Origin of the sequence: Comamonas sp. GB3 AK4-5, assembly GCF_041320665.1 — a bacterium.
Taxonomy (GTDB): domain Bacteria; phylum Pseudomonadota; class Gammaproteobacteria; order Burkholderiales; family Burkholderiaceae_C; genus Comamonas.
In genome coordinates, this window is record NZ_CP166730.1 from 4,747,785 (window position 1) to 4,861,775 (window position 113,991).

A 113,991-nucleotide genomic window follows, 5' to 3' on the forward strand; every position below is an offset into this window, starting at 1 on the left:
GCCGAATCGCCCACGCTGGGCGAGGTGGTGCGCGACATCAACAAATACAGCAACAACGTGATGACCCAGCAGGTCTTTCTCACCCTGGGGCTGGAGCAATCCGGCCTGGGCAGCCTGCAAACCGCCAACGAGGCCGTGGCCCGCTGGTGGAGCAGCCGCTGGGCCGCCAGCGAGCTGCCGGTGGTGGACAACGGCGCCGGCCTGAGCCGTGAGGCCCGCATCAGCGCCCATGCCCTGGGCCGCATGCTGCACACGGCCTGGCTGTCGCCGGTGATGCCGGAGTTCATCGCCTCTTTGCCCATTGCCGGGGTGGATGGCACGCTGCGCCGCAGCCGGACCCAGGCCTCGGCCCATCTGAAAACCGGCACGCTGCGCGACAGCAGCGCCCTGGCCGGCTATGTCGACAGCAGCAGTGGCAAGCGCTATGTGCTGGTGGCCCTGGTCAACCACGCCAATGCCGCAGCAGCCCGCCCCGCCATGGAAGCCCTGGTGGACTGGGCGGCGCGCGACAGCGGCCCGGTCACCGCCGCGGTGCAGCGCTGACCGTGGTGGGGCACCGCGCCCCAAGGCCACTCAGTGGCCTGGGAATGGCCCTGCGCCCGATAATCCCCTGTTGCCCCTTGCGGGTTTGAGACCTTTGGGCCCGCCCGCCGCCCTGGAAAGCCCCCGCCATGAAACTGCTTGCCTTCGATACCAGCACGGACCAGCTGTCCATCGCCATCCAGCATGGCGATCGCCTGTGGGAGCACGCAGGCGCAGGCGGCGCGCAGTCCTCGGCCACCTTGATTCCCGCCATCCAGCAAGGCATGCAGGCCATGGGCCTGGCGTTTGAGCAGCTGGATGCCATCGCCTTCGGCAGGGGCCCGGGCTCGTTCACCGGCCTGCGCACGGCCTGCGCCATTGCCCAGGGCCTGGGCCTGGGCAGCGGCCTGCCCCTGCTGCCGCTCGATACCCTGCTGGCCGTGGCCGAAGAGGGCCGCGCCCGCCATGGCTGCACCGAGCTGCTGGCCGTGCTGGATGCGCGCATGCACGAGGTCTATTACGCCGGCTACCGCTATGTGGTGGATGCCGGCCAGGGCCACTGGCTCGAAACCCAGGCCCTGGGCCTGTGCGCCCCCGAACAACTGCCCCTGCCCGCCGGCCTGCCGGTGGTGGGCAATGCCCAGCCCGCCTACCCCGAGCAGCTGGCCCCCGGCGCCACCCATCTGGCAGCCCTGCCCACGGCCGCCGCCCTGCTGCGCCTGGCGCCCTACGCCATGCAATCCGGCGCCCTGGTGGCCGCGGCCGATGCCCTGCCGCGCTACATCCGCGACAAAGTGGCGCAAACCACGGCCGAGCGCGAAGCCGCCAAGCTGGCCGCCACCCAGACCGCTGCATGAACACCAGCGCCGACGCACCACAGCTGATCCCGCTGGTGCCCGACTGGCTGGACCGCGTCGTGGCCGTGGAGACTGCGGCCTATCCCCATCCCTGGACGCCCGGCAACTTCCGCGACGCCCTGGCCTCGGGCTACCACACCCAGATGCTGGTGGCCGGCGAGCAACTGCTGGGCTACTACGTGGCCATGCAGGTGCTGGACGAGGTGCATCTGCTGAACATTGCCGTGGCCCCAGCCTGCCAGGGCCAGGGCTGTGCCCGGCTGCTGCTGGACCGCCTCAATCTGTGGGCCCGCCTGCAAAGCGCGCAATGGCTGTGGCTGGAGGTGCGCGAGAGCAACACCCGTGCCCGCGCCATCTATGAACGCCACGGCTATCGCCAGGTCGGCGAGCGCAAGCGTTACTATCCCGTGGACCACGGCGAGCGCGAGACCGCCATCATCATGAGCATGCCCCTCTATGGCCCTGAACCTTGACGCCCGCCAGCGCGCCATGTTGCAAGACATGGGCATCACCCTCTGGGTGCCGGCCACACCACCTGCGGCCCCGGCCTCTGCACCGGCGCCTGCGCCCTCCACCGCTGTAGCAGCAGCTGTGCCCGTGGCATCGCCGACGCCGGAAACCGTGGTGGCTGCGCCTGTGGCCTCTGCCACCCCGCAGCCCACCACGTCCCCCCAGGCCGTCGAGGTTTCCACAAAAAATCCGCCTGTAGAGCACACTGCATCTACACAGGCAGCTCCTGATTCAGAAGCATCCGCCACACAAGCCGGCGCAGCCGATACCGCCACTGCCCACGCCACCCCGGTCTACCGCGCACCTGCCGCTGCCAGCGCGCCCTGGTTTATGGCGCCCGTGGTCCACGCCTACGCCGATACGGCCGCCGACGACAGCGCCGACGCGGGCTGGCTGGTGCTGGTGGAATGTGCCGACCCGCAAGACCCCTGGGCCGGCGACGCCGGTGCGCTGCTGAACCAGATGCTGCGAGCCCTGCGCCTGCACCACCATCCGCAGGTGCGCATTGCCCCACTGACACGCCAGGCACCGGCCGATGCCGAACAGGCCGCCAACGGCCCGCTGCAGCCGCTGGCCCCAGCGCTGCAGAGTGCCATCACCGAACACCGCCCCGCCCGGGTGCTGCTGATGGGCCTGCACGCAGCACGCGCCGTGCTGGGCCGCAGCGAAGCCCTGGGCCCGCTGCGCGCCATGGAACATGCTTTGCACGCGGTGCCCACCGTGGTCACCTACGACCCGGCCTATCTGCTGCGTGCACCGCACGCCAAACCCGGCGCCTGGTCCGACCTGTGCCGCGCCCATGCGCTACGGCCTCCGACCGCCTGATCTGCCCCCTGCCGGCCTATGTCCGTTGCACTGCAAAAAAACAGTGCCAAAGGCATAATTGCCGGTTTGTCACATTGAAGAGATATCTCCGTGGAACCCTACCCCAGTTGGTAGCTTCCGCCTCCCAGACTGGTGCTGTGGAGCCGGAAGCGCACCCCGCCCCGCACACCGCAAGAACAAGTCCTGGGAGTGAGCCCGCATGCTCAATATCTTTACGCTGTCCAATGGACGGCTGGTACAAGAAGAAATCGAATCGCTGGAAGAGCTCAAGCAGTTCCAGCCCATCTGGGTTGACCTCGAGTCCCCTTCCGTAGACGAAAAGCGCTGGATCAAGCAGCACTACGGCCTGTCCATCCCTGAAGACGCGACCGATGAGGACATTGAAGAGTCCGCGCGTTTTTATGAAGAGGACAACGGCGATCTGCATATCCGTAGCGACTTTTTGCTCGGCGATGAGGAAGACCCGCGCAGCGTGCGTGTGGCCTTTATCGTCAACCAGCACAACACCGAGCTCAAGAGCTACGGCGTGCTGTTCTCCATCCACGAGGAAGACATCCCCGTCTTTCGCCTGCTGCGATTGCGCGCACGCCGTGCACCGGGGCTGATCGAAGATGCCAAGGAAGTGCTGCTCAAGCTCTTCGACGCCGACGCCGAGTACTCGGCCGACACGCTGGAAGGCATTTACGACGACCTGAAACTGGTCAGCGCCAAGGTGCTGGCCGGCAATATGACCGACGACAACGCCCAGGGCGTGCTGTCCGACATTGCACGCCAGGAAGACCTGAACGGCCGCATCCGCCGCAACATGCTGGACACGCGCCGCGCCGTGAGCTTCATGATGCGCTCCAAGATGCTCAACGCCGAGCAGTTCGAGGACGCGCGCCAGATCCTGCGCGACATCGAATCGCTGGACAGCCACACCGCCTTTCTGTTCGACAAGATCAACTTCCTGATGGACGCCACCGTCGGTTTCCTGAACATCAACCAGAACAAGATCATCAAGATCTTCTCGGTGGCCAGCGTGGCCTTGCTGCCGCCCACGCTGATCGCCAGCGTCTACGGCATGAACTTCAAGTTCATGCCCGAGCTGGACTGGGAATTCGGCTATGGCTATGTGGTGCTGCTGATGATTGCCAGCGCGCTCGGCCCCATGCTGTATTTCCGCAAACGGGGTTGGTTGAAGTAGCAGAGCACCCCCTGAGGCGCGTAGCGCCTTCCCCCTCTCTGGCTTCGCCGGAGGGGAACGACACCAGCGCGGCGGGGCGGCCCTTGCGCGGTGTCCTCGCATGGGCTGCGCTAGTTTTAGCAGCCGAGGTCACCACAAAATCCTTGCATGGGGAAGCCGCCCCAGGGGCGCCACAGCGCGTCACCGGAGGCAACGACAGCCTCGCGGCGTGGTCGGCGTAGGCCCTTGCTCCCTGTCTGCTTGCCTGGAGCGCGCCAGCTTTAGTCGCCAATGTCACCACAAAATCCTTGCGTGAGCTAACCATTCCCCCATGGGCGCCACAGCGCTTCCCCGGAGAAACGACTGTCTCGCAGCAGCGCTGGGCCGCATCAGCTTTGCGGCAGATGGGGCAGATCGGGCCGCTGCACCTGGCTGCCCTGCAAAAAAGCGCGCTCCACCAAGGAGGCCAGTTCCGCGCGGGCCACGCGGCCGCGGCGTTCGGCGTCGGCCAGGCCGAGCAGTGTGGAAATCCAGATTTCCGCCAACGCGGCAGCGCTGAAGTCAATGCGAAACACGCCCTCTTGCTGGCCGCGTAGAAAAAACGCGTCCAGCAGCGCGTCCCAACTCGCGCATTCCTGCTCCGCCGCAGCGTCCACTTCCTTCCAGTAATAGGTCAGAAAGCCCACGAATTCGCGCTGCTCCAGGTTGAGCGCCGTCAGGCGCTGCAGGGCTTGCAGCGGGTGGTCTTCCTGCAGCCTCGCCTGGGCCAGGGCGGCCGACATGGCTTTCATGCTGTGTGCCAGCAGCCTGGCCACCAGCTCTTCGCGCGTGCGACTGAAGCGGTAGAGCGTGGCCTTGCTGATGCCTATGGCCTTGGCCAGTTCCTGCAGCGAAGCCCGGGGGTGGTTGGTCAAGGCCAGAGCCAGGGCCGGCAGTATGGATGCCTCTTGAGCGGAGCTGTTGGTCATCATGGAATAGTTCTCACCACTATTTGAAGCAAAAAGGATTCAACCTAAGCAGGATTGTGCCTTTCAACCAGTGTGAATTGTTGTTTCCAGACGAAAGAGAGACCTTACAGCATTTGAACCTTTTTAGATTCATTTGGATTTTTGAAATACTATCCACCACTTTCCAAAGTTCAAAAGATAGCGTCATGTCAATGCGACAACCCGGCCTGTGGCGGCCCGTGGCCACAGCGGCACTCCTGGTACTGATGGCCGGCTGCAGCAAATCTCCCGCCAGCAATGCCTCTGACTCCCCGCCCGAGACCGTGGATGTGCTCATGGTGCAGTCCCAGACCTTTACCGTGCGCAGCGAGCTGCCGGGCCGCGTGGAACCCGTGCGCGTGGCCGAGGTGCGCGCCCGCGTGCCCGGCATTGTGCTGAGCCGCCATTTCCGCGAAGGGGCCGACGTCAAGGCCGGCGACCTGCTGTTCCGCATCGACCCCGCCCCCCTGCGCGCCGCGCTGTCGCGCGCCCAGGGCGAGCTGGCGCGCGCCGAAGCCGCCCTGGCCGAAGCCCAGGCCTTGCTGCGCCGCTACGAGCCCCTGGTCGCCATCGAAGCCGTGAGCCGCCAGGACTTCGACAGCGCCCAGGCGGCCCAGCGCAGCGCCAAGGCCGCGCGCCAGTCGGCCCAGGCCGAGGTGGAAGCCGCCCAGCTCAACCTCGACTACGCCGCTGTCAAAGCCCCCATTGCCGGCCGCATAGGCCGCGCGCTGGTGACCGAGGGCGCCCTGGTGGGTCAGAACGAGGCCACGCCCATGGCGCTGATCCAGCAGATCTCGCCGGTGTATGTGGACTTCCAGCAGCCTGCGGCCGAGGCCCAGCGCCTGCGCGTGGCCATGGCCGAGGGCAAGCTCCAGGGCGCTTCGGGCAAGGATGCCCCGGTGAGCTTGACCTTGGAGGGCACCAGCGTGCAACGCCAGGGCCGGCTGCTGTTCTCCGACATCAGCGTGGACCGCGCCACCGGCCAGCTGTCGCTGCGTGGCGAGTTCGACAACCGCGACGGCCTGCTGCTACCCGGCATGTATGTGCGCGTGCAGCTCAACCAGGGCCAGGACCCGGCCGCCATCCTGCTGCCCCAGCGTGCCGTGCAGCGCGGTGCCGATGGCTCGGCCCATGTGCTGGTGGTCGACAAGGACCACCAGGCCCAGGTCCGCCCCGTGCGCACCGGCGCCATGCAGGGTGCGCTGTGGCAGATCACCGAAGGGCTGGCGCCCGGCGACCAGGTCATCGTGGGCCGCATGGCCAAGGTCCAGCCTGGCAGCAAGGTCGTGCCCGAGCCTGTGAAGCCACAGGCCGCAGACGCTGCGGCGCCGGAGGCTGCCGCCGCCGAAGCCCCGGCGCCCGCCGCAACGAAATAAAGCGATATGTCCCAGTTTTTTATCAACCGCCCCAATTTCGCCTGGGTGGTGGCCATCTTCATCACGCTGGCAGGCCTGCTGTCCATCACGGCCCTGCCGGTGTCGCAGTTCCCGAACGTGGCGCCGCCCCAGATCTCGATCTGGGCTTCCTACCCGGGTGCTTCGGCCACCACGGTCATGGAGTCCGTGACCAGTGTGATCGAGGAAGAGCTCAACGGCACCAAGGGCCTGCTGTACTTTGACTCGTCCAGCGACTCCACGGGCCAGTCCGAAATCTCGGCCACTTTTGCGCCGGGCACCGACCCGGCCATGGCCCAGGTGGACGTGCAAAACCGCATCAAAAAAGCCGAGGCACGCCTGCCCGGTGCGGTGATGCAAATGGGCCTGCAGGTGGAGCAGGCCAGCGCCAACTTCCTCTTGATCTACTCGCTGACCTACAAGGGCAGCGACGCGGGCAAGAACGAGGTGGCCCTGTCCGACTACGCCGTGCGCAGCGTGAACAACGAGATCCGCCGCATTCCCGGCGTGGGCAAGGTGCAGTTCTTCAGCGCCGACGTGGCCATGCGCGTGTGGATCGATCCGCAAAAGCTGCTGGGCTATGGCCTGTCGGTGGCCGATGTGAATGCCGCCATTGCCGCGCAGAACGTGCAAGTGCCTGCGGGAAGCTTTGGCGCCCAGCCGGGCTCGCCCGAGCAGGAGCTGAGTGCCTCCATCGTGGTGCATGGCGCTTTGAGCTCGCCCGAGGAGTTCGGCCAGATCGTGCTGCGCGCCAAGGCCGACGGCGCCACCGTGCGCCTGGCCGATGTGGCCCGCCTGGAAGTGGGCCAGCTGGACTACACCTTCTCCTCGCGCGAGGACGGCCGCAAGGGCGTGGCCGCCGCCGTGCTGCTGGCGCCCGGCGCCAATGCCCTGGCCACGTCCAAGGCCGTCAAGGCGCGCCTGGCCGAGCTGTCCCAGAACTTCCCCAGCGACATCCAGTACGCCGTGCCCTATGACACCTCGCGCTTTGTGCAGGTGGCCATCGGCAAGGTGATCCAGACCCTGATCGAAGCCGTGGTGCTGGTGTTTCTGGTGATGTGGCTGTTTCTGCAGAACCTGCGCTACACGCTGATTCCCACCATCGTCGTGCCCGTGTGCCTGGCAGGCACGCTGGCCGTCATGTATGGCCTGGGCTTCTCGGTGAACATGATGACCATGTTCGGCATGGTGCTGGCCATCGGCATCCTGGTGGACGACGCCATCGTGGTGGTGGAGAACGTGGAACGCCTCATGGCCGAGGAAGGCCTGGGCCCGCGCGAGGCGACGATCAAGGCCATGCAACAGGTCTCGGGCGCCATCGTGGGCATCACCCTGGTACTGTCAGCGGTGTTCATCCCGCTGGCTTTCATGAGCGGCTCGGTGGGTGTGATCTACCGCCAGTTCTCGCTGTCGCTGGCCGTGTCCATTCTGTTCTCGGGCTTTTTGGCACTGACCTTCACGCCGGCGCTGTGCGCCACGCTGCTCAAGCCCATCCCTCAGGGTGAGCACCATGAAAAGCGCGGCTTCTTCGGCTGGTTCAACCGCCGCTTTGCGCGGCTGACCGAGCGCTTCAACCTGCTGAACCAGAAGCTGGTCAAGCGCGTGGGCCGCTATATGCTGCTCTACGCCGCCCTGGTCGGCCTGCTGGGCGGCATGTATGTGCGCATGCCCGAGTCCTTTGTGCCTTATGAGGACATGGGCTATTACATCGTCAGCCTGCAGCTGCCGCCGGGTGCCACCGAGTCGCGCACCGCGGCCATGGTGCGCGATATGGAAGCCTATCTGCAGGAGCGCCCGGCCACCGAGCAGGTGGAGTTCTTGCTGGGCTGGAGCTTCTCTGGCTCGGGCCAGAACGCGGCCATGGCCTTCATCACGCTCAAGGACTGGTCGTTGCGCCCGCCCGAGCAAGCCTCCTGGCATGAGGTCGAAGCCTTTAACAAGCGCTTTGGCAGCATCCGGGACGGCACGGCCATGGCGGTGGACCCACCTCCCATCGACGGCCTGGGCAATTCCGGCGGCTTCTCGCTGCGCCTGCAGGACCGCGCCAATCTGGGCCGCGAAGCCCTGGTGGCCGCCCGCAACGAGCTGCTGAAAAAGGCCAATGCCTCGCCCGTGATCGCCTACGCCATGATGGAAAACCTGGAGGAGGCACCCCAGCTGCGTCTGGACATTGACCGCCGCCAGGCCATGGCCCAGGGCGTGGACTTCACCGCCATCAGCACGGCGCTGTCCACGGCCTATGGCTCGGCCGTGATCAACGAGTTCCCCAACGCCGGCCGCCTGCAGCGCGTGGTGGTGCAGGCCGATACCTCGGCACGCATGAAGCCCGAGGATCTGCTGCAGCTGTATGTGCCCAACGACCAGGGCCAACAAGTGCCGCTGGCCTCGTTCGCCACGGTGAAGTGGGAAATGGGCCCGGTACAGATCTCGCGCTACAACGGCTATCCGGCCTTCCGCATCGCGGGTGACGCCAAGCCCGGCTACACCACGGGCCAGGCCATGGCCGAGCTGGAGCGCATCGTGGCCGAGCTGCCCCAGGGCATAGGCTATGAATGGACCGGCCTGTCCTACCAGGAAAGAGCGGCAGGTGCCCAGGCGCCCAAGCTGTTTGCGCTGGCGATTCTGGTGGTGTTTCTGCTGCTGGTGGCCCTGTATGAGAGCTGGAGCATTCCGGCGGCCGTGATGCTCATCGTGCCCATTGGCGCCCTGGGTGCCGTGGCGGCGGTCTCGGCCGTGGGTCTGTCCAACGATGTGTACTTCAAGGTGGGCCTGATCACCATCATCGGCCTGGCGGCCAAGAACGCGATTTTGATCGTGGAGTTCGCCAAGAGCCTGCACGAGCAGGGCATGAGCCTGCGGGATGCCGCCTTGCAGGCCGCACGCCTGCGCTTTCGGCCCATCATCATGACCTCGCTGGCCTTCATCCTGGGCGTGGTGCCGCTGGCATTGGCCACGGGGGCTGGTGCCTCCAGCCAGGCCGCCATCGGTATTGCCGTCATCGGCGGCATGCTCAGCGCCACCTTGCTGGGCGTGATTTTTGTGCCGGTGTTTTTTGTCTGGGTGCTCTCGCTGTGGCGTGGGCGCACCAAGGAGGACGGCAAGAAAACCGACCTCCCCGAGCAAGGAGAGTCCGCATGATGCGCGGCATACCCCTGTCCATGGCGAAATCGGCCCAGGTGCCGGGCCGCCTGGCATTGATGGCGGTCGCGGCCGCCCTGGTGGCAGGTTGCTCCATGGCGCCCGTCTACCAACGGCCGGCGGCTCCGGTGCCAGCGGTCTGGGCCTGGAGCGCTGACAGCGGCACGACCACGGCCCCCGCTGCCAGCACCCTGGCCTGGCAGGACTTTGTCACCGATGCCTTGCTGCGCCAGCGCATAGAACAAGCCCTGACCCATAACCGCGACCTGCGCCAGGCCCTGCTGGATGTGGAGGCCGCGCGTGCCATGTATGGCGTGCAGCGGGCCGACCGCCTGCCCGGCGTGGAGGTACAGGCCTCGGGCAACCGCCAGCGCCTGCCCGGCGATCTCAGCGCCACGGGCACCTCTGCCGTGCAAAGCAGCTACCAGGCCGGCGTGGGCCTGGCCGCCTTCGAGCTGGACCTGTTCGGCCGCGTGCGCAATCTGTCGGAAGCCGCGCTGCAGGAATACCTGGCCAGCGAGGAAGCCGCGCGCAGCGTGCAGATCAGCCTGGTGGCCGAGGTGGTACAGGCCTCGCTGCTGCACGACAGCGCCCGCCAGCGCGTGGCGCTGACCCAGCGCACCCTGGCCTCGCGCGAAGCGGCGCTGCAGCTGGTGCAACAACGCCGCCAGCATGGCCTGGACACGGCCCTGGACCTGCACGAAGCCGAAAGCCTGACCGAGCAGGCCCGTACCGAGCTGGAGCGTTCCGAGCGCCAGTACCGCCAGGCCGGCAACGCACTGGAACTGCTGCTGGGCCAAGGCCAGAACCCGCAGGACCAGGTCCTGAACCAAGCCCTTGCCAACCTGCCCCTGGTGCAGGACATCGGTGCTGGCATGCCAGCCGATCTGCTGACGCAGCGCCCCGACATCCGTGCGGCCGAGCGCCAGCTGCAGTCTCGCAACGCCAGCATTGGTGCTGCACGCGCGGCATTCTTCCCGCGCATCTCGCTAACAGGCAGCTTAGGTAGCAGCAGCGCCGAGCTGTCCAATCTGTTCCACAGCGGCCAGCGCAGCTGGTCCTTTATGCCGCAGTTGCAGCTACCCATTTTTGATGGGGGCCGCAACCAGGCCAATCTGGACCTGGCCCAGGTGCGCAAGGACATGGCCGTGGTGGCCTACGAGAAAAGCATTCAGACCGCTTTCCGTGAAGTGGCCGATGCCCTGGCTGCTACCGACACCCTGCGGCGAGAAGAAGCGGCCCAGCGCAAGCTGGTCACCAGCAGTGCCAAAAGCCTGACCCTGGCCCAGGCCCGCTACCGCGCCGGTGTGGACAGCCATTTGCGCTACCTCGATGCCGAGCGCAGCCACTTCGCCAGCCAGCTGGCTCTGATCGATGTGGCCACCGAACGCCAGATTGCGCTGACTACGTTGTACAAGGCCTTGGGGGGAGGCTGGAGCACGAAAAACACCCCCTGAGCCGCTGCGCGTCTTCCCCCTCTTTAGGCGCTACGCGCCGGAGGGGGACGGCACTGGCGCTGCGGGGCGGCCCTTGCGCGGTGCCCTGGCGAAAGGGGCATGGCATGCGATAACGCCAGTTTTTGGCACTGCGCCCTGGCCTGGCTTTACTCCCTCGCCCGCTTGCGGGAGAGGGTGAGAGGCCTGCCTCAGGCGCTGGGCTGCAGCTTCACCCAATGCTGCACGATATGCAGCGCATAGCGGCTGGCGACGACCTGGACAAAGGCGGGGAAGTCCACATGGGCGCTGTCGTCGGCGCGGTCGGAGATGGTGCGCACGGCGGCAAAGGGTACGCCGTAGTCGGCGCAGGCCTGGGCGATGGCAGCGCCTTCCATTTCCACGGCCAGCGGCAGATGGCCTTCGGCCTGCAGCTCGCTGGTGATGCGGCCGGACACGGCGGCCGAGACGATGAACTGGTCACCGCTGGCCACCAGGCCGGCATGGGCCCGTGGCACAGATCCGGCCAGCAACGGTTCGCCCCATTGCACGGCCTGGATCACGCAGGCCTGGGCGGCGGCCAGCAGCGCGGCGCTCATGGTGGCATCGCAGTCCAGCGTGGGCGCGGCATAGCCTGGCACCTGCCAGCGCGGGAGCATTGGGCGCACATCCATGTCGTGCTGCAAAAACTGCTGGGCCACCACCACATCGCCCACCTGCACGCCCGCACCCACGCCGCCGGCCACGCCGGTGAACAACAGCTGGCGGGCGCCAAAGCGCTCCACCACCGCAGCGGCCGTGGTAGCCGCGGCCACCTTGCCTATGCCGGTCAGCGCCAGCACCACGGCGCGGCCATGCAACTGGCCCAGGGTGAAATCGCGCCCGGCATGGCGCAGGGTCTGGGCGCCGGTCAGCAAATGCTGCAGCCCCTGTTGTTCTTCGGGCAGGGCACTGAGGATGGCAAGGGTCACGGAAGCATCTTTACACATCAAAACTGCCTGAAACGCTTTGTACAAAAGCGAAAGCAGCTATGGTTTTTGAATATTCGCAGCCGGCATGACCGCTGCGATCAGAACCCGGCATTCTCGCCCAGCAGACACTGCTCCTGCCCTGCGGCACCCCATAGCCCCGCGCAGTCAGATGGCCAGCGGTGCCACCGCATTGCGCAACGCCCGCAGCACGCTGAACACCGTCAGCGCCGAGGTCTTGGGATTGGCCGCCAGTGGCTGGCCCGCCAGCTCCAGTGCCAGGCGGCCAAAGGCGCCATGGGCCTGAATCTGGTGCACATTTTCCTGGCTGTGCGGATGGGCTACCAGCCGCACCTGGGTGGCGTCCAACCCCAGGCCGGCCAGGGCCACGGTGGCTGCCACATTGGCATTGCGCGGGAACTGGCGTGCGGCCTCGCGGGCACTGCCGCTGAAAAAACAGACAGGCTGCTGCAGGCCTTGCAGATCGCACAGCGCCTCGGCCGGCGTACCCGTCCAGGCCAGCGCAGGTTTGGTGCCGGTATAGGTCACGCTGTCCAGCCCGCCTTCGCGTGCAGCAGCCAAGGCGTCGATGGCACCGATGGCACCGGCCAGCAGCTGCACACGCGTGCGGCCTTGTTGCGCGGCATCCGCCAACTGCTCCACCAGGCCGGGGGTACCCAGCGCCCCCACCGACACCACCAGGCAAGGAATGCCACGGCGCAGTGCCGGCAGCACATGGCTGGCGATGGCAGCATGGCCGGCGCATTCCACCAGCAGATCGGGCATGGCATCGGCCGGCAAGGCCGACACCAGTTGGGCCGCAGGCGCATGCCGGGCCAGCAGGGCCTGGGTTGCGGGGCGCGGCTGGCGTGCCAGCACCCAGTCCACGCGCAAGCCAGCAAGGCCAGGCTCCTGAGACAGGCGCTGCAGCACTTCGCTGCCGATGGCACCGCAGCCCACCAGGGCTACGCGCAGCGGCGAAGCGGAGGGCGCCCGTGCTTCCTTATGTTCTTTTTCCATGGCGGCCGAGGGTACGCCATGGCGTGACTCTCTGTGGACTGCCCACGTAAAAAGGAGCGCAGAGCGCTCCTTCAGAGATACAACGTGGCGCTGCGTTTTAGTGGGCAGCGACCGGTGCCACCGTGCTGTCACGCAGCTCGCGGCGCAGGATCTTGCCCACGGGGGTCTTGGGCAGCTCGGTGCGGAACTCGATGACCTTGGGGCGCTTGTAGCCCGTGAGGTTTTCCTTGCAGAAGGCACGCAACTGCTCCTCGGTCAGGCTGGCGTCCTTGCGCACCACCACCAGTTTCACGGCCTCGCCGGAATTGGCATCGGGAATGCCCACCACGGCACACTCCAGCACACCGGGGCAGGCGGCCACAATGTCTTCGACCTCGTTGGGGTAGACGTTGAAGCCGCTGACCAGCACCATGTCTTTCTTGCGGTCCACGATCTTGATGTAGCCGCGCTCGTCCATGAGACCGATGTCGCCGGTGAGGAAATAGCCGTCGGCTGTGGTCACCTTGGCGGTTTCATCCGGGCGCTGCCAGTAGCCTGCCATCACCTGCGGGCCCTTGACGGCAATCTCCCCGGTCTGGCCCAGCTCGGTCACGGTCTGACCTGCGTCATCCACCAGCTTCACATAGGTGCTGGGCTTGGGTACGCCGATGGTGCCAGTGAACTCAGTGACCGTCACGGGGTTGCAGCTGACCACGGGGCTGGTTTCCGACAGGCCATAGCCTTCAACGACGGGGCAGCCGGTCTTTTCCAGCCACAGCTTGGCCACAGCACCCTGCACGGCCATGCCGCCGCCCACCGAGACTTTGAGGTGGCTCCAGTCCACAGTGTTGAAGTCCGGGTGGTGGGCCAGGCCGTTGAACAGCGTGTTCACGGCCGGGAAGTTGTGAAAGACCTGGCCTTGCAGGTCTTTGAACACCGACTTCAGGTCACGCGGATTGGCGATCAGGATGTTGCGCCCGCCGGTGTGCATGGCCAGCATCATGTTCACCGTGAAAGCGAAGATGTGATAGAGCGGCAGCGCGCACACGCTGGTGACTTGCTCACCGCTTTTGCGGATATTTTTCAGCACCGGATTGAACCAGGCTTCGCACTGCAGGGTGTTGGCAATGATGTTGCGATGCAGCAGCACCGCACCCTTGCTGATGCCCGTCGTGCCGCCGGTGTACTGCAGCACGGCGATGTCGTCCGAGCCCACGGCCACAGGCACAAAGCGGGCCTGGCGGCCCTTGCTCAGCGCGGTGTTGTAGCGCACGGCGCCGGGCAGCTGGAACGGGGGCACCAGCTTTTTCACCTTGCGCACCACGTAGTTGACGATCAGGCCCTTGAGCAGGCCCAGCTCATCGCCCATGCTGCACAACACCACATGCTTGACCTCGGTCTTGGCAATGCATTGCTGCAGCGTGTGGGCAAAGTTCTCGATGATGACGATGGCCTGCGCCCCCGAGTCCTTGAGCTGGTGCTCCAGCTCGCGTGCGGTGTAGAGCGGGTTGACGTTCACCACCACATAGCCGGCCCGCAGGATGGCGGCCACGGCCACGGGGTACTGGGGCACGTTGGGCATCATGATGGCCACGCGGTCGCCCTTTTTCAGGCCCAGGGACTGCAGATAGGCCGCAAACACCTGGCTGTGCCGGTCCACATGGGCAAAGCTGATGTCCTTGCCCATGAAGGTGTAGGCGGTGCGGTCGGCATAGGCCTTGAATGCCTGCTCCATCAACGCCACCAGCGAGGTGTAACGCGAAGGATCGATATCAGCCGGCACGCCTTCAGGATAGGCAGCCAGCCATGGACGCTCTGTCGTCATGCCCGGGTCTCCGTTTTGTTTGTATCTGGTGAATCGTGAGATTGTGCAAAAAAGCACGTACGTTCGATACTTGTGCTTACCCTAGTAAACACCCGTAGAGGCTGCAGCCTTTTGACCCTGCGCAGCCTGGACGAAGAAAGCCTGAGCACGCCAGGTGCAGCCAGACCATGCACAGTCACAAAAAAACCCGCAGGCCAGGGGCGTTGCGGGTTTTGCATGTTTCAGGCTTCTAACGCTTGCAGCACAGGCACCAGAAGCTATCAAAAACAGAGTATTTACTTGACCAGCTGGGCCAACTCACCTGCCTGGTACTTCTTGGCCATCTGCTCCAGGCTATAGCCCTTGATCTTGCCGCCCTGGCCTTCGCAGCCAAACTCGATGTAGCGGGCCTTGCAGACCAGCTTGGCCGCTTCGCGGGCGGGCTTGAGCCATTCGCGGGCGTCGAACTTGTCGGGGTTCTCGGCCAGGAACTTGCGCACCGCGCCGGTCATGGCCAAGCGGATGTCGGTGTCGATATTGATCTTGCGCACGCCGAACTTGATGGCTTCCTGGATTTCCTTGACGGGCACGCCGTAGGTTTCCTTCATCTTGCCGCCGTACTGGTTGATGATGGCCAGCAGCTCCTGGGGCACGGAAGACGAGCCATGCATCACCAGGTGGGTGTTGGGGATGCGGGCGTGGATTTCCTTGACGCGGGAAATCGCCAGGATGTCACCTGTGGGGGGACGGCTGAACTTGTAGGCGCCGTGGCTAGTGCCGATGGCGATCGCCAGCGCGTCCAGCTGCGTGGCCTTCACGAACTGGGCGGCTTCCTCGGGGTCGGTCAGCATCTGGCTGTGGTCCAGCTTGCCTTCGGCGCCAACGCCGTCTTCCTCGCCGGCTTCACCGGTTTCCAGGTTGCCCAGGCAGCCCAGCTCGCCTTCCACGGTGGCGCCGATCTTGTGGGCCATGGCCACGACCTGCTGGGTCACGTCGACGTTGTAGTCGAAGGACGAAGGGGTCTTGCCATCGCTCATCAGCGAGCCATCCATCATCACCGAGCCAAAGCCCAGGTTCAGAGCGCCTTGGCAGATATCGGGCGTGGTGCCATGGTCCTGGTGCATGACCAGGGGGATATGGGGGTATTGCTCGGCAGCGGCCTGGATCAAATGCTTGATGAAGGGCTCGCCTGCGTATTTGCGGGCGCCAGCGCTGGCCTGCAGGATCACGGGTGCGCCGACTTCGTCAGCCGCCGACATCACGGCCTGAACTTGTTCCAGGTTGTTGACGTTGAAGGCGGGAATGCCATAGCCGTTTTCAGCAGCATGGTCGAGCATTTCGCGCATCGAGATAAGAGGCATAGGAAATCCGTTCAAAGTGGGCAGAGGCGGAGCCCCGGCGACAAACAAGCGCAGTTTGCATGCCGCTGCACGCCTGACAAGGCACGCAGGCAGCGGCCGTAACCGCTTCGTAACTCGCAATTTTAGCGGCTGCGCACCGATCCTGGTACGTGGGCTTGTTCACTCTGGCTACACACAGACAACAAAGTGCGTACTCACTGAGTAAATAATGCTTTCCCAGTGGAATGTACCGCCATTCACGGAACATTCATCCGCGCTGTCTACGGTTACGCACTTGCTCACCCGCTGCGGCATTGCAGGCCCATGGTCTCCACGCGGTCGCCGGGTCTGCACAACGCCCACTGTTTTTGCCTCACCCCACAGGACACCTCCATGCTGCAGGCCATAGACCTTCCGCTGTTTCACCTGCTCAATGCCGGTGCCGGCAGCCCCGCCTGGTGGATTGCCAGCGCACGCGGGGCATCGGCCTGGCTGCCCGGCGCCTGCATGGCGGCCCTCGGCCTGTGGATGTGCCTGCAAGGCCCTGCCGGGCTGCGCAAGCTGGGCCGCACCGCTGCTGCACTGTCCCTGGCCTGGCTGGCATGCAGGCTGATCCGCTGGGGGCTGCCCATGCCCCGCCCCGCCTTCTATGGCCTGGGCGTGCAATGGATTGCCCACAACACCGGCGCCGGCATGCCCAGCCTGCATGCGGCCGGCGCCTTTGCACTGGCCATGGCCATACAGCTGGGCTGGGCACGCCAGAAGCGCTGGCTGCCTCCCCTGGTCTGGGCCCTGGCCACGCTGGTGGCCCTCAGCCGCGTGGTGCTGGGCGTGCATTTCCCCAGCGACATCCTGGCCGGCCTGCTGGTGGGCTGCGCCAGCGCCTGGCTGGCCTGGCGCGTGGCGCGGGCGCCTGCACCGCAGCCCCCAGAGCTGCCCCGCCACGGCCACCTGCCCGCCTGATTTTCTGTCACCCAAACGGCTGATCATTCGCGCCAGGGGCGCTATGGTGCGGGCAGTTGCGCACCTGCCGCGATGGCGGGCTGCGCCCTCCCCGTGCACACTCCCCCCTCTGCAGTCCCATGCGCCTTCTTGATCACCCCGGCCGTTCCACGGTCATGGCCCGCCACGGCATGGCCGCCACCTCCCATGTGATTGCCACCCAAACGGCAATCGATGTATTGAAAGATGGCGGCAACGCCATGGACGCGGCCATTGCCGCCTGCGCCGTGCAAGGCGTGGTGGAGCCAGGCTCCACCGGCATAGGTGGCGACTGCTTTGCGCTGTACAGCGCCGGCGGCAGCAACAACATCCTGGCCTTCAACGGATCGGGCTGGGCTCCGGCCGCTGCCACGCCGGCCGCGCTGCGCGCACGCGGCGTCACCCAGATCGAGCGCCAGAGCGCCCATGCCGTGACCGTACCCGGTGCCGTGGACGCCTGGGACCAACTGCTGCGCCGCTGCGGTACGCGGCCGCTTTCCGTGCTGCTGGAGCCCGCCATACGCTATGCCGAAGAAGGCTTTGCCCTGATGCAGCGCAGCCATGCCGACTGGGCCAACCAGGAGGCGCTGCTGCGCGGCGAGGCGAATGCTGCGCGCATTTACCTGGTGGATGGTGCCGCGCCCGCCATGGGCAGCGTGTACCGCTTTCCCGAGATGGCGCAATCGCTGCGCCAGGTTGCCGCCGAAGGCCGCGACGCCTTCTACCGTGGCAGCCTGGCACAAGACATGGTGGCCTATCTGCAGTCCCGCGGCGGCCTGCACAGCCTGGACGACTTTGCCCAGTACCAGGGCAAGTTCGAGACCCCGATACGCAGCCGTTTTCGCGATGTGGAGGTGGTGGAATGCCCGCCCAATGGCCAGGGCGTGATCGCGCTGCTCATCCTCAACATCCTGGCCCGCTTTGACGTCGACCCCGACCCGCTATCGCCCGCGCGCCAGCAGCTGGAGGTGGATGCCACCCGCCTGGCCTACGGCGTGCGCAATGCCTTGCTGGCCGATGGCGCCCATGCCCGCGTGGATGTGGACTGGCTGCTGTCCGACGCCCTGGCCGACGAGCTCGCAGCCCGCATACGCGCTGGCGATGTGGCCCAGGACGGCGGCTATGTTCCGCCTGCCGCGCACAAGGACACCGTCTACCTCACCGTGGTGGACAAGGACCGCAACTGCGTGAGCCTGATCAACTCCATCTTCACCAACTTCGGCAGCGGCCAGGTAGCCCCCGGCGGCATCCTGCTGCACAACCGGGGCATGGGCTTTGAGCTGATCGAGGGCCACCCCAATGCCATAGGCCCACACAAGCGTCCGTTGCACACCATCATCCCGGCCATGGTGGTCAAAGACGGGCGCTGCGTGCTGCCCTTTGGCGTCATGGGCGGCCAGTACCAGGCCATGGGCCATGCCCATCTGGTGAGCAAATGGGTGGATTACGGCATGGAGCTGCAGCACATCATCGACCTGCCCCGCCTCTTCCCCCTGCCCGGCGCCGCCACACCCGCACAGGTGGAAGTCGAAGCCCGCATGCCCGCCGCCGTGCGCGCGCAATTACAGGCCGCCGGCTACCACTGCGTGACACCCAAGCTGCCCCTGGGAGGCGCACAGGCAATCTGGATAGACTGGGAACGCGGCGTGCTGCACGGCGCCTCCGACCCACGCAAGGACGGCTGCGCCCTGGGGTATTGAGACCTAGACTTTTATAGCTGAATTGGCCGCCAACGCTTATACAGAGCGCATTGGCAGCTATCAAAACAAAAGCTGCGGCACCGACAAGCAGTACCGCAGCTTTGCAATCCCTCAGAAGTCAGCCAAGCCCCCTCTACCAAAGACACCGCGCAAGGGCCGCCCCGCCGCGCCGGTGTCGTCCCCCTCCAGCGCATAGTGCCAGAGAGGGGGAAGGCGCGCAGCGCCTCAGGGGGTGCCTTCCCAGCTCATGGGGTGACCTTGCAAATCTTCAGCATATTCGTGCCCCCCGGCTGCCCCATGGGCTCGCCGCAGGTAATCGCATACACATCGCCGGCCTGCACGATGCCGCGCATGCGCAAATGCTTTTCGGCCTGCTCCAGCGCGGTGTCGCGGTCGGCGCTGGTGTCCATCAGCAGCGGGCGCACATTGCGGTACAGCGCCATCTTGCGCTGGGTGGCAATCTTGGGCGTCAGGGCGTAGATGGGAATGTGGATGCGATGGCGGCTCATCCACAGCGCGGTGGAGCCGCTTTCCGTCATGGCCACAATGGCCTTGGCCCCCAGGTGGTGAGCGGTGAACAGGGCACCGATGGCGATCGACTGGTCGATGCGGCGGAACTGGCGGTCCATGAAGTCGGCGTCCTTGCGCGGCTCTTCGGCGGCCTCGGCGGCGGCGCAGATCTCGGCCATGGCGCGCACCGTCTCCAGCGGGTATTTGCCGGCAGCGGTTTCGGCGCTGAGCATCACGGCGTCGGTGCCGTCCAGCACGGCATTCGCCACATCACTCACCTCGGCGCGCGTGGGCACGGGGTTGGTGATCATGCTCTCCATCATCTGCGTGGCGGTGATGACCACCTTGTCCATCTCCCGTGCCATGCGGATCATTTTCTTTTGCAGCGCCGGCACGGCGGCATTGCCCACTTCCACGGCCAGGTCGCCCCGCGCCACCATGATGCCGTCGGAGACGCGCAAAATGGCCTCCAGCTCGGGGATGGCCTCGGCGCGTTCAATCTTGGCGATCAGCCCCGGGCGCTGGCCCGAGCCGGCGGCCGCCACGCTGCACAGCTGGCGCGCCATTTCCATGTCGGTGGCGTTCTTGGGAAAGCTCACGGCCACATAGTCGGCACCCAGGCCGATGGCGGTCTTGATGTCCTCCATGTCCTTGGCCGTCAGCGCCGGCGCCGTCAGCCCGCCGCCCTGTTTGTTGATGCCCTTGTTGTTGGACAGCTCGCCGCCGATGGTGACGGTGGTGTAGACCGCATCCCCCAGCACACGCTCCACGGTGAGCACGATCAGGCCATCGTTGAGCAGCAGCACATCGCCCGCCTTCACATCGCGCGGCAGCTCCTTGTAGTCCAGGCCCACACCGTTGATGTCACCCGGCTCGGTGCGGCCCGCATCCAGCACAAAGGGCTGGCCCACCTCCAGCTGCACCCGGCCTTCGGTGAACTTGCCCACGCGAATCTTGGGGCCCTGCAGGTCGGCCATGATGGCCACTTCGCGGCCCTCGCGCTGCGCAGCGGCACGCACCATGGCGGCGCGGTCGATATGGTCCTGCGCCGTGCCGTGGCTGAAGTTCAGGCGCACCACGTTGACGCCGACGGCAATCATCTGGGCCAGCAGCTCGGGGTCGCTGGAAGCCGGGCCCAGCGTGGCCACGATCTTGGTGGCGCGACGCACACGGGATGGCGAAGAAGTGACGGAACAAGGGGATGCAGCGGTCATCGGTTTCAGTCAAAAAGAGGGGGGAAAAGGCTCGCCACCAGGGCGCGCCCATCAGGTCAGTCCATGGGAAAAGGCCAAGGCCAGCATGTGGGTGACGATGGCGGCCTCCAGTCCATAACGCCAGTAGATATAACCCACAAGCAAGCCAAAAACCGTGTTACCCAGCAGTACAAAGCACAGAATTTGCGGCGTCAGAGTGCCCAGCAGCGCCACCGCCGGGGGCAGGCTGCTCAAGGCAAACAGCAGGGCCGACAACAGCACGGCCACGGCCACCAGCCAGGGGCGGGGAGCCCCACCCTGCGGCTGCAGCAAGCGCCACAGTGCAAACAGCAACATGCTCATCATGCCCCAGCGCAGCAGCAGCTCCTGGCTGATGCCGCCATACAGCAGCTGGGTCCACAGCGGCAAGGTCTGCAGCGGGTCACTGGGCACCAGCACATCGGGCACCAGTTGGGCCAGCGACACCATCCAGGCCGCGCCCAGCACACCGCCGCCAGCACCAGGCAGCCACAGAGAGGCCAGCAGCGGGCGCAGGCGCTGGCCGGTGAGCCAGGCCGTCAGCAGCGGCGCACCCAGGCCCACGCGCGGCGCCACCCAGGCGCCAAAGAACACGGCGGCCGCCAGCAGCAGACTGCTTTGCAGCCCGCCCATGGCGGGCAGCAGCCAGTCCGGCAACATGCCGCCCGGCAAACGCTGGCCCACGACCCAGGCCATGCGCCACACGCCGGGCAGGCCCAGCAGCCACAGCAGCAGGCTCAGTTGCAGCAACAGCCGGCTTTCACTGGGCGCAGGCATGGCGTGGGCGTCATCGTCGATAGGGTCCAACATGGCGGCGTCCATCCGAATGAACAAAGCAGACAAGGGCGCAGGCGCACGGAAGTCGCCTGCATAGACATCAACCCCGCATCAATGCCTCGATCTCGTCGGGCTCCACGGGCACGCCACGGGTCAGCAGCTCGCAGTCGCCTTCGGTGACCACGGCGTCGTCCTCGATGCGGATACCGATGTGGTGAAAAGCCTCAGGCACACCGGGTGCAGGGCGCACATAGATGCCGGGCTCGATGGTGGTCACCATGCCGGGCCGCAATATGCGGCTGGGACGGTTGGTGATGTGCTCGCCCGACAGCGGGTCCTTGCGGGTGCTGGTCTGGCCCAGCTCGCTGGGCTCGACATAGCTGCCGCAGTCGTGCACATCCATGCCCAGCCAGTGGCCGGTGCGGTGCATATAGAACTGGAAGTAGGCGCGGTTGGCGATCACGTCCTGGGCCATGCCGTACTTGTTTTTGTCCAGCAGGCCCAGGTCCAGCATGCCCTGGGCCAGCACGGCCACGGTGGCGTCATGCGGGTCGTTGAAGCGCTGGCCGGCACGGGTGACGGCAATGGCGGCCTTTTGGCTGTCCAGCACCAGCTCATACAGCGCGCGCTGCGGACCGGAGAAAACACCATTGGCCGGGAAGGTGCGAGTGATGTCGCTGGCATAGCTGTCCAGCTCGCAGCCAGCATCAATCAGCACCAGATCGCCGTTCGCCACCCGGGTGTCGCCGGCGCGGTAGTGCAGCACGCAGGCATTCGCCCCGGCGGCCACGATGGAGTCATAGGCCACACCCTGGGCACCACTCTGGCGGAATTCGTGCAGCAGCTCGGCATCCAGATGGTATTCACGGCAGTCCTCGCCGGCACGCAGCATGCGGGCCGAACGCTGCATGGCGCGGATATGGGCGCGCGCGCTGATGATGCCGGCACGGCGCATCAAGTCCAGCTCGGTGTCGTCCTTGACCAGGCGCATCTCGTCCAGCAGGGTGCAGACATCGCCCTGCTGCGTGGGGCACAGCGCACCGTAGCGCACACGGGCACGCACGGTGGTCAGCCAGCCTTCCACCTGGGCGGCCAGGCCTTCATGCGTGGCAAACGGATACCAGACACGGTCCTGGTTCTCCAGCAGACGCGGCAGGCGGCTGCCCAGCTCGGTGATGGAGTGGGCCGCATCCATGCCCAACTGGGCCACGGCGGCATCTGGGCCGAGGCGGTAGCCGTCCCAGATCTCGCGTTCCAGATCCTTGGGCTGGCAAAACAGCGTGCTGCGGCCATCTGCGGCCAGCACCAGCGTGGCATTGGGCTCGGTAAAGCCGGTCAGATAGTAGAAGTAGCTGTCGTGCCGGTAGAGATAGCTGTTGTCGCGGTTGCGGCCCCGCTCCGGCGCGGTGGGAATGATGGCGATGCCGCCCGCACCCAAAAGGGCTGCCAGGCGCGCACGGCGTTGGGCATAAACAGAGGTCATACAGCTATCGTACTGCGGCCACAGACCTCTTCGCACCAGATGCACCCGCACGACGCGCCAGCCGGAGACATTCGTGGCGCCACGCCTGCATTTGCCGCCTTAAATGGACAGATGTACCGCCAAAATCGCCGGCAACTGGCGCAGCCCATGCCAGGGCTGCCGCGCAAGGGCCGCCCCGCCGCGCCGGTGCTGTCCCACTCCGACGCATCGCGCCAGAGAGGGGGAAGACGCCGAAGGCGGCACGGGGGGTGTTTTATTTCAAGCCACCAACATGCTGACCCCCGCCACCATCAACAGGCTGCACACCATCCACTGCAGCACGCGGGTGGACAGCGGCGGCGGGTATTTGGCCAGCAGCCAGGTGACGCCTGCCACCACGGGCACGGCCACGGCAGCCGTGATCAGGGACGGCAGCGACAGCCCGCCCGAGGGAATGACAATGCCCAGGCGCAGCACGGTATTGGCCAGAAACATCACCAGCAGGCATTGGCGCACCAGCTGGGCCGGCAGCGGCTGGCGGTACAGGTGATAGACCATGGGTGGCCCCGAGGTAGAAAACAGCCCGCCCAACAGACCGGACAGGCCGCCCGCCACCCACATGGGGCCCGGGCCCGACAACGTGGCGCGCTGGCCTTTTTGCAGCAGCAGCACGATGGCGCAGGCGATGATGGTCACGCCCAGCAGCATGCGCAGCAGATTGACCAAATCACCGCTGAGCCAGTGCAGCAGCGCCAGCCCGCCCAGCACACCGATCAGGCTGCTGATCAGAATCGGCTTCAGCAAATCCCAGCGCGGCTGGAAAGGGTGGCTGCGCAGATAGACCACGCCATTCACCAGGGACAGCAGACCGGCCACATTGGCCGCATCGGCAATCGGCATCAGGTGCAAGGCCCCGGCCATGCCGACAAAAATCAGGCCGAAGGCAAAGCCCGTGAGGTTCTGGCAGGCCGAGGCCAACACCACCACGCCCAGCAACCACCCGTAGGTGCTCCAATCCACTTGCATGTCCGTATCCATGGCCGACGCCTGCCCTGGCCAGCCCTTGAGGGGTTAAAAAATCAGGAGCACCTATCGCTCACCATGCTTGCGATTGCAGCACTTTCACACCTGCAATGCCCAGCATATGCGCGACAGCTGCTCACCTTTTGAGGGCGCGTAGACCCGCGTGCAGCGCCTCGGGGCAGCACACCCTGACATGCTGCGCAGACCATTGCAGCAGCTCGCCGCGCTGACGGTGCAGGCCTTGCGGGGCAAAGTCCTGCGCATGGGCCAGCAGCGCGCGCGTGGTCACATCCCACAGCCAGCTCTGGCCTTGGGCCACCACGCACAAGATGCCGGCCATGCAGTGCAGATGCTGGGCTCTGGGCAGCTCCGGCATGGGCCAGGCTATGCCGCCATGGCCGTCCTCAGGGCGGGGAGCATGGATGTCGAACACCGCCACCCCAGGCACATGGCCGCCGTCGCCAAAACCGTCTTCCTCCCAGTTGCCCAGGTTCCAGATGGCGATGTGTGCATCGTCCAGCCACACACAGGGTTCGGCCCAGCCTTCGCCCTGCGCCAGCCGCTTGCGTGTGGGGCCGTCTTCGGACTCCCAGCGATTGCCCTCCAGCCAGGCCGGCAGCGACCAGACCGTGGGAATGCCTACCGGCGCCCAGACCCAACCGTCGTCCAGCACATGCTCCCGCGAGGGGCTGAGCAGCAAAGCGCCGTGGAAAAAATCCAGATAGTGGGGCTGCTCATATTGCGTGCCGTCGCGCTCGGTCAAATTGGTGCCCGTGGCGCAATCCATCACATCCAGCCGGTTCCAGTCCGTGCGGTGGATCAGCACATCGCGCCCCTGGTGCTGGGTGAAGGCAATGGAAAACGGCACGGTATGGGTGTGGTAATCACCACCATGGAGCGGCGCCACAACGTCGCCCGTGCCCAGGTTCACCAGCACGCCAAAGCTGCCGCCGTCATCGACTACCACCGCGTAGCCACCGCTGAGGGCGCAATGCAGCTTGAAGCCGTGCGGCCCATACGGCCTGGGCGGCGTGGGTGTGGGCAACTCCAACTGCGCCAGTCGCTGGCTGTGGCCGCTGTCCAGGTCCATGCCATGCAGACCACCGCTCTCAGTGAGCAGCAGCAACTGCCCCCATGCGGCCTGCGCGGTGCAGGCCGTGACGATGGCGGGGCCCTGCCAGTCCAGGGTGCGTACCGGGCCCAGCGCAAGCAGCGCCGTCATGCCTGGCTCTGATTCAGCTGGGCCAGCCGCTCGGGCGTGCCCACATCCACCCATTGCCCACGGTAAACCGTGGCGCCCACGCGGCCGGCATCCATGGCGCGGCGCAGCAGCAGCACCAAGGGCATGGCAATGCCCTGGGGGTTGCCGGCGAGAATATCGCACCAGGGCAGGCCAAACAGCTCGGCCTTGAGCAGTGCAATCGTGCTGTAGGTGTAGCGCGGCAGGGCGGCCTGCTCGGGCGTAGCCCCCTCCTTGGGCACATTCACGGCGCGGCCATGGTCTCTGCCGGGAGCGCTTTCGCGCAGGCCAAAGTCCCCTTGCGGGTGCTGCACCGGATTGGGCACCAGCCACAGATGGGCCAGATCGTCGCTGGCCGCAAAAGCCTGGGCAGCTGCGGCATCAAACACAAAGTCGGGCGCAAACACATCGCCCGCTGCCAGCCAGAACACCGTGGGCAACAGCGGCAGGGCGCGGGCAATGCCGCCGGCGGTTTCCAGGGCCTGGCCAAAGTCCTGGCCCTCTTGCGAATAGCGCAGGCCACCGGCTGCGGCCAGCGCCGGCCAGGCCGCATTCAAATGGGCGGGGATCTGTTCCCCCAACCAGGCCGTGTTCACCACCAGTTGCTGCACCCCATCGCGCTGCAGCGCCGCCACATGCCAGTCCAGCAGCGCACGGCCCTGCACGGCCAGCAAGGGCTTGGGCGTGGTATCGGTCAGCGGGCGCATGCGCGAGCCCCGGCCTGCGGCCAGCAGCATGGCAGCAGGAGAGGAAAGACGAGGCTGGGAGTGGGCCTGGGAGCGGTGTTCCACCGGCAAAGCATTCATGGGAAATCCTGTGGTGCGCGGCGCCACATGCTGGGCCGCCAGCCGCTACTTTAGGGCCTTGGATGCTGCCCAGGCCCGACGGCCAACAGGGGGCTCTGTAACCCGTTGGAAACCGCGATCTGCCACATCGGTAAAATCCCGCCCATCTTTCGCACACTCACCCCTCGGAGCTGCCCTCCATGGCAAACACCCACATGATGGCCAACGCAATCCGTGCGCTGGCTATGGACGCTGTTCAACAAGCAAATTCCGGCCACCCCGGAGCCCCCATGGGCATGGCCGACATGGCCGTCGCCCTGTGGAGCCGCCACCTCCAGCACAACCCGGTGAACCCTCAGTGGGCCAACCGTGACCGCTTCATTTTGTCGAACGGCCACGGTTCCATGCTGATTTATTCGCTGCTGCACCTCACCGGCTACAACCTGCCGCTGCAGGAGCTGAAGGACTTCCGCAAGCTGCACAGCAAGACCGCAGGCCACCCCGAAGTGGGCGTGACCCCCGGCGTGGAAACCACCACCGGCCCCCTGGGCCAGGGCATCACCAATGCCGTGGGCTTTGCGCTGGCCGAAAAGCTGCTGGCTGCCGAGTTCAACCAGGGCAAGCACCGCATCGTTGACCACCACACTTTTGTGTTCATGGGCGATGGCTGCCTCATGGAAGGCATCAGCCACGAAGCCGCCGCACTGGCCGGCGCCTGGAAACTCAACAAGCTGATCGCCCTGTGGGACGACAACGGCATCTCCATCGACGGCCAGGTCACCCCCTGGTTTGGCGACGACACCGCCGCACGTTTTGAAGCCTATGGCTGGAACGTGATCCGCGCCGTGGACGGCCACAATGTGGACGCCGTGGACGCCGCCATTGCCGCTGCCAAGAAGAGCGCCGCCAAGCCCACGCTGATCTGCTGCAAGACCAGCATCGGCAAGGGTTCGCCCAACCGCCAGGACACCTCCAAGGCCCACGGCGAGCCCCTGGGCGCCGAGGAAATCGCGCTGACCCGCGCCGCCCTGGGCTGGGAGCATGGCCCGTTTGAAATCCCCGCCGATGTCTACACCGACTGGGATGCCAAGGCCGCCGGCAAAAAGGCCGAAGCCGCCTGGAACCGCAAGTTCAACGCCTACGCCAAGGACTTCCCCGAGCTGGCCGCCGCCTTCACCCGTCGCATGGCCGGCAACCTGCCCGAGAACTTCGTCGAAGTGGCAGCGCAGATCGCCTCCGACGCGCATGACGCCGCCGCCACCGTGGCCAGCCGCAAGGCCAGCCAGCTGGCCCTGGAAGGCCTGACCGCAGCCCTGCCCGAGCTGCTGGGCGGCTCGGCCGACCTGACCGGCTCCAACCTGACCAACACCAAGAGCACCCCCGCTTTCCGCGTGGATGCCAAGGGTGCCGTGGTCAAGACCGAAGAAGGCAAGATCGGCCGCCACATCAACTACGGTGTGCGCGAGTTCGGCATGGCCGCCATCATGAACGGTGTGGCGCTGCATGGCGGCTACATCCCCTACGGCGGCACCTTCCTGACCTTCTCCGACTACAGCCGCAATGCCATCCGCATGGCGGCGCTGATGAAGCAGCGCGTGATCCATGTGTTCACCCACGACTCCATCGGCCTGGGCGAAGACGGCCCCACCCACCAGTCCATCGAGCATGCAGCCAGCCTGCGCCTGATCCCTGGCCTGGATGTGTGGCGCCCCGCTGACACCACCGAAACCGCCATGGCCTGGGCCGTGGCACTGAGCCAGAAGAACCGCCCCACGGCCATGCTGCTGAGCCGCCAGAACCTGGCCTACGCTCCCAAGAGCGAAGAAGCGCTGGACAACATCGCCTGCGGCGCCTATGTGCTGTCCGAGCCCAAGGATGTGGGCCTCTTGGGCAAGAAGGCCCAGGCCGTGATCATTGCCACCGGCTCCGAAGTGCAGCTGGCCCTGGCCGCCCAAAAGCAGCTGGCCGAGCAGAAGATTGCTGTGCGCGTGGTCTCCATGCCCAGCACCACCACTTTTGACCGCCAGGACATGGCCTACAAGCAATCCGTGCTGCCCGCCGGCCTGCCCCGCGTGGCCGTGGAAATGGGCGTGACCGACTTCTGGTGGAAGTACGGCTGCGCCGCCGTGGTCGGCATCGACAGCTACGGCGAGTCGGCCCCCGCACCGGTGCTGTTCGAGCATTTCGGCTTTACCGCCGACAATGTGGCCGCCACCGTGCAGGAAACGCTGCGCCGCGCCAAGTAATCACCGTCAAACACCTGCACAGGCCCGCCCCAGCAGGTGTTTGACAGAGAGTGACCGATTTTTTTAGCTCCACTATCCCTAGAGACGAGGCAACTATGACGATCAAGGTAGGTATCAACGGTTTTGGCCGCATCGGCCGCAATGTGCTGCGTTCGGCAGTGCAGAACTTCAGCGACATCGAAATCGTTGGCATCAACGACCTGCTCGAGCCCGACTACCTGGCGTACATGCTGAAGTACGACAGCGTGCACGGCCGTTTTGACGGTGAAGTCTCCGTCGAAGGCAACACCCTGGTCGTCAACGGCAAGAAGATCCGCCTGACCCAAGAGCGCGACCCCGCTGCCCTGAAGTGGAACGAAGTCGGCGCCGACATCGTGATCGAATCCACCGGCCTGTTCCTGACCAAGGAAACCGCCCAGAAGCACATCGACGCGGGCGCCAAGAAGGTGATCATGTCGGCCCCTTCCAAGGACGACACCCCCATGTTCGTCTTCGGCGTGAACTGCAAGACCTACGCCGGCCAGGCCATCATCTCCAACGCCTCGTGCACCACCAACTGCCTGGCCCCCGTGGCCAAGGTGCTGAACGACAAGTGGGGCATCAAGCGCGGCCTGATGACCACCGTGCACGCAGCCACTGCCACGCAAAAGACCGTGGACGGCCCGTCCAACAAGGACTGGCGCGGTGGCCGTGGCATTCTGGAAAACATCATCCCCTCCAGCACTGGCGCCGCCAAGGCCGTGGGCGTGGTGATTCCCGAGCTGAACAAGAAGCTGACCGGTATGTCCTTCCGCGTGCCCACTTCCGATGTGTCCGTGGTCGACCTGACCGTGGAGCTGAACAAGGAAGCTTCCTACGAAGAGATCTGCGCCGAAATGAAGGCCCAGTCCCAAGGCGCTCTGAAGGGCGTGCTGGGTTACACCGAAGACAAGGTGGTGGCCACCGACTTCCGCGGTGAAACCTGCACCTCGGTGTTCGATGCCGAAGCCGGTATCGCCCTGGACAAGACCTTCGTCAAGGTCGTGGCCTGGTACGACAACGAGTGGGGCTACTCCAACAAGTGCCTGGAAATGGTGCGCGTGGTGTCCGCCAAGTAAATGGCGGCCCTGGACTGATTTTTTCGGTCTAATCTAGCGCCAGCGCTTGTCCATCAAGCGTTGGCAGCTATCAAAATCAAAAAGCCAGCACCGTGAGGCGCTGGCTTTTTGCTTGGCTACTTTCGAATATTCTCTATCGCACGCCCGGCACAGACCAGGTCCATCACGTCTACCTCCATGAAACCACTGAGCTCACTTTCCGCACTCACTCTCGCCCTGCTGCTGGGCATGCAAACGGCCGGCGCACAACCCGCCGACATGCTGCGCGATGCCCGCAACGGCGACGCCGCCGCACAGACCGCGCTGGGCACGGTCTATGTCAAGGGCGAGGTGGTGGAGGCCAACCCGGTCGAGGCGGCCAAGTGGTACCGCCGCGCCGCCGAACAAGGCTATGCCCAGGGCCAATACAACCTGGGCGTGATGTTCGACGATGGCCTGGGTGTGGAAGAGAACCAGACCGAGGCCGCACAATGGTTTCGCCGCGCGGGTGAGCAAGGCCATGTGGGCGGGCAATACAACCTGGGGCTGATGCTGGCCCATGGCCTGGGCGTGCCAGTCAATCTGGCCGAGGCCGCACAGTGGTTCCGCCGCGCTGCCGACCAAGGCTTTGTGCTGGCCCAATACAACATGGGCACCATGCTGTTCGAAGGCAATGGCCTGGAGCAAAACCTCCCCGAGGCGGCCAAGTGGTTTCGCCTGGCTGCCGAACAAGGCGATGCCGATTCGCAGTTCAACCTGGGGGCGATGCTGGCCGACGGCAACGGCATTCCCCAGGACCTGAGCGAGGCCGTCAAGTGGTACCGACTGGCTGCCGCGCAAGGCGATGTATCCGCCCAGAACAACCTGGGCGTGGCCTACGAAAACGGCCGGGGCGTGCCCCGCGACCTGGCCCAGGCCGTGCAGTGGTACCAGCGCGCCGCCGCGCAAGGTCTGGCGGAAGGGCAAAGCAATCTGGGCGCCATGCTCAGCCAAGGCCGTGGTGTGGCGGCGGACCAGGAGCAGGCCTATTTCTGGCTGAGCCTGGCAGCAGCCGAGGACGCCACCGCACGCGCGGCCCGTGAGCAGGTTGCCCGCAAGCTCAGCGCTGCACAAAGGCAGCGCCTGGAAGCGAAAGCAGCGGCCTGGAGCCCGCAAAAATAAAAGTGCAGCCCGCAGTGCCAGCACAGTGGCACGGCACAAGGCCGCCCCCGCAAATGCCTGCAAAGGGTGCGCGCGGTGCTCCGCTTTGGCCTGCAGACATGCAGCCCCACCGGCCTCGCCAGCGCGTCCAGGGGGCGTGGGCTGCTATCAAAAATCCAGCGACAAGGCGGCTGGATTCTTTCCTGCCATAGCCAAAGCCTACACCGTGTTACTGAATGTTATATGACATTCTCCAGGCACATTTTGACCCTCTGATGCGCAGGCCGCCGCTATAGTCTCGCCACCTATAACAGCGCCTTCCATGGGGGAGGGGAAAATCATGAATTTCATTTTGGGCTACGCACGCTATGTGCTGCTGGCTGGACTGGCCTTGTTCGGTTTCAGCGCTTATTTGCTCTACCAAAGCGCCAACGGCGGCGGCATTCCCGAGCAGGCCGCACTCACCGTCATCAGCGGTGACATGCAGGAGGCACGCAAGGTCACCGTGACCAAGAAGCGCCGCCGTGGCGGCGAAACCAAGTCCCATTACTACGAGGTGGACCTCAAGCCCCAGGACGGCGAAGTGCTGACCATCAAGCTGCCTTCGCTGGTGCCCGAGTCTGCCGTGCAGGCCATGGCCGATGCCGACATGCTTGAGGTGGGCTACGACGCCACCAGCGATGCGCACAATGCCTACTCCGTCAGCGGCGACGGCCAGCCCCTGCTGCCCTACGAGCAGATGGCCCAATACATGCAGGAAGACGCCGACCACAGCAGCGCCGAAGCCCCCACGATGATGGGTCTGGGCCTGGTGCTGGCCATCATCGGTGGCCTGGGCATGCGCTGGCGCAAACAGCGCATCGCGCGCGAAGAACAGGAGCAGGCCGCAGCCTGATTGCGACCGCTCCCTCGCCGGGCCTGTGCATACGGCCCGGCGCAAGCCGCTGCCATCAGGCAGCGGCTTTTTTTATCTCACGGCCAGACGCACATGGCTTGCGCCGGCCACACCATCTGCGCACACTGGTGCCTCCGCCATCCCCTGCACCATGGCCGCCCACACCACCACCGCCGCCACACTCGTCGTACTCCTGCCCCTGCTGGTATGGCGGCTGCGCGCGCGTTGGCGGCGTCTGGTGGGGCGCCAGCGCACCAGCAAATACCGGCCCTGGATCAGCATTGCCATTTATGCACTGCTGCTGGGCCTGATCAGCTGGGCCTGCTGGGGCCGGTGGACGGCCCTGGCCACGCTGGGCACAGGGCTGGCAGCAGGCGGTCTGCTGTCGCGCTGGGCCTGGAAAAAAACCGTGCTGGAACCCACGCCGCAAGGGCTGTACTACACGCCCCACACGCGCCTGGGGATTGCGCTGTCACTGCTGTTTCTGGCCCGCATCGCCTACCGGGTGGTGGAGGTGCTCTGGCTGCTGCCGCCTTCGGACGCCGGCCTGCATGCGCTGGTCATCAGCCCGCTGACCCTGGCCGTGTTCGGGCTCATGGCCGGCCACACCATGGGCTATGCCCTGGCCCTGTTTGCCTGGCGCCAGCGCGTGCTGGCGGCCAAGCGCGCCCGCGAGGCAGTCACCTGACACAGCTGCTGCGCGCGTCCAGACGCACAGGCAAGGCGTGGTGCACCAGCCAATACGCCGCTACAGCATGTTGTGCATGCCTTGGCTGCTATAAAAATTCAGTGCCGCAATGGCACTGCCCGGCGTCTCTTCAGCGCTGTGGACTTATTCGATGCGCACGTCGGCGGCCTTCACCACGCGAGCGGATGCGGCCCAGTCGTCCCGCAGCAGTTGCTGGAATTCCTTGACCGGCAGCGTGCCGGCTTCCACCCCCACGCGGGCCAGGCGCTCCTGCACCACGGGTTCGGTCAACACCTTGCGCACGGCGGCGTTGATGCGCTCCACCTCGGCGGGTGGTGTGCCGGCCGGCGCCAGCAGGCCCAGCCAGGAATCAAACACAAAGCCAGGCACGCCAGCCTCGGCCACCGTGGGCAGCTGGGGCAGGAAGCGCGAGCGCTGCGCACCCGAATAGGCCAGCAGCTTCACGCGAGGATCTTTCTCGAAGGCCAGCATGCCGATGGTGGCTCCGGTCACCAGCTGCACCCGTCCGGCCAGCAACTCAGTGACCGCGTCGCCCGTGGACTTCATCGGGATGTGCTGCAGCTGCACGCCGGCCTGGGCCGCCAGCAGGGCGCTGGCCAGGTGCGAGGCGCTGCCGTTGCCGGCCGATGCGTAGTTCAGCGTACCGGGCTGGGCCTTGGCCCGCTGCAGCATGGCTTGCAGCGAGGAGATGCCACTGCTGGCGGGCACACCCACCACATAGCCGGTGCGCCCCAGGAAGGAGACGCCCACAAAATCCTTCTGCGCGTCATACGGCAGCTTGGCATACAGATGGCTGGCCAGGTTGTGGCTGGCAGCCGCCAGCACCAGGGTGTTGCCGTCGGGGGCGGACTTGGCCACCTGGGCCGTACCCACGCTACCACCCGCACCGGCGCGGTTTTCCACCACCACGGTGGCGCCCAGGGCCTGGCCCAGCTCATTGCTGAAGGTGCGGGCCACGGTGTCCTGTGTGGCGCCAGCACCAAAGGGCACGACGATGCGGATCAGGCGCTCGGCCTGGGCGGTGGATGCAAAAGACAGGGCTAGGGCAGCGGCCAGCAGGGAGCGGCAAGCAAGAAGGGAGGCAAACATCACGGGAGGTAGGCAGAAAACGGAAAAAGCACCCGCCTGTGCGGCGCCGTAGCGGCTGAAAGCCTGTGCGCGGCGGAGGGTGCGAGAAGCGGATTCTCGGCACCTACCTCGCCAAACCCAACCAATCATTCGCCATGTGCAAACAACCAAATCAACCAAGCACCAGTGTTGCGCGACATTTGCGAACCCCGGTGCGCAGCATGATGGGGCCATGACAGCAATTGACACCACCCTGCACGCACCCATTGGTTTTGATGATTTTCTGCAGGTGGAGCTGCGCGTGGGCCGCATTGTGGCGGCCGAAGTTTTCAAGGAAGCGCGCCGCCCTGCCTATATCCTGCAAGTGGACTTTGGCCCCGAGCTGGGCCTGCGCAAGTCCAGCGCCCAGATCACCCAGCTCTACACCCCGGAGTCACTGATTGGCCGGCAGGTGGTGGCGGTGCTGAACTTTCCCAAAAAGCAGATCGGACCCATCCAGTCGGAATGCCTGGTCACAGGTTTTCACAATACTGACGGCCATGTGGCCTTGTGCGTGCCCGACCAGGAGGTGCCTCTGGGCACCAAGCTGCTGTAAACAGCGTACGGCCTCCTCGCGGCACACCTGCGGCCCTTTCCCCATGCTGCGGGCAGCAAAAAGCCCCTGAAAGGGGCTGCGGTGGAGGGCTGTGGGCCGCCCCGGTGCGTTCTGTATGCGCCTGCGCGCCGGCAGGCTCACGCCACAATCTGGATGGCGCCGATGTCCACATATTCCAGGAACTCCTCACGCGCCAATGTGACGGTCACGGGCTGTGCATCGCTGACCCAGGACAGCACCATGCTGGCAATGGCCACATCCACCTGCACCTGCAGGTTTTGCGGAATCGGCTCCAGCACCCCGTCGCCGACGCGGTGCTGCACCGGGCCCACGATGCGGGCCTGAAAGTGCGGGGGCAGTCCTGCGGTGTCATCCTCGTCATTCAGAGGGAAATGCTGGGAGTGGGTCATGCAGTGGCTCCTTGTAGAGGCCGCCGCTGCGGCCAGATGCTGCGAGCAGCGAAAGATGGCCCTTGACTCTATCCCGCACCCTGCCTGCCAAGGTGCAAAAACGGCCACGGTCTTGCAAGCAAATGTGCAGGCAACAAAAAGCCACCTCGCAAGGTGGCTGGTCGGGGCCTTGCGGCCCATGGTGCTCAGGGGGCTTCAGCCCACCGCAGAATCTTCCACGCCGCGCACGCTTTCACGGCCATGCTTGTCCTTGAGCTTGCCCAGATCGGTCTCCACCGCACGCAGCAGTTTCTCCAGGGCCGCAGTCAAGGCTTCCTGCACTTTTTCGGCCTCGGCATTGACAGCAATCGGTGGCCGGCCGTTGGCACGGGTTTCGAGCACGCATTTCTTGCCCGGTCCGCCATTGCTCTTGAGCGCATCCACCTCGGTCAGGTACACCTCCACACGCTGCACATACTCCTTGAGCCGTGCCAGACGGTTGTGAATTTCCTCTTGCACCCATTGGGCCAGCGATTCTCCGCCCTGGATGGAATCGTCGGCATGAACTTGCACTTGCATCAGCGTCCTCCTTGTTGCCATATGGGGGGTGGACTTGTTCCACCTCGGCCCGCACAGTGACCGCCGTCAGCGCCAGCAAAGGCCGGACGGGCGACACTGCTGAGACCCATGATGCCCCAGTTCACCAGGCTTGTCGCCCTTTCATCGACCTGGGCCAGGTGATTTTTGATGCGCATCAAGTCGCCAGCGGCCCGCCCGCATCGGCCAAGTCCCTACATGTAACAGCGCTATCGCGTACACACAGAAGCCTGCAGGCGCACTAGCATGCAAGGCCATGACCGCGCCCGCCTCCCGCCGACTCAAGATTGGCCTGTCGGCCTGCTTTTCCCACGCCGATCCCTACCGCCCGCTGTTCACCGGCAAGACGCTGCAGTATGTGGAGCAGTCGATTGCGCACTGGATCATGTCCAGTGGCGCCATGGTGGTGATGGTGCCCTGCCCCACGGGCGAAACGGCCCAGGGCGATGTCACATTGGCGCATTACGCCGATTGGCTGGATGGGGTGGTCATGCATGGCGGGGCCGATGTCTGGCCCGGCAGCTATGGCGAGGAGCCCCTCAAACCCGAATGGATGGGCGACCGCGTGCGCGACCTGTATGACATGGCCGTGGTGGAGGCTTTTTCACAGGCCGGCAAGCCCATCTTTGGCGTCTGCCGTGGCCTGCAGCTCATCAACGTGGCCTTTGGCGGCACGCTCTACCAGGACATCAGCACCCAGGTGCCCGGCGCCCAGCAGCACCGCAACCCCGCCACCTACGACAGGCACCAGCACGATATTGCCATCGTGCCCGGCAGCCGGCTGGACCGGCTCTACCCCAACCTGCCGCGCGCCCGGGTCAACAGCATCCACCACCAGGGCATCAAGACCGTGGCGCCGGGCTTTGACGTAGAGGCCTTCAGCCTGCCCGACCGCATCCCCGAAGCCATACACCGCCGCATAGGCGGCAAAAGCTATATCGCAGCCACGCAGTGGCACCCCGAGTTCCGCGACCCCGAAGGCCGCACCCTGGACGACCGCGTGCTGCTGGACGACTTTCTCACCGCCTGCGCCAAAGCCCAGCTCCGCCCCGCCCTGAGCCACAGCCCCTTCCGCATCCGCGACCGCGCCGCCCGCATGCTGCGCCGCGCCCTGCTGCGCAGCAAGTAAAAGCCATAGCGTCCATAGCGTCCGGGCTCTTCACATCCGAATGATTCATGTCGGAAATCAAGGCCTGCTGCGCTACAACAGCTCACATTTTTTTAAAGCACCACAAAAAACAAAGCCGCCCAAAAGGGCGGCTTGTGAGCCGGGCGTTCACCGGCCGTTGAGACCGCTGCAGCGCCGCTGAGACAAGGCGCGGGCCCGCAGACAGTGGCAGCGCCACGGCAAGGGCCTGCAACGCCGTATCAGCGGTGCTGAAGCGGGCTTCCCATCAATGGTGATGGCCGTGGGCGCCATGCACATGGCGGTGGGCGATTTCCTCTTCCGACGCCGCACGCACCTCGGTCACGGTGCAGGCAAAGCGCAGTGCCTGGCCGGCCAGGGGATGGTTACCATCGAGCTGCACCACGGGGCCCTTGATCTTCACCACGTTGTAGATCTGGGGCAGGCCCTGGTCGTTGCTGCCGCGCAGCTGGCCGCCCACCTTCACGCCTGCGGGGAATTCACCCTTGGGAATGGTGCGCTTGAGGCTTTCATCGCGCTCGCCAAAAGCATCTGCTATGGCCAGGTCCACGGTCAGCGCATCGCCTTTTTGCTTGCCTTCCAGGGCGGCCTCGACCTTGGCGAAGATGTTGTCATAGCCACCATGCAGATAGGCCACATCGCCCTTGTCCAGCAGCGGGCCGGCCAGGCCGCCTTGCAGCAGGGCGTGGATTTTGTAGGTGATGGTGACGGCGGTGTCTTTGGAGATGTTCATGGTCTAGATCGCGTGCAGGGGCAGCGGGCGCCGCCCCTCTCAATGGAAATTGCAGGGCATTGTCCGCTATCTGCCCTGCGTCCGGCCGCGCTGGGGCCTTGGCCCCAGTTGCGATGCAGGGCTCAGAAGTGGGTCCACTCCTCGGTGTCCGAAGCCGTCGCCGGTACGGCGGGGATGACGGCGGGGGCACGCGAGGTCACCGAAGACGCTGCTGTGGGCGCGGATGTGGGCGCCGGTGCCAAGGCGGGAGCCTTGCCCGGATGCGGCCCGTGGGCGGCCGCCTGAATGACTCTGGCCGTGGCCGTGGCCGTGGCGGCTTGCTGGGCCTGGGCCCGGCGCTGGCCGCCTTGCACGCGAAACACCGCAACGGCTTCCAGCAGGGATTCGGACTGCTGGCGCAGGCTGGCGGCCGCACCGGCCATTTCTTCCACCAGGGCCGCGTTCTTCTGCGTAGCCTGGTCCATATTGGTCACGGCCTCGCCTACCTGGGCCACGCCGCTGCTTTGCTCGGCGCTGGCATGGCTGATGTTGCTGATCAGCTGGGTCACCTTCTGGATTTCCACCACGGCCTGCTCCATGGTCTGGCCGGCCTGGGCGGCACGGTTATTGCCCTGGCTGACTTCGGCCACGCTGGTGCTGATGAGCTGCTGGATTTCCTTGGCGGCTTCGGCGCTGCGCTGGGCCAGGGCCCGCACCTCGCCTGCCACCACGGCAAAGCCGCGGCCATGCTCTCCGGCGCGGGCGGCTTCCACGGCAGCGTTCAGCGCCAGGATATTGGTCTGGAAGGCGATGCCATCGATAACGCCTGTGATGTCGGCAATCTTGCGGCTGCCAGCATCAATGCCCTGCATGGCCTGCACCACCTGGCGCACGGCAAGGCCGCCCTCGGTCACCACCTGCTCGGCGCTGCGCGCCAGCTGGTCGGCCGTGCGGGCGTGGTCGGCGTTGTGGGCTACGGTGCTGCCCAGTTCCTCCATGGCGGCCGCGGTTTCTTCCAGCGCGCTGGCTTCGCTTTCGGTCCGGCTGGCCAGGTCCATATTGCCCTGGGCAATTTCGGCGCTGGCCATGGCCACGCTCTCGGCCTGGGCCTGCACGGTGCGCACCACGCTGCTCAGGCCATCCACAGTGTGGTTCATGGCGTCCAGCAACTGACCGATTTCGTCCTGGCGCACATGCGGAATCTTCACCGTCAGATCACCTGCGGCAATGGTGCGAGCCAACTGGCTGGCCTCGTTCAGCGGGCGCACGATCATGCGGCGCAGCAGCAGCCACCACACGCCGGCCAGCACCAGCACGGCGCCCAGCCCCATGACGGCGAACATGCCGATCAGGCGGCGGGTTTCGGCCACGGCCTCGTCCTTGTAGGCACTGGCCACGAACACCCAGTTCCAGGGCGCGTACTGGCCAAAAACGGCCAGCTTCTCGCGCGGCACCTGCTCACCGGGGTTGGCCCAGGGGTAGCTGATGACCCCTTGCTTGCGTTCCACGATTTCGCGGATGAAAGCGCGGCCGTCGCTGTCCTTGGACTCCAGAATGCTCTGCCCCTCCTTCGCCGGGTGGACCACCAGGGTTCCCGCTTCAGCCGCGTCGCTGCGCAGCACGTAGTAATAGCCGCCGTCACCCACCTGGAGCGCACGAATGGAGGCCTTGAGGTTGGCCAGCAGCTCCGAGAAGTCCTGGCCCACAAAGGCGATGCCCACGGTGGCGCCGCTGGCGTCCTTGAGCGGGCGGTATTGCGCCATGTACTGGCGGCCGAACAAGGTGGCCAGGCCCATATAGCTGCGGCCGGCATTGATCTCGGCATAGGCCGGATGCTGGTGGTCCAGCAGCGTGCCGGTGGCCGGCTCGCCCTTGTCGGTCTTCAGCGACGAGGCCACGCGCAGATAATCCTGGCCCTGTTTGACGAACACCGTGGCCACGGCGCTGGTGGTGCGGGTGAAGCGCTCGATGCGGCTGTTGTCGCCCTGCAGCGGCTCGCCGTTGAGCCACAGCTCGGCCTGGCGGCCCTCGCCTTGCAATTCCAGCCGACCCGCCAGGCTGGCGCTCAGGCTGTCCGACAGGAATTGCGTGCGCTGGCGCAGGTCACGGTCATTGGCCTCGACAAAGCGACCCAGCATGGCCACGCCCTGCTCCAGATCGGCCTGCACCTTGTGCTGCACCACCCGTGCAACGCTCCATGCAATGCCCAGCAGCAGGGTCGCCAAAATGGCGGCAACCCAGACAAAGTTGGTGATGGCCAGCTTGGTTCCCAGCCCTTGGCGGCGCCAGTATCGTTGTCCTATGTGCATATCGCCCTTTGCTTGTGTAGTGAAAGCGATATGTCCCCGCCGGCCCCTCGCCGACGTACCAGGTCTGCGCTGCCGGGGTGTCATCCCCCGGTCTGGCGCAACATTCGCTCCCTCATTTCAAGGCTAGCGTCCAGGGCCACGTTGCACTTGACCCACATCAATATGCAACAAAACATTACAAAGCCTCTCGCTCAGGCAAAAAAATGCCTGCAGGGCAGCAGGCAGGGTGTGAGGTGAAAGACCGGGCCTAGTTGGGCGGGATCTGCAGGCCGCGCTGCACGGCCGGGCGCTTTTCCCAGGCTGCCAGCACCCGCAGCACATTGGGGTACTTGCCCAGGCCCACCAGCTCGCCGGCGTCGTAATGCTCGATCAGGCAGCGCACCCAGGGCAGCACGGCCATGTCGGCAATGGTGTAGCTGTCGCCCATGATCCAGGACTGGCCCTTGAGCTGCTGCTCCAGCACCTTCAGGAGTCGCTGGGCTTCGCTCACATAGCGCTGCAGCGGGCGCTTGTCCTCGTAGTCCTTGCCGCCATAGCGGTAGAAGAAGCCAATCTGCCCGAACATGGGCCCTATGCCCCCCATCTGGAACATCAGCCACTGCAGCGTCTGATAACGCGCCACGGCATCCATGGGCAGGAACTGGCCCGATTTCTCGGCCAGGTAGACCAAAATGGCGCCGCTTTCGGCCAGCACCAGGGGGTGGCCACCGGGACCGCGCGGGTCCAGGATGGCCGGGATCTTGTTGTTCGGATTGACGCTCAGAAACTCCGGCGTGAACTGGTCGCCGGTCTGGATGTCCACCCGGTGGGCTTCGTAGGGAATGCCGGTTTCCTCCAGCATCACGGAGACCTTGACCCCGTTGGGGGTAGGCAGGGAGTACAGCTGCAACCAGTCCGGAAACTGGGCGGGCCACTTACGGGTGACGGGGAATTTGCTCAGATCAGTCATGCAGGTGCCTTGGAAACGCAACAGCCACTGGCGCCAACGCCAGCTTGACTGTCATGGTAGCGGGCTTGCGCGACAGACTGTTACCACCCCGGCCCAGACCCCGTGAATGCCTGCTGAAATGTCGCGCGCAGCCCACGCCGCAGCCAATTTTGGTTACGTTTTTTTACGATCTAATGCCACCGTCAGTCCCTGGGGCGTGACGGTGATGGCCCCGGGCTGCAAGCCCATGGTGTCGGCCAGAGCCATGTCTTTTTCCTCCAGCTGGTAGAGCACCAGGCTCTCCAGCATCTGCTCGCCCAGACGCGGGCCATAGGTGGTCAGCATGGCGCTCAGCGCCTCGGGCGCATCGTCCACCTGCAGCGTGTTCACCTCCACGCGGTGGGCGCGCACCGTGCGGTCACTGGCCTCGTAGCGCAGGCCGAAATTCACATCCAGCCGGCCCTGAAAATGCTGCTTGAGCACCGGCCCCGACAGCAGCACCGGCAGCAGCGCACGGATCAGGTTGCGCTCCGGCAGCATGCTCAGCGTCGGCGCGGCCAGCTCCAGTTGCAGCAGGCCGGCCACGGGATAGGCCTTGGGAAATTTGCTGGCCAGCTTGGCCTGCAACTGCTGGGTGCTCATGCTGAGCTGACGCGGCAAGGCGCGGCCCGAGCAGGCGGTGGTCAAAAGAGGGGCTGCACAGGCGGCACTGAGCAAAAAACGGCGGCGTTGCATGGCGCGGCGATCCGGAAAAACATGACGAAGCCCGTTGGAGCCGGGCAGCAGCCCGTGGTTCCCTGCCCTTGGTCACCAGGGCGCTCCATCCTGCGACCGTCCCGGCCCACCGTCAAGCCAGGCACCGCGATTTTCCACACCGGCAACGCTTTCTGCCCGGCTGCGGCACACTGGCCGGCGTCAACGCCGCAGCGCCAACTGGCGTTGGAAACCCTGTGCCACGCAAGCGGCCCCACGCAGCTTCTATATGGCCCTGGCCTCGACCACGGCTTTTTTGCAGACCATGCACCTGCCTTCTTCCCTCACTGCTGCCCTGGTGCAGCTGCAGTCCCGACTGCGCACCGGCTGGCAAGCGCTGCGCCAGTTTCTCGCCACCCGCACCCGCCGCCAATGGTGGCTGGCTGCGGCCTGCATTCCAGCCGCCCTGGTGCTGCTGCTGGGCCTGCTGGTGCTGCTCACCCCCAGCCTTACCGATATCCGCAAGGCCAAGCAGGACAGCCCGGCCCAGATTCTCTCGGCCGATGGCAAGGAACTGGCCCTGTTCACCCGCAGCAACCGCCGCTGGATAGCGCTAGACCAGGTCTCGCCCCATGTCATCAAGGCGCTGATCGCCACCGAAGACCACCGTTTCTACGAGCACCATGGCCTGGACTGGTTCCGCACGGCGGCCTCGGTGGTGCACACGCTGTCGGGCAGCCCGCAAGGCGGCTCCACGCTGACCCAGCAGCTGGCACGCAATCTCTATCCCGAAAAAGTGGGGCGTGATGCCTCGCTGACGCGCAAGCTCAAGGAAGCCGTCACCGCCTACAAGATCGAGGCGCTCTACACCAAGGACGAGATCCTGGAGACCTATCTGAACACGGTCCCGTTTCTGTACAACGCCTTTGGCATCGAGATGGCGGCGCGCACCTATTTCGACAAACGTGCCGACCAGCTCAATGTGCTGGAAGCCGCCACCCTGGTGGGCATGCTCAAGGGCAATAGCTACTACAACCCGGTGCGCAACCCCGAGCGCGCCCTGCAGCGGCGCAACACGGTGCTGAGCCAGATGGTCAAGCACGAGGTGCTGGCACAGGCCGAATTCGACAAGCTCAAGACCCGACCGCTGCGCCTGGACTTCGAGCGCCAGGAAGAGGCCGAAGGCCCGGCCCCGCATTTTGTGCGTGCCCTGCGCCCCTGGCTGGTGGACTGGGCCGACCGCCATGGCTACGACATCCACAGCGACGGCCTGGTCGTGCACACCACGGTGGATGCGCGCATGCAGGCCTGGGCCAACCAGGCCGTGGCGCGCCAGGGCCGTACGCTGCAAGGCGTGGCCCAGCGCAACTGGTCGCAGGCCAATGCCTTCAGCCCACAGCAACCCCTGGTACAGGCCCTGGTCAAGGAAAGCGCGGCCTACCGCAATGCCGTAGCTGGCGGCGAGCCGCCTGAGGCCGCCCTCAAACGCCTGCTGGCGGATCGCAAATTCATGGCCGATCTGCGCGAGGAGAAGACCCGGGTGCAAGCCGGCTTTCTGGCCGTGGACCCACAGACCGGCCATATCCTGGCCTGGGTGGGTAGCCGCGACTACCAGCAAGACCCCTTCGACCATGTGCAGCAGGCCCGGCGCCAGCCCGGCTCTACCTTCAAGCCCTTTGTCTATGGCGCGGCCCTGCTGAACGGCCGCCAGCCCGGCGACCAGCTGGAAGACAAGGCCGTAGAGATTGCCCTGCCCGGTGGTGAAGTCTGGCGCCCCTCGGATGCCGGCCCGCCCAGCAACCAGTCCATGAGCTTGGCCGACGGCCTGGCCTACTCCAAGAACACCATCACCGCCCAGGTGATGCAGCAGGTAGGCCCCACCAAGGTGGTACGCCTGGCCCAGGCCCTGGGCGTGCGCAGCAGCCCGTTGGACCCCGTGCCTGCCCTGGCCCTGGGCAGCAGCCCGGTCACGCTGCAGGAGATGGTCACCGCCTATGCCAGCCTGGCACGCGGCGGTCAGTACCTGCCGCCGGTAATGGTCACCCGCATCACCAACCGCGACGGCGAGGTGTTGGCCGACTTTGCCCCACCCAAGGCAGAAGCCGCCATGGACACCCCGGCCGCACTGACCCTGGTGGACATGTTGCGCGGCGTGATCGACAAGGGCACGGGCCGCGCCATACGCAGTACCTACGGCATACGCGCTGATGTGGCGGGCAAGACCGGCACCACCCAGGGCAATGCCGACGGCTGGTTCATCTTGATGCACCCCCAGCTGGTGGTGGGCGCCTGGGCCGGCTTCAACGACGGCCGCATCACCCTGCGCAGTGACTACTGGGGCCAGGGCGCGCGCAGCGCCCTGCCCATGGTGGGCGACTTCACCAGCCGCGTGCTGGGCGCACGCCGCATTGATGTAAAGGCCCGCTTTGCCGAGGCTGACACCCGCAGTTGGTGGAGCGATCTGGTGGATGGCCTGGGCGAGAAGCTCCACAGCTGGTGGGGAGAGCTCATGCAGCCCAACAACCCGCCCGCCAAGCCGGCACCAGCCCCGCAGCCCCGCCAGCCCGGCCCTGCCCCGCAAGCGCCGCAGAGCACCGACACGCCGGATACGCCCCCCATGCCGGGCGCCGGCGACTTCCCGGGCTTTGGCTCATGCCCGCAGCCAGCCCCGCAGGGCAATGAAGGCCCGGTGGAGGAGCGCACGCCCACGCTGCAGGAGCAAGGCCTGCCAGCGCCGGCACCTCAACCCGCCCCGGTACAACCGCCTCCGGCGGGTGAGGATGGGGCTTACAACCCCTACCAGTTGCCGCCCCTGCCCGGCCAACAACCGCGCCAGCAGGACCGTGAGGCCTACCCCATGCCGGCGTATGGGGGATGACCCCCTGAGGCGCTTACGCCGCAGCCCCGACTTGGGCCACGTCAGTTGCACAGACTGTGGATGAAGTGAACCGATAGAGGTGTGCAAGGCACTTTTCAGCTCAAGCTGAAAGATCCATTGCCATATCACCCGCTAACGTAGAAAGAGAGCGCATGAGGCGCTCTCTTTTTTGGGAAATCAAGGCGCTGCTGCGCCGAGCTGAAAAATTCTTTTCAAGAGCGCAGGCATCAGCCTTCCAGGTACATGCGGGCCAGTTTTTCGCGAGCTGCGGCATCCATGCCCAAGGCTTCGGTCAGGTAGCGGTCCATGGTGCCGTAGCGCTCTTCCGCCAGTGCGAAAGCGCTGTCCAGAAAGGGCATTTGCACGCGCCACAGCACGTCCAGAATCTCTTGCGGCACCGTCTGTGCGGCCCTGGAAGCCAGCTCGACCGGGCGGCGGTAGAGCTGGTTGGTCAGCAGATAGTCTTGCTCCACCACTTCACGCGACACGCCCAGCGCCAGCAGGATCAAGGCCGCAGCCCAGCCTGTGCGGTCCTTGCCGGCTGTGCAGTGAAAGACCAGGGGCTGGTCGCTGTCCAGCAGCATGCGAAACAGGCTGACAAAGCGCCCGGCGTTGTCGATGACAAAGCTGCGGTAGGTGTCCTGCATCAGGACCACGGTTTCCTCTGCCGTCAGGCGATGGCCTTGCTGCACCAGGGCCAGGGCACGTTGCACCACGGTGGGTTCGATGGACAGCACATGCTGGTCCAGACCGGGCCACTGGTAGCCATGGGCGGCGCGCTCGTCCACGCCGCGAAAATCCACGGCCCGCACCACACCCAGCGTTTGCAGTGCCTGCAGGTCCTGTGCGCTCAGATCGGCCAGATGGTCGGAGCGGTACAGCTGGCGCCAGCGCAGCGTGCGGCCGTCGGCCCCGGCGTAGCCGCCCAGATCACGGAAGTTGGTCGTGCCCTGCAGCGCAATGCTGCGTGGCAAGGAGGCGGGGGCAATGGCCAGGTCCATGGAGACTCCAGTACAGGGGGAAGAGAAGCTACCCATGGTGCCTGCGCTGTGTGACCAACGCATGCACCCGGGCGACAGGCCTGGGGACAGGCAAGGAACAGACCCAGCACCGGCAGGCCGGCCAGCAGCCGGCTCTGCCAGAGTCTGTCAGCTGTTGCTGGTCAGATGCTGGCCCACGATGCCGGTGAGCTCAAACATATTGATGCGCTCCTTGCCAAACACCGGCAGCAGCTTGGCATCGGCCACGATGACGCGCTTGTCCTTGGGGTCTTGCAGGTTGTTGGCCTTCACATAGTCCCAGACCTTTTTCACCACCTCGGTGCGGGCCACGGCGCCGTCACCGATGACAGCGGCCAGTGCGGCATCCGGGCGGTAATTGGCGGCCGCGGGCTTGCGGGCCGTGGTCTTGGTGGCGGCCTTTTTGGCAGCAGGTGCTTTCTTGGCTGCCGCGCTGGTCTTGGCCGGGGTCTTGGCGGCGGCACCCGCAGCCGTCTTGCGCGGAGGGTATTTGGATTCGCGCTGCTCGAACTCGAAGTTCACCTTGCTGGCGGTCGCATCCCAGACCAAAAAGGCCTTGAAGTTACGGCGCGTGCGGTTGGAGACGAACTTCTCCAGCAGGTCGGTCTTGCCGGCAGACAGCAGCTTGCTCATCTGCTCGCGCTCTATGGGCTGCTGCAGGATGATCTGGCCGCTCTTGAAGTCGCAGCTGGGCACGGGTTGCGACTCCGTGGGCACAGCCTTGGAGCAGACATAGTTGGCGCCATGCTCGAACACCGGTGCGCCGCATTTGGGGCAGTTACCCAGGGTCTGCTGGGCAGAGAAATCCACGATCTCGCCGGACTCTTCCTGCTTGTCGTCGCCGAAGTCGAATTCCAGCTTGTAGTTCTTGGCCTCCTCGTCGTGGACGATGGCCACTTCGGCAGTAAAGGGCCAGCCCGCCTTGGAGCGGAAGCCCTCCAGCGGGCCAATGCGGCGATCGCGCAGCAGGGCCTCGGCCTCGGCGGGCTCAAAGGTGCGTCCGGCAGGCGATTTGGTGAACGAGAAGCCGCAGCCCTCGCTCGCGCCCTGGCTGCCCGTGCAGGCGTAGCGGCGGTAGTTTTCCTTGACCACGCCACCGCAGTTGGGGCAGGGCGTGGCCAGGGTGGTGTAGTCACCGGGCACGGTGTCGCGGTCGTATTCCTTGGCCTTTTTGACCAGCTTCTCGGTCATGGCGGCAATTTGCTGCATGAAGGCGGCGCGCGAGAGCTCGCCCTTTTCCATCTGCGCCAGCTTGTATTCCCATTCACCGGTCAGGTCGGCGCGCGAGAGCTCGTCCACCTGCAGGCCGCGCAGCAGCGTCATCAGCTGGAAAGCCTTGGCCGTGGGGATGAGCTCGCGGCCTTCGCGCAGCATGTATTTCTCGGTCAGAAGGCCTTCGATGATGGCCGCGCGCGTAGCGGGCGTGCCCAGGCCTTTTTCCTGCATGGCGGAGCGCAGCTCTTCGTCGTCGATCTGCTTGCCAGCGCCTTCCATAGCGCCCAGCAGCGTGGCTTCCGAGTAGCGTGCCGGGGGCTTGGTCCGCAGGCCCTTCACATCGGCGTGATCGGTACGGGGCTGCTCACCCGGCTGCACCGCGACCAGGGGCTGGCCCTTGTCGCCTTCCTTGGCATCTTCCACCTCGTTGGCGGCTTCCTTGCCGTAGATGGCCAGCCAGCCCGGCTTGACCAGCACCTTGCCCTCGGTCTTGAAGCTGTGCTGTTCCACCTTGCTGATGCGGGTGGTCACCTGGTGCTCGGCGCTGGGGAAGAACACCGCCATGAAGCGACGCACCACCAGGTCATAGAGTTTTTGCTCGGCCTCGGACAGGCCAGAAGGCGCTTGCGTGGTGGGGATGATGGCAAAGTGATCCGAGACCTTGCTGTTGTCAAAAATGCGCTTGGTCGGGCGGATGTAGTTGTCGTTGATGGCCTGCTGGGCAAAGGGCGCCAGGTGGCGCATGCCGCTGGTGGCCAGCATCTCGAAGGTCTGCTTGGCCACGGGCACATAGTCTTCGGGCAGGGCGCGCGAATCGGTACGCGGGTAGGTCAAGGCCTTGTGGCGCTCGTACAGGCTTTGCGCCAGCGCCAGCGTGGTCTTGGCCGAGAAGCCGAACTTGCCGTTGGCCTCGCGCTGCAGGCTGGTCAGGTCGAACAACAGGGGCGAGGCTTGCGTGGTGGGCTTGCTCTCTTCCGTCACCGTAGCGGGCTTGCCCTGCACGGCGGCGGCAATGGCCTCGGCCTCGGCCTTGTTCCACAGACGGTCGGCCTTGGCCTCGGCGTCTTCCGACTTCTTCCACTGGGGGTTGAACCATTTGCCCAGGTACTGGCCGGCCTGGGCGTTGAACGCACCATGCACCTCCCAGTAGTCGCGGCTGACGAATTTGCGAATCTTCTCTTCGCGCTCCACCACCAGCGACAGCGTGGGCGTCTGCACCCGGCCCACGGTGGTCAGGAAGAAGCCACCATCGCGCGAGTTGAAGGCCGTCATGGCGCGTGTGCCGTTGATGCCCACCAGCCAGTCGGCCTCGGAGCGGCTGCGCGCGGCGTCGGCCAGGCCCTGCATCTGCTGCTCGCTGCGCAGCTTGTCAAAGCCTTCACGAATCGCCTGGGGCGTCATGGACTGCAGCCACAGGCGCGAGATCGGCTTGCCCAGCCCGCCCTTGGCACCGCCGGCGTACTGCTCGATCAAACGGAAGATCAGCTCACCTTCGCGGCCCGCGTCACAGGCATTGATGAGTTGGGTCACGTCCTTGCGCTTGGCCTGCTTGACCACGGCGTTCAGCCGGCTCTTGGTCTTGTCCACGGGTTTGAGATCAAAGCGCGGGGGAATCACCGGCAGATTGGCAAAACTCCATTTGCCGCGCTTGACGTCGAATTCTTCCGGCGCCTGGATTTCCACCAGGTGGCCGACGGCGCTGGTCACCACAAAGCGCTCGTTTTCGAAATGGTCTTCGTGCTTGTCGAACTTACCGTAGGCGGGGGTGAGGGCGCGCACGATGTCTTGTGCCACAGAGGGCTTTTCCGCAATCACCAGGGTCTTTGTCATGGGTGGTTCTCGTTCCATTACCACGGCGGCCCTCCAGCGGGTGCCGCCGCTTCTACAATGTGTCTCTCACACGCGCGCACATGTGCGTACGTGTGTGCATATTCAAGTTATCAGAGATTCATATGCCCCGCACCGCCGATTCCCCTTCCAGCCAACGCCGAATCCAGGCCAAGCGCTCCGGCGTGCACGGCAAAGGCGTGTTCGCCGTGCAGCCCATTGCCGAGGGCGAGACCCTGATCGAGTACACCGGCGAGGTGATCGGCTGGCAGGAAGCCCAGGATCGCCACCCCCACGACCCCAGCCAGCCCAACCACACTTTCTACTTCCACGTGGACGAGGACCGGGTGATTGATGCCAACTACGGCGGCAACTCGGCGCGCTGGATCAACCACAGCTGCGCGCCCAACTGCTACACGGACGAGCGGGACGGCCGCATCTACATCGTGGCCCTGCGCAATATCGCCGCTGGCGAAGAGCTGAACTACGACTACGGCCTGATGGTGGAAGAGCGCTACACGGCCAAGCTCAAGGCCGAATATGTCTGCTGGTGCGGCGCGCCCAACTGCCGCGGCACCATGCTGGCGCCCAAGCGGGGCTGGCGGCCGCCGATGCCCACGAACACCCCCTGAGCGGCTGCGCCGCTTCCCCCTCTTTAGGCGCTACGCGCCGGAGGGGAACGGCACCAGCGCCAATCGGGGAGACAAGGCGGCCCTTGCGCGGTGCCCCTGAGGTGGAGGGAGCGCCAGTTTCATAGGACGTGTGACGATGGCCGCACAACAAGAAGAAAGCACAACGATGACCCAAGTGATTCACTGGAACGCCGAAGCCCTGTGGGAGGCGGTGGCGCCGCAGTTGCCGGGTTTTACGGTGGAGATTCTGCCCAGCGTGGACTCGAGCAACACCGAGCTGATGCGCCGCGCGCGCAGCGGTGATACCGCGCCTACGTTGCTGGTGGCGGAGCAGCAGACCGCAGGCCGTGGCCGCATGGGCAAGCCCTGGGCCAGCAGCCTGGGCGATTCGCTGATGTTTTCGCTGGGCCTGCCACTGGCTCCCAGCGACTGGTCCGGCCTGTCGCTGGCCGTGGGCCAGGTGCTGGCCGAGGCGCTGCAGCCCGGCATTGCCCCCATCGCAGACAGCCCATCCGCCACGCCGCGCATTGGCATCAAATGGCCCAATGATTTGTGGCTGGAGGGCGACCGCAAGCTGGCCGGCATTCTGATCGAGACCGCCCATTTCGGCGGCCATGGGCCGCGCCAGGTGATCGTGGGCGTGGGCATCAATGTGCGGCCCCGGCATGAGCAAGGCCTGTCCACCCCGCCCGCCTGCCTGCAGGACCTGGACCCACGCTGGGACGCCCCCGCCGCACTAGCTGCCGTGATCCCGGCCCTGGTGAACTGCCTGCAGCGCTTTGAGACCCAAGGTTTTGCCCCTTTCCAACCGGCCTTTGCCCAGCGCGATCTGCTGCGTGGCCGGCCGGTGCGGCTGAGCGATGGCACCCAGGGCATGGCCGAGGGTGTGGGCCTGGATGGCGCCCTGCTGGTGCGCACGGCCCAGGGCCTGGAACGCATCACCAGCGCCGAGGTCAGCGTGCGCCCCCAGACCGCTGCCACGGCCGGATAAACTGCGCCCATGCTGCGTCTTTCACTGCTTGTCCTGCTGCTGGCCAATGCCGGCTACCTTGCCTGGAGCCAGGGCTGGATGGCCTCGCTGGGCTGGCAGCCTGAGACCCAGTCCGAGGCTTTTCGCCTCAAGCAGCAGATGCGGCCCGAGACCATCCAGGTTGGGGCCCCCAACAAGACCCACAGCCCGACCACGCCGGCACAGGCCACGCCAGCCCCGCCCCCCGTTGACGGCCCCAGCCGCTGCTGGCAGGCCGGCCCCTTCGATGCGACGCAGGCGGCCCAGCTGCGCCAGGCGCTGTACGCACTGGAGCTGCCCAGCAGCGCCTGGGAGCTGCCTGCCAGCGCCGTCCCCGGCCGCTGGATGGTGTACCTGGGCAAATTCCCCAGCGAGCGGGCACTGGAGCAGCGCCGTACCGAGCTCAGCAAGCAGGGCATGACGGTGGAGGCCGCAGGCGGCACGCTGGAGCCCGGCCTGTCGCTGGGCCGCTTCCCCACCGAATCCGCCGCCACACGCGAGCTGACCCAGGCCCTGCGCCAGGGCGTACGCGGCGCCCGCGTGGTGCAGGAGCGCACCGAGGCCACCATCTACACCTTGCGCCTGCCCCAGGTCACCCCCGCCATGCACCCTCGCGTGGAGCAACTGCAAGCTGCGCTGGCGGGCAAGCCATTGGTGTTATGCACACCCTCCTGAGGCGCTGCGCGCCTTCCTCCCGCTCTCGCATCGCGTAGCGACGCGGGCAGGAGGACGCTGCCAGCGCGGCGGGGCGGCCCTTGCGCGGCAGCACTGGAATAGGCCGTGTCAGTTTTGTGCGCAGCGTCGCATCCTCGCAAGTCCAGCGTCCAATAAAAAAAGCCCACGAGCCAAGGCCGTGGGCTTTTTGCTGAATGGAGAGTGATCAGTCCAGCTGGATCTTGGCGTCCACGGCCACTTTTTTCATGGTGACGATGGCGGTCTGGATCTGCTTGCTGAATTCGGCGGTGCTGGAGCCCGAGGGGTACAGGCCTTGGGCGGCCATGCGCTTTTGCACGGCGGGGTCCTTGAGCGCTGCCACCACGGCTTTTTGCACACGCTCCACCTGGGCGGCAGGCATGCTCTTGGGGGCCACCAGGCCGAACCACGAGGGGTTGTTCAGGTCAGCGTGACCGGCTTCGGCGTAGGTGGGCACATCGGGCAGCACGTCCAGGCGCTGCGGCCAGGACACGGCGATGGCCAGGAGCTTGCCGGACTTGATGTGCGCCAGCGACGAGGCCACCTGGTCAAAATACACCGGCACCTGGCCGCCCAGCACGTCGTTGATGGCCGGGCCTGCGCCACGGTAGGGGATGTGCAGCATGTCGGTGCCGGTGCTGCGCTTGAACTGCTCGCCCCACATATGGCCGATGGTGCCGTTGCCCGGCGTGGCGTAAGACACCTTGCCGGGATGGGCCTTGAGATAGGCCACCAGCTCGGCAAAGTTCTTCACCGGCAGGTTGGCGGGGTTGACCATGATGACGCCGGGGGCCTTGACGATTTCCGTCACGCCCACAAAGTCCTTCACGGCGTCATAGGGCAGCTTGCTCAGCACGGCAGGGTTCACGCCGTGGGTGGACAGCGTGGCGATGCCAAAGGTCAGGCCGTCGGTGGAGCGGGCCACTTCGGCCATGCCGATGGAGCCACCGGCACCGGCCTTGTTCTCGATAATCACGGGCTGGCCCAGCAGCTTGCCCAGCACGTCCTGCAGGTTGCGCGGCACCATGTCGGTGGAACCTCCCGGAGGGAAGGGCACGACGATGCGCAGAGGACGGCTGGTGTCCTGGGCCAGGGCCACGCCGGGCGCAACCGTCACGGCGGCGGCCGCAGCCACGGAGGAGAGGAAATGACGACGTTGCATCAGAGGAGTCCTTGAGGAGGAGAGATGTTGCCAAGCGTACGTGATTTGGAGCGCTGTAAAAAGCAATAGCTGTGCCTGTTATCATTCCATAAAGGAATCAAAACAGTGTCCTCCAGCCTATTGCCTTTGCGGCGCCTGACGCCACCTATCCACCTGCTGCGGGCCTTTTCCACCGTGGCCCGGTTTGGCGGTGTCTCCCGTGCAGCCGAGGCCTTGCACCTGACGCAAAGCGCCGTCAGCAAACAGGTGCAGGAGCTGGAAAAATGGGTGGGTGTGCCCTTATTTGAGCGCAACCGCAAGCGATTGACGCTCAGCTCCGCCGGCGAGCGCTATGAAAAATCCGTGCGCGCCCTGCTCTCGCAACTGGAGTCGGCCACGCTGGAATTGATCACCAGCAGCGACGGCGGCGGGGCCTTGCACCTGTCCACCCTGCCCACGTTTGGCGCCAAGTGGCTCATTCCAAAACTTCCTGATTTCCAGTCCCACAACCCCCAGGTGACGCTGCACTTCGTGCCCTATGTGCAAAGCTACGATTTCGAGAGTCCGGCGCTGGACTGCTCCATTTTGTTCGGCGACGGCCACTGGCCTGGCACCCGCGCCCATTACCTCAGCGGGCGCGAGGTGGTGCTGATCGCACCGCGCAACCAGGCCCAGTTGCACCCCATCCACAGCCCGGACGATGTGCGCCATTGCACGCGGCTGCGCCATGTGACCGTGCCCCAGGCCTGGTCGCGTTGGAGCGAGGTCTATGGGGTCGAGGCGCTGGACCCGCTCAGTGGCCCGCAGTTCGACCAGTTCCAGACCATCATTCGCGCCGTGCAGGCCGGCATGGGCGTGGCCCTGGTGCCGCGCTGCCTGGTGCAGGACGAGATCACGGCCGGCCTGGTCAGCGAGCCTCTGCCCGAGCACCGCATCACCAGCGACCGGGGCTATTGGCTGTGCTATCCCGAGACCCGCGCCAACCTGACCACGCTGCAGCAGTTCCGCGACTGGCTGCTGACCAAGGCCGAGCCGCTGCCCGCAGATTAAGGAGCAGCCTCCGCTTATGTCTGCTGGATTTCAGGCATAAAACGCTTTAAAAACAAGCTGGCACCAGCACGCCAAGCTCCCGAATCAAGAGCATCCCTATTCCGCCGCCTGCGCCGGAAAGCGCACGGTAAAGCGTGCACCCGGCATGGGCAGACCGGGGCGGGCATCTTCCAGCGCCACCTGGGCGCCATGCTGGCGAGCGATTTCCAGCACGATGGGCAGGCCCAGGCCGGAGCCGTCGGCCTCGGTGCCCAGCGCGCGGTAAAAGGGCTGGAAGACCAGGTCGCGCTCGCTCTCGGGCACGCCGGGGCCGGTGTCTTCCACCTGCAGCAGCATCTGGCGCGACAAGGTATCGGCCAGCACGCGCACCGTCACCACGCCGGCCTGCTCGGGGTCAGAGGGGGTGTAGTTGATGGCGTTGTCCACCAGGTTGCGCACCAGCTCCTGCAGCAGCGTGACATTGCCCCAGACCTGCAGCGGCGCGCTGCCGGGCAAAAGGCCGTCATAGCCCAGGTCGATGCGCTTGTCCATGGCGCGCGGCAGGCAGTCCTGCACCACGTCGATCACCAGCGTCGCCAGATCGCAGGGCGTGCGCGCCAGCGCCGTGCCGGCGCCTTCGGCCCGCGCCAGCGCCAGCAGCTGGTTGACGGTGTGGGTGGCGCGTATGGAGCTGCGCCCTATCTGCTGCAGCGAGCGCTTGAGCTCTTCGGTGCTGGTGCCCGGGCGCTGGGCCAGATCGGCCTGCATGCGCAGGCCTGCCAGCGGGGTCTTGAGCTGGTGGGCCGCATCGGCCAGAAAGCGCTTTTGCGTGGCAATGGAGTCGTTCAAGCGCCGCAGCAAGTCGTTCACCGCGTCCACCAGCGGCGCCACTTCCATGGGCACGGCCTTGTGGTTCAGCGGTGAAAGATCGTCGGGCTTGCGCGCGCGGATGCGCTCTTCCAGCCGGTGCAGCGGCTTGATGCCACGCGCCAGCGCCAGCCACACCAGCAGCACCGAAAGCGGCAATATGACGAACTGCGGCAGCATCACGCCCTTGATGATTTCCGCCGCCAGCACGCTGCGCTTTTCACGGGTTTCGGCCACCTGCACCAGGGCCAGCACCTCGCGGTCCAGCGGCACGCGCACCCACAGGGCTGCCACGCGGATGGGCACACCGCGCAGCTCGTCGTCACGCAGCTGCACCTGACCTATGGGAGGGTCGTCGCGCACATCGCGCTCGGGCGGCATGGGCATGTCGCGCTCCCCTGCCAGCTGCTCGCTGCCGGCACCCAGAATCTGGTAGTACACCATGTCCGAGTCGTCGGCCCGCAGCAGCTCACTGGCCGGGCGCGGCAGGTAGAACTGCACCTCGCCGTTTTCCACCACCAGCAGCTGGGCCAGGGCCTGGGCGTTGTATTCCAGCGCACGGTCAAAAGGCTTGTTGGCCAGCTCCTGGGCCACCAGCCAGGTCAGCGCCAGCGACACCGGCCACAGCAGCAGCAGGGGCGTGAGCATCCAGTCGAGAATCTCGCCAAAAAGAGACCGCTGCTCGCGCTGAAAAATATTCATGCAGTGTGTGTCAGGAATGCCATGCCGGACTGTGGGACACAGGCCCCGATCTGGACTGCAGTCTAGGTGTTTGCATTCGATGGAATCACGAGGCGGTGGGCTGCAGACCGTGCCGCAGCACGGCAAGCCGACCCCACAAAGTTAGGCGCTCGAAGACAACACCGTATCAGTGGTGGATTTTTTCCAGGCAGTAGCCCAGGCCACGCACGGTGGCGATGCGAACGGGACCGCGCTCGATCTTTTTGCGCAGGCGGTGGATGTAGACCTCGATGGCGTTGTTGCTCACCTCTTCGCCCCACTCGCACAGGCGCTCCACCAACTGGTCCTTGCTGACCAGGCGGCCCGCGCGCTGCAACAGCACTTCCAGCAGGCCCAGCTCGCGGGCAGACAGCTCCACCATCTTGCCGTCTATGGTGGCCACACGCCCGGCCTGGTCATAGACCAGGGGGCCGTGCTTGATGGTGCTGCTGGTGCCGCCCATGCCGCGCCGCGTCAACGCGCGCACCCGCGCTTCGAGCTCCTGCAGCGAAAACGGTTTGGCCATGTAATCGTCCGCACCGAAGTCCAGGCCCTGGACACGCTCTTCCACACTGTCAGCGGCAGTGAGGATCAGCACCGGCAACGCATCGCCACGGCTGCGCATCTTCTTCAGGACTTCCAACCCATGCATCTTGGGCAGGCCAAGATCCAGGATCAGCAGATCGAACTGGTCATTGGCCAGCAGGGCGGCATCGGCTTCGGTGCCGCTGGCCACATGGTCCACCACGGCCCCTGCGCCGCGCAGGCTGCGCAGCAGTCCATCGGCCAGCACCTGGTCGTCTTCGGCGATGAGGATGCGCATGGGAAATCTCCTGGGTTCGCCGCGGTCGGGCCACGGTCATTTATATGTGGTGCTGCCAGGGCGCCCCTGCTACCGCCGGCCAGCCGTCGTATTTTAGAAGCCGTCCATCCCGGCCACCAGCGGACTTTCCCCGGGGAAATGACAGCCACCCCGAATCTTGACCTGCAGCAAGCCTCCAGGGCGCACAGGCCAGGCTCAGGCCAGGGTGCCGCTGTCGCTGGCGTAGGCCTCCAGGCCAATCTTCACCACCGTGGCCACCTCCTCGCCCACGGCCTCCACAAACTCGGCCTCGGCCTGGGCCACCGCGTCGTGAAAGGCCTGCAGCCAGGCCAGGCCGGTGGCGGTAAAGCGCACACGCCGGGCCCTGGCATCCAGCGGGTCCACCTCGCGCGTGACCAGGCCCCAGGCCTCGCACTGGCCCACCAGGTCGGCCATGGACTGCTTGGCTATCCCGGCCTTGTCCGCCAGGTCGGTGATGCGGTCGCCCACCAGCGACAAATGCCGCGTGATGTGGATATGGGCAGCGCTCACCTGGTCGCGTGCCGCCAGGTTGGACAGGGCCAGCGGCACCTCCACCGCACGCGCCATCAGCTGCAGCACACGGGCATCGAAACGGCGCATGGCATGGCCCAGCAGGCGGCCCAGATGGGTCTGGCGCCAGGCATCAGCAGGGGGAATAGCGGGTTGCAGCTCGGTCATGGCGACATGGTAGCAATAGACAGGCAAACTGACTAAATATTGTTAGATTTCATTTTTACTCTCGCCTAAACTACTGTTCAAGCATCCAGCCTGGTAAAGATTCCAGTGGCTGCACCTTCTACCCCAACCACCTCTTCCAGGAGCGCACCATGAACGCCACCGCCGCCAAGACCGCCGACGCCAACAGCGAAAAAGCCAAAGCCCTGGCCGCTGCCCTTGCCCAGATTGAAAAGCAGTTCGGCAAAGGCACCATCATGAAGCTGGGTGAAGGCGAAGCCATCCAGGACATCCAGGTGGTGTCCACCGGTTCGCTGGGCCTGGATATCGCCCTGGGCGTGGGCGGCCTGCCCCGTGGCCGCGTGATTGAAATCTACGGCCCGGAATCCTCCGGCAAGACCACGCTGACCCTGCAGGTGATTGCCGAGATGCAAAAGCTGAGCGGCACCTGCGCCTTCATCGACGCCGAACACGCCCTGGACACCGGCTACGCCCAAAAGCTGGGCGTGAACCTGAGCGAGGTGCTGATCAGCCAGCCCGACACCGGCGAGCAAGCCCTGGAGATCTGCGACAGTCTGGTGCGCTCCGGCGCTGTGGACCTGATCGTCATCGACTCGGTGGCCGCCCTGACCCCCAAGGCCGAAATCGAAGGCGAAATGGGTGACCAACTGCCCGGCCTGCAGGCCCGCTTGATGAGCCAGGCATTGCGCAAGCTGACCGCCACCATCAAGAAGACCAATTGCACGGTCATCTTCATCAACCAGATCCGCATGAAGATCGGCGTGATGTTCGGTTCGCCCGAAACCACCACCGGCGGCAATGCGCTGAAGTTCTACGCCTCGGTGCGCCTCGATATCCGCCGCACCGGCACCATCAAAAAGGGTGACGAGGCCATCGGCAACGAAACCAAGGTCAAGGTGGTGAAGAACAAGGTCTCGCCCCCGTTCAAGACGGCCGAATTCGACATTCTGTTTGGCGCCGGCATCTCGCGCGAAGGCGAAATCCTGGACCTGGGCGTGAACGCAAAGATTCTGGAAAAGTCCGGTGCCTGGTATGCCTACAACGGCGAAAAAATCGGCCAGGGCCGCGACAACTCGCGTGAATTCCTACGCGAAAACCCGGCACTGGCCATCGAAATCGAAAACAAGGTGCGCGACAGCCTGGGCATCACCCTGATCCCCGTGGCCGCCGGCGAAGAAGCCGCCAAGCCCACCGCCAAAGGCAAAAAGGGCGACAAGAACGCTGCCATCGACGAAGACGGTGTGATTCAAGCCTGAGAAAACACCCCCTGAGGCGCTGTGCGCCTTCCCCCCTCTCTCGCTACGCGGAAGGGGGACGGCACCAGCGCTTACCGGGGAGACAAGGCGGCCCTTGCGCGGTACCCTGACATGGGCCGCGCCGGTTGAAGACTGCTCCCTGCTGGCGCGGAAAATCGCTTCGATCCCGCCGTAAAAGTTAGCCATCTTCGCGCAGGGGTTCCTGCGCTTTTTTTGTTTGTGGAGCATCACGGCATGGGCTTTGCCAAACTGTCCCTCACCGGCCGCGCGCTGCGGCTGTTGGCCCAGCGCGAGCATTCACGGCTGGAGCTGGAACGCAAGCTGGCGGCCCATGTGGAAGAAGGCGAAGACCTGGCCACCGTGCTGGACGCGCTGGAGGCCAAGAACTTCATCAGCCCCGAGCGGATGGCCCAGTCCGTGGTCTACACCCGCAGCAAAAAGCTGGGCACGGCCCGTGTGGTGCAGGAGCTGCGCAGCAAAGGGCTGGACGACGATATCGTGCGGGCCGCCGCCGAACAGCTGCGCGCCACCGAACACGCCCGCGCCCATGCCGTGTGGCTGCAAAAATTCGGCAGCCCACCCACCACGCCGCAAGAGCGCATGAAGCAAATGCGCTTTCTGGCCAGCCGTGGCTTTGGCGGTGACGTGGTGCGCCGCGTGCTGCAAGGCCGCGAGGACGAGGACTTCGGCTGAAGCCCTGCCTGCGGCAGCAAGCTGCCAATCTGCAGCGTGGATGAAACACACCCGAGACACTACCAATGCACGCCCCCTGTGCTTTGGATACGCTGCCCCTGGCTGCTATCAGGCAGGCACGCAGCAAAATTCATAGCTTTCAACGCTTGATGCACAAGCCACACAGGCTGTTTTTGCTGTGAGACCCGCGCAATGCGCAGCCCTTCGGCCCAATGGGCTTGGCGGTCCAAAGGTGCTTGCACCACAGTGCAACTGCCTTTTGGCACGCATGGATCCCGTGGTCCCCACCACCGCAAAGGAGACAGATATGCCCCTGCACATGCTCCACTCCAAGCCGGCCCGCCACAAACGGCCGGCATTGCCCTCCTTCCTCGCGCTGCTGGCCTGCAGCCTTGCCTTGCTGGGCATCGGCACGGCACAGGCCGATCAGCTCGACAGCATCATGACCGCCAAAAAGCTGCGCGTGGCCATTGACCTGGCCGTGCCACCCTATGGCATGAAGAACAGCCAGCAACAGCCCACGGGCTCGGACATGGAAACCGCCCAGTTGCTGGCCAAGGACCTGGGCCTGGCGCTGGAGATCGTGCCCACCAACGGCGCCAGCCGGATTGCGCTGCTGCTGGGCAACAAGGCCGACGTCGTGATCTCCAGCCTCTCCATCACCCCCGAACGGGAGCGGATCATTGATTTTTCCCGGCCCTATGCCGGCATCTTGTCGGTCGTGGGCGCGCCCAAAAGCCTGGTGGTCAAAAAGGCCGCCGACCTGGAAGGCAAGACCATCGCCACGGCGCGCGGCACCACCAATGACCAGGAGCTCAGCAAGATCGCGCCCCAGAGTGCGACCGTAGTGCGCTTTGACGATGATGCCGGCAGCCTCGCGGCCGTGGTCAGTGGCCAGGCCCAGGTGTTTGCCACCGCACCCTCTTTGCTCAAGGCCGTGAACGACGCCAACCCGGCCCGGCAGATGGAAGTCAAGCTGGTCATGAAGGTCAACCCCCTGGCCATAGGCATGCGCAAAGGCGAGACCCGGCTCAAGGCCAAGGTCGACACCTGGATAGGGAGCCAGCTCAAAAACGGCCAGCTCAACACCATCTACAAAAAGTTCCACGGCACCGACCTGCCCGAGCTGATCCTGCACGCCGGGGGCTGACACCCCGTCTGCGCCGCCCCGGCGCTGGCCCACGGATTACTGCCCCTGAGATCGCGAACACATTCTGAGAGCTTGTTGACGATCTCCTCGCGGCGGGCACCGCAGGCTGTGCTGCAGCACAGCAAGGCAACCACGTTGACGACCTGCACCCACCCTCGCGCCTGGTGAGCCTCCGCCGTGCTCCGGCATGGCTGCGCGCCTACGCCCATCTGCCGCCACCCCACCCGGCGGGCCGGCACAGGCCCCGCAGCCCAGGAGCCCAGGAGCCCAGGAGCCCAGGAGCCCAGGACCATAGTCTCCCCCGCGATGAAGCAACAGCGGACCCACAGCAGCCGCATCAAGGCTTGTCCCCAACACAGTCCTACGGGCCGGGAACGGCCTGAAAGCGCCCACTACACGGCCTTGCCCATGCTTCAATTTCTTAGGTAAAAATTTTTTACAATCTGAAGACAGAAGAGGAATCAACCAAAGAAGCTGCTTTTTACCTTAGTGAAAACGCTTAAATACATGCTCTACCTCTGGACTTCTGGTGTGATGGGTCTAGTATTAATTTCACATAAGAAATTAATTTTCAAATACAAACCCATCAGCAAGGAGTTGGTATGCAACGCGTCAGCGGAAAAACAGCCCTGGTCACGGCCGCAGGCAAGGGCATAGGCAAGGCCAGCGCATTGGCGCTGGCACAGGAGGATGCTCTGGTCTGGGCGACCGATGCAGACGAACAGGCCTTGGCCGAACTCCACGAGCAAGCCAAGGCCCAAGGGCTTGCCAATCTGCGCACGGCCCGGCTGGATGTACGCGATACCGCTGCCGTGCATGCTTTTGCCAACCGGGTGGGCCGCCTTGATGTGCTGTTCAACTGCGCGGGCTTTGTGCACCACGGCAGCATTCAAGAATGCAGCGAAGCGGATTGGGACTTCAGCATGGACCTGAACGTCAAGTCCATGTACCGCACGATCAGCGCCTTCTTGCCCGCCATGCTGGCCCACGGCAACGGCTCCATCATCAACATGGCTTCAGCGGCCTCCAGCGTCAAGGGCGTGGCCAAGCGCTTTGCCTATGGCACTTCCAAGGCCGCCGTCATCGGCCTGAGCAAGGCCGTGGCTGCCGACCATGTGCAGCAAGGCATTCGCTGCAATGCCATCTGCCCGGGCACGGTCGAGTCGCCCTCGCTGCAAGGCCGCATACGCGAACAGGCAAGGCAGGCCGGCATGGACGAGGCCGCCGTACGCGCCGGTTTTGTGGCCCGTCAGCCCATAGGCCGTGTGGGCCGAGCCGAAGAGATTGCTGCCCTGGTGGTCTACCTGGCCAGTGACGAATCTGCGTTCACCACCGGAACGATTCACATGATTGACGGGGGTTGGTCGAATTGAGACGAGCACCCTCCTAGTCGCTTCGCGCCTTCTCCCTCAATGGGGCGACAGCCTCGCGGCGGGGTGAGGGGCTAGTGCCAACCTAGAAACAAACAAGGAGACAAACATGAAATTGGTTCGCTATGGACATATCGGCCAGGAAAAACCCGGTCTGATCGACACCCAGGGACAGCTGCGCGACCTCTCGGCTCATGTGGCCGATATCAACGGCACAACCCTGGCACCCGGGGCCTTGCAGCAACTGGCTGCTTTGGATGCCGCCAGTCTGCCCCTGGTCAGCCAGCCCCAGCGCTACGGCGCCCCCGTAGCCCAGGTGGGCAAGATTGTGTGCGTAGGTCTCAACTACGCCGACCATGCGGCCGAAACCGGGGCCCCGATTCCGGCAGAGCCGATTCTGTTTTTAAAACCCAGCTCCTCCATCGTGGGCCCCTATGACGAGGTGGTGATTCCGCGTGGCTCGGTCAAAACCGACTGGGAGGTCGAGCTGGGCGTGGTCATCGGCACAAAGGCCTCTTATGTGAGCGAGGAAGAAGCGCTGGACTATGTGGCCGGCTACACCGTGATCAACGATGTCTCGGAGCGCGAATACCAGTTGGAACGCGGCGGCCAGTGGGACAAGGGCAAGGGCTGCGACAGCTTCTCGCCCATAGGCCCCTGGATGGTGACCCGCGACGAGGTGGCCAACCCACAGGCGCTCAAACTGTGGCTGGAGGTCAACGGCAAGCGCTTTCAGGACGGCAGCACCCAGACCATGATTTTTTCGGTGCCCAAACTGGTCAGCTACATCAGCGAGTTCATGTCGCTGCTGCCCGGCGACATCATCAGCACGGGCACACCACCCGGAGTGGGCCTGGGCCAAAGACCTCCGGTGTACCTCCGACCTGGCGACCACATGCGCCTGGGCATAGAAGGCCTGGGCGAACAGCGCCAAACCACCAGGGCATGGCGCGCCCTCTGAGTGTCTTTGTGACTTTGCCGCTTCCCTCTCTCTGCGGGAGGAGGACGCGGCCTCAGCAGGACGGCCCTGGCTCGCTGCCTCTGATTCGGGCTCTGCCAGTTTGATGCGCCAAGAGCGGCACATAGCGCCATGGACCGCTGAGATATTCATCAAATTCAGTAGCCATCAGCGCTTGCTACGCATAGGAGACAGGCTGTTTTTATGCAATACCAGTTCGATTTTTCTGCCGTTCTGGCTCAGTGGCCTTTGCTGCTGGAAGGCGCCTGGACCACGGTGCAGCTGTCATTTCTGGCCACATTGCTGGGCTTTGTGCTGGGCACGCTCTGCGCCATAGGCCGAGGCAGCAGCCTGCCCTGGCTGCGCCGCCTGGTGGGTCTCTACGTCGAAGCCATACGCAATACACCGCTGCTGATCCAGAGCTATTTCCTGATCTTCGGCATGTCCTCGGTCGGCATCACCCTGCCCATCATGGCCGGCGCCGTGCTGGCCTTGGTGATCAATATCGGCGCGTACAGCTGCGAGATCATCCGCGCAGGCATCGAGTCCATACACAAAGGCCAGCTTGAGGCGGCCGAGTGCCTGGGTCTGTCGCGCGCCCAAACCCTGTGGCATGTGGTGCTGCGCCCTGCCGTGGAACGCGTCTGGCCCGCACTGACCAGCCAGTTCGTGCTGCTGATGCTGGCCTCCAGCATCATGTCCTCGGTGGGCGCCGAGGAGCTGCTGGGCGTGGCCAATCGCATCCAGTCAGACACCTTCCGCAACTTTGAGGTTTTTTTGGTGCTATGGGCCGTGTATTGGCTGCTGTCCTGTCTGATGCGCATGGGCTTTTGGTTGCTGGCCCAGTTGGTGTTCACGCGCCGGCGCAAGCTGGGAACGGCCTTGTGAAGGAGCAGCCATGAGCCAAGAACAACTGCTTTTTTTGCTGCAGGGCGCCTGGGGTACGGTACAGCTCTCGCTGCTGACCTTTGTGGTTGGTGGCCTCGCCGGCATGGCACTGGCCATGGCGCGCATCGCGCCGGCCAGGCCGCTGCGCTGGTGTGCCATCGCATGGATACAGCTGATCCAGGGCACGCCGCTGCTGGTGCTCATGGGCCTGTGTTTTTATGGGCCCAGCATCGCGGGAATGGGATCGGTCCCAGCCCTGCTGGCAGCGGCCCTGGCCATGTCGATGTATTCCAGTGCATTTCTGGGCGAGATCTGGCGCGGGTGCATAGAGGCCGTGCACAAAAGCCAGTGGGAGGCCGCCGAATGCCTGGGCCTTTCACGCTGGCAGCGCATGCGCCTGGTCATCCTGCCCCAGGCCCTGCGCATGGCCACGCCTCCGACCGTGGGCTTTGCGGTGCAAATCGTCAAAAACACCTCGGTGGCTTCGCTGGTGATTGGCTTTGCCGAGCTTTCATACAACGCCAAGGTACTCAACAACTCCACCTTCCAGCCCTTTGTCTACTTTGGCAGTGCTGCCGTCCTGTACTTCGCCATCTGCTACCCGCTTTCGCGCTGGAGCATGGTTCTTGAAAGGAAACTCAATGCAAGCCGTAGTTGAACTCGACGCCATCCACAAGCGCTTTGGCAACTTGCATGTGCTGCGCGGCGTCTCATTTTCCGTGGCCAAAGGCCAGGTGGTGGCCATTGTTGGCAAAAGCGGCTCGGGCAAGAGTACGGCCCTGCGCTGCATCAACCGGCTGGAAAGCGTGGACCAGGGCCGCATCCAGGTCTGCAACCATGGTGTACATGCACCGGATCTGGACCTGAGCGCCCTGCGCCGCGATGTGGGCATGGTGTTCCAGGGCTACAACCTGTTCCCCCATTTGACGGTGCTGCAAAACATCACGCTGGGGCTGACGGCGGTCAAGCACCAGGGCGCCCATGCAGCACGCGAACTGGCCCACGAGGTGTTGGCCAAAGTCGGTCTGGCCGACAAGGCCCATGCCTATCCCGAGCAGCTATCAGGCGGGCAACAGCAGCGCGTGGCCATTGCCCGCTCGCTGGCTATGCAGCCCCAGGTCATGCTGTTCGACGAGGTGACATCGGCCCTGGACCCGGAGCTCACGGGCGAGGTACTCAAGGTCATAGAGCAGTTGGCCGCTCAGGGCATGACCATGATTTTGGTGACCCACGAAATGGCTTTTGCCCGCCATGTGGCCGACCAGGTGATCTTTATGCACCAGGGCCAAGTTTGGGAGCAGGGCGCGGCCTGTGTGCTGAGTGCCCCTTCCACGCCTGAACTCCAACAGTTTGTAGGCAGCGGACTGTGACCGCAGCCGCCGTGTGAGCAATCCCCATCACCACTACCACCACGAGGAGACCCATATGACAACGCACCGTATCCAACCCGCTCTCGGCCTGCGCACCGCTTTGCTGGCCCTCGGCCTGACCCTGCTGGGCAGCGGCTCCGCCCTGGCCGACCAGCTCGACAGCATCCTGGCGGCCAAAAAGCTGCGCGTGGCCATCGACCTGGCCGTGCCGCCCTATGGCATGAAGGACGACAAGCTGCAGTCCACCGGTTCGGACGTGGAAACCGCCCAACTGCTGGCCAAGGACCTGGGGCTGGCGTTGGAGATCATTCCCACCACGGGCGCCAACCGGATTCCGTTTTTGCAGACCGACAAGGCCGACATCGTGATCTCCAGCCTCTCCGTCACGCCCGAGCGCGAGAAGGTCGTCGCCTTCTCCCGAGCTTATGCAGGCATCTTGTCTGTGGTGGGGGCCCCCAAAGGCATGGACATCAAGAGTGCAGCCGACCTTGAGGGCAAGAAGATCGCCACGGCACGCGGCACCACCAATGACCAGGAAATCAGCAAGATCGTTCCCAAGAGCGCCGCCTTGCTGCGCTTTGACGATGACGCCACCAGCACCACGGCCGTGGTCAGCGGCCAGGCCCAAATCTTTGCCACAGCACCCGCGCTGCTCAAGGCCGTGAACGACAAAAACCCGGCCAAGCAGATGGAGGTCAAGTGGGTCATGAAGGTCAACCTGCTGGCCATGGGCCTGCGCAAGGGCGAGGACCGGCTCAAGGCCAAGATTGATGAATGGGTGCAGCTGAATCTGAAAAACGGCCAGCTCAATGCCATCTACAAAAAATTCCATGGCGCAGACCTGCCCGAGCAGGTGCTGCAAGCAGGCTCTTGAAGAAAAACCATAGCAACCAGCGCTTACCCACCAAACGCCGACCATCCATTCCAGCAAGGATTTACATGCAGCCCTTCATTCGCCTCCACCCTGCAGACGATGTCGTGATTGCCCGCACCCAGCTGCTGGCAGGCACATCCATTGAAGCGTTTACCAGCCGCGGCCTGGTGCCCCCTGGCCACAAGATTGCCGCCCGTGCCCTGGCCACTGGCGCGCCCGTGCGCCGCTACAACCAGGTCATAGGCTTTGCCAGCCAGCCGATTGCGGCCGGCGAGCATGTACATGTCCACAACCTGGACATGGGGCCGGACAAGGGTGACTTTGCGCGCGACTATGCATTCGGCGCCGACCTCAAACCCGAGCCCGCACGGCGCGAGGCCGTCTTCATGGGCATACGCCGTGCAGACGGGCGTGTGGCCACGCGCAACTACATCGGCATCTTGACCAGCGTGAACTGCTCGGCCACGGCTGCCCGTGCCATTGCCGAGTATTTCTCCCGTCGCAGCAATCCAGCAGCGCTGGCGCCCTACCCGCAGGTGGATGGCGTGGTCGCACTCACCCATGGCACCGGCTGCGGCATGGCCAGCCAGGGCCTGGCCATGGACATGCTCAGGCGCACGCTGACCGGCTATGCCAGCCACGCCAATTTTGCTGGCGTGCTGGTGCTGGGCCTGGGCTGCGAGGCCAACCAGATCCGGGCCTGGATGGAATCGGGTTCCTTGTCCGAGGGAAACAACCTGAAGGTCTTCAATATCCAGGACAGCGGCGGCACACAGAAAACCGTGGACAAGGGGATTGCCTTGGTTACGCAGATGCTGGAGGGTGCCAACGCCGTGCAGCGCGTGCCCTGCAGCGCTGCCGCGCTGCGCATAGGCCTGCAGTGCGGCGGATCGGATGGTTATAGCGGCGTCAGCGCCAACCCGGCCCTGGGAGCCGCCGTAGACCTGCTGATCGCCCATGGCGGCACGGCCATCCTGAGCGAGACACCTGAAATCTATGGCGCCGAGCATTTGCTCACACGCCGTGCCGTCTCCACCAAGGTCGGACACAAGCTGGTGCAGCGCATACATTGGTGGGAGGAATACACGCGCATCAACGGCGGCGAGATGAACAACAACCCCTCGCCGGGCAACAAGGCCGGCGGCCTGACCACCATTCTTGAAAAATCCCTGGGCGCCGTGGCCAAGGGCGGCACCGGAAATCTGCAAGCAGTCTACGAATATGCCGAAACCGTGCAAACACCAGGCCTGGTGTTTATGGACACCCCCGGCTACGACCCGGTGAGTGCCACTGGCCAGGTGGCGGGCGGCGCCAACCTCATCTGCTTTACCACGGGGCGTGGCAGTGCCTATGGCTGCGCCCCCTCACCCTCGCTCAAGCTGGCCACCAACAGCGCCCTCTGGCAGCGCCAGCAGGAGGACATGGACATCAACTGCGGTGAAATCATTGACGGCAGCTGCTCCATTGCCGAAATGGGTGAGCGCATCTTCACGCGCATGCTGGCCACGGCCTCGGGCGAAAAGACCAGGAGCGAGCTGCATGGCTATGGGCAAAACGAGTTTGTGCCCTGGCAGTTGGGGGCGGTGATGTGACCCCCTGAGCCGCCTTCGGCGCCTTCCCCCGGGGGACAACGGACTTTGCTGCGGGGTGGCCCTTGCTTGGGAACGTGCCTGTTTCCAAGCCTGCGCCAATGGCGTGCGAAGGGGGTGGATTGCAGCCCCCGCAGATCACGACTTCCCAAGCACAGCGCCAGCCAAGAACCTTTCCCACACTCCCTTAAGATTCGCCTTGAAATGAAAGCACCTGGACCCCGTACCACCTCTTCCAAGCGCCACAGCACCGCTGCCGAGAGCGTCCCCCCCGCGTCCGGCCCGGAGGCTGAAGGAGACACGCCGCGCTACAGTGCCCCGGCCCTGGACAAGGGACTGGACATTCTGGAGCTACTTTCCCAGGCCCAAAGCGGGCTGACGCTCAATGAGATCGCGCAAAGCCTGGGGCGCAGCGTGAATGAAATTTTCCGCATGGTGGTGACGCTGGAGCGCCGAGGCTATGCGCTGCTCGATGCCAATGACCGCTACAGCCTGTCGCTCAAGCTGTTCGAGCTCGCGCACAAGCAGCATTTCCTGCGCTCCCTGGTTGCCTCGGCCCTGCCTCTGCTGCGCGAGCTGGCCCAGCGCGCGCGCCAGTCCTGTCACCTGGCGATCTACCAAGGCGGACGGGTTGTGATCATTGCCCAGGTGGACAGCCCCGAGCGCTGGTCCTTCGGCCTCAAGGTGGGCGTCATGCTGGGACTGACCGACACCTCCTCAGGCCATGTGTTGCTGGCCTTCAGAGATGAGGTTGAGCGCGCGCGTATGCTGGCCGCCCATGTCAAGGTGGATGGCGAGCTCAGTCTGGACCCGGGCGAGCTGTTTGAGATCCTGGCGCAGGTGCGCCAGCAGGCCCATGCCACCATGCCCAGCCGCCAGATACGCGGGGTCACGAATATGGCCTTTCCCATCATGGGGACCGCAGAGCACGTGATCGCCGCACTCAACGTACCCTATATCGAGCGCATAGACGCACAGTCCAGCCCCGACCTGGAGGAGGTCAAAGCCATCGTCAGCGCCATTGCCGCACGCATCTCCAAGGCCATGGGAGCGAGCTAGCCCCTCGGAGACACTGCGCAGGGACAGCGTATTTGCGGTCTTTAAGGCCACAGGCATGCACTCGCCAGTCATTCCCCCAGTAGCATCACAGCTTGTGCACGCCGCTGCCGTCTGGCCCTCCAAGCGAGAGGCCTGCGCGCAGCGCCCGCATTGACCGCTACAACCAAAGAATGACCTCCATGACCTCTGCTTCGCACACTCCCGATGCCCCTTCTGCCTTGCACACAGGACTGAGTGCCGGAAAGTCCTTGCTCGCAGGCATGGCCCTCGGCCTGGTACTGGCCACGGTGCTGGGCGGGGGCTCAGTGGCTTTTTATCTGCTGCGCTTGATGGGGAGCACGGGGCCAGGCCTCGCCAACGTCGGATTCATCGGCATGCTGAGCGCGCCACCTGTGCTCGTGGCTCTGGTGCTGCTCCTCAGCATTCCGGCCTATGCCTTTGCGGGTGTGCAGCTGGGGCGCGCCCGTGCCAGCCGCAAACTGGTGCAGCGCTATGGCCCCAGCCTGGCCCAGCATCTGGCCGAACTGCTGGCCAGGCGCATCGAGGCCCTTCCCGGCGCGCACAAAGCCCTGCACAAAACGGCCGACCTGCTCTCTCCCGATACGGCCATGGAGTATCTGCAGCCTTGGGTGGGCAATGGCCGGGCCGTGCGCCTCATGGTCCACGGCGTGCTCCAGCGCCTGCCTGTATCGGAGCTGCTGGAGGAGTGGCAGCACCAACGTGCCCAGTGGGATGCACAGGCTCAGCCCGACGACCCGGCCCTGCGTGCTTTTCTGGGCAATGCCATTCAGGACAAGCTGACGGATCTGGCCACGCCCTCCCTGGGCCTGCTGGGGGCGTTGATGGCCGCCCATGCCGCCGTGCTGGGCCTTGGCCTGTGGCTGACGGCCTAGCCGCCGCTCAAATCCGCGTTGCCCGCCAGCACACCAGCGAGCCCAGCGTGACCAGCACCACGCCCTGCCAGAATGGCCAGCCCGGCTGCACCGCCAGCCAGATGCTGGCCCACAGGGCCGACAGCACGGGGGTGAAGTAAGAGCCGGCCGCCATCACCGCCAGATTGCCGCGCTGTATGCCGTGTTCCCAGCAGCTGTAGCCTATGGCGGTGCAGGCGCCCACCGCCAGCACCTCCAGCGCCACGCCCCAGGACCAGCGCATGGGCACGGTGTCCACCACCAGCCATTGCGCCCACAGCACCACGGCCGTCAGCAGTACAAACAGGCCCACACCGTTGAAGCCACCGCCGTGCATGCGCGAGAGCACCGAGTACACCGGCCACAGCAGAGCCGCAGCAAAGGCCAGGGCGTAAGCCAGGGGGTTGCTGTGCATATGGGTGAGCAATGCCTGCCACCAGGGCATGGCCTGGCCGCCATCCCCATCCAGCACCCGCACCAGGCCCCAGATGCACAGGGCCACACCCGGCCACAGCCACCAACGTGCCCGCTGCTGGCGGCACAGCACGGCCAGCACAATCGTCAGGCAGGGCCAGAGGTAGTTGATCATGCCCAGCTCCATGGACTGGGCCCGGTCCTGGGCCAGGCCTATGGCCACGGATAGGCAAACCTCGTACAGCGCAAACAGCACGCCGCAGCCGATCAGATAGACCTTGGACACGCTGCGCAGCTGGGCCCTGCGGGGCAGACCCAGCACCGCAAACAGCAGCACCGCGCTGACGCTGTAGAGCATGGCAGCACCACCCAGGGCCCCCAGGGCCTCGGAAACCGAGCGAATCAAGCCCACGGTGCTGCTCCAGCACAGCACGGCCACCAGGCCGATCCAGGTGGCGCGGCGCACGCTGGCCGCATCGCGGGCAAGGGGAGACGGAGATGTGGACATGGAAAACCGCTCTACAAAAATGAGCTGCTGATGCGCTTTGAGCCTGGGTTTACAGCTTCAAACCACCGCAAAACCAGCACCACCAAGCAAAGACAGCTCCGCCAAACAGAGCACGCGCCGGCCTGCATGGGCTCGCCAGGCATTGTGCCCGGGGCTGCAGCCCATCCACACGCGCAGAAAAAAGGCCTCGAACGAGGCCTGGGTGGAATGGGCTTGCAGCTGCGTCAACCCCGCGCGGCCGCCGTCACCACGCGGCGGCGTACGAATTGGTAAGCCACGACCAGCAGCACAAACCACAGCGGCGTCACCACCAGCGCCTGGCGTGTGTCGTCTTTGAGGGTCAGCAGCACCAGAATGCCGGCAAAAAACGCCAGGCAGGCCACGCACATGGCCACGCCGCCAGGCATTTTGAAGCGCGAGGCCGCATGCAGGGCCGCACGCTGGCGGCGGTAAACCATGTACGACAGCAGGATCAGCGACCAGACAAACATGAACAAAATCGCCGACACCGTGGTCACCAGCGTGAAGGCTTCCACCAGATCGGGAATCACCCACATCAGAAAAGCGCCCAGCAGCAGGCAGATGCAGGAGAACAACAGGCCACGCGAAGGTACGCCGCCGCGCGAGAGGCGGTAGAAGGCCTTGGGCGCGTCGCCCTTGAGCGCCAGACCGTAGAGCATGCGACTGGTGGAGAACACGCCGCTGTTGGCCGAAGAGGCCGCCGAGGTCAGCACCACAAAGTTGATCACACCGGCGGCGGCAGGCAGGCCGGCCAGCACAAACAGTTCCACGAATGGGCTTTTGTCGGGCACCACGTCGCGCCAGGGCGTGACGGCCATGATGGCAATCAGCGCCAGCACGTAGAACACAATGATGCGCACCGGAATCGAGTTGATGGCGCGCGGCAGCGTGCGCTCGGGGTCCTTGGCCTCGGCCGCCGTGGTGCCTACCAGCTCGATGCCGACAAAGGCAAACACCGCGATCTGAAAGCCGGCGAAAAAGCCCAGCAGCCCGTTGGGGAACATGCCGCCGTCGTTCCACAGATTGGACAGCGAGGCCGCACGCCCGGCCGGAGACACAAAGCCGCCCCCCACCATGTACAAGCCGGTGGCGATCAGGCCCACGATGGCCACGATCTTGATCATGGCGAACCAGAACTCGGTCTCACCAAACAGCTTCACCGTCAGCAGGTTCAGGCCCAGCAGCACCAGCACACAGGCAATGGCCGGGGCCCATTGCGGCAGGTCGGGCCACCAGAACTGGGCATAGGCCGAGATGGCGATCACATCGGCAATGCCGGTGACGATCCAGCAGAACCAGTAAGTCCAGCCGGTGAAAAAGCCCGCCCAGGGGCCCAGCAGATCGGCCGAGAAATCGATGAAGGACTTGTACTGCAGATTGGACAGCAGCAGCTCGCCCATGGCCCGCATCACAAAGAACAACATGGCGCCGATGGCCATGTAGACAAAGATGATGGAGGGGCCTGCCAGGCTGATGGTCTTGCCCGAGCCCATGAACAGGCCGGTGCCTATGGCGCCGCCAATGGCGATCAGCTGGATATGGCGATTGGTGAGATTGCGTTGCAGGTCGTCCTGGCCATGGGAGGCCGGCGTGCCTGATGCCTTGCGCGTCATCGGGGAAACCTTTGCAAAAGCTGCCACCACCCGCAGCCCGCAACACCGCCGCTGCGGTGCCGGACCGCGAGGGCGGACGAAAAACCTGAAATCCGAAAAAGTCCGCCAGCATAAACCAGGCCGACAAATCTCAGCCCACACCCACGCAACATGCCTGGCACCACATCAGAGGCATGCGCGCCCCTGCAGCGGCGACGGCCAGGCTGCGCTGCTACGGAGTTTTTCTGCGCATATGCAGGTGGCGCCTACACATGCAGCTGCGCAATAGATAGCAAAAAGGGGGCAGTGCCCCCTTTTGCGACGCGGCCCTGGTGCAGGGCCGGGCTATGGCTTACAAGCCCAGCATCAGCTGCAGGTTTTGCACCGCCGCGCCGCTGGCGCCCTTGCCCAGATTGTCCAGGCGGGCAATCAGCACGGCCTGGCGGTGCTGCTCGTTGGCAAACACGCGCAGCTCCAGCTGGTTGGTATTGGCCAGCGTGTCGGCGGCCAGCTTCAGGTCGTCGGTGGGCGGCAACACCTTGACCCAGTTGGCGCTGGTGTTGGTGCGGGCATAGTGGCTGGCCAGGGCGTCATGCAGATCGGCCGCCTTGGGCGCGCCGGGCAACAGGTCCAGGTGCAGCGGCAGCTGCACCAGCATGCCCTGGGCGAAATTGCCCACGGCCGGGATGAACACCGGACGGCGCGTCATGCCGGTGTAGTGCAGGATTTCGGGGATGTGCTTGTGCGACAGGCCCAGGGCATAGGCCTCGTAAGGCGCAGCCGTGCCGGCCTCGTAGGCTTCCATCATGGGACGGCCACCGCCGGAGTAGCCCGACACCGAGGGCAGGCTCACCGGGTAGTCGGCGGGCATCAGGCCCGCTGCCACCAGCGGCGCCAACAGGGCGATGGCACCCGTGGCGTAGCAGCCGGGGTTGCTCACGCGGGTGGCGGCCTTGACCGCATCCAGCTGGCCTGCGCGCAGCTCGGGGAAGCCATAAACCCAGTCCGCTGCGGTGCGGTGGGCGGTGGAGGCGTCGATGATCTTGATGGCACGGCCGGTTTCAGCGGTGATGGCGTCGACCATGGCCACGGTCTCGCGGGCGGCATCGTCGTGCAGGCACAGGATGACCAGGTCCACACCTGCCATCAGCTGTCGCTTGGCGGCGGGGTCCTTTCGCAGCGCGGGGTCAATGCTGACCAGCTCCACACCGGTCATTCCCTGCAGGCGGTCACGGATTTGCAGCCCCGTGGTTCCGGCCTCGCCATCGATAAAGACTTTGGACATTCCTAGCTCCCGCGCGCTCTGGCGCACACCCCTAAACTCCGCCTGGCGGCATGTTGCATTCCGAAGAATCAAGGGCCGCATTGTCACTGAAATCGCACCCCGATCTATTGTCCTGATGTAAGTGACAGCTTGGCGTCAATGTCGCGCAACCACGTACGCATATACGTATATGCCACTTGACAATGCCCTTTTTCGTTGCGATGCAGCATGGTACATTCGTCAGTCGCCATGTCATTCGAGCCCGGCCGCCTGACCACGCGTCCATGGCAAACGGGTATTTCCCCTCCGTTCAAAGAGACAATCTCATGAAGATTCATGAATACCAAGGCAAGGAAATCTTGCGTCAGTTTGGTGTGCCCGTTCCCCGTGGCATTCCGGCGTTCACCGTCCAAGAAGCTGTAGAGGCAGCACAAAAGCTTGGTGGCCCCGTGTGGGTGGTGAAGGCGCAGATCCACGCCGGTGGCCGCGGTAAAGGCGGCGGTGTGAAGGTGGCCAAGACCATCGACGACGTGAAAAAGCTGGCCGAGCAAATTCTGGGCATGCAGCTGATCACCCACCAAACCGGCCCCGAAGGCCAGAAGGTGCGTCGCCTGTACATCGAAGACGGCGCCGACATCAAGAACGAACTGTATGTGTCGCTGGTGACTGACCGCGCTACACAAAAGGTTGCACTGATCGCTTCGAGCGAAGGTGGCATGGACATCGAGGAAGTGGCCCACTCCACTCCCGAGAAGATCGTCACCGAGATGATCGATCCCCTGACCGGCATCACCGTCGAGCAGAGCAAGAAGGTTGCCGCAGCCATTGGTCTGACCGGCGCTTCCATCGACCAGGCTGTAGACATCTTCGCCAAGATCTACAAGTGCTACATGGACACCGACGCGTCGCTGGTGGAAATCAACCCCCTGAACTGCGACTCCAAGGGCGACCTGATGGCCCTGGACGCCAAGTTCAACTTTGACGCCAACGCCCTGTTCCGTCACCCCGAAATCGTGGCCTTCCGCGATCTGGACGAAGAAGATCCCGCTGAAGTCGAGGCTTCCAAGTTCGACCTGGCCTACATCTCCCTGGACGGCAACATCGGCTGCCTGGTGAACGGTGCCGGTCTGGCCATGGCCACCATGGACACCATCAAGCTGTTCGGCGGCGAGCCTGCCAACTTCCTGGACGTGGGCGGCGGCGCTACCCCCGAGAAGGTCACCGAAGCCTTCAAGATCATGCTCAAGAACCCCAAGGTCAAGGGCATCCTGGTCAACATCTTCGGCGGCATCATGAAGTGCGACACCATCGCCACCGGCGTGATCACGGCTTGCAAGGCCGTGAACCTGCAAGTGCCTCTGGTGGTGCGCATGAAGGGCACCAACGAAGAGCTGGGCAAGAAGATGCTGGCCGAATCCGGTCTGCCCATCATCAGCGCCGACACCATGGCCGAAGCGGCCACCAAGATCGTCGAAGCCGTCAAGTAAGAAGCCCTCGGAGATAAACACATGTCGATCTTTATCAACAAAGACACCAAAGTCATCACCCAGGGCATCACCGGCAAGACCGGCCAGTTCCACACGGAAAAGTGCCAGGAATACGCGAACGGCAAGAACTGCTTCGTGGCCGGCGTGAACCCCAAGAAGGCCGGTGAGTCGATCTTCAACATCCCCATCTACGCCTCCGTCAAGGAAGCAGCCAGCGACACCGGCGCCACCGTGTCGGTGATCTATGTGCCGCCCGCAGGCGCTGCTGCAGCCATCTGGGAAGCCGTGGAAGCCGATCTGGACCTGGCCATCTGCATCACCGAAGGCATTCCAGTGCGCGACATGCTGGAAGTGCGCAACAAGATGAAGGCCAAGGAAGCCGCTGGTGGCAAGCGCACCCTGCTGCTGGGCCCCAACTGCCCCGGCCTGATCACGCCTGACGAGATCAAGATCGGCATCATGCCCGGTCACATCCACAAGAAGGGCCGCGTGGGCGTGGTGAGCCGTTCCGGCACGCTGACCTACGAAGCCGTGGCACAGCTGTCCGAGCTGGGCATCGGCCAGTCCTCCGCTGTCGGCATTGGTGGCGACCCCATCAACGGCCTGAAGCACATCGATGTGATGCGCGCCTTCAACGACGATCCCGACACCGATGCCGTGATCATGATTGGCGAAATCGGCGGCCCCGATGAAGCCGAAGCCGCCATGTGGTGCAAGGCCAATATGAAGAAGCCTATCGTGGGCTTCATCGCTGGCGTGACTGCCCCTCCCGGCAAGCGCATGGGCCACGCAGGTGCCCTGATCTCCGGTGGCGCCGACACGGCCGATGCCAAGCTGGCCATCATGGAAGAGTGCGGCTTCACCATCACCCGCAATCCTTCCGAAATGGGCCGCCTGCTGAAGGGCCTGCTGTAATTGTTGTAATCGCGCGTAGTCGGGCCGCTGAGCGCTGCCCGGCTTACGCAGAATTACGAATCGGTTAGCGACTCCAGTCCCACTACACTGGATGCTCCCATAAAAGAAACGCCAGCTTGGGGTCCCCCACGCTGGCGTTTTTATTCATAACAGCGGAGTAAAAATGGAGTTCCTGAGCACTGCCGATTTCTGGATCGGCCTGATGAAGATCGTCTGGATCAACATCATTCTCTCTGGCGACAATGCCGTCGTCATTGCCCTGGCGGCCCGTTCGCTACCCCCTGAACAACAGAAAAAAGCCATCATGTTCGGCTCCGGCGCGGCCGTGGTGCTGCGCATCGTGCTGACCGTGGTGGCGGCCAAGCTGCTGGAGCTGTCCTTTTTGCAGGTCATCGGCGGCGTTCTGCTGCTGTGGATCGGCTACCAACTGCTCACCGGTGGCGACGACGACGAAGGCGAAGCCAAGGGCACGGGCTCCATGGCTGCAGCCATCCGCACCATTCTGATTGCCGACCTGGTGATGAGCCTGGACAACGTGATTGCCGTGGCGGCCACCGCCCAAGGCAATATGGTGCTGCTGATTTTGGGCCTGGCCATTTCCATCCCCCTGGTGATCTTCGGCTCCACGCTGATGATCAAGCTGATGGACCGCTTCCCCGTCATCGTCACCCTGGGCGCTGCCCTGATCGGCTGGGTAGGCGGCGAAACCATCGTCAACGACAACCTGCTGCACGGCTACACCTTGGCCCACCCGTGGCTGCACTATGTCGCTGCTGCGGCAGGCGCTGTGCTGGTGGTGGGTCTGGGCAAGCTCATGCAAGCCCGCCAAGCCAAGACGGCCTGACCCCCCAGACTGCGTTCCCTACGGAACACAGCACACAAGGCGCCTGCTGGCGCCTTTGTTTTTGGCAGCTTGCACTGCACCCTGCCCCGGATACATATCCGCAACCTTGGTCGGACCGATGGAGTGACCATGTCGCACAAAACGTCACCTCGCCAGACCTGCGGCCAAAGAAACGGCAGAAATCGCCTATTTCACCGCCCAAACACCACCGATCGACCTGGCACAGCGATTGCGCGGGGATTGCACATTCACAACCCGGGAGCAATCCATGCGGCGTTCCGTGCAACAGGGCTTTACCTTGATCGAGTTGATGATTGTGGTGGCCATCATCGGCGTCTTGGCGGCCGTGGCCTTGCCGGCCTACCAGGACTACACCAAGCGCGCCAAGATGGCGGAGGTGGTGCTGGCGGCTTCAACCTGCCGCACCACCATCACGGAAGTCGTGCAGTTCATGCCCGCCGACAAAGTCACCACGGCCGCCGCAGATGCCAATCACTGGGGCTGCGAGGCCAACCCGGTTGCTGCCTCCGCGACTGCAGACCCCAAGGGCCCCAGCAAATATGTGCAATCGGTTTCGGCAGATGCGCAGGGCGTGGTCTCCGTCGTGGCCCAGAATTTCAACGACAACAATATCGACGGCAAAACCCTGCAACTGCGCCCCTACTTCAAGGACAGCAGCAACACCGCCGTCCCGCTGGATTTGAGCGTTGCCAGCAAAGGCCAGGGCAAGCCGATCTCCGAATGGCGCTGCGGCCCGCTGGCCGCCGACAAAGCCGCACTGCTCAAGTTCCTGCCCGGCTCCTGCCGGGAATAAACGCCTCGCCGCCTCTGGCAAAAAAAGCGCCGAAGGCGCTTTTTGAGTTTTAGGCTGCGTCTATGGCCCAGTCACCCGACTTGCCGCCTTGTTTAGCAAGCACCCGCACCCCTTCCATGCACATGCGCTTGTCCACGGCCTTGCACATGTCGTAGATGGTCAACAGCGCCACCTGCACGGCCGTCAGTGCCTCCATTTCCACGCCGGTCTGGCCACGGGTTTCCACAGTGGCCGTGCAATGCACAGCGTTTTCGGCTTCCTGGAGCGCAAAGTCCACGGCCACGCGGGTCAAAGCCAGGGGGTGGCACAGCGGGATCAGCTCGCTGGTTTTCTTGGCGGCCATGATGCCGGCGATGCGGGCAATGCCCAGCACATCCCCCTTCTTGGCCGTGCCGCTGGCGATCAGGCCCAGGGTGGCAGGCGCCATCACGATGCGGCCTTCGGCCACTGCCACGCGGTGGGTGTCGGGCTTGCCGCCGACGTCCACCATATGGGCTTGGCCATGGGCGTCGAAGTGTGTGAGTTGGTCGGTCATAGAGGTCATGCACAGAAGCGGCCACCACCTCCTGCGCCACGGGTGGGCATACAGGGACAGGGGTACAGCGCGGAACGTTTGGGGATTACAGGCATCATAGAGGGGCAAGCCCCCTGCAGCCTGCGGCTGTCGCCAAGGGTATAGCGCCAGCCATAACCCATGGGGCTGCGGGCGCAATGCGCGCTGCAGCGGGCCGTACAGACTGTGTTTCTCACCCGATTTTTGCCATGCACCATTCACAGCGAAAAAAGCCTTTGGCGTATATCCTGTCAGCACTGGGTGCTACGATTTTTCTGAATCTTGCGCCAACCTATCTGCCTTTGGCGCAGGCGCAAAGCCAGGGCACGCCCCTGCCGCGCATGGGCGATGGCGCCGACATCACCACCAATGACGAGCGCCGCATCGGCGACAGCATTGCCCGCCAGCTCTACCGCGACCCGGACTACCTAGACGACCCCGTGGTGCACAGCTATGTGATGGGCATCTGGTATCCGCTGAAAGAGACTTCGGAGCAACGCGGCGAGCTGTCACCCGAGCTGAACGAGCGCTTTGCCTGGGAGGTACTGCTGGGCCGTGACCGCAGCATCAACGCCTTTGCCCTGCCGGGCGGCTTTCTGGGCGTGCACCTGGGCCTGGTGAGCGCCGTGGCCACGCGCGATGAGCTGGCCTCGGTGCTGGCCCACGAGTTAAGCCACGTCACCCAGCGCCATATCTCCCGGCTGATTGCCCAGGACAAGCGCAGCACGCCCTTGATGATTGGCAGCATGATTTTGGGCGCGCTGGCCGCCACCAAGAGCCCGGATGCAGGCATGGCCATGATGATGGGGGGCCAGGCCCTGGCGGTGCAGAACCAGCTGAATTTCTCACGCGACATGGAGCGTGAGGCCGACCGCGTGGGGTACAGCCTGATGGCGCCAGCAGGCTTTGCACCAGCAGGCTTTGCCAGCATGTTCGAGCGCCTGCAGCAGGCCAACCGCATCAACGACAACGGCAGCTGGCCCTATCTACGCAGCCACCCGCTGACCACCGAGCGCATGGCCGATATGCAGGCCCGCACCCAGATGCTGGGCCAGGCCGCAGCCGCCAAGCCGCCCACCATGGAGCACACCATGGTCAGCTCCCGCGCCCGGGTGCTGACCCGCCCCGGGCCCGACGCCCTGCGCCAGTGGGCCGCCCTGCCCGCCAGCAGCGGCTTTGCCCAGCAATCGCCCGCGCAGCAAGCCGGTGCACTGTATGCGGCCATCTTCGGCTTGTTGCAGCTGCGCGATCTGTCCGCTGCCGAAGCCATGCTGCCCACGCTGCAGGCCCTGACCCAGAGCGATGCCGCAGCCCAGCGCCAAACGCTGTGGCTGGCGGCCGAACTGGCCCTGGCACGCAACCAGCCGCAGCTGGCATTGCAAAGATTGGAGCAACTGCCGCCCGCCCCCGCTGCGCCGCACCACAATCCGGAAGATGAGCGCGCCACGCTACTGCTGCGCGCCCAGGCGACCTCCATGCTGCGCCGCAGCGGCGATGTGGCGGCTACCCTGCAAACCTGGGTCAGCGAGCATCTGCACGATGCTGCAGCCTGGCAGGCCCTGGCACGTGCCTCACGCGAAACCGGCCAGCCGCTGCGCGCGCTGCGGGCCGAGGCCGAGGCCTTTGTCGCTCAGTATGACTACGCGGCCGCCGTGGACCGCTTCAAGGCAGGCCAGCAACTGGCCCAGCGCAGTGGTGCCCAGGCCGACCATTTCGAGGCCTCCATTATCGACACCCGCTTGCGCGAGGTGCAATCACTGCTGCGGGAACAGACGAGCCAGCGCTGACTCGATGACCATGCCCAGCACGGAGTAGAGGATGGCGGCCCACACGGCCGCCCAGAACCCGTTCACATGCAGGCCGGACAGCATATTGGCGGCGGCCCAGAACATCAGGCCGTTGAGCACAAAGAGAAAAAGCCCCACGGTCAGCAGCGTGACGGGCAGCGTCAACACCACCAAGATGGGGCGCACCAGCATGTTGAGCAAGCTGATGACCACCACCGCCCACAGGGCCGAGCCAAAGCTTTGCACCTGCACCCCGCTGTAGACCGAGGCCACGAGCAGCAGCGCGCAAGCGCTGAGAATCCATTTGAATAGCAGCTTCATGGGCCGCAGCATAGCGCACCGGCTCGCGCTGCGACAGATGGGCGCCAGCGCCACACCGACCTGGTGACGCTGGCTGCAGCCCTTATTACTGCAGTACTTGCAACCGTATTTACTGCAGCACTTCTTCCAGCAAAAAGCCCAGGCCCAACAGGCTGGCCAGCAGCGATGGGAAGGAGCGGCCGGCCTGCAGCTTGGCCGGCGCAGCCATGTCGGCCCCCACCTGCACGGCATTGCCCTGGGTCTCCAGCTTGGGGCGACGCAAGTCCACGATCTGTGGGGAGATAGCCAACTCGGTGCGCAACTGCTCCACCACCTCAGCCAAGGGGCCACGGGCCAGCAACGAGGTCACCTTGCCGCCGCTGCGCTCCAGCTGGGGCAGGGCTTCGGCAAACAGCTTGTCGGCCCATTTGCTGCGCCAGTTTTCGCGGGCACGGTTGCTGACCCATTTGCTCACCCGGTGGGTGATGCGCGGCGCGCAGGCGACCACCACCCAGTGGGTGCGTGCAGCATGCGGCGCCTGGGACATGGACTGCAGCAACGGCTGGGCGTAAGCAGCGTCGTCCAGGTACACGATGATGGTTTCCATGGAATTCCTCGGGTTCGGTGTCGCCCTGCAAAACAGGTGCATCACGGCTGGGGATAAAAAAAAGGCAGGCCGGCGATAGAGCAGCTCCGGGGGAACTTGGTTCCCGCGCTGTGCGGAGTCTGGCTTCACGCCGGCCTGCCCGGCCAGCAGCGGCCCACTTAGGCCGCCGCAGGTGGCAGTCGCAGTGAGCGCTGCTTAGGCAGCGTGGCTTTCGCCGCTCGACTTACCCTTCTTGGCCGCAACCATCTTGCCCAGGGCCAGCACCAGCAGTGCACCGCCGATGTGGGCAGCCCAGTACAAAGTGGTGGAGATCTGGGCCATGCCGTTTTCATCCAGCGTACCCAGCTTCGGCATCCAGGTCCACTTCGCCGTGTTGACGAACAGCGGGTCGGTCACCAGCATGCCGCCGGCAATCCAGCCCAGCAGCATGCCGCCGGCCACGATGATGATAGGGAAGCGCTCCATCAGCTTGATGACCAGCTGCGAGCCCCAGACGATGATGGGGATGGAGATCAGCAGGCCCAGGGTCACCAGCAGCATCTGGTGCTCGCCCGAGCTTTGGGCAGCGCCGGCAATGGCGATCACGTTGTCCACCGACATCACCAGGTCGGCGACGATGATGGTCTTGATGGCGGCAAACAGCTTGTCGCTGCCCTGGATGTTGTCGTGGCCTTCTTCATCGGGGGCAATCAGCTTGATACCGATCCACACCAGCAGCAGTGCGCCAACCAGCTTCAATGCGGGCAGCGCCAGCAGCGTCATGGCAAAAGCGATCAGGATGACGCGCAAGATGATGGCACCCGCCGTGCCGTAAATAATGCCCTTTCTGCGCTGCTCGGGCGGCAGCTTGCGGCAGGCCAGCGCGATCACCACCGCGTTGTCGCCACCCAGCAAGATGTCTATGATGATGATCTGACCCAGTGCAATCCAGAACGGGGTGTGGGTGAGAAAGTCCAAATCCATAGTCAAAAGTCCTCGTTGTCGCATGATGGCCGCACTCGGCCGCACCTTGGAAACCAGGCTTTCAGGATCGGAAGTAGAAGCAATACCCGCCACGCGCGATGTGTGCGGTGGGGAGCGCTTTGAGCCGACCTTTGAAAACCAGTGGCTCAAAGGTCTTGTTCGACAGCGGCTGTTGCCGTGCCTGACAGGCCGGAAGCACAAGGCTTCGTATTGACGACCTGCCATCCGTTTGTAGCGCGCAGCAAGTGATGCGCCACAAACGAGGAACTACTCCCCTTTGAATGACTGCCGATTCTACGTAAAAATGGAACAAACCGCGAGTACGCCGAGATTGACCCACACCAAAACACAACACTCCATCAAAATTGCGGCGACCGGTGTTGCGCTCCCCGAACAACGGGTGACCTCTTCTGAGTTGGATACAAGGCTGGGAAAGCCCCGCGGCTATGTGGAAAAACGCTCGGGCATTGCATGGCGCTACCACGCCAGCGACAACGCCAGCCAGGCCGAACTGGCAGCCGCGGCCCTGCATGACGCGCTGGACCGCCATCACATCCCAGCCGACTCCGTGGACCTGCTGATTTCTGCCTCGGCCATCGCGGTGCAGGCTCTGCCTTATAGCGCGGTGCACATTCTGAAGGCCGCAGGCCTGCCTGCCGGCACGCCCGGGTTTGATGTCAACAGCAGCTGTGTCAGCTTCATCACGGCCATGCAGGTGGCCGCGGGCCTGCTGCAAAGCGGCGCCTATCAACGCATTGCCATTGTCTCGGCCGATATCGCCTCGCGCGGTATCGACTGGCAGCACGAGGAGTCGTCCTTTATTTTTGGCGATGGCGCGGCCTGCGCCATCGTGGAGCGGGGCGATGGCAGCAGCGGCATCCTGGGCTGCTTGACCGAGGTCTACACCCAGGGCAGCGACTTCTGTGAAATTCGCGCCGGAGGAACCCGCAAAAACCCCAGGGCAGGCATGCAGGAAAGCGATTTTTTGTTCCACATGCAAGGCAAGCCCCTGTTCCGCCTGGCGTCCTCTTTGATCGAAGACTATTTCGAGCGCCTGCTGCAATGCAGCGGTCTGACACTGGACGACATCGCCACCGTGGTGCCCCACCAGGCCAGCCATCTGTCTCTGGAACATATGCGCCAGCGCCTGCATGTCCCCACGGAAAAGCTCATCGACATCTACCGCCACCACGGCAACCAGGTGGCGGCCTCCATCCCCACGGCACTGCACCACGCCTACAGCGAAGGGCGGGTGCAGCCCGGCAAGCCCCTGATGCTGATTGGCACCGCCGCAGGTTTGACGCTGTCAGGCATGGTGCTGCTGCCATGAAGGTGCTGGTCACGGGGGCCACCAGTGGGTTGGGGCGCAATGCAACGGCCTGGCTGTTGGAGCAAGGCTGGCAGGTGCGCGCGGTCGGTCGCAACCTTGAGGCCGGCGCAGCGCTGCAGCAGCTGGGCGCAGACTTTGTGTCCATGGACCTCGGCCATGCCTCGCCGGAGGATGGCCTGCGCCTGGTCGCAGGCTGCGATGCCGTCTGGCATTGCGCCGCACGCTCTGCCCCCTGGGGGGCGGCCCATGACTTTCACCGCGACAATGTGCAAGCCACCCGGATGCTGGCCCAGGCCGCCGGACAGCAGGGCGTGCCCCGCTTTGTGCATATCTCCACGCCTGCGGTGTACTTTGATTTCCAGCACCACCTGATGCTGCCGGAGAGCTACCGGGCGCGCCGCTTTTCCAGCCATTACGCCCACAGCAAATGGCAGGCTGAGCAAGAAATCACCCAGGCCGTTGCCCAGTACCCCGGAACGCAATGGAGCATGCTACGCCCGCGCGGCCTGTACGGTCCCCATGACCGCGTCATCCTGCCCCGCCTGCTGCAGCAACTGGACCGCAAACGCGGCATATTGCGCCTGCCACGCGGTGGCCAGGCCATTTGCGATCTGAGCTTTGTGCACAACGTGGTGCACGCCATGCACCTGGCCACCACCCAGGCCAACTTGCCCAATGGCGCGGTCTTCAACATCAGCGACCAGCAACCTCGCACACTGGCCGAAATGCTGCACCAGCTGCTGCAACAAGAGCTTGGTCTTCACTACCGCATACGCGCCCTGCCCTATCCGCTGCTCTATGGGCTGGCGACGCTGCTGGAAGGCCTGGCCAGCGTCACCCACAAGGAGCCGCTGTTGACACGCTACAGCGTAGGCGCCGTCTGCTTCGATATGACGCTGGACGCCAGCCAGGCCCGCTCGCTGCTGGGCTACCAGCCGCGCTTCACCCAGCAGCAAGGCATTGCACACACAGCGGCATGGCTGCGGCAACAGGGATTTTGAGTTGGCAAAGATCACAAGCTTTGAAGCGGGCTACTGCACCCATATCGCTTGCATGGCACTGAAGGGCGCGGGTTTCAGGGTCTGCAAATTTCCGGCCCGCACCTGGCTGCTTTCCGTGGGCGACAGGCACTGGCTGTGGGACACCGGCTATGCCGAGTGGTTTGAACGCGCCACCCGTCAAGGCATCTTCCACCTTTACCGCCGCATCACCCCCGTGTATTTCGACCCGCGCGAGGCCATGGTGGCCCAGCTGGCGGCGCACGGGCTGCAGCCGGCCGATCTCCAGGGCATTTTGCTTTCACACCTGCATGGCGACCATATGGCCGGGCTGCGCGACTTTCCCGGCACACCGGTTCTCTGTTCGGAAGAAGGCTGGAACCGCATCCACCGCCTGGAAGGCCTGGCCGCCCTCCGACAAGCTTTTGTGCCGGCCCTGGTGCCCGAGGACATTGCCGGCCGGCTGCAGTTCTTCGAGCATTTCCCCGAAACCGCCCTGCCCCCCGAGCTCCAGCCTTTCACCCAGGGCTATGCCCTGCCCCACAGCCAGGGCGACATCGTTTTCGTCCCCTTGCCCGGCCATGCGGCTGGGCATTTCGGCGCCTTTGTGCGCGGCGAGCAAGGCTGGGTGCTGCTGGCCGGCGACGCGGCCTGGTCGCCCACGGGCTACCAGCAGCTGCGCGGCCCCTCGGTGCTGGCGAATGTGGTGATGGACCAGCCCCGCGCCTACTACCAAACCCTGGAACGCCTTCACCAGCTGTGGCGCGGCGGCAAGGTGCAAATCCTGCTCTCGCACGAGGGCGATCTATGAACCTCCCCTGGACACTGTGGCATTACTGGCGCGCCAAGCGCCTGCGCTTTGCCACGCGCGCCGCACTGGAGGCCTGGCAGCAGCGGCAGCTGCAGCGCTTTATCCGCCGCACCCTGGCCCACAGCCCCTGGTTCAGCCGCTTGATCGACCAGCCCTTCACGCGCTGGCCCGAGATGAACAAGGCGCTGATGATGGCGCATTTCGATGCCATGAACACGGCCGGTCTGCGCAAGGACATGCTGCTGGACTGTGCACTGCGCAGCGAGCAGGAGCGCGACTTTGTGCCCAAGGTGGGCCGATTCAGCGTGGGCCTGTCTTCCGGCACCTCGGGGCAACGTGGCCTGTTTGTGGTCAGCCCACGTGAGCAGCAGATCTGGGCCGGCGGCATGCTGGCCAAGATGCTGCCCGACGGACTGATGGCAGGCGAGCGCGTAGCCTTGTTTTTGCGTGCCGACAGCAATCTCTATCAGGCCGTCAACAGCCGCTGGCTCAGCCTGGACTTCTACGATTTGTTCAGCCCTTTTGCGGGGCATTTACAGCGTTTGCAACAGCAGGCGCCGACCATTATCGTGGCGCCGGCCCAGGTGCTGCGCGCGCTGGCCCTGGAACATGCCGCAGGCCGGCTGGCACTGCCAGGCCTCAAAAAAATGATCTCGGTGGCCGAAGTACTGGAACCCCAGGACCGCCAGCTGCTGCAGCGCTGCGCCCCACAGGTGGCCGAGGTCTACCAGGCCACCGAAGGTTTTCTCGCCGCCAGCTGCGCCCATGGCGCCCTGCATCTCAACGAAGAATTTGTGCACATAGAGCCGCAGTGGCTGGATGGCCAGCGCTTCATCCCCGTCATCACCGATTTCACGCGCCACACCCAGCCCATAGTCCGTTACCGGCTGGACGATGTGCTGCACACCACCCACCAGGCTTGTCCCTGCGGTAATCCCGCGCGCGTCATCACGGCCATCGAAGGCCGCCAGGATGACCAGCTGCTGCTGGCCAATGCACAAGGCCAGCGCCAGACGATTTTTGCCGACCTGCTAAGCCGGGCTCTGGCGCAGCAGCTGCCCCTGGAAAGCGACTACCGCCTGGAGCAGCGGTCTGCCGACACCCTGCACCTGAGCGCCACCTGCGATGCGCCCACGCTGGAGCGGGTACGCCAGGGCCTGGTCCAATGTCTGCAGCAGCAGGGGGTAGACACCGCACAGCTGCACTGGGAAACCCAGGCGGCACAGCCCATTCCCGCGCAGTTCGACCGCAAACGCCGCCGCATCATCCGGCGCTGGGAGCCCAGCGCATGAAGCTGTTATCCCTGCGTCTTTGGCAGATGCTGCTGGGCTGGGGCAGCGTGGGCATCGTCTACCACTTCAGCGATCGCTGGCAGGCGCCCGGGCGCCTGATGGCCCCGGGTTGGGTAGACCAGCTCATTCCCTTCTCGCCCCAAGCCATCTGGCTGTATCTCTCGTTCTTTCTGCTGATCCCCTGCGGCTATCTGCTGACACCGCTGTCCACTCTGCCCTGGCTGCGCCGCGCCATGCAACTGGCCGCGCTGGGTGCAGGCATGGTCTATATGCTGTGGCCTACCACCATGGTCTACCCCAAGGTGATTGACACCGGCCTCAGCGCCCGGCTGCTGACCCTGCTGACCCAGTTCGATTCAGCGCAAAACTGCCTGCCCTCTTTGCACATGGCACTTAGTCTGCTGGCCGTGTGGGCCATTGCCAAGGCCCGTCACAAGGGGCTGACGATACTAGCCCTGCTCTGGGCCTTGCTGATCGGTTTTTCCATACTGCAGCTGCGCCGCCACCTCTTTGTCGATGTGCTGGCGGGCACGGCGCTGGCCTTGGCTGCCGGGGTGCTGGCACAGGCCATAGGCCAACGCCGGCTGCGAGCGACAGGAGATATGCCATGAGTGAATTGGTCATTCCGGTGCTGATGATGGCCGTGCTGGTGCTGGGCGAAGCCGCGGTGCTGCAGTGGGGCCTGGCACGCAAGGTGTGCTGGCAGGACGTGATCTTCAACCTCAACTCCGGCCACATCATGCTGTGGCTGTTTCGCGGTCTGGAAGTGCTGTGCTATGGCGCCGTGGCCCAGCACTTCAGCTTGCAGCTGCTGGAGCATGTGGCGCCCGTCTGGCGCTGGCTGTTTGCTTTTCTGGCCTGGGATTTCTGCTTTTACTGGCTGCATCGCAGCCACCACAACTGGCGCTGGCTGTGGGCCGTGCACAGCGTGCACCACCAGGGCGAACATTTCAATCTGTCGCTGGGGGTGCGCAACTCCTGGTATTCGTCGCTCACCTCAATCCCTTTCTTCCTCCCACTGGCCCTCATCGGTGTGTCGCTGTCGGAGTTCATCACCGTCTCCCTGATCCACTACACCTTGCAGCTGATCAACCACAACGCCCTGGTCGGCTCCCTGGGCTGGCTGGAAAAAATTCTGGTGACCCCCAGCCACCACCGCGTGCACCACCTGCATGAACGTGCCTGGAGCAACAGCAACTTCAGCGGCAGCCTGATTCTGTGGGACAAATGCTTTGGCACTTTCCGACAGTCTGCGGACCGCAGCCAGCACGTCTATGGCATCAAAGGCAGCCAGGCATCGCACAACCCGGGGCTGGAAAGCAATCTGCCCTTTGTGCGCCTGCTGCGCCCCGGCAGCCAGCCCACACCGCGCCCGCAAGCGCCCGCTTTCCAAAGCCATGCGCTGATGGTCTTCCTCGGCGCTGCCCCGCTGTTTGCCCTGGTGTTGGGCTATATCCAACGCTATGACTACGGCTGGCAGGCGTTTTCTGCCGCGCAAGCGGCCTTGCTGGTCGTGCTGGCTGTGGGCTCGGTCGCCCTGGGCGCCATCGCGGACGGGCGCCGCTGGGGTCTGTATGTCTGGTGGTGGACCACCCTGGCCTATGCCCTGATTTTCCCGCTATGGCTGGGATGGCATGCACCGCTGTGGCTGGGCTGCGCTGCGCTTCTGGTGCTGCATGCCACCTGCGTGCTGGCAGGCTGGGGGCGCAAGCCACTACCTGTCCCGGCACCGGCCCAGGAGGAGCACCTCCATGCCTGATACCCTGCCACCGCTGCGCTTTGCTTCCGGCCAGGAGCAGGCCTTCCACCGCGCGCTGCACCAGGCCGCCCGCGCCTATTTGCAAGCCAGCGGCGACCATCGCTATGCCAGCCGCTTCGACCAACTCAAGGCCTTGTTCTTGCTGCTGCTGGCCTGTGGCAGCTACGGGGTGATGCTTGCCAGCAGCCACGATGCCGTGTTTTTTGCCGGCTATTTCCTGGCCATTGCCCTCAGCATGCTGCTGAATGTGGTGGTCAACCACGATGCCTCGCACAACGTCTTTTTCCGCAAAGCCTGGCTCAACCGGCTCGCAGGGCGCGTCGTCACCTTGCCCCTGGGCATAGAGCCAGAGTTCTGGCGACTGCGCCATGTGCGCTTTCACCATCTCTACGCCAATATCGAGCACTACGACCTCGACACCGAAGAGAACGGCTTTTTCCGGCAAACGCCCTTCCAGCGCAGACATGCTTATATGCGCTACCAGCATCTGTATTGGCCCATGATTGCCGGCCTGTCGCTGCCGTGGATTGCCTGGGTCTTCGATTGGTCGGACCGCCTGGGCCGCACGCCGCTGCGCCAGGAGCGGGAGCTGGCGTCCACCCAAGGCTGGTGCCTTTTTCTGCTGAGCAAGCTCGGCCATGTGCTGCTGGTGCTGGCGCTGCCGCTGTGGGCCGCCCACGCCCACGGTGTGGCCACCAGCACCATGCTGCTGGCCTATGTGCTGAGCCAGATGTTTGCCTCGCTGCTGGTGGTCTATCTGCTGCTGGGCACGCACTGGGCAGAAGCCGATTTTTTCCAGGCCGCTCCCGGTGGGGTCATGGAGCATGGCTGGTACCGGCACAACTTTGTCACCGCCTGTGATTGGGAGACCTCGCCGCGCTGGCTGAACCAGTTCACCGGTGGCCTGAACTACCACCTGACCCACCACCTCTTCCCTGGCTGGCACCACCGCCACTACCCCGCACTGGCGGATAGGGTGGCCCAGCTGGCACACCAGCATGGGATGCCGTACCGCCGCATCAGCTACCGCGAGCTGCTGGCCTCACAGCGCCGTTTTCTGCGCCGCATGGGGCAGGAGGATGCGGTGTGAGCCCACAGCGCCTGCCCCCTCTGCCCTTTGGCCACCAGGACCGGGCGCTGTCGCAGGCGCTGCGCCAGGCCTCGCAGGATTGGCTGGTTGAGCACCAGGAACACCGCTTTGCCGACCTGGGCATGCTGGCCAAGCTGTGCCTGCTGTGTGTTGTGTGCGGGCTGTGCTATTTGGGGGTGCTCGGCGCCACCAGCGCCAGCGGATTTTTTGCGGTCTATCTGGGCTTTATCACCAGCGGCATGCTGCTGACGGTGAATGTGGTGCACGACGCATCGCACAGCGCTTTTTTTCGCCGCCCTCGCGCGAACCTGTGGCTCAACCGCCTCGTCACCCTGCCGCTGGGGCTGGACCCTGAATGCTGGCGGGTGCGCCATGTGCAGCTGCACCATGCCCACGTCAACATCGAAGACTATGACCCGGACATCGATGCCAACGGCGTGCTGCGCCAGGCGCCCTGGCACCGCTGGAAGCCCTTTATGCGCTACCAGCCGCTGTACTGGCCCTTGGTGGCCGCACTGACCTTCCCCTGGTATATCTGGCTGATGGACTGGCTGGACCGCGCCGGCCAAACCAAGGTCAGCGCCCGCCTGCCTGCCGGCTGGCGTGGCTGGGGCTTTTTCCTGCTGGGCAAGAGCGGGCATTTTCTGCTGGCCCTGTGGCTGCCCTGGCAGCTCGGCCTGGGCCAGTTTTCCTGGTCCTACATCCTGCTGTGCTATTTGCTCAGCCAGATGCTGTCCTCGCTGTTCTTCGTGATGCTGCTGGTGGGCACCCACTGGGCCACGGCCCGCTTCTTCGAGCGCCCCGCCAGCGGAGGCATGGCACATGGCCGCTGCACGCATATCCTGCTCACCACCTTGGACTGGAACACCCGGCCACGCTGGCTGGGCTATTGGCTGGGCGGCGGCAATCTGCATTTGACGCACCACCTGTTTCCCCACTGGAGTCACCGCCATTACCCGGCGCTCAGCCACATCATTGCCCGCACCGCGCCGCAGCATGGCCTGCCCTACCAGGCCCTGAGCCTGTCGGAAGTGCTGCAACTGCAGCAGCGCTTTTTGCGGGCGATGGGAACCGCCCCCAGCCAGCCCAAAAACTGATGGCGGCCACGCCGCAGGACCGCCTCTGCGCGTATGGATTTTGTGTGCCGCTGCCACCGCGCCGCAGACTTTGGTCTACGCTTGCGGCCAATGGCATCCATCCACATTTCCGACATCGAAGCCGCCATCAACCACTGGCGGCGCCTGCGTCCCAGCCCTGACGGCGTGCGCCTGGCACCCGAGGTACGGGCGCTGGCTCCGGTGTATGCGCGGCTGATCCATGCCGGCGCACAAGAAGTGAGCCCGGCCAGCCTGTCCACCGCCGCCATGCAAGCCTGGCTGGCCTGGTACGAGACGCAGCCGGACACGCCCTGTATCGCGATTTGCTCCACCAGCCAGGGCGATGCCCAGTGCAAGGGCTGCGGGCGCAGTTTTGCCGAAGTGCAGCAGTGGCTGGAACTCACTCCCGTGCAAAAACGCGCCGTGTGGCAGCGCATCCAGGCCGAAGGCCAGGCCCTGCGCTTTACGCGCTATGCAGAAAGAGGGAAGTAACTCCACCCCCTGAGCGGCTGCGCCGCTTCCCCCTCTCTCTCGCTGCGCGAGGGGGGGGACGGCACCAGCGCGGCGGGGCGGCCCTTGCGCGGTGCCCTGGCATGGGCAGCGCCAACTGCGTGCGCCGTATACCCGCAAAAGAATCGAATAAAAAAGGAGCGCCTGATGCGCTCCTTTGCGGGGTTTCAGATGATTTTGATCTGCAAACCGGCTTTCTGCTTGCAGGAGCAGCTCCTGTTTTTCACCACCCCAGGCCGATGTGCAGCGGCAAATACACCACCATGCCCACCACGATGGTGCCCAGAATGCCGCGCTTCCACCAGAAGTAGGCGGTGGCGCAGACCAGGGCCGGCAGGCGCGCATCCACCAGGGTGTGAATCAGCTGGCCGTTGCTCATCACCAGTTCGGGGGCAATCACGGCCGCCAAGGCTGCCAGTGGCGCATAGCGCAGGCCGCGCTTGAGCCATTCCGGCATGGGCAGTTCTTTGTCGGGAATCATGAAAAAGGCGCGCGTGAGCAGCGTGATCGCCGCCAGCCCCAGGCCGGCCACATAACCCCAGATCCAATGTTCTCCGCCACTCATGCGCACTCCTTTTGCGCAGCCGCACGGGCGGCTTCGCTGCCATGGGGCGGGGTCTCATCCAGCGGCAGCACCGGGTGGTGCTCGCCCTTGGCCGGATCGGGGGCACGCACGGCCGGCAGCGGGCGCAGGCGGGCGGCGCGGCGCTCGGCCTGCTCCATCAGCAGGCCCACGGCCACGGCAGCGGCAATCGCCGTCAGGATGTTGAGCTTGAGCGGCAATGCAAACGCGGCCACGGCGGCCAGTGAGGCCACGGCACAGGCCACCCAGGTGGCGCGATCGTTGAGCATGGAATACAGCACGCCCAGCAGCGCCAGCACGCCGGCAAAGCCCAGGCCCCAGGACAGGGGAATCTCGTTGGCCAGGTAGACGCCGGCCAGCGAAGGGATTTGCCAGCCCAGCCAGTTGGAGATCGCCGCACCCCAGAAGTAGGGCACCTGCTCGGGCTGCTTGGCCGTTGTGGGGTAGCGCTTGCTGAAGGCCACAAAGATCACATCGCCGCTGAAGTAGCCGATCGCCAGGCGATGGCGCAGGCGCAGATGCGAGAAGAAGTTGCGCCACATGGTGCTCAAAATCACAAAGCGCAGGTTCACGCAGAACGCGGTGAACCACAGCACCCACAGCGGTGCACCCACGGCCAGCAGCGGCAGCACGGCCAGTTGGGCACTGCCGGCGTAGACGGTGAGCGTCATGAACACGGCCAGCGGCAGCGGCATGCCGCTTTTGACCATGGCCACACCCGTCACCAAACCCCAGGCAGAGATGCCGGGCATGGTGCCCAGCACGTCGCGTACGCCCAGTCGGAAAGCAGGCTGGCGTGCGATACCCGTGGCACGCTGCCACAGGACGGTGGCTTGGTTCATGGCTGCTCCGGCAGCTGGAGCATGGTGCCCACGGGAATCTCAAAGCCGCGCAGAAAGTCGCCGGCCGCCAGTTTTTTGCCGCCGGCGCGCTGCAGCTGTGTCAGGCGCAGCGCGCCTTGGCCGCAGGCCACCAGCACGCCGTCGGCATCCGCTGCCAGCACCTGGCCGGGACGGGCGTCGCCGCCCGGTGCTTCGGGCAAGGCCTCGGGGGTGGCCGTCCAGAGCTTGATGGTCTCGTCACCCAGCTGCGTGCTGCCGCCGGGGAAGGGGTTGAAGGCGCGCAGGCGCCGGTCCAGCACTTCTGCATCCAGGCGCCAGTCCATGGCGCTTTCGGCCTTTTCGATCTTGTGGGCGTAGTTCACACCCTCTAGAGGCTGGGGCGTGCGCGGCAGGCCGCCGCAGGCCGCCATCTCCAGTGCTTCCACAATCAGGCGACCGCCCAGCGTCGCCAGCTTGTCGTGCAGGCTGGCCGTGGTGTCGCGGGCTTCGATGGGCAGACGCTCCAGCAGGCACATATCGCCGGTGTCCAGGCCTATGTCCATCTGCATGATGGTCACGCCGGTTTCGACATCACCGGCCTCGATGGCGCGGTGTATGGGCGCCGCACCGCGCCAGCGCGGCAGGATGGAGGCGTGGATGTTGAGACATCCTTTGGGCGGCAGATCGAGCACCCACTGCGGCAGGATCAGGCCGTAGGCGGCCACCACCATCACGTCGGCACCGGCATCCAGCAGGGCCTGGCGGGCCAGGGCTGCGTCTTCGGGGTATTTACCATCCAGACGCAGGCTGCGCGGCTGGGCCACGCGGATACCGTGCTCCAGCGCGCACTGCTTGACGGGCGATGCCTGCAGCTTCATGCCACGACCAGCGGGGCGGTCGGGCTGGGTCAGCACCAGGGGAACTTCAAAACCGGCCTGTAAAAGCCGTTCCAGGGCCACGCGCGCAAAATCGGGCGTGCCGGCAAAAATCACTTTCATGCACTCTCAGACGCAAAGGAGCCCGGCATAGGGCCGGCAGGCCCTGGGCCAAACTCAGGCGGCGGGGGAATGGCAGGCCGCCTCAGTGGCGGTCGTCATCACGGTGTCGTTCATCGGTGAACATGACGCGCTGCACGACGTACTGCGGGTCGAGGAAAACATGGGCCTGCCTATCGCTTCCGTTCTCGTAGATGCGGTAGGTCCAGATATCGCCCTTGAAGCTGGCGACATGTTCCACCATCGCAGGCTTGCCAAAGACCTGGTAGACGCTGTCGCGGGTGTCCACGCCGGGGCGCAGCCGATTGAACTCGGAAGCCTCCAGCACCTGGCGCACGCTCAGCAGATGCTTGGCGCTATCAAAATCAAAGTGGTAGACCTGCTGGCCCATGGGCTGGCGGCTGTAGACCCAGCGTTCGCCACCCTCGGGCAGGGGGCTACGCACCTGGGGGCTGCCCATGTCTTTCTGGATCTGGCTGGCCGGCGTGCCAGGCTTTTGCCATTCGGGGACGGCGCAGCCGACCAGGGCTGCAGCGCAGGCGAGGGCGCAGGCCCAGCGTACGGTATGAAGGTGCAGAGATAGGGACGGCGTCATATGCGTTCTGCCTCGCGCTGCAGCTTGACCATCTTGGTCTTGATGCGGTTGCGCTTCAATGGAGAAAGATATTCGACGAAGACCTTGCCCATCAGGTGGTCCATCTCATGCTGAATGCAGATGGCCAGCAGGCCGTCGGCTTCGATCACACGGCTTTGGCCATGCTCGTCCAACGCCTGCACCTTCACAGCGATGGAGCGCTCCACTCCATCGTAAATACCGGGGACGGACAGACAGCCTTCCTCGCCCAGTTGTTTCTCCTCGCTGGCCCACAAAATTTCGGGATTGATCAGTACCAGGGGCTGGTCCCTGTCCTGCGAGACGTCAATAACAAGCAGGCGCTGGTGAAAATCCACCTGCGTGGCGGCCAGGCCTATGCCATTGGCGTCATACATGGTCTCGAACATGTCCGCTATCTGCAGGCGAATGCGGTCGTCCACCTGGGCAACAGGTTGGGCCACTTTGTGCAGGCGCGAGTCGGGGTAGCAGAGAATATTGAGAATGGACATGGTTAGACGCGAGGATTGACCTTTTTATTGTCCTCTTTTTCCCCGCTGCCAGCTGCACGGTGCCCGATACATCTTGTTTCCGCATGGGCATGCCACCAGAATGACTTCTCGCCCTGCTGCTGACTGCCACCAGGGTGCTGCACCATCTCCGAGGAGGACTTGCATGCTCACCGCCGCCGCCGCCGCCGCACGCGCCTGGATGCTGGCAGGTCCGCTGCTCGTCAGCCTCGCGACCACGGCCGGCGCAGAGGTCGGGGCTGCCGGCCTGCCCGCCTCGCCCCCACGCAGCCTTCCCGAGTCCGCACTTGCAACCCAGGCCCCCACGCACTACACCGTCCAGCCCGGTGACACGCTGTGGCGCATCGCGGGCCTGTTTCTGCAGCAGCCCTGGCGCTGGCCCGCGCTGTGGGGCATGAACCCCGAGCGCATCCACAACCCGCAGCTGATCTACCCCGGCCAGCAGTTGGTGCTGGAGCGGCACAACGGATATGCCCGCCTGCACATCGCGCCCCCCGGCAGCGGCGAAGGCGAGACCCTGCACCTGTCCCCTCGCAGCCGTGCAGACCCTCCGCCCCAGCAGGCCCTGGCCACGCTGCCGCCCCATCTGATCGCGCCCTTTCTGGCCGAGCCTCTGGTGGTTTCCCCGGAACAGCTACAGGCCGCCCCCCGCCTGGTGGCCACCACGGACGAGCGTGTGCTCATGGCACAGGGCGACCGCGTCTACGCCCGTGGCGATGCCCACAGCCCCCTGCGCACGGCCGATGCGCCCCTGCAGTTCCGCATCTTTCGCGATGCTCTTGCGCTCCAGGACCCGGTCAGCAGCGAGCTGCTGGGCTATGAGGCCCATTACCTGGGCACGGCCGCCCTGGTACGCAGCGAGCAGCCCAACCCCGAGGCCGCGCAAAGCCGCACCGCACCCTATCTACCCGCCACGCTGGAGCTGCTGCGCAGCAAGGAAGAAATCCGCGCCGGCGACCGGCTGCTACCTGAACCCGCGCGCAGCTTTCGCAGCTATACCCCGCATGCGCCCGACTTCGCGCTGGAGGCGCGGGTGCTCAAGCTCTACACCAGCACCGCCCTGCGCTACGGCGCTCCCCAGCAGGTGGTGGCCATCAACAAAGGCCTGCGCGACGGACTGGAAATGGGCCATGTGCTGGCCGTGGTGGCCCAAGGCCAACGCCTGCGCGACCAGACCAGCGCCACGCAAGACTGGATCCAGCTGCCGGACGAGGACAACGGCGCCGCCCTGGTGTTCCTGGCCTTCGAGCGCGTAGCCTATGTGCTGCTGATGGAGGGGCGCTACGGCGTGCAAGTGGGCGACAAGATGGTCACACCGCAATGAACACCACGCCCACCAACCTGCAACTGCCCCCTGCCGAGCTGGCCGCCTGGCTGCGCCTGGCCCTGACGCCGGGCGTTGGCAACACCGCAGCCCGTCGCCTGCTGGCCCGCTTTGGCACGCCCCAGGCCGTGCTGGCGCAAACCTGCAGCGCGCTGCAAGCCTGCGTCAGCCCCGCACAGGCCACCGCCCTCGCCAGCCTCCCGCCCGACTGGGACAACGCCCTGGCCCGCGCTCAGGACTGGTTGCAGACCCGCGAGCATGGCCGCGCCCATGCCCTGATCACCCTGGGTGACCCGCGCTATCCACCCGCACTGCTGCAGACCGAAGACCCGCCGCTGATGCTTTACGTCGCCGGCCCCAGCCACTGGCTGGACCAACCCGCGCCCCTGGTGGACCACCGCCGCGCACTGGCCATCGTCGGCTCGCGCAACCCCACGCCGCAGGGCGATGCCAATGCCCGCCAATTCGGCCTGGCGCTGGCATCCCAGGGCTGGTGTGTGATCTCCGGCCTGGCCCTGGGGGTGGACGCAGCCGCCCACCAGGGCGCGCTGCAGGCGGCCCGCGCCGACAGCCCCTGCACCGTGGCCGTGCTGGGCACCGGGCTGGATGTGATCTACCCCCGCCGCCATGCCGCGCTGGCCCAGCAGGTGATGACCCACGGCCTGCTGCTCAGCGAATACCCGCTGGGCACGCCCCCGTTGGCCCCCAACTTTCCCAAACGCAACCGGCTGATTGCCGGGCTGTCCGCCGGCACCCTGGTGGTGGAGGCGGCCCTGGCCTCGGGCTCGCTGATCACGGCCCGGCTCGCGGCCGAGCAGGGACGAGAAGTGTTTGCCATTCCCGGCTCCATCCACGCCCCCCAGTCCAAAGGCTGCCACGCCCTGCTGCGCCAGGGCGCCAAGCTGGTGGAGACGGTACAGGACATGCTGGAGGAGCTGCTCCCCTGGCCCGACGTTGCAGCACCCACGGCCGCCGCAGCGGCAACCGCGACAGCAGCAAGCACACCGGCACCAGCGTCGGCACACAAAGAACACCCCGTGCTGGCCGCGCTGGGCTTTGACCCCATGGGCCTGGACCAGTTGCAAGCCCTCACCGGCTGGGACACCGCCGCCCTGCAGGCCTGGCTGCTGGAGCAGGAGCTGGATGGTCTGGTAGCACGCCTGCCCGGCGGGCTATTCCAGCGCATGGTGCGCGGCTGAAGACTTCTCGAACCAAACGCCCGCTCACGCAACACCAGCGCGCCCAACACGCTCTTGAATAAATAGCGATATTGGCTGGGATTTCAGCAGGAGTGGGGCTGTGCAGCCCAGTGGGCGAGCACATCTCCTCCACAAGGCTTTCACTCTGATGCTCCAAAAACAAAAAAGCAGCCGAAGCTGCTTTTTTGCAATCTGTCAGAGGCGCACAGCCTGAAGAACTGGCGCGGCCCAAAGTCAGGGACAGCGAGCAAGGGCCGCCCCGCAGCGAGGCTGTCGTCCCCCTGCCCGCATCGCCGTGCGATGCGAGAGCGGGGGGAAGGCGCGCAGCGCCTCAGGGGGGTGTCTCAAACTACCGCGCCCGAATTAGGGTCGCCGGCATCGCCTTCGCGCTTGACTGGCACCTTCACCAGGTCTTCACGCTTCACGCCCAGCCACATGGCAATGGCTGCGGCCACAAACACCGAGGAATAGATGCCGAACAAGATGCCAATGGTCAGCGCCAGCGCAAAGTAATGCAGGCTGGGGCCGCCAAAGAAGAACATGGACAGCACCATGGCTTCGGTCGAAGCGTGGGTGATGATGGTGCGGCTCATGGTCGAGGTGATGGCGTGGTCGATCACCTCGGACGTGGACAGCTTGCGGAACTTGCGGAAGGCCTCGCGGATCCGGTCAAAAATCACCACGGATTCGTTGACCGAGTAACCCAGCACGGCCAGCACGCCGGCCAGCACGGACAGCGAGAACTCCCACTGGAAGAAGGCGAAAAAGCCCAGGATGATGATCACGTCGTGCAGATTGGCGATCACCGCGGCCACACCGAACTTCCACTCGAAGCGGAAGGCCAGGTAGATCACAATGCCCAGCACCACCATGCCCAGGGCCATCAGGCCGCCATGCACCAGCTCCTCACCCACCTGCGGGCCGACGAATTCGGTGCGGCGCAGCGTGACTTCGGGGTCTTCGGCCTTCAGCGCCGTCAGCACCTGCTCGCTTTGCTGGGCCGAGGTCACGCCTTTTTGCACCGGCAGGCGAATCATCACGTCGCGCGAGGTGCCGAAGTTCTGCACCGTCACGTCCTGGTAGCCCAGGCTGGACACCTTGTCGCGCACCTTGCCGATGTCAGCCGTCTGCTGGTAGGCCACTTCCATGACCGTGCCACCGGTGAACTCCACCGACAGGTGCAGGCCGCGCGAGAACAGAAAGAACACCGCCAGGGCAAAGGTAATGAAGGACACCGCGTTGAGGATCAACGCGTACTTCATAAAGGGGATGTCTTTTTTGATGCGGAAGAATTCCATAGTCCGCCTCCTTAATTGCTGTTGCCGCGAGCGGCCACGGAACGGTGCTCATCGCCTTCCGGCTTCCACACCTGGCCGATGGACACGCTCTTGAGCTTCTTGCGGCGGCCATACCAGAGGTTGACCAGGCCACGCGAGAAGAACACGGCCGAGAACATGCTGGTGACGATGCCGATGCAGTGCACCACGGCAAAGCCGCGCACCACACCGGAACCAAAGGCCAGCAGGGCCAGACCAGCGATCAGCGTGGTCACGTTCGAGTCCAGGATGGTGTGCCAGGCGTTCTCGTAGCCGGCCTGGATGGCCGCCTGCGGCGAAGCGCCGGCGCGCAGCTCTTCACGGATGCGTTCGTTGATCAGCACGTTGGAGTCGATGGCCACGCCAATGGCCAAGGCCATGGCGGCAATGCCGGGCAGGGTCAGCGTGGCCTGCATCATGGACAGCACGGCCATCAGCAGCAGCACGTTGACCGACAGCGCGATGGTGGAGATCACGCCAAACACCATGTAGTACAGGCACATGAAGACGGCAATCGCCACCATGCCCCAGACCACGGAGTGAATGCCGCGGTTGATGTTGTCGGCGCCCAGGCTGGGGCCGATGGTGTATTCCTCGATGATTTCCATGGGCGCGGCCAGCGAGCCGGCGCGCAGCAGCAGCGCGGTGTCGCTGGCTTCCATGGTGGTCATGCGACCGGAAATCTGCACGCGGCCACCCGCAATTTCGGTGCGGATCACTGGCGCCGTGACCACCTCGCCCTTGCCCTTTTCGAACAAGACGATGGCCATGCGCTTGCCCACGCTCTCGCGCGTCACGTCCTTGAAGACGCGGGCGCCCTTGGCGTCCAGCGTCAGGTTGACGGTGGGCTCCTGGGTCTGGCTGTCAAAGCCGGGCTGGGCGTCGGTCAGGTTCTCGCCAGTCAGCACCACCTGCTTTTTGACGATCAGCGACTGGCCGTTGCGGTCCGGGTATTTTTCGGCGCCGAAGGGCACGGGGCCGGAGCCCATTTCGGCGGCGCGCGCCTCGGTGGACTCGTCCACCATGCGCACTTCCAGCGTGGCCGTGCGGCCCAGAATGTCCTTGGCCTTGGCCGTGTCCTGCACGCCGGGCAGCTGCACCACGATGCGGTCCAGGCCCTGCTGCTGAATCACCGGCTCGGCCACGCCCAGCTCGTTGATACGGTTGTGCAGCGTGGTCATGTTCTGCTTGAGCGCCTGTTCTTGCACCTTGCGCAGGGCTTCGGGCTTGATGGTGGCGCGCAGCACAAAGCCGTCGTTGCCATCGGCGGCGTCCGTGGCCTGCAGGTCGGGGAACTGGTCGGCAACCAGGTTGCGCGCAGCGGTGAGCGTGGCCTGGTCGCGTGCGCGCACCTCCACGGTCTGGCCATCGCGGCTGATGCCGCCATGGCGGATGTTCTTGTCGCGCAGCATGGTGCGCAGGTCACCGGCCAGCGACTCGGCCTTCTTGGTCAGCGCGGCCTGCATGTCCACCTGGAGCATGAAGTGCACGCCACCGCGCAGGTCCAGGCCCAGGTACATGGGCTTGGCGCCCAGGGCGGTGAGCCAATCGGGCGAGCGCGACACCAGGTTCAGCGCCACGATATAGGCGGGGTCCGTGGGGTCGGTGATCAGGGCGCGCTGCAGCACGTCCTTGGCCTTGAGCTGCTCGTCCGGCGTCTCAAAGCGGGCCCGCACCGAAGTGCCTTCCAGGGCCAGGTGGTTGGTGGGCAGATTGGCCGCTTCCAGCGCGGATCTCGCACGCAGCAGCACAGACTCGTCCACCTTGACGGTGGACTTGCCCGAGGACACCTGCACGGCAGGCGCCTCACCAAAAAAGTTCGGCAGGGTGTAGACCACCCCCACCAGTAGCGCGATCACGATGATCGCGTACTTCCAGACCGGGTATCGGTTCATGATCGCGCTTTTCTCTCACACGGGGCGTGAGAGGGCTGGGCGCGCCAACGGCCGTCCGGCCCACTCACAAAAGTGGGCTTACTTGGTAGTCACGGTGCCCTTGGGCAGCACCTGCAGCACGGCGCCGCGCTGCACTTGCACGACAACGCCAGCGGCCACTTCGATGAACAGGAATTGCTCGTTCAGGTCGCTGATCTTGCCCAGCAGGCCACCATTGGTGGCCACTTCGTCACCCTTGGCCAGCGCCTCCACCATGGCGCGCTGCTCTTTCTGGCGCTTCATCTGGGGGCGGATCATCACAAAATACAGCACCACAAACATCAGCACCAGCGGCAGCATGCCGGTGAGCGAGGACATCATGTCGCTGCCACCAGCGGCTGCGGGGGCGGTCTGTGCAAAAGCGGAAGAAATAAACACGGAAGAGACTCCAGTTTGGAATGTTCTAGGTCAAAAAATGGCTGCCCACGGTCGCAAGCGGCGCAGGGTAGGGTAGGAACGATTCATTACTGAATCATTCCCCCCTAAGAACCGGACTTGCGACTTTCATCGCATCCGGCTCAAGCACAACCAGGCATTGACGATGGGCGAATCTCCCATTCTACCCAGCGTTGTCAATGCCCTTCAAAGCCCTTATGGGGCCGGCTTTGTAACTGTCAACCCTAGGGCATGCAGCCGTGTATGACAAACCGGATGCAGAAGCACCCGGTTGGACATGGCGTCTGACCCTCCATCCACCTTGCGAACAATGTGGTGGTCGTGCCATCCGCCTTCGTAGGCCAAAGATTCTGCGCAAAGCGCACAACGCCCGTCTTGCTTGATGAACAGCATCGAAGTCTCGTACTGGTACGCCATGCTCTTGAGCATGCGCTTCGTCCTCAACTTCTCGCCATAGACCTCCCAAGCAGGGTCAAAGGGGTTGTAGTCCCCTTTGATCTTTTCGTGGCGCACGATCTCTGTATCCGCAAGCTTCAACAGTCTCCACGTACGCGAACCCTCTGCCGTTTTCACGGTTGCAGCGAACTCATCCCTGTCCTTGATGCGCTGCCAGTAACGGCTTTTGCACCATGGCCGAGACTTATTCGGATGCCGCCTTCTCGACCAACGCACAAGGCGCCAGTAGATCAAGCTGTCCATCCGACTGAAGGCTTCTTTCGCCACCACCGGCTGGTGGTACTGCGCCCAACCCCGAAGGACTGGATTCAGTTTGGCGATGAGATCCTCCTGCTTCACCGATATGTGCGTTTTCAGGATTCCCCTCACCTTGCTATAGAACGCTTTCACATTCTTTTTGCTCGGTTTGATGAGTAGTTTTCCCTTGTATTTGCGGAAATTCCACCCCAGGAAATCAAAGCCCTCATCTATGCGCACGACCTTGGTCTTCTCCGGCGACAGTCGCAATCCTCGTTGTGCAAGGAACGCTGCTATCCACGGCCTGATTTCGGTTTCCAGAAGCTCCTGGGAGCTACCTGTAACGACGAAATCGTCAGCGTACCGGACCACATTGACTTTCAGCTTCTTTGCCTTCTTCACACCATGGCGCGTATCCAGATACGTAGCCAGGTTTGTTTCCAGCCCGTTCAACGTCATATTCGCCAAAGTTGGCGAGATGATTCCACCTTGCGGTGTTCCTTCCTCGGTTGGCGATAAGCGGCCCTGGTGGACCACCCCGGCCTTCAGCCACTTGCGCAGGATTGTCTTGTTCATAGGAACATGACGCACCAGCCAGTCGTGGTTGATATGGTCAAAACAGCCTTCGATATCCGCTTCCAACACCCACTGAGCCGAAGCTTTTCGCGAGGTGCAAATAAATATCTGCCCCATAGCATCCGCCGTAGAACGATTCCGTCTAAAGCCGTAGCTATTCGGATCGCTCGTGGTTTCCGCCACAGGCTCCAGGCCCAACAGGTGTAACGCCTGCATGGCCCGGTCCAACATCGTCGGAATACCCAGAGGGCGTTCCTTTCCGTTGGACTTGGGGATATAGACCCGCCGAAGCGGTTTAGCTCTATACCCCCGTTGCTGCTTTAACCGACCTATCGCCGCCCGTTTCAGGGCAGGTGAATCCCAAAGCTGGCGATCGACTCCCGCCGTTCGCTTGCCCTGGTTTTCAGTAACTCGCCTTACCGCCAGTGCCCTGGCGGAAAACGAGTGGTTCAAAGACCGTTGCAAGGCTTTCACCTTGCGCCAGTCCTTCTCCAGCGTAGCCTTCGCTATACGTCTCTGCGTCGTTCTCACAAACTGCTCGACCCGATGCCAATCAATGGCATGCCAGTCCTGCGGTTCGCGTGAGGACGCAGATTCGCCGTCGCCGGTGAGTTTTCTCATGCTTTCCTCCTACCGAGTTGAACCCAGCAAGAAGGCGCACGTCTCCCCGAAGGGATGCGCACACCATCCCTTCGGGTTAGGTTTAAACAAATGCAGTCGTTTAACGACGGTTGCACCAAGTGGAAGTGGGCACGCTTTCACGTCAGGGCAAGAACCCCTATACCACCCATTACAGGCAGCCCTTCGCTTTTTCCACCATCCCATACCCCCTCATCCAACAGGTCGCCTTACGGCTTCCCTGCCCACACGCCAAGGCGTGCGGGCGGACAGTGGGGCTTACCACGTTCCCTGATCTACCGACATTCCACGGCGCACACCGCTTCCTGTCTGTCCGTTTAGGACTCATCTCTCCTGGGACTGCTCTATGACGACGATCACGCACGTTGGACGCGTGATACCGGCAGCGCACCTTTTGGTTATGGCCTATCAGCAGATTTGGCCATTTAATGTTCACCCAGGTTCAGACGATGATTCACTTTACGTTGCCCATGCGAAACTAGCCTAGCCCCTCCACCGCCTTTCTGCTGGCAGCTTCCAAAGACATCCTCACGGATTGCCTCTGCCGCTTGCGCGGGGGTACGTTGTCAGGTGAGCTTCGCACAGACCCATTACTGGTTCTGCACGTCACCGTAGGCTACTTGTGGTCGCACACAAGGTCGCAGCAACCCATTGCTGGGTGTGCGACAAGGCAGATCAGAGTTGCGCTCTGCGGTTTCTCCCATTGTCAAATCGCATGCACGGTCGAACACCTCCTACAGGAGGATGCTCTGCTTTGAGTCCAGACACTTGTGGTGTCGGTTAAAGGTGTGAAGCGACCCAGGCGCACGTGAAAACGTGTCCCGTGATCTTGCATGGGCAATGACGCCCGCGCAGGTAGAGAGCAGTCGGCAAGCCGATGCTTCTGTGACAAGTGCCGACCCAATGGGTACGGCCGATAGGAAGAATGTGCCTTGAGCCAGTCCCTTGAGAGGTCTGGCCGTACGATTTTCAAAGGCTCAATCGTCGCGGATGGATATGCTCCACCCAAGCAGAACGACACAACGTGTCGCACCCAACGGGACATTGTATGCGGGCCTCCCCGTGAGCGCGGGGGCTATTCCAAGCTGGCGGCGGGTTTTTGCCCCCGGCACCATGCAGCGGCACCGCCTGCGCGAAATACCAGCCAAAACTGACTCCAGCGCATACCCCATCAGCGCAGGCAGCTATGTATTTCATAAGAAAACGCCCACCTGCCCGCCTGAAGGGTGGGCAGGTGGGCGCAGAGCCCATACAAAGCAGATGGGCTGGCCTGGAAGCGCTTAGGCCTGCTTCCGCGCTGCGGCGCTCCCCGTAGCCGGGGCACGCCATTGCTGCATCAGCTGCGTCCACTTGCTGCGCGCGGCCAGCAGGTGGCGTTCCTTCACATGGCCGTAGCCACGGATGTCTTCGGGAATGCGGGCAATCTGCACGGCCAGGGCCAGCTTCTCGGCGGTCAGTCCGGTCAGCAGCTCTTCCACGCTGGCGCGGTATTCACCAATCAAGGCGCGCTCGGTGCGGCGTTCCTCGGTTTTGCCGAACGGGTCGAGTGCCGTGCCGCGCAAGCCCTTGAGCTTGGCCAGCACGCCAAAGGCGGTACGCACCCAGGGCTGGTAAGACTTTTTCACCAGGCGTCCATGCTCGTCCTTGGCCGCCGTGGTGGGCGGGGCCAGGTGATGGACCAGCTTGTAGTCGCCCTCGAACATGGCGGCAATCTTCTGGGTGAAGACCGGGTCGGTGTGCAGACGGGCCACCTCGTACTCGTCCTTATAAGCCATCAGCTTGAACAGATAGCGCGCCACGGCTTCGCTCAGCTGCGTGCCCTGGCCCAGGCCCTGCTCGGCCGCATGCACCTGGTCCACCAGAGCCTGGTACTGGGCCGCATAGGCCGCGTTCTGGTAGCCGGTGAGGAATTCCACCCGCTTGGCCACCATCTCCTGCAGCGAAGGTTTTTTGACGAACTGGATCACCTGGGCCGCCTGGTACAGCGATTGCACCTCGGCCAGGTTGTGGGCGCAGCGGCGGCCCCATTCAAACGCGGCCTGGTTGTTGGCCACCTGCACGCCGTTGAGCTCCATGGCACGCATCAGCGCAGCATGGGACAGCGGCACGCGCCCCTTTTGCCAGGCATAGCCCAGCAGCAACGGGTTGGTGTAAATGCTGTCGCCCAGCAGTTGCACAGCGGCCTGCTCGGCGTTGAAGCTGCCCACCAGCTCGGCGCCCACGGCGCTGGCCAGCACGGCTTCGCAGCTGCTGCCGGGGAATTGCCAGTCCGGGTTGTGCACAAAGGCGGCCGTGGGCGTGCCATGGTTGTTCAGCGCCACAAAGGTGCGGCCGGTCTGCATCACGGCCAGCGAGGCCTTGTTGGCGGCGACGATGGGGTCGCAGCCAATCACCAGATCTGCCTTGGCCATGTCCACCTTGGTGGTGTAGATGGCTTCGGGACGGTTGGCGATCTGGATATGGCTCCAGGTGGCACCGCCTTTTTGCGCCAGGCCGCCGGCATCCTGGGTGACCACACCCTTGCCTTCCAGATGGGCCGCCATGCCCAGCAAAGAGCCAATGGTGATGACGCCGGTGCCACCCACACCGCCCACCACAATGCCCCAGGCGGTTTCAGCCACCGGCAGCACGGGTTCGGGAATGGCAGGCAGAGAGGCCAGATCGCCCTTTTGCTCTTTCTTGGGCTTCTTCAGCGATCCGCCTTCGACGGTGACAAAGCTGGGGCAAAAGCCGTTGACGCAGGAGTAATCCTTGTTGCAGGTGTTTTGGTTGATGCGGCGCTTGCGGCCGAACTCGGTTTCCACCGGCTCCACAGACAGGCAGTTCGACGCCACACCGCAGTCACCGCAGCCTTCGCAGACCAGCTCGTTGATGACCACGGTTTTGTCCGGCGTGGCCAGGGTGCCGCGTTTGCGGCGGCGGCGCTTTTCGGTGGCGCAGGTCTGGTCGTAGATGATGATGGAGCAGCCGGTGATCTCGCGGAACTCGCGCTGTATGCGGTCCAGCTCATCGCGGTGGAAGACTTCGATGCCAGCAGGCAGGTCGTTCAGCAGCTCCTGGTGCTTGGCGCGTGCGGCATTGGCCGGGAGCTGGTGGGTGCGGCCCTGGTATTTGCCGGGGTCGTCGGTCACCACCACCAGCTTCACCACGCCCTCGGCGCGCAGGCTGTGGGCAATCTGCGCCACCGAGTGGCCCTCGGGCCGCTCGCCCACGGTCTGGCCACCGGTCATGGCCACGGCGTCGTTGTAGAGGATTTTGTAGGTGATGTTGGCGCCCGAGGCAATGCTCTGGCGTATGGCCAGCAGGCCGCTGTGGAAGTAGGTGCCGTCGCCCAGGTTGGCGAAGACATGGCTTTCCTTGGTGAACGGCGCCTGGCCCACCCAGGTCACACCTTCACCGCCCATTTGCGTGAAGGTGCTGGTGTTGCGGTCCGGCATCCAGGTAGTCATGTAGTGGCAGCCAATGCCGGCCACGGCGCGCGAGCCTTCGGGCACGCGGGTGCTGGTGTTGTGCGGGCAGCCGCTGCAGAACCAGGGTGTGCGCTCGCCCGTGGCGGCTGGCACCTCGGCCAGGGCTTGTTCGCGCGCGGCGATCACGGCCAGACGCTCTTGCATGCGCGTTTCGATGTCGGCAGGCACACCCAGCTTTTTCAACCGCTTGGCAATGGCCTGGGCAATGATGGCCGGTGTCAGATCGGCCTTGGGACGCAGCAGCCAGTTCTGGCTGGGGTTGGGCATGGACCATTCGCCGCCCGAGTCGTCGCCGGGCTGCTCGTCGAACTTGCCCAGCACATTGGGGCGCACATCGGGACGCCAGTTGTAGAGCTCTTCCTTGATCTGGTATTCGATGACCTGGCGCTTTTCTTCCACCACCAGAATCTCTTGCAGGCCCTGGGCAAAGTCACGCGTGATGGAGGCTTCCAGCGGCCAGACCACATTGACCTTGTGCACGCGAATGCCCAACTGGCGGCAGGTGTCGTCGTCCAGACCCAGATCGACCAGCGCCTGACGCATGTCGTTATAGGCCTTGCCGCTGGCAATCAGGCCAAAGCGGTCATTGCGGCCCTGCACCACGTTGTAGTTCAGCTTGTTGGCCCGTACATAGGCCAGCGCGGCATACCACTTGTAGTCCATCAGCCGCGCTTCCTGCTCCAGGGGCACATCGGGCCAGCGGATATGCAGGCCGCCCTCTGGCATGGCGAAGTCTTCGGGCAGGATGATGTTGACGCGGTCCGGGTCCACCGACACGCTGGCCGAGGACTCCACCACCTCCTGAATCGTTTTCAGGCCAGACCACAGGCCGGAAAAACGGCTCATGGCAAAGGCGTGCAGCCCCATGTCCAGGATGTCCTGCACATTGCTGGGGAAGAACACCGGCGTGCCGCAGGCCTTGAAGATGTGGTCGCTCTGGTGCGCGGCGGTGGAGGACTTGCTGATGTGGTCATCGCCCGCAATGGCGATCACGCCGCCATGCTGTGCCGTGCCGGCCATATTGGCGTGCTTGAACACGTCGGAGCAGCGGTCCACACCCGGACCCTTGCCATACCAGATGCCGAAGACGCCGTCGTACTTCTTGGAGTCCGGGTAGAGGTCGAGCTGCTGCGTACCCCAGACGGCGGTGGCGGCCAGTTCCTCGTTCACGCCGGGCTGAAAGACGATGTGGTTGTCCTGCAAATGCTTTTTGGCGGCCCACAGCGACTGGTCATAAGTGCCCAGGGGCGAGCCCCGGTAGCCGCTGACAAAACCTGCGGTGTTCAGGCCCGCCACCGCATCGCGCTGGCGCTGCAGCATGGGCAGGCGCACCAGGGCCTGCACACCGCTCATAAAGGCGCGGCCATGCTCCAGGGAGTACTTGTCCTCTAGGGTGACGCTATCGAGCGCCTTGCGAATGTGCTCGGGCAGAGGGGCATTCATAGCACACCTCCAGAGACACCATGTTCAGCAGCCATGCAGCTTGTGGCTGCGAAAAAGGCGCAAGGCGCAGCGTGTGGCTGCGCGGCAAAGGGGTGCGCGCACGCACCTCCGGCGTAGGGATAGGCTTTCATCGCTTGTCTCCATGGGCGGCACGGTGGTCCCGGCTGGCGTGCTTCCAGCAGACAGGGCCCCACGCCTTTTGTATGTAATTTCGATGACGGTGGTCAAGTGTATGCGCCGCTGTCCGGAAGGTGATTGCTTTCTTTGCCGTCCTCACGCAGTCTTGCGCAAGAAGCTTTCTCCAAAAGGCCTTTAATTGAACAGATTAGACAAATTCGACCTGGGCATACTCGCCGCCCTGCAGGCCGACGGGCGCCTAACCAATGCCGAGCTGGCACAGCGCGTGGGCCTGTCGGCCGCGCCCTGCTGGCGGCGCGTGCGAGCGCTGGAAGAGGCCGGTTTTATCCGCGGCTACCACGCCGAAATCGACCGCCACAAGATCGGCCTGGGCGTGCTGGCCTTTGTGCGCATCGATGCCGAAATCAGCACCGGCGTGCGCACACGCGAGATGGAGGAAGCCATACGCGCCATTCCCGAGGTGGTGTCCTGCCACTACATCAGCGGCAAGGGCATGTTCGAGCTGCAGGTGGTAGCCCAGGATCTGGAAAGCTTTTCGCACTTCACCCGCACCGTGCTGCTGAACCTACCCAATGTGAAGGACATGCACACCAGTTTTTCGCTGGGCGAGGTTAAGACCAGCAGCGCGTGGCCGTTGGGGCATCTGGCCCCCCCCTGAGTCGCCTTCGGCGCCTTCCCCCCCAGGGGGACGACAGCCTTTGCTGCGGGGCGGCCCTTGCTGGCTGTCTCGCCCTTGGGTTGCGCCAGTTTTGTACAACCTGGGCTCTACCCGGCCCTTGAAAAATCACAGACATCCCTGTCGGCACTGCATGTATTTCCCCAGGGACGACGGCTTGGCTACGGGACGGCGCGGCTGCCCTTGCAGGCTGTCACTGAGCTGGAGCTCACCGGCTTGGTATAGCGGGACTCCACCTCGCAGACATCCAAGTGCCAGCAAAGCTGGCCACTTGCCCGCACAATCAAGCCGCCATGTCTGATTCCTCTTCTCCCCCCGCTTTCGACATTCCAGGCACCCCAGGCAACAGCGCGGCTAGTGCGTCTGCTGCTGCCGGCAAGGTGCTGGAAGACCCATCCAGCCCGCACAGCCGCTCGCCCCAGGCGGGTAAACCGGTGTCCACCTGGGCGCCGCTGGCGGCCTCGCCTGGCTTTCGCATGCTGTGGTGCGTCACGCTGGCGGCCAATATCTGCATGTGGATGAACGATGTGGCCGCAGCGTGGATGATGACCTCGCTGACCACCTCGCCCGTGCTGGTGGCCCTGGTGCAGACCGCGTCCACCCTGCCGGTGTTTCTGCTGGGCCTGCCCAGCGGGGCGCTGGCCGACATCCTGGACCGCCGCCGCTATGTGATTGCCACGCAGTTTCTGGTGGCCACGGTGGCCGTGCTGCTGTGCGTGACGGTGGCCATGGACTGGATGACGGCGCCGCTGCTGCTGGCCCTCACCTTTGCCAATGGCATTGGCACGGCCATGCGCTGGCCGGTGTTCTCGGCCCTGCTGCCGGAGATGGTGAGCAAGGCCCATCTGCCCTCGGCCATGGCCCTCAATGGCGTGGCCATGAATGCCTCGCGCATTGTCGGCCCCCTGCTGGCCGGCGCCATCATTGCCAGCCTGGGCAGCGCCTGGGTGTTTGTGCTGAATGCCGTGCTGTCCCTGATCTCGGCCGTGGTGCTGGTGCGCTGGAAGCGCGAGCAACCCGAAAACCCGCTGGGCCGCGAACGCCTGCACAGCGCCATGCGCGTGGGCCTGCAGTTCGTCAAGGAATCGCCACGCATGCGCGCCGTGATTGCCCGCACCGTGGCCTTCTTTTTCATGTCCACGGCCATCATGGCCCTGCTGCCGCTGACGGCCCAACGCTTTGAGGGCCACTTCGTCGGCGGTGCCGGCACATTCACCATTCTGTTGGCCTCCATGGGCGCGGGCGCCATAGGCAGCGCCATGTTCTTGCCGCGCCTGCGCCAGGCCTTGGGTGAAAAACTGGTCATCGTCGGCACCTGCCTGATGGCCCTGGCCACGGTGGGCGTGGCCCTGGCGCCGCATTTGCTGCTGGCCATTGCCTGCATGATGCTGGCCGGCATGGCCTTGATCTCCACCGCCAACAGCCTGGGCGTGAAGGCCCAGATGGCCTTGCCCAACTGGGTGCGCGCACGCGGCATGGCGGCCTACCAGATGTCCATCATGGGCGGCACGGCCGTGGGCGCGGCGCTGTGGGGCAAGGTGGCCTCGCTGACCAGCGTGCCCACCAGCCTGATCGCTGCCGCTGTCACCGGCGTGCTGGTGATGCTGCTGGTGCAGCGCCTGGTGACCGAACGCCAGGCATTGGAAGACCTGAGCCCCTCCAAGGCCTGGACCCCGCCCACCCACGACCAGCCCGAAAGCGGCCGCGTGGTGGTGCAGATCGAATACCGCATCAACCCGGCCAAGGCCAAGCGCTTTCGCACGCTGATGCAGGAAAGCCGCCGCAGCCGACTGCGCCAGGGCGCCGTGGGCTGGAACCTGCTGCACAGCATGGAGCAGCCCGAGCGCTATGTGGAGCAGATCGTGGACGAGTCCTGGACCGAGCATTTGCGCCGCTTTGAACGCGTCACCGCCGCCGATGTGGCGCTGCGCGAGCGCAAGCTGGCGTTTCATGTGCACGACACTCCCCCCATCGTGCGCCGATATTTTGAGTCCCCCTGAGACGCTGCGCGTCTTCCCCCTCTCTGGCGCTACGCGCCGGAGGGGGACAGCACCAACGCGGCGGGGCGGCCCTTGCGCGGTGCCCTGGCATGAGACGGCGCCGGTTTCATAGGCTGCAGCTCTCTCCGTCAGCCACTCTCAAATGCAGAGCATCTAGAGCGCTAAAACCAACAGCTTCCGCGACAAAGTGGCTTGGGTCTGGCTCTGCGAGAGCACATGGCGCTATTTTTTAAAAACCAACTGGATTTCAGCCAGAGCAGGCCCGCGCAGCGCAGCGAGCGCTGGGTCCCCCCCCCAACGCCCAGACAGCGCTTGAGGCGCGGCGTCTCGCCCGCAGACAGTATCGAGATACGGCAAGTGCGAGCAGCACCAAGCGCTGTCTACCCGCAAACGCTGCGCCATTTGGATGGCCCATAGGCCCTGCACCACGAAACTGGCGCGGCCTAAGTCAGGGCTGCCGCGCAAGGGCCGCCCCGCCGCGCTGGCAGCGTCCCCCTCCGGCGAAGCCAGAGAGGGGGAAGGCGCAAAGCGCCTCAGGGGATGCTAGCTACCGCGGACCGGGGCGCCCTTGGGCCAGAGCACCCAGAGGCGCAGGTTCTGCTTGATCCGCCCGGCCAAATCACCCGCCTCATGCCCCCAACCCATGAAGTAGTCGGCGCGCACGGCGCCGACAATGGCGCTGCCCGTGTCCTGGGCCATCACCAGCCGGCTCAGATTGACCTGGGGGCCGGTGGAATGCAGCCACACCGGCGTGCCATAGGGAATGCTGCCGCGGTCCACGGCGATGGAGCGGCCAGGGGTCAGCGGCACGCCCTGCGCACCCTTGGGGCCGAAGTTGACGTCCACGCCCTCCAGCGCCTCCTCGCGGAAGAAGACATAGCGCGGATTGCTCCACATCAGCTCATTGGTGCGGCCGGGGTTTTGCGCAATCCAGGCCTTGATACCGGGCCAGGTGGCATCGCGCACCAGGCCCTGGTCCAGCAGCCATTTGCCAATGCTGCGGTAGGGCTGGTCATTGGTGCCGGCATAGGCCACGCGCACCTGGCGCACACGGCCATCGGCCTCGGTCAGCTCCAGCCGGCCCGAGCCCTGGATATGCAGCACCATGGCTTCCACCGGATCGTTCATCCAGGCGATGACCTTGCCCTGCAGCGCGGCCTGGGCCGCGGGCAGGGTTTCGATCTGCTGGCGCGTGTACCAGGGGCCGCCCTTGGCCGTGCGGCCGGCCGGCAGCGCGTAGAGCGGGATGTTGAATTCGGCCGTGGGCAAGCGGCTGGCGATGATTTGCGGCTCGTAATAGCTGGTCAGCATGCCGTCCACGCGGCCATCATGTCCTTCGACGCGATAGGGCTGCAGACGCGAGCGCAGCCACAGCTGCTGCTCGGCCTCGCTGGACAGGCTCATGCGCCGCACCTCGCCGCACAAGGGGGCAAATGTGGGGCTGGGCCGCTCGCAGTTTTTCAGAAAGGCATTCCAGGCCTCGTGCAGCGCATCCTGCTCCAGACCGGGCAACTCGGCCCAGCGCACAGGCACCCAGCGGCTCTTGGCCTGCAGTGCCGTGCCCGGCAGCGGCGCCGTATCGCTGCCATCGCCCAGGGCAATTGGCTGCTCGCCGGGCAGGCGCCCCGAGGGTCCGGGTTTGGGGGGACTGGAGCAGGCCACCAGGCTTCCTACAATGACAGCCATCAACGCACGCAGCGGGAGAGAGACATTCATGACCCTGATTTTGCTTGAAGCGCTGCTAGCCCTGCTGGTTCTGGTGCTGATTGTCTGGTGGACCATGTTCTCGGGCCGCCCCAAGGGCGAGCCGCCGCGCCGCCCCGGCCCCCCGCCACCCGAGCCTTGAGGCAGCTGCAAAGGTGCAAAGCTGGCGGACACATTGTCAGCATTTGCCATCGCTGCTGGCACGACCTTGCCAACTCCTGCTGTCTTACGCATTACCTGCTTACAACTTGCTATCCTTCCCTCCAGGTTGGCGTGCCCAGGTCGCCACTGTGTGCCGCAGGCCCCCGATATTCCAGGTCTGTGCCGTGGGCATCTCCACCACGCATACTTTTCACCACCTGTTAAGGAGGACTTCATGCACCGCAAAATCATCCTGGCCGCCGCCACTGCGGCCGTACTGACCATCACCGGCTGCGCCAACACCGGCATGAGCGACACCCAACGCCGCACCGCCACCGGCGCGGGCGTAGGCGCACTCGCGGGTGCTGCCATCGGCGCTGCCACCGGCGGCAAGGCCGGTGTGGGCGCCTTGGCCGGCGCCGCCGTGGGCGGCCTGGGCACCTACATCTGGTCGAACAACATGGAAAAGCAAAAGCGCGAGATGGAAGCCGCCACCCAGGGCACGGGCGTCCAGGTCACGCAGACCCATGACAACCAGCTGAAACTGGACATCCCCAGCGACATCTCGTTCGACACCGGCCGCTACGACATCAAGGGCAACTTCGCCCCCATCCTGGATCGCTTCGCCGAAGGCCTGCGCAACAATCCCAATACCCAGCTGCGCATCGTCGGCCACACCGACAGCACCGGCACCGATGCCATCAACAACCCGCTGTCGCTGCACCGCGCCGAGTCCACCCGCAACTACCTGACGGCACGCGGCGTCAATGGCAGCCGCATTCAGGTGGAAGGCCGTGGCTCCATGCAACCCATTGCCACCAACGACACTGCCGACGGCCGCGGCCGCAACCGCCGCGTGGAAATCTTTGTGGGCGAGCCCCCGGCACAGCAGCGCTGATCTCCGCGCCACGCAGTCCACCATCACCAGGTGGGGGCTACGCCACCCACAACAAAGGCCGCATTCAGCGGCCTTTGTTTTTTGGGGAGAAGTGGGAAGAAAAGGCCGGAGCCTGGGGGCTCAGGATTCGGACAGCTGCCCGTGGGCGCGCAGCAGGTTGGCCAGCTCCACCGCCGACTTGACCTGCATCTTGTCAAACACCCGGGCGCGGTGCACTTCCACGGTGCGCACGCTGATGTCCAGTTGATCGGCGATCAGCTTGTTGGGAACGCCCTCGATCACCAGGCCCATCACGGCGCGTTCGCGCTCGGTCAGCTCGGAAAGGCGGGTGCGCACCACTTCCTGCTGGGCCTCGCCCTCCAGCCATTGCGCAGACACGGCCAGGGCCTGCTCGATGCGGTCCACCAGGCCGTTGTCGGAGAACGGTTTTTCGCAGAAGTCGAAGGCGCCGCGCTTGACCGTGTCCACTGCTGTGGGCACGTCGGCATGGCCGGTGAGAAAGATCACCGGCATGCGCCCTATCAGGCCCTGGGCCTTGAGGTCGTCAAACAGCGTCAGCCCGCTTTTGCCACCCATGCGCACATCCAGCAGCAGGCAGCAGGGCGAGCGCGCAGGCCCGCGCTCTGCCAGCATGGCTTCAAAGGATTCGGCGCTGTCGAAAGATTCGCTCAGCAGCCGGCGCGAGCGCAGCAGCCAGGCAAGCGCTTCGCGAACATCGGTATCGTCATCGACGATGTAGACGATGGCATTGGGGACTGGTTCCATGGTGTGTATCGGGGGAGAGAGCGCTGTCACGCAGACTCCGCAATGGGTAGCGTGAAAGTGAATACCGTACCACGCGGCAGGTTGGGGGTGAACTGCAATTGTCCGCCATGCTGCTCGACCACCGTGCGGCACAGGCTCAGACCCAGGCCCATGCCCTCAGGCCGGGTGGTGAAAAAAGCCCCGAACAGCTGCTGGGCCACGCTGTCCGGAATGCCCACGCCCCAGTCGCTGACCGAGAAAACCAGGCGGTCCGGCACCTCATGGGCCCGGGGGTGGCGCACGGTCACGGTCAGCTGGCGTGGCTCGATCTGCGCGTCATCCATGGCCTGCATGCCGTTGCGCGTCAGATTCAGCAGCACCTGCTCCACCATGGTCACATCGCACAGCACGGCGGGCAGCAGCGCGTCCTGCTCCACATCCACCTGCACGCCCAGCTTGCGGGCCTGCATGCGCACCAGAGGCATCACCGCATCCAGCAGCTCCTGGGGCTGCACGGCTTCACGCGACTGGTCACGGCGGCGCACAAAGTCGCGCACGCTTTTGATGACCCGGCCGGCACGGTCGGCCTGAAAGCCGATCTTGCGCATCACCGTGACCAGTTCCTGCAGCTGGTCACGCGCCTGTTCGGCCGGCAGCTGTGCCACGGGCGTGCTGCCCGTACCTTCCAGCAAGTGCAGCGAACCCGAGGCATAGCTGGCGATGGCCATCAGCGGCTGGGTCAGCTCATGGCTGAGCAGCGAGGCCATCTCACCCACCGTGGCCAAACGGGCCGTGGCCTGCAGGCGCTCCTGCGAGGCGCGGGAGATTTCCTCGATGCGACGTTGCTCGCTGATGTCGATGAAGGCACTCATCCAGCCCGTGTGCTGGCCCTGGGCGTTGATCAGCGGGGCCTCGAAAATCAGCACCGGAAAGCGCGTTCCATCCTTGCGCATGAACATGGATTCATGGCCTTCGCGCACCGTGGGAATGGCGCCGGACAGACGCCACCCCTGGCGCTTGCGGTATTCCTGGGCCAGCTCGGGCGGCCAGTAGGGCGCGATGTCCAGACCCAGCAGCTCCTCGGTGGTAAAGCCCACCATGGCGCAGAACGCGGGGTTCACATAGCTGATGCGGCCCTGCAAATCGCGCGCACGCAGGCCGGTGATCAGCGAATCCTCCATGGCCTTGCGAAACGCCAGCGCATCCCCCAGGTCACGCTCGGCGCGCAAGCGGCGGCGGTTGTCCCGCACCAGCACGATCAGCACGCTCACCAGGGCGATGGACATGGCCGTGACCAGGGCCGTCAGCACATTGGGGAACACGCTGGGCGCCCGGTGCCAGCTGTCCATGCGCAACACCAGGGTGTGGCCCGGCAGGTCCAGCAGTTGCTGGGCCGAGAACACCCGCGTGCCCCGCCAGACTGCCCCCACCAGGGCCAGACGCGTGCCATCGGGCTCGGTGAACGACACCTCCTGGTTGCGCGTGAGATTTTTGCTCACCTGGGCCGAGAGAATATAGGGCAGCGAATAGGTGACGACCTCATAGCCGTCGAACCGGCCCTGGTGCTGCAGAGGCAGGCAGGCCTCGATCAGCTCCATGCCCATGCCTTCGCCCAGCACCTGGAAATAGCTGCTGGAGTAGGCGGTGGTATTGGTGCGGCGCGCGCTTGCGCAGGCGGCCAGCGCATGGCTGTCGCTGTCTTCGCGAAAGTTGCCGCTCCAGTATTCGTTGCGGTAGGGCGTCTCGGCATGGGCGACGATGGCCATGTCCGGGTTGCGCCACTCGATGCGCAGCATCTCCCGGCGCACCTGCAGCAGTTCGGCGGCACGCACCCGCCAGTCTTCTTTCCCGACCTCGCCGGCGTTCAAGGCCTGCAGGTCTTGCGTATTGCGCGCCAGTGCGGCGCGGACCTCCGAGACGGCGCCCGCCGTGTCCCGCTCCAGCTTGTCCTGCACCTGGCTGGCCTCGTAGCGCCCCGCCAGCCACACCATGGTGACCAGCATGCTGACCACCAGCGCCACCAACAGCGTCCACAAAGACCAGCGCCGCCAGGCGCTATGCCAACGGCGCCATGGCCAGGTCTGAAAAGGTTTCACAAGACTCGATGCTCCAAAGCCGGCAGCTGCTGACGCACCTGCCGCAAAAATGCGCGGTCCAGTTCGGCGCTCACCACCCCTGCGCCTTCGGCGCTGCGCACCGCCTGCACCTGTCCCCACGGGTTCACCAGCATGCTGTGGCCCCAGGTATGGCGCCCATTGTCATGCACACCGCCCTGCGCCGGCGCCAGCACATAGCACTGGTTTTCGATAGCACGCGCCCGCAGCAACACTTCCCAGTGGGCCTTCCCCGTGGTGTGGGTGAAGGCGCTGGGCACCAGCATCAGGTCGGCCCCTGCAGCGGCATGGGCGCGGTACAGCTCGGGAAAGCGCAGGTCATAGCAAACGCTCAGCCCCAGGGTCCAGTCCGCGCCACTGCGGTCGGTGATGCGGGCCGTGACGGGCTGCTGGCCGGCCTGCACCACCTGGGCCTCGTCGTACTGCTCCGCACCGGTCGCAAAGCGGAACAAATGCACTTTGTCATAGCGCGCTGTGCATTCCCCGTGCGGGCTGAAGAGCAAAAGGCTGTTGAAAACATGGTCGGCGCTGGCCGTGCGCAGCGGCAGCGTGCCGCCAGCCAGCCAGATGCCGTGCTGCGCCGCCCATTGGGACAAGGCCTGCTGCAGCGGACCGTCGCCCCAGGCCTCGGCATAGGCCAGCTTGTCGGTGTCACGGCGCCCCAGGCCGCAGAAGTACTCGGGCAGTGCCACCAGCTCCGCCCCTTGCTGGGCCGCCTCGCTCACCAAGGCCTGGGCAAGGCGCAGGTTCTCCGCCACATCGGGGGAAGACCGCATCTGGATGGCTGCAACTTTCATGGCATGGACTCCTGGGTGGCAGAGGGATCGGGAGGGGACTGGGCCGTGGCCGCCGTGTCCGGCAGCGTGGCACGCTTGGAGACGACCTTGACCTGGGGGTCTACCCAGCTGCCCGTGACTTCAAACTCCCGCGTGGCCGCCGCAATCAGCGGCCCCCGCAGCACGGCCTGGGCCAAAAAGCTGCCCAGGCCAATCACCGGGTTGATGGCCGAGGCCACCAGCGATGCCGTCATGGCGTTGATCTCGGGCACCACCACCACGCGCAGCTGCTGGGTTTCGTCGACCAGGCTGGCCTGGCCCTCCATCAGCACGGCGGCATTCACCCCCTTCATTTGCAGGTTGTTGGTGCGCGCCACCCCCTGGGTGACGGCCACATCGCCGCGCACAAAGTCAAAGGCAAAGCCGCTGCTGAACACATCGCGGAAATCCAGGCCTATGCGCCGTGGCAGCGACTGCAGGCTGAGCACGC

Annotated in this window: 100 protein-coding genes (2 of these 100 running past the window's edge); 54 read left to right on the plus strand and 46 right to left on the minus strand. The window is 64.7% G+C overall.

Annotation, left to right across the window (positions count from 1 at the left end; genetic code table 11):
* From dacB to corA, 5 genes are all read left to right on the plus strand, one after another.
* On the plus strand, positions 1-543 hold the end of the coding sequence (dacB, locus tag ACA027_RS21030; protein ID WP_370680125.1) for a D-alanyl-D-alanine carboxypeptidase/D-alanyl-D-alanine-endopeptidase. 966 nt of this gene lie to the left of the window's left edge; the window shows 543 of its 1,509 coding nt (coding positions 967-1,509); the start codon falls outside the window, past its left edge; its stop codon occupies positions 541-543.
* A gap of 128 nt (positions 544-671) precedes the next feature.
* Complete coding sequence (tsaB, locus tag ACA027_RS21035; protein WP_370680126.1) at positions 672-1,379, plus strand: tRNA (adenosine(37)-N6)-threonylcarbamoyltransferase complex dimerization subunit type 1 TsaB; 708 nt, start codon at positions 672-674, stop codon at positions 1,377-1,379.
* Entirely contained in the window at positions 1,376-1,852 is a 477-nt protein-coding gene (gene rimI / locus ACA027_RS21040) for a ribosomal protein S18-alanine N-acetyltransferase (RefSeq protein WP_370680127.1), read from the plus strand. The genes tsaB and rimI overlap by 4 nt, the downstream gene beginning before the upstream one ends.
* Complete coding sequence (locus ACA027_RS21045; protein WP_370680128.1) at positions 1,836-2,714, plus strand: uracil-DNA glycosylase family protein; 879 nt, start codon at positions 1,836-1,838, stop codon at positions 2,712-2,714. Before rimI ends, ACA027_RS21045 begins: the two co-directional genes overlap by 17 nt.
* A gap of 199 nt (positions 2,715-2,913) precedes the next feature.
* The gene (gene corA, locus ACA027_RS21050) at positions 2,914-3,900 is read left to right on the plus strand and encodes a magnesium/cobalt transporter CorA (RefSeq protein WP_370680130.1); all 987 of its coding nucleotides are present in this window, start codon (positions 2,914-2,916) and stop codon (positions 3,898-3,900) included.
* Positions 3,901-4,268: 368 nt separating this feature from the next.
* Here the strand turns inward: corA and ACA027_RS21055 are convergent, their stop codons facing one another.
* Positions 4,269-4,850: a TetR/AcrR family transcriptional regulator gene (locus tag ACA027_RS21055; protein WP_370680131.1), complete on the minus strand. Its 582-nt coding sequence runs from the start codon at positions 4,848-4,850 to the stop codon at positions 4,269-4,271.
* A 182-nt stretch (positions 4,851-5,032) separates the two neighbouring features.
* Here ACA027_RS21055 and ACA027_RS21060 point away from each other — a divergent pair, with 182 nt between their 5' ends.
* The 3 genes from ACA027_RS21060 to ACA027_RS21070 are packed head-to-tail and all read left to right on the plus strand — an operon-like array spanning position 5,033 to position 10,854.
* Positions 5,033-6,241, plus strand: a complete 1,209-nt coding sequence (locus ACA027_RS21060) for an efflux RND transporter periplasmic adaptor subunit (RefSeq protein ID WP_370680132.1) — start codon at positions 5,033-5,035, stop codon at positions 6,239-6,241.
* Between the two features lie 6 nt (positions 6,242-6,247).
* Positions 6,248-9,397: a multidrug efflux RND transporter permease subunit gene (locus ACA027_RS21065; RefSeq protein ID WP_370680133.1), complete on the plus strand. Its 3,150-nt coding sequence runs from the start codon at positions 6,248-6,250 to the stop codon at positions 9,395-9,397.
* Entirely contained in the window at positions 9,394-10,854 is a 1,461-nt protein-coding gene (locus tag ACA027_RS21070) for an efflux transporter outer membrane subunit (protein WP_370680134.1), read from the plus strand. The genes ACA027_RS21065 and ACA027_RS21070 overlap by 4 nt, the downstream gene beginning before the upstream one ends.
* A 188-nt stretch (positions 10,855-11,042) precedes the next feature.
* Here ACA027_RS21070 and ACA027_RS21075 read toward each other — a convergent pair whose 3' ends face one another.
* The 4 genes from ACA027_RS21075 to fba form a co-directional block, all read right to left on the minus strand.
* A complete protein-coding gene (locus tag ACA027_RS21075; RefSeq protein ID WP_370680135.1) occupies positions 11,043-11,801 on the minus strand; it encodes a 5'-methylthioadenosine/adenosylhomocysteine nucleosidase in 759 nt (252 codons plus the stop codon).
* A 165-nt stretch (positions 11,802-11,966) separates the two neighbouring features.
* Complete coding sequence (locus ACA027_RS21080; protein ID WP_370680136.1) at positions 11,967-12,818, minus strand: aspartate dehydrogenase; 852 nt, start codon at positions 12,816-12,818, stop codon at positions 11,967-11,969.
* Between the two features lie 97 nt (positions 12,819-12,915).
* The gene (locus tag ACA027_RS21085; protein WP_370680137.1) at positions 12,916-14,622 is read right to left on the minus strand and encodes a long-chain-fatty-acid--CoA ligase; all 1,707 of its coding nucleotides are present in this window, start codon (positions 14,620-14,622) and stop codon (positions 12,916-12,918) included.
* Between the two features lie 275 nt (positions 14,623-14,897).
* Positions 14,898-15,962 carry a class II fructose-bisphosphate aldolase gene (gene fba, locus ACA027_RS21090; RefSeq protein ID WP_370680138.1) on the minus strand — a complete coding sequence of 355 codons (1,065 nt, stop codon included), beginning with the start codon at positions 15,960-15,962 and terminating at the stop codon, positions 14,898-14,900.
* 372 nt (positions 15,963-16,334) lie between these two features.
* Here fba and ACA027_RS21095 point away from each other — a divergent pair, with 372 nt between their 5' ends.
* Positions 16,335-16,904 (plus strand): phosphatase PAP2 family protein, encoded by a 570-nt coding sequence (locus ACA027_RS21095; protein ID WP_370680139.1) that lies wholly within the window; start codon positions 16,335-16,337, stop codon positions 16,902-16,904.
* Between the two features lie 119 nt (positions 16,905-17,023).
* Positions 17,024-18,622, plus strand: a complete 1,599-nt coding sequence (ggt, locus tag ACA027_RS21100) for a gamma-glutamyltransferase (RefSeq protein ID WP_370680140.1) — start codon at positions 17,024-17,026, stop codon at positions 18,620-18,622.
* 245 nt (positions 18,623-18,867) lie between these two features.
* Here ggt and pyk read toward each other — a convergent pair whose 3' ends face one another.
* The 6 genes from pyk to ACA027_RS21130 all read right to left on the minus strand — a co-directional run bounded on the left by pyk (position 18,868) and on the right by ACA027_RS21130 (position 25,672).
* Complete coding sequence (gene pyk / locus ACA027_RS21105) at positions 18,868-20,346, minus strand: pyruvate kinase (protein ID WP_370680141.1); 1,479 nt, start codon at positions 20,344-20,346, stop codon at positions 18,868-18,870.
* A 51-nt stretch (positions 20,347-20,397) separates the two neighbouring features.
* Positions 20,398-21,174 (minus strand): type II CAAX prenyl endopeptidase Rce1 family protein, encoded by a 777-nt coding sequence (locus tag ACA027_RS21110; protein ID WP_370680142.1) that lies wholly within the window; start codon positions 21,172-21,174, stop codon positions 20,398-20,400.
* Between the two features lie 67 nt (positions 21,175-21,241).
* Complete coding sequence (locus tag ACA027_RS21115; protein ID WP_370680143.1) at positions 21,242-22,624, minus strand: aminopeptidase P N-terminal domain-containing protein; 1,383 nt, start codon at positions 22,622-22,624, stop codon at positions 21,242-21,244.
* Positions 22,625-22,882: 258 nt separating this feature from the next.
* A complete protein-coding gene (locus tag ACA027_RS21120; protein ID WP_370680144.1) occupies positions 22,883-23,641 on the minus strand; it encodes a TSUP family transporter in 759 nt (252 codons plus the stop codon).
* 121 nt (positions 23,642-23,762) lie between these two features.
* Complete coding sequence (locus ACA027_RS21125) at positions 23,763-24,848, minus strand: hypothetical protein (protein ID WP_370680145.1); 1,086 nt, start codon at positions 24,846-24,848, stop codon at positions 23,763-23,765.
* Positions 24,845-25,672 (minus strand): nucleotidyltransferase family protein, encoded by an 828-nt coding sequence (locus ACA027_RS21130; RefSeq protein ID WP_370680146.1) that lies wholly within the window; start codon positions 25,670-25,672, stop codon positions 24,845-24,847. Before ACA027_RS21130 ends, ACA027_RS21125 begins: the two co-directional genes overlap by 4 nt.
* A gap of 179 nt (positions 25,673-25,851) precedes the next feature.
* Here ACA027_RS21130 and tkt point away from each other — a divergent pair, with 179 nt between their 5' ends.
* The 5 genes from tkt to ACA027_RS21155 all read left to right on the plus strand — a co-directional run bounded on the left by tkt (position 25,852) and on the right by ACA027_RS21155 (position 31,696).
* The gene (gene tkt, locus ACA027_RS21135) at positions 25,852-27,897 is read left to right on the plus strand and encodes a transketolase (protein ID WP_370680147.1); all 2,046 of its coding nucleotides are present in this window, start codon (positions 25,852-25,854) and stop codon (positions 27,895-27,897) included.
* 95 nt (positions 27,898-27,992) lie between these two features.
* Positions 27,993-28,994, plus strand: a complete 1,002-nt coding sequence (gene gap / locus ACA027_RS21140) for a type I glyceraldehyde-3-phosphate dehydrogenase (protein ID WP_370680148.1) — start codon at positions 27,993-27,995, stop codon at positions 28,992-28,994.
* A gap of 177 nt (positions 28,995-29,171) precedes the next feature.
* Complete coding sequence (locus ACA027_RS21145; RefSeq protein WP_370680149.1) at positions 29,172-30,134, plus strand: tetratricopeptide repeat protein; 963 nt, start codon at positions 29,172-29,174, stop codon at positions 30,132-30,134.
* 319 nt (positions 30,135-30,453) lie between these two features.
* Positions 30,454-31,008 carry a hypothetical protein gene (locus ACA027_RS21150; protein WP_370680150.1) on the plus strand — a complete coding sequence of 185 codons (555 nt, stop codon included), beginning with the start codon at positions 30,454-30,456 and terminating at the stop codon, positions 31,006-31,008.
* 151 nt (positions 31,009-31,159) lie between these two features.
* The gene (locus ACA027_RS21155) at positions 31,160-31,696 is read left to right on the plus strand and encodes a hypothetical protein (RefSeq protein ID WP_370680151.1); all 537 of its coding nucleotides are present in this window, start codon (positions 31,160-31,162) and stop codon (positions 31,694-31,696) included.
* 144 nt (positions 31,697-31,840) lie between these two features.
* Here ACA027_RS21155 and ACA027_RS21160 read toward each other — a convergent pair whose 3' ends face one another.
* On the minus strand, positions 31,841-32,806 hold the full coding sequence (locus tag ACA027_RS21160; protein ID WP_370680152.1) for a tripartite tricarboxylate transporter substrate-binding protein: 966 nt from the start codon (positions 32,804-32,806) through the stop codon (positions 31,841-31,843).
* Positions 32,807-33,017: 211 nt separating this feature from the next.
* On the opposite strand from ACA027_RS21160, the gene ACA027_RS21165 reads away from it, so the two are divergent.
* On the plus strand, positions 33,018-33,380 hold the full coding sequence (locus ACA027_RS21165; protein ID WP_370680153.1) for a tRNA-binding protein: 363 nt from the start codon (positions 33,018-33,020) through the stop codon (positions 33,378-33,380).
* 137 nt (positions 33,381-33,517) lie between these two features.
* Here the strand turns inward: ACA027_RS21165 and ACA027_RS21170 are convergent, their stop codons facing one another.
* Both ACA027_RS21170 and ACA027_RS21175 read right to left on the minus strand, forming a co-directional pair.
* On the minus strand, positions 33,518-33,790 hold the full coding sequence (locus ACA027_RS21170; RefSeq protein ID WP_370680154.1) for a hypothetical protein: 273 nt from the start codon (positions 33,788-33,790) through the stop codon (positions 33,518-33,520).
* Positions 33,791-33,985: 195 nt separating this feature from the next.
* Positions 33,986-34,348, minus strand: a complete 363-nt coding sequence (locus ACA027_RS21175; protein WP_370680155.1) for an HPF/RaiA family ribosome-associated protein — start codon at positions 34,346-34,348, stop codon at positions 33,986-33,988.
* Between the two features lie 274 nt (positions 34,349-34,622).
* On the opposite strand from ACA027_RS21175, the gene ACA027_RS21180 reads away from it, so the two are divergent.
* Positions 34,623-35,495, plus strand: a complete 873-nt coding sequence (locus ACA027_RS21180; protein ID WP_370680156.1) for a gamma-glutamyl-gamma-aminobutyrate hydrolase family protein — start codon at positions 34,623-34,625, stop codon at positions 35,493-35,495.
* 265 nt (positions 35,496-35,760) lie between these two features.
* Here ACA027_RS21180 and ACA027_RS21185 read toward each other — a convergent pair whose 3' ends face one another.
* From ACA027_RS21185 to ACA027_RS21200, 4 genes are all read right to left on the minus strand, one after another.
* The gene (locus ACA027_RS21185) at positions 35,761-36,246 is read right to left on the minus strand and encodes a peptidylprolyl isomerase (RefSeq protein WP_370680157.1); all 486 of its coding nucleotides are present in this window, start codon (positions 36,244-36,246) and stop codon (positions 35,761-35,763) included.
* A gap of 122 nt (positions 36,247-36,368) precedes the next feature.
* Positions 36,369-38,534, minus strand: coding sequence for a Cache 3/Cache 2 fusion domain-containing protein (locus ACA027_RS21190; protein WP_370680158.1), 2,166 nt, complete (start codon positions 38,532-38,534; stop codon positions 36,369-36,371).
* Positions 38,535-38,781: 247 nt separating this feature from the next.
* Positions 38,782-39,483 carry a glutathione S-transferase N-terminal domain-containing protein gene (locus ACA027_RS21195; RefSeq protein WP_370680159.1) on the minus strand — a complete coding sequence of 234 codons (702 nt, stop codon included), beginning with the start codon at positions 39,481-39,483 and terminating at the stop codon, positions 38,782-38,784.
* Between the two features lie 153 nt (positions 39,484-39,636).
* A complete protein-coding gene (locus ACA027_RS21200; protein WP_370680160.1) occupies positions 39,637-40,197 on the minus strand; it encodes a DUF1439 domain-containing protein in 561 nt (186 codons plus the stop codon).
* A gap of 247 nt (positions 40,198-40,444) precedes the next feature.
* Between ACA027_RS21200 and ACA027_RS21205 the strand changes: the two genes are divergently transcribed.
* Positions 40,445-43,033, plus strand: a complete 2,589-nt coding sequence (locus ACA027_RS21205) for a penicillin-binding protein 1A (protein WP_370680161.1) — start codon at positions 40,445-40,447, stop codon at positions 43,031-43,033.
* A 227-nt stretch (positions 43,034-43,260) separates the two neighbouring features.
* Here the strand turns inward: ACA027_RS21205 and ACA027_RS21210 are convergent, their stop codons facing one another.
* Positions 43,261-44,034 carry a tyrosine-protein phosphatase gene (locus tag ACA027_RS21210; protein WP_370680162.1) on the minus strand — a complete coding sequence of 258 codons (774 nt, stop codon included), beginning with the start codon at positions 44,032-44,034 and terminating at the stop codon, positions 43,261-43,263.
* Between the two features lie 147 nt (positions 44,035-44,181).
* On the minus strand, positions 44,182-47,097 hold the full coding sequence (locus ACA027_RS21215) for a DNA topoisomerase III (protein WP_370680163.1): 2,916 nt from the start codon (positions 47,095-47,097) through the stop codon (positions 44,182-44,184).
* A 122-nt stretch (positions 47,098-47,219) separates the two neighbouring features.
* Between ACA027_RS21215 and ACA027_RS21220 the strand changes: the two genes are divergently transcribed.
* From ACA027_RS21220 to ACA027_RS21230, 3 genes are all read left to right on the plus strand, one after another.
* Positions 47,220-47,726, plus strand: a complete 507-nt coding sequence (locus ACA027_RS21220) for an SET domain-containing protein (RefSeq protein WP_370680164.1) — start codon at positions 47,220-47,222, stop codon at positions 47,724-47,726.
* A gap of 166 nt (positions 47,727-47,892) precedes the next feature.
* The gene (locus tag ACA027_RS21225) at positions 47,893-48,717 is read left to right on the plus strand and encodes a biotin--[acetyl-CoA-carboxylase] ligase (protein ID WP_370680165.1); all 825 of its coding nucleotides are present in this window, start codon (positions 47,893-47,895) and stop codon (positions 48,715-48,717) included.
* 9 nt (positions 48,718-48,726) lie between these two features.
* Positions 48,727-49,410 (plus strand): SPOR domain-containing protein, encoded by a 684-nt coding sequence (locus ACA027_RS21230; protein WP_370680166.1) that lies wholly within the window; start codon positions 48,727-48,729, stop codon positions 49,408-49,410.
* A 205-nt stretch (positions 49,411-49,615) separates the two neighbouring features.
* Here ACA027_RS21230 and ACA027_RS21235 read toward each other — a convergent pair whose 3' ends face one another.
* Complete coding sequence (locus ACA027_RS21235; protein WP_370680167.1) at positions 49,616-50,590, minus strand: tripartite tricarboxylate transporter substrate binding protein BugE; 975 nt, start codon at positions 50,588-50,590, stop codon at positions 49,616-49,618.
* Between the two features lie 120 nt (positions 50,591-50,710).
* Between ACA027_RS21235 and ACA027_RS21240 the strand changes: the two genes are divergently transcribed.
* The gene (locus ACA027_RS21240; protein ID WP_370682650.1) at positions 50,711-51,619 is read left to right on the plus strand and encodes a LysR substrate-binding domain-containing protein; all 909 of its coding nucleotides are present in this window, start codon (positions 50,711-50,713) and stop codon (positions 51,617-51,619) included.
* 96 nt (positions 51,620-51,715) lie between these two features.
* Here the strand turns inward: ACA027_RS21240 and ACA027_RS21245 are convergent, their stop codons facing one another.
* The 3 genes from ACA027_RS21245 to ACA027_RS21255 all read right to left on the minus strand — a co-directional run bounded on the left by ACA027_RS21245 (position 51,716) and on the right by ACA027_RS21255 (position 54,707).
* Complete coding sequence (locus tag ACA027_RS21245; RefSeq protein WP_370680168.1) at positions 51,716-53,167, minus strand: sensor histidine kinase N-terminal domain-containing protein; 1,452 nt, start codon at positions 53,165-53,167, stop codon at positions 51,716-51,718.
* A 166-nt stretch (positions 53,168-53,333) separates the two neighbouring features.
* Entirely contained in the window at positions 53,334-54,008 is a 675-nt protein-coding gene (locus tag ACA027_RS21250) for a response regulator (RefSeq protein ID WP_370680169.1), read from the minus strand.
* 195 nt (positions 54,009-54,203) lie between these two features.
* Positions 54,204-54,707 (minus strand): MarR family winged helix-turn-helix transcriptional regulator, encoded by a 504-nt coding sequence (locus ACA027_RS21255; protein WP_370680170.1) that lies wholly within the window; start codon positions 54,705-54,707, stop codon positions 54,204-54,206.
* A gap of 149 nt (positions 54,708-54,856) precedes the next feature.
* Between ACA027_RS21255 and recA the strand changes: the two genes are divergently transcribed.
* The 12 genes from recA to ACA027_RS21315 all read left to right on the plus strand — a co-directional run bounded on the left by recA (position 54,857) and on the right by ACA027_RS21315 (position 66,825).
* Positions 54,857-55,981 (plus strand): recombinase RecA, encoded by a 1,125-nt coding sequence (gene recA, locus ACA027_RS21260; RefSeq protein ID WP_370680171.1) that lies wholly within the window; start codon positions 54,857-54,859, stop codon positions 55,979-55,981.
* A 234-nt stretch (positions 55,982-56,215) separates the two neighbouring features.
* Entirely contained in the window at positions 56,216-56,674 is a 459-nt protein-coding gene (gene recX, locus ACA027_RS21265) for a recombination regulator RecX (protein ID WP_370680172.1), read from the plus strand.
* A 307-nt stretch (positions 56,675-56,981) separates the two neighbouring features.
* Positions 56,982-57,824 carry a transporter substrate-binding domain-containing protein gene (locus tag ACA027_RS21270; protein WP_370680173.1) on the plus strand — a complete coding sequence of 281 codons (843 nt, stop codon included), beginning with the start codon at positions 56,982-56,984 and terminating at the stop codon, positions 57,822-57,824.
* A 602-nt stretch (positions 57,825-58,426) separates the two neighbouring features.
* A complete protein-coding gene (locus tag ACA027_RS21275; RefSeq protein ID WP_370680174.1) occupies positions 58,427-59,197 on the plus strand; it encodes an SDR family oxidoreductase in 771 nt (256 codons plus the stop codon).
* A gap of 106 nt (positions 59,198-59,303) precedes the next feature.
* Positions 59,304-60,155 (plus strand): fumarylacetoacetate hydrolase family protein, encoded by an 852-nt coding sequence (locus ACA027_RS21280; RefSeq protein ID WP_370680175.1) that lies wholly within the window; start codon positions 59,304-59,306, stop codon positions 60,153-60,155.
* Between the two features lie 201 nt (positions 60,156-60,356).
* Positions 60,357-61,040, plus strand: coding sequence for an amino acid ABC transporter permease (locus ACA027_RS21285; RefSeq protein ID WP_370680176.1), 684 nt, complete (start codon positions 60,357-60,359; stop codon positions 61,038-61,040).
* Positions 61,041-61,050: 10 nt separating this feature from the next.
* Positions 61,051-61,698 (plus strand): amino acid ABC transporter permease, encoded by a 648-nt coding sequence (locus ACA027_RS21290; protein WP_370680177.1) that lies wholly within the window; start codon positions 61,051-61,053, stop codon positions 61,696-61,698.
* Entirely contained in the window at positions 61,682-62,410 is a 729-nt protein-coding gene (locus ACA027_RS21295) for an amino acid ABC transporter ATP-binding protein (RefSeq protein ID WP_370680178.1), read from the plus strand. Before ACA027_RS21290 ends, ACA027_RS21295 begins: the two co-directional genes overlap by 17 nt.
* A 55-nt stretch (positions 62,411-62,465) precedes the next feature.
* Complete coding sequence (locus ACA027_RS21300) at positions 62,466-63,284, plus strand: transporter substrate-binding domain-containing protein (protein WP_370680179.1); 819 nt, start codon at positions 62,466-62,468, stop codon at positions 63,282-63,284.
* 65 nt (positions 63,285-63,349) lie between these two features.
* The gene (locus tag ACA027_RS21305) at positions 63,350-64,876 is read left to right on the plus strand and encodes a UxaA family hydrolase (protein WP_370680180.1); all 1,527 of its coding nucleotides are present in this window, start codon (positions 63,350-63,352) and stop codon (positions 64,874-64,876) included.
* Between the two features lie 201 nt (positions 64,877-65,077).
* Positions 65,078-65,932, plus strand: coding sequence for an IclR family transcriptional regulator (locus ACA027_RS21310; protein ID WP_370680181.1), 855 nt, complete (start codon positions 65,078-65,080; stop codon positions 65,930-65,932).
* 179 nt (positions 65,933-66,111) lie between these two features.
* Positions 66,112-66,825, plus strand: coding sequence for a hypothetical protein (locus tag ACA027_RS21315; RefSeq protein ID WP_370680182.1), 714 nt, complete (start codon positions 66,112-66,114; stop codon positions 66,823-66,825).
* 7 nt (positions 66,826-66,832) lie between these two features.
* Here ACA027_RS21315 and yddG read toward each other — a convergent pair whose 3' ends face one another.
* The 3 genes from yddG to argC all read right to left on the minus strand — a co-directional run bounded on the left by yddG (position 66,833) and on the right by argC (position 70,663).
* The gene (gene yddG, locus ACA027_RS21320; RefSeq protein ID WP_370680183.1) at positions 66,833-67,765 is read right to left on the minus strand and encodes an aromatic amino acid DMT transporter YddG; all 933 of its coding nucleotides are present in this window, start codon (positions 67,763-67,765) and stop codon (positions 66,833-66,835) included.
* 224 nt (positions 67,766-67,989) lie between these two features.
* Positions 67,990-69,399, minus strand: a complete 1,410-nt coding sequence (gene cycA / locus ACA027_RS21325) for a D-serine/D-alanine/glycine transporter (protein WP_370680184.1) — start codon at positions 69,397-69,399, stop codon at positions 67,990-67,992.
* Between the two features lie 331 nt (positions 69,400-69,730).
* Entirely contained in the window at positions 69,731-70,663 is a 933-nt protein-coding gene (gene argC, locus ACA027_RS21330) for an N-acetyl-gamma-glutamyl-phosphate reductase (protein WP_370680185.1), read from the minus strand.
* Positions 70,664-70,968: 305 nt separating this feature from the next.
* On the opposite strand from argC, the gene sucC reads away from it, so the two are divergent.
* The 4 genes from sucC (at position 70,969) to ACA027_RS21350 (ending at position 74,702) form a co-directional block, all read left to right on the plus strand.
* Positions 70,969-72,129 carry an ADP-forming succinate--CoA ligase subunit beta gene (gene sucC / locus ACA027_RS21335; protein ID WP_370680186.1) on the plus strand — a complete coding sequence of 387 codons (1,161 nt, stop codon included), beginning with the start codon at positions 70,969-70,971 and terminating at the stop codon, positions 72,127-72,129.
* 21 nt (positions 72,130-72,150) lie between these two features.
* Positions 72,151-73,044, plus strand: coding sequence for a succinate--CoA ligase subunit alpha (sucD, locus tag ACA027_RS21340; RefSeq protein ID WP_370680187.1), 894 nt, complete (start codon positions 72,151-72,153; stop codon positions 73,042-73,044).
* Positions 73,045-73,207: 163 nt separating this feature from the next.
* Complete coding sequence (locus ACA027_RS21345) at positions 73,208-73,888, plus strand: TerC family protein (RefSeq protein ID WP_370680188.1); 681 nt, start codon at positions 73,208-73,210, stop codon at positions 73,886-73,888.
* A gap of 268 nt (positions 73,889-74,156) precedes the next feature.
* Entirely contained in the window at positions 74,157-74,702 is a 546-nt protein-coding gene (locus ACA027_RS21350; RefSeq protein ID WP_370680189.1) for a pilin, read from the plus strand.
* Between the two features lie 49 nt (positions 74,703-74,751).
* Here ACA027_RS21350 and moaC read toward each other — a convergent pair whose 3' ends face one another.
* The gene (moaC, locus tag ACA027_RS21355) at positions 74,752-75,246 is read right to left on the minus strand and encodes a cyclic pyranopterin monophosphate synthase MoaC (protein WP_370680190.1); all 495 of its coding nucleotides are present in this window, start codon (positions 75,244-75,246) and stop codon (positions 74,752-74,754) included.
* 218 nt (positions 75,247-75,464) lie between these two features.
* On the opposite strand from moaC, the gene ACA027_RS21360 reads away from it, so the two are divergent.
* A complete protein-coding gene (locus tag ACA027_RS21360; protein ID WP_370680191.1) occupies positions 75,465-77,042 on the plus strand; it encodes a M48 family metalloprotease in 1,578 nt (525 codons plus the stop codon).
* Here the strand turns inward: ACA027_RS21360 and ACA027_RS21365 are convergent.
* The 3 genes from ACA027_RS21365 to ACA027_RS21375 all read right to left on the minus strand — a co-directional run bounded on the left by ACA027_RS21365 (position 77,010) and on the right by ACA027_RS21375 (position 78,912).
* Positions 77,010-77,363: a phage holin family protein gene (locus ACA027_RS21365; protein WP_370680192.1), complete on the minus strand. Its 354-nt coding sequence runs from the start codon at positions 77,361-77,363 to the stop codon at positions 77,010-77,012. The two genes, ACA027_RS21360 and ACA027_RS21365, sit on opposite strands and share 33 nt — an antisense overlap.
* Before the next feature lie 109 nt (positions 77,364-77,472).
* Complete coding sequence (locus ACA027_RS21370; protein ID WP_370680193.1) at positions 77,473-77,949, minus strand: hypothetical protein; 477 nt, start codon at positions 77,947-77,949, stop codon at positions 77,473-77,475.
* A gap of 195 nt (positions 77,950-78,144) precedes the next feature.
* Positions 78,145-78,912: a TerC family protein gene (locus ACA027_RS21375; RefSeq protein WP_370680194.1), complete on the minus strand. Its 768-nt coding sequence runs from the start codon at positions 78,910-78,912 to the stop codon at positions 78,145-78,147.
* 400 nt (positions 78,913-79,312) lie between these two features.
* Between ACA027_RS21375 and ACA027_RS21380 the strand changes: the two genes are divergently transcribed.
* From ACA027_RS21380 to ACA027_RS21420, 9 genes are all read left to right on the plus strand, one after another.
* Complete coding sequence (locus tag ACA027_RS21380) at positions 79,313-80,242, plus strand: 3-oxoacyl-[acyl-carrier-protein] synthase III C-terminal domain-containing protein (protein WP_370680195.1); 930 nt, start codon at positions 79,313-79,315, stop codon at positions 80,240-80,242.
* A complete protein-coding gene (locus ACA027_RS21385; RefSeq protein ID WP_370680196.1) occupies positions 80,239-81,243 on the plus strand; it encodes an NAD-dependent epimerase/dehydratase family protein in 1,005 nt (334 codons plus the stop codon). Before ACA027_RS21380 ends, ACA027_RS21385 begins: the two co-directional genes overlap by 4 nt.
* A gap of 1 nt (position 81,244) precedes the next feature.
* A complete protein-coding gene (locus ACA027_RS21390) occupies positions 81,245-82,051 on the plus strand; it encodes an MBL fold metallo-hydrolase (RefSeq protein ID WP_370680197.1) in 807 nt (268 codons plus the stop codon).
* A complete protein-coding gene (locus ACA027_RS21395) occupies positions 82,048-83,343 on the plus strand; it encodes a F390 synthetase-related protein (RefSeq protein WP_370680198.1) in 1,296 nt (431 codons plus the stop codon). Before ACA027_RS21390 ends, ACA027_RS21395 begins: the two co-directional genes overlap by 4 nt.
* The gene (locus tag ACA027_RS21400) at positions 83,340-83,954 is read left to right on the plus strand and encodes a phosphatase PAP2 family protein (RefSeq protein WP_370680199.1); all 615 of its coding nucleotides are present in this window, start codon (positions 83,340-83,342) and stop codon (positions 83,952-83,954) included. Before ACA027_RS21395 ends, ACA027_RS21400 begins: the two co-directional genes overlap by 4 nt.
* Positions 83,951-85,102 (plus strand): sterol desaturase family protein, encoded by a 1,152-nt coding sequence (locus ACA027_RS21405; RefSeq protein ID WP_370680200.1) that lies wholly within the window; start codon positions 83,951-83,953, stop codon positions 85,100-85,102. Before ACA027_RS21400 ends, ACA027_RS21405 begins: the two co-directional genes overlap by 4 nt.
* On the plus strand, positions 85,095-86,192 hold the full coding sequence (locus ACA027_RS21410) for a fatty acid desaturase (RefSeq protein WP_370680201.1): 1,098 nt from the start codon (positions 85,095-85,097) through the stop codon (positions 86,190-86,192). Before ACA027_RS21405 ends, ACA027_RS21410 begins: the two co-directional genes overlap by 8 nt.
* Positions 86,189-87,289 (plus strand): fatty acid desaturase, encoded by a 1,101-nt coding sequence (locus tag ACA027_RS21415; RefSeq protein WP_370680202.1) that lies wholly within the window; start codon positions 86,189-86,191, stop codon positions 87,287-87,289. The genes ACA027_RS21410 and ACA027_RS21415 overlap by 4 nt, the downstream gene beginning before the upstream one ends.
* Before the next feature lie 90 nt (positions 87,290-87,379).
* The gene (locus ACA027_RS21420; RefSeq protein WP_370680204.1) at positions 87,380-87,781 is read left to right on the plus strand and encodes a DUF3717 domain-containing protein; all 402 of its coding nucleotides are present in this window, start codon (positions 87,380-87,382) and stop codon (positions 87,779-87,781) included.
* A 241-nt stretch (positions 87,782-88,022) separates the two neighbouring features.
* On the opposite strand, the gene ACA027_RS21425 is transcribed toward ACA027_RS21420, so the two are convergent.
* The 5 genes from ACA027_RS21425 to def form a co-directional block, all read right to left on the minus strand.
* Positions 88,023-88,364, minus strand: a complete 342-nt coding sequence (locus ACA027_RS21425; protein WP_370680205.1) for an AzlD domain-containing protein — start codon at positions 88,362-88,364, stop codon at positions 88,023-88,025.
* Positions 88,361-89,224 carry an AzlC family ABC transporter permease gene (locus ACA027_RS21430; protein ID WP_370680206.1) on the minus strand — a complete coding sequence of 288 codons (864 nt, stop codon included), beginning with the start codon at positions 89,222-89,224 and terminating at the stop codon, positions 88,361-88,363. The genes ACA027_RS21425 and ACA027_RS21430 overlap by 4 nt, the downstream gene beginning before the upstream one ends.
* The gene (gene fmt / locus ACA027_RS21435; RefSeq protein ID WP_370680207.1) at positions 89,221-90,201 is read right to left on the minus strand and encodes a methionyl-tRNA formyltransferase; all 981 of its coding nucleotides are present in this window, start codon (positions 90,199-90,201) and stop codon (positions 89,221-89,223) included. The genes ACA027_RS21430 and fmt overlap by 4 nt, the downstream gene beginning before the upstream one ends.
* A gap of 82 nt (positions 90,202-90,283) precedes the next feature.
* A complete protein-coding gene (locus tag ACA027_RS21440) occupies positions 90,284-90,793 on the minus strand; it encodes a hypothetical protein (protein ID WP_370680208.1) in 510 nt (169 codons plus the stop codon).
* The gene (gene def, locus ACA027_RS21445; RefSeq protein ID WP_370680209.1) at positions 90,790-91,302 is read right to left on the minus strand and encodes a peptide deformylase; all 513 of its coding nucleotides are present in this window, start codon (positions 91,300-91,302) and stop codon (positions 90,790-90,792) included. Before def ends, ACA027_RS21440 begins: the two co-directional genes overlap by 4 nt.
* A gap of 163 nt (positions 91,303-91,465) precedes the next feature.
* Here def and ACA027_RS21450 point away from each other — a divergent pair, with 163 nt between their 5' ends.
* Together ACA027_RS21450 and dprA are read left to right on the plus strand one after the other, a co-directional pair.
* Positions 91,466-92,644 (plus strand): LysM peptidoglycan-binding domain-containing protein, encoded by a 1,179-nt coding sequence (locus tag ACA027_RS21450; protein ID WP_370680210.1) that lies wholly within the window; start codon positions 91,466-91,468, stop codon positions 92,642-92,644.
* Positions 92,641-93,843: a DNA-processing protein DprA gene (gene dprA, locus ACA027_RS21455; RefSeq protein ID WP_370680211.1), complete on the plus strand. Its 1,203-nt coding sequence runs from the start codon at positions 92,641-92,643 to the stop codon at positions 93,841-93,843. The genes ACA027_RS21450 and dprA overlap by 4 nt, the downstream gene beginning before the upstream one ends.
* 344 nt (positions 93,844-94,187) lie before the next feature.
* On the opposite strand, the gene secF is transcribed toward dprA, so the two are convergent.
* The 5 genes from secF to ACA027_RS21480 all read right to left on the minus strand — a co-directional run bounded on the left by secF (position 94,188) and on the right by ACA027_RS21480 (position 104,310).
* Positions 94,188-95,141 (minus strand): protein translocase subunit SecF, encoded by a 954-nt coding sequence (gene secF / locus ACA027_RS21460; RefSeq protein WP_370680212.1) that lies wholly within the window; start codon positions 95,139-95,141, stop codon positions 94,188-94,190.
* Between the two features lie 11 nt (positions 95,142-95,152).
* On the minus strand, positions 95,153-97,054 hold the full coding sequence (gene secD, locus ACA027_RS21465; RefSeq protein WP_370680213.1) for a protein translocase subunit SecD: 1,902 nt from the start codon (positions 97,052-97,054) through the stop codon (positions 95,153-95,155).
* Positions 97,055-97,132: 78 nt separating this feature from the next.
* Complete coding sequence (gene yajC / locus ACA027_RS21470; protein ID WP_370680214.1) at positions 97,133-97,471, minus strand: preprotein translocase subunit YajC; 339 nt, start codon at positions 97,469-97,471, stop codon at positions 97,133-97,135.
* Positions 97,472-97,684: 213 nt separating this feature from the next.
* Entirely contained in the window at positions 97,685-99,379 is a 1,695-nt protein-coding gene (gene ltrA / locus ACA027_RS21475; protein WP_370680215.1) for a group II intron reverse transcriptase/maturase, read from the minus strand.
* A 1,298-nt stretch (positions 99,380-100,677) separates the two neighbouring features.
* Positions 100,678-104,310, minus strand: a complete 3,633-nt coding sequence (locus ACA027_RS21480) for an indolepyruvate ferredoxin oxidoreductase family protein (RefSeq protein WP_370680216.1) — start codon at positions 104,308-104,310, stop codon at positions 100,678-100,680.
* A 316-nt stretch (positions 104,311-104,626) separates the two neighbouring features.
* Between ACA027_RS21480 and ACA027_RS21485 the strand changes: the two genes are divergently transcribed.
* Both ACA027_RS21485 and ACA027_RS21490 read left to right on the plus strand, forming a co-directional pair.
* Positions 104,627-105,106 (plus strand): Lrp/AsnC family transcriptional regulator, encoded by a 480-nt coding sequence (locus ACA027_RS21485; RefSeq protein WP_370680217.1) that lies wholly within the window; start codon positions 104,627-104,629, stop codon positions 105,104-105,106.
* Positions 105,107-105,417: 311 nt separating this feature from the next.
* Positions 105,418-107,124: an MFS transporter gene (locus ACA027_RS21490; RefSeq protein WP_370680218.1), complete on the plus strand. Its 1,707-nt coding sequence runs from the start codon at positions 105,418-105,420 to the stop codon at positions 107,122-107,124.
* 543 nt (positions 107,125-107,667) lie between these two features.
* Here the strand turns inward: ACA027_RS21490 and ACA027_RS21495 are convergent.
* Positions 107,668-108,840, minus strand: coding sequence for a murein transglycosylase A (locus ACA027_RS21495; RefSeq protein ID WP_370680219.1), 1,173 nt, complete (start codon positions 108,838-108,840; stop codon positions 107,668-107,670).
* Between ACA027_RS21495 and ACA027_RS21500 the strand changes: the two genes are divergently transcribed.
* Both ACA027_RS21500 and ACA027_RS21505 read left to right on the plus strand, forming a co-directional pair.
* Positions 108,839-108,970: a hypothetical protein gene (locus ACA027_RS21500; RefSeq protein ID WP_370680220.1), complete on the plus strand. Its 132-nt coding sequence runs from the start codon at positions 108,839-108,841 to the stop codon at positions 108,968-108,970. The two genes, ACA027_RS21495 and ACA027_RS21500, sit on opposite strands and share 2 nt — an antisense overlap.
* 234 nt (positions 108,971-109,204) lie before the next feature.
* Positions 109,205-109,867 carry an OmpA family protein gene (locus ACA027_RS21505; protein WP_370680221.1) on the plus strand — a complete coding sequence of 221 codons (663 nt, stop codon included), beginning with the start codon at positions 109,205-109,207 and terminating at the stop codon, positions 109,865-109,867.
* Positions 109,868-109,987: 120 nt separating this feature from the next.
* Here the strand turns inward: ACA027_RS21505 and ACA027_RS21510 are convergent, their stop codons facing one another.
* The 4 genes from ACA027_RS21510 to ACA027_RS21525 form a co-directional block, all read right to left on the minus strand.
* Positions 109,988-110,632, minus strand: a complete 645-nt coding sequence (locus ACA027_RS21510; protein WP_370680222.1) for a response regulator transcription factor — start codon at positions 110,630-110,632, stop codon at positions 109,988-109,990.
* Between the two features lie 26 nt (positions 110,633-110,658).
* Positions 110,659-112,614, minus strand: a complete 1,956-nt coding sequence (locus ACA027_RS21515; RefSeq protein WP_370682651.1) for a nitrogen regulation protein NR(II) — start codon at positions 112,612-112,614, stop codon at positions 110,659-110,661.
* Between the two features lie 89 nt (positions 112,615-112,703).
* Positions 112,704-113,522 (minus strand): carbon-nitrogen hydrolase family protein, encoded by an 819-nt coding sequence (locus tag ACA027_RS21520; RefSeq protein WP_370680223.1) that lies wholly within the window; start codon positions 113,520-113,522, stop codon positions 112,704-112,706.
* Positions 113,519-113,991: the final stretch of a YhdP family protein gene (locus ACA027_RS21525; protein ID WP_370680224.1), read on the minus strand. It continues 3,565 nt past the right edge of the window; only the last 473 of its 4,038 coding nucleotides appear in the window; its start codon lies beyond the right edge, outside the window — the gene reads right to left on this strand; it ends in the stop codon at positions 113,519-113,521. Before ACA027_RS21525 ends, ACA027_RS21520 begins: the two co-directional genes overlap by 4 nt.

What these genes read in the sequence shown, in the direction of transcription:
- tsaB (WP_370680126.1), top strand. Translation starts at nt 672, where the DNA reads ATGAAACTGCTTGCCTTCGATACCAGCACGGACCAGCTGTCCATCGCC.
- rimI (WP_370680127.1), top strand. Translation starts at nt 1,376, where the DNA reads ATGAACACCAGCGCCGACGCACCACAGCTGATCCCGCTGGTGCCCGAC.
- ACA027_RS21045 (WP_370680128.1), top strand. Translation starts at nt 1,836, where the DNA reads ATGGCCCTGAACCTTGACGCCCGCCAGCGCGCCATGTTGCAAGACATG.
- corA (WP_370680130.1), top strand. Translation starts at nt 2,914, where the DNA reads ATGCTCAATATCTTTACGCTGTCCAATGGACGGCTGGTACAAGAAGAA.
- ACA027_RS21055 (WP_370680131.1), bottom strand. Translation starts at nt 4,850, where the DNA reads ATGATGACCAACAGCTCCGCTCAAGAGGCATCCATACTGCCGGCCCTG.
- ACA027_RS21060 (WP_370680132.1), top strand. Translation starts at nt 5,033, where the DNA reads ATGTCAATGCGACAACCCGGCCTGTGGCGGCCCGTGGCCACAGCGGCA.
- ACA027_RS21065 (WP_370680133.1), top strand. Translation starts at nt 6,248, where the DNA reads ATGTCCCAGTTTTTTATCAACCGCCCCAATTTCGCCTGGGTGGTGGCC.
- ACA027_RS21070 (WP_370680134.1), top strand. Translation starts at nt 9,394, where the DNA reads ATGATGCGCGGCATACCCCTGTCCATGGCGAAATCGGCCCAGGTGCCG.
- ACA027_RS21080 (WP_370680136.1), bottom strand. Translation starts at nt 12,818, where the DNA reads ATGGAAAAAGAACATAAGGAAGCACGGGCGCCCTCCGCTTCGCCGCTG.
- ACA027_RS21085 (WP_370680137.1), bottom strand. Translation starts at nt 14,622, where the DNA reads ATGACGACAGAGCGTCCATGGCTGGCTGCCTATCCTGAAGGCGTGCCG.
- fba (WP_370680138.1), bottom strand. Translation starts at nt 15,962, where the DNA reads ATGCCTCTTATCTCGATGCGCGAAATGCTCGACCATGCTGCTGAAAAC.
- ACA027_RS21095 (WP_370680139.1), top strand. Translation starts at nt 16,335, where the DNA reads ATGCTGCAGGCCATAGACCTTCCGCTGTTTCACCTGCTCAATGCCGGT.
- ggt (WP_370680140.1), top strand. Translation starts at nt 17,024, where the DNA reads ATGCGCCTTCTTGATCACCCCGGCCGTTCCACGGTCATGGCCCGCCAC.
- pyk (WP_370680141.1), bottom strand. Translation starts at nt 20,346, where the DNA reads ATGACCGCTGCATCCCCTTGTTCCGTCACTTCTTCGCCATCCCGTGTG.
- ACA027_RS21110 (WP_370680142.1), bottom strand. Translation starts at nt 21,174, where the DNA reads ATGTTGGACCCTATCGACGATGACGCCCACGCCATGCCTGCGCCCAGT.
- ACA027_RS21115 (WP_370680143.1), bottom strand. Translation starts at nt 22,624, where the DNA reads ATGACCTCTGTTTATGCCCAACGCCGTGCGCGCCTGGCAGCCCTTTTG.
- ACA027_RS21120 (WP_370680144.1), bottom strand. Translation starts at nt 23,641, where the DNA reads ATGGATACGGACATGCAAGTGGATTGGAGCACCTACGGGTGGTTGCTG.
- ACA027_RS21125 (WP_370680145.1), bottom strand. Translation starts at nt 24,848, where the DNA reads ATGACGGCGCTGCTTGCGCTGGGCCCGGTACGCACCCTGGACTGGCAG.
- ACA027_RS21130 (WP_370680146.1), bottom strand. Translation starts at nt 25,672, where the DNA reads ATGAATGCTTTGCCGGTGGAACACCGCTCCCAGGCCCACTCCCAGCCT.
- tkt (WP_370680147.1), top strand. Translation starts at nt 25,852, where the DNA reads ATGGCAAACACCCACATGATGGCCAACGCAATCCGTGCGCTGGCTATG.
- gap (WP_370680148.1), top strand. Translation starts at nt 27,993, where the DNA reads ATGACGATCAAGGTAGGTATCAACGGTTTTGGCCGCATCGGCCGCAAT.
- ACA027_RS21145 (WP_370680149.1), top strand. Translation starts at nt 29,172, where the DNA reads ATGAAACCACTGAGCTCACTTTCCGCACTCACTCTCGCCCTGCTGCTG.
- ACA027_RS21150 (WP_370680150.1), top strand. Translation starts at nt 30,454, where the DNA reads ATGAATTTCATTTTGGGCTACGCACGCTATGTGCTGCTGGCTGGACTG.
- ACA027_RS21155 (WP_370680151.1), top strand. Translation starts at nt 31,160, where the DNA reads ATGGCCGCCCACACCACCACCGCCGCCACACTCGTCGTACTCCTGCCC.
- ACA027_RS21160 (WP_370680152.1), bottom strand. Translation starts at nt 32,806, where the DNA reads ATGTTTGCCTCCCTTCTTGCTTGCCGCTCCCTGCTGGCCGCTGCCCTA.
- ACA027_RS21165 (WP_370680153.1), top strand. Translation starts at nt 33,018, where the DNA reads ATGACAGCAATTGACACCACCCTGCACGCACCCATTGGTTTTGATGAT.
- ACA027_RS21170 (WP_370680154.1), bottom strand. Translation starts at nt 33,790, where the DNA reads ATGACCCACTCCCAGCATTTCCCTCTGAATGACGAGGATGACACCGCA.
- ACA027_RS21175 (WP_370680155.1), bottom strand. Translation starts at nt 34,348, where the DNA reads ATGCAAGTGCAAGTTCATGCCGACGATTCCATCCAGGGCGGAGAATCG.
- ACA027_RS21180 (WP_370680156.1), top strand. Translation starts at nt 34,623, where the DNA reads ATGACCGCGCCCGCCTCCCGCCGACTCAAGATTGGCCTGTCGGCCTGC.
- ACA027_RS21185 (WP_370680157.1), bottom strand. Translation starts at nt 36,246, where the DNA reads ATGAACATCTCCAAAGACACCGCCGTCACCATCACCTACAAAATCCAC.
- ACA027_RS21190 (WP_370680158.1), bottom strand. Translation starts at nt 38,534, where the DNA reads ATGCACATAGGACAACGATACTGGCGCCGCCAAGGGCTGGGAACCAAG.
- ACA027_RS21195 (WP_370680159.1), bottom strand. Translation starts at nt 39,483, where the DNA reads ATGACTGATCTGAGCAAATTCCCCGTCACCCGTAAGTGGCCCGCCCAG.
- ACA027_RS21200 (WP_370680160.1), bottom strand. Translation starts at nt 40,197, where the DNA reads ATGCAACGCCGCCGTTTTTTGCTCAGTGCCGCCTGTGCAGCCCCTCTT.
- ACA027_RS21205 (WP_370680161.1), top strand. Translation starts at nt 40,445, where the DNA reads ATGGCCCTGGCCTCGACCACGGCTTTTTTGCAGACCATGCACCTGCCT.
- ACA027_RS21210 (WP_370680162.1), bottom strand. Translation starts at nt 44,034, where the DNA reads ATGGACCTGGCCATTGCCCCCGCCTCCTTGCCACGCAGCATTGCGCTG.
- ACA027_RS21215 (WP_370680163.1), bottom strand. Translation starts at nt 47,097, where the DNA reads ATGACAAAGACCCTGGTGATTGCGGAAAAGCCCTCTGTGGCACAAGAC.
- ACA027_RS21220 (WP_370680164.1), top strand. Translation starts at nt 47,220, where the DNA reads ATGCCCCGCACCGCCGATTCCCCTTCCAGCCAACGCCGAATCCAGGCC.
- ACA027_RS21225 (WP_370680165.1), top strand. Translation starts at nt 47,893, where the DNA reads ATGACCCAAGTGATTCACTGGAACGCCGAAGCCCTGTGGGAGGCGGTG.
- ACA027_RS21230 (WP_370680166.1), top strand. Translation starts at nt 48,727, where the DNA reads ATGCTGCGTCTTTCACTGCTTGTCCTGCTGCTGGCCAATGCCGGCTAC.
- ACA027_RS21235 (WP_370680167.1), bottom strand. Translation starts at nt 50,590, where the DNA reads ATGCAACGTCGTCATTTCCTCTCCTCCGTGGCTGCGGCCGCCGCCGTG.
- ACA027_RS21245 (WP_370680168.1), bottom strand. Translation starts at nt 53,167, where the DNA reads ATGAATATTTTTCAGCGCGAGCAGCGGTCTCTTTTTGGCGAGATTCTC.
- ACA027_RS21250 (WP_370680169.1), bottom strand. Translation starts at nt 54,008, where the DNA reads ATGCGCATCCTCATCGCCGAAGACGACCAGGTGCTGGCCGATGGACTG.
- ACA027_RS21255 (WP_370680170.1), bottom strand. Translation starts at nt 54,707, where the DNA reads ATGACCGAGCTGCAACCCGCTATTCCCCCTGCTGATGCCTGGCGCCAG.
- recA (WP_370680171.1), top strand. Translation starts at nt 54,857, where the DNA reads ATGAACGCCACCGCCGCCAAGACCGCCGACGCCAACAGCGAAAAAGCC.
- recX (WP_370680172.1), top strand. Translation starts at nt 56,216, where the DNA reads ATGGGCTTTGCCAAACTGTCCCTCACCGGCCGCGCGCTGCGGCTGTTG.
- ACA027_RS21270 (WP_370680173.1), top strand. Translation starts at nt 56,982, where the DNA reads ATGCCCCTGCACATGCTCCACTCCAAGCCGGCCCGCCACAAACGGCCG.
- ACA027_RS21275 (WP_370680174.1), top strand. Translation starts at nt 58,427, where the DNA reads ATGCAACGCGTCAGCGGAAAAACAGCCCTGGTCACGGCCGCAGGCAAG.
- ACA027_RS21280 (WP_370680175.1), top strand. Translation starts at nt 59,304, where the DNA reads ATGAAATTGGTTCGCTATGGACATATCGGCCAGGAAAAACCCGGTCTG.
- ACA027_RS21285 (WP_370680176.1), top strand. Translation starts at nt 60,357, where the DNA reads ATGCAATACCAGTTCGATTTTTCTGCCGTTCTGGCTCAGTGGCCTTTG.
- ACA027_RS21290 (WP_370680177.1), top strand. Translation starts at nt 61,051, where the DNA reads ATGAGCCAAGAACAACTGCTTTTTTTGCTGCAGGGCGCCTGGGGTACG.
- ACA027_RS21295 (WP_370680178.1), top strand. Translation starts at nt 61,682, where the DNA reads ATGCAAGCCGTAGTTGAACTCGACGCCATCCACAAGCGCTTTGGCAAC.
- ACA027_RS21300 (WP_370680179.1), top strand. Translation starts at nt 62,466, where the DNA reads ATGACAACGCACCGTATCCAACCCGCTCTCGGCCTGCGCACCGCTTTG.
- ACA027_RS21305 (WP_370680180.1), top strand. Translation starts at nt 63,350, where the DNA reads ATGCAGCCCTTCATTCGCCTCCACCCTGCAGACGATGTCGTGATTGCC.
- ACA027_RS21310 (WP_370680181.1), top strand. Translation starts at nt 65,078, where the DNA reads ATGAAAGCACCTGGACCCCGTACCACCTCTTCCAAGCGCCACAGCACC.
- ACA027_RS21315 (WP_370680182.1), top strand. Translation starts at nt 66,112, where the DNA reads ATGACCTCTGCTTCGCACACTCCCGATGCCCCTTCTGCCTTGCACACA.
- yddG (WP_370680183.1), bottom strand. Translation starts at nt 67,765, where the DNA reads ATGTCCACATCTCCGTCTCCCCTTGCCCGCGATGCGGCCAGCGTGCGC.
- cycA (WP_370680184.1), bottom strand. Translation starts at nt 69,399, where the DNA reads ATGACGCGCAAGGCATCAGGCACGCCGGCCTCCCATGGCCAGGACGAC.
- argC (WP_370680185.1), bottom strand. Translation starts at nt 70,663, where the DNA reads ATGTCCAAAGTCTTTATCGATGGCGAGGCCGGAACCACGGGGCTGCAA.
- sucC (WP_370680186.1), top strand. Translation starts at nt 70,969, where the DNA reads ATGAAGATTCATGAATACCAAGGCAAGGAAATCTTGCGTCAGTTTGGT.
- sucD (WP_370680187.1), top strand. Translation starts at nt 72,151, where the DNA reads ATGTCGATCTTTATCAACAAAGACACCAAAGTCATCACCCAGGGCATC.
- ACA027_RS21345 (WP_370680188.1), top strand. Translation starts at nt 73,208, where the DNA reads ATGGAGTTCCTGAGCACTGCCGATTTCTGGATCGGCCTGATGAAGATC.
- ACA027_RS21350 (WP_370680189.1), top strand. Translation starts at nt 74,157, where the DNA reads ATGCGGCGTTCCGTGCAACAGGGCTTTACCTTGATCGAGTTGATGATT.
- moaC (WP_370680190.1), bottom strand. Translation starts at nt 75,246, where the DNA reads ATGACCTCTATGACCGACCAACTCACACACTTCGACGCCCATGGCCAA.
- ACA027_RS21360 (WP_370680191.1), top strand. Translation starts at nt 75,465, where the DNA reads ATGCACCATTCACAGCGAAAAAAGCCTTTGGCGTATATCCTGTCAGCA.
- ACA027_RS21365 (WP_370680192.1), bottom strand. Translation starts at nt 77,363, where the DNA reads ATGAAGCTGCTATTCAAATGGATTCTCAGCGCTTGCGCGCTGCTGCTC.
- ACA027_RS21370 (WP_370680193.1), bottom strand. Translation starts at nt 77,949, where the DNA reads ATGGAAACCATCATCGTGTACCTGGACGACGCTGCTTACGCCCAGCCG.
- ACA027_RS21375 (WP_370680194.1), bottom strand. Translation starts at nt 78,912, where the DNA reads ATGGATTTGGACTTTCTCACCCACACCCCGTTCTGGATTGCACTGGGT.
- ACA027_RS21385 (WP_370680196.1), top strand. Translation starts at nt 80,239, where the DNA reads ATGAAGGTGCTGGTCACGGGGGCCACCAGTGGGTTGGGGCGCAATGCA.
- ACA027_RS21395 (WP_370680198.1), top strand. Translation starts at nt 82,048, where the DNA reads ATGAACCTCCCCTGGACACTGTGGCATTACTGGCGCGCCAAGCGCCTG.
- ACA027_RS21400 (WP_370680199.1), top strand. Translation starts at nt 83,340, where the DNA reads ATGAAGCTGTTATCCCTGCGTCTTTGGCAGATGCTGCTGGGCTGGGGC.
- ACA027_RS21405 (WP_370680200.1), top strand. Translation starts at nt 83,951, where the DNA reads ATGAGTGAATTGGTCATTCCGGTGCTGATGATGGCCGTGCTGGTGCTG.
- ACA027_RS21410 (WP_370680201.1), top strand. Translation starts at nt 85,095, where the DNA reads ATGCCTGATACCCTGCCACCGCTGCGCTTTGCTTCCGGCCAGGAGCAG.
- ACA027_RS21420 (WP_370680204.1), top strand. Translation starts at nt 87,380, where the DNA reads ATGGCATCCATCCACATTTCCGACATCGAAGCCGCCATCAACCACTGG.
- ACA027_RS21425 (WP_370680205.1), bottom strand. Translation starts at nt 88,364, where the DNA reads ATGAGTGGCGGAGAACATTGGATCTGGGGTTATGTGGCCGGCCTGGGG.
- ACA027_RS21430 (WP_370680206.1), bottom strand. Translation starts at nt 89,224, where the DNA reads ATGAACCAAGCCACCGTCCTGTGGCAGCGTGCCACGGGTATCGCACGC.
- fmt (WP_370680207.1), bottom strand. Translation starts at nt 90,201, where the DNA reads ATGAAAGTGATTTTTGCCGGCACGCCCGATTTTGCGCGCGTGGCCCTG.
- ACA027_RS21440 (WP_370680208.1), bottom strand. Translation starts at nt 90,793, where the DNA reads ATGACGCCGTCCCTATCTCTGCACCTTCATACCGTACGCTGGGCCTGC.
- def (WP_370680209.1), bottom strand. Translation starts at nt 91,302, where the DNA reads ATGTCCATTCTCAATATTCTCTGCTACCCCGACTCGCGCCTGCACAAA.
- ACA027_RS21450 (WP_370680210.1), top strand. Translation starts at nt 91,466, where the DNA reads ATGCTCACCGCCGCCGCCGCCGCCGCACGCGCCTGGATGCTGGCAGGT.
- dprA (WP_370680211.1), top strand. Translation starts at nt 92,641, where the DNA reads ATGAACACCACGCCCACCAACCTGCAACTGCCCCCTGCCGAGCTGGCC.
- secF (WP_370680212.1), bottom strand. Translation starts at nt 95,141, where the DNA reads ATGGAATTCTTCCGCATCAAAAAAGACATCCCCTTTATGAAGTACGCG.
- secD (WP_370680213.1), bottom strand. Translation starts at nt 97,054, where the DNA reads ATGAACCGATACCCGGTCTGGAAGTACGCGATCATCGTGATCGCGCTA.
- ltrA (WP_370680215.1), bottom strand. Translation starts at nt 99,379, where the DNA reads ATGAGAAAACTCACCGGCGACGGCGAATCTGCGTCCTCACGCGAACCG.
- ACA027_RS21480 (WP_370680216.1), bottom strand. Translation starts at nt 104,310, where the DNA reads ATGAATGCCCCTCTGCCCGAGCACATTCGCAAGGCGCTCGATAGCGTC.
- ACA027_RS21490 (WP_370680218.1), top strand. Translation starts at nt 105,418, where the DNA reads ATGTCTGATTCCTCTTCTCCCCCCGCTTTCGACATTCCAGGCACCCCA.
- ACA027_RS21500 (WP_370680220.1), top strand. Translation starts at nt 108,839, where the DNA reads ATGACCCTGATTTTGCTTGAAGCGCTGCTAGCCCTGCTGGTTCTGGTG.
- ACA027_RS21495 (WP_370680219.1), bottom strand. Translation starts at nt 108,840, where the DNA reads ATGAATGTCTCTCTCCCGCTGCGTGCGTTGATGGCTGTCATTGTAGGA.
- ACA027_RS21505 (WP_370680221.1), top strand. Translation starts at nt 109,205, where the DNA reads ATGCACCGCAAAATCATCCTGGCCGCCGCCACTGCGGCCGTACTGACC.
- ACA027_RS21510 (WP_370680222.1), bottom strand. Translation starts at nt 110,632, where the DNA reads ATGGAACCAGTCCCCAATGCCATCGTCTACATCGTCGATGACGATACC.
- ACA027_RS21515 (WP_370682651.1), bottom strand. Translation starts at nt 112,614, where the DNA reads ATGCTGGTCACCATGGTGTGGCTGGCGGGGCGCTACGAGGCCAGCCAG.
- ACA027_RS21520 (WP_370680223.1), bottom strand. Translation starts at nt 113,522, where the DNA reads ATGAAAGTTGCAGCCATCCAGATGCGGTCTTCCCCCGATGTGGCGGAG.